At 70.1% G+C, this 114311-nt stretch carries 110 protein-coding genes (2 of these 110 only partly in view); 80 read left to right on the top strand and 30 right to left on the bottom strand.

From position 1 onward, the window contains the following. Nucleotides 1–193 carry the 3' end of a cell division protein ZapE gene (zapE, locus tag NQK81_RS08790; protein WP_126731625.1) on the top strand. Its footprint begins 842 nt before the window's first position, so the window shows 193 of its 1035 coding nt (coding positions 843–1035); its start codon lies beyond the left edge, outside the window; it ends in the stop codon at nucleotides 191–193. On the opposite strand, the gene NQK81_RS08785 is transcribed toward zapE, so the two are convergent. Then, on the bottom strand, nucleotides 147–755 hold the full coding sequence (locus NQK81_RS08785) for a phosphatase PAP2 family protein (protein WP_257487800.1): 609 nt from the start codon (nucleotides 753–755) through the stop codon (nucleotides 147–149). The two genes, zapE and NQK81_RS08785, sit on opposite strands and share 47 nt — an antisense overlap. A gap of 70 nt (nucleotides 756–825) precedes the next feature. Between NQK81_RS08785 and NQK81_RS08780 the strand changes: the two genes are divergently transcribed. Next, nucleotides 826–1701: an FAD-dependent oxidoreductase gene (locus NQK81_RS08780; RefSeq protein ID WP_257487799.1), complete on the top strand. Its 876-nt coding sequence runs from the start codon at nucleotides 826–828 to the stop codon at nucleotides 1699–1701. Nucleotides 1702–1855: 154 nt separating this feature from the next. Here NQK81_RS08780 and NQK81_RS08775 read toward each other — a convergent pair whose 3' ends face one another. Continuing rightward, complete coding sequence (locus tag NQK81_RS08775) at nucleotides 1856–3217, bottom strand: DUF2252 domain-containing protein (RefSeq protein WP_257487798.1); 1362 nt, start codon at nucleotides 3215–3217, stop codon at nucleotides 1856–1858. 31 nt (nucleotides 3218–3248) lie between these two features. Continuing rightward, a complete protein-coding gene (rocD, locus tag NQK81_RS08770; protein WP_257487797.1) occupies nucleotides 3249–4451 on the bottom strand; it encodes an ornithine--oxo-acid transaminase in 1203 nt (400 codons plus the stop codon). 156 nt (nucleotides 4452–4607) lie between these two features. On the opposite strand from rocD, the gene NQK81_RS08765 reads away from it, so the two are divergent. The 3 genes from NQK81_RS08765 to NQK81_RS08755 are packed head-to-tail and all read left to right on the top strand — an operon-like array spanning nucleotide 4608 to nucleotide 8544. Then, nucleotides 4608–5462 (top strand): PPK2 family polyphosphate kinase, encoded by an 855-nt coding sequence (locus tag NQK81_RS08765; RefSeq protein WP_257487796.1) that lies wholly within the window; start codon nucleotides 4608–4610, stop codon nucleotides 5460–5462. A 20-nt stretch (nucleotides 5463–5482) separates the two neighbouring features. After that, a complete protein-coding gene (locus NQK81_RS08760; RefSeq protein WP_257487795.1) occupies nucleotides 5483–7597 on the top strand; it encodes a S9 family peptidase in 2115 nt (704 codons plus the stop codon). After that, entirely contained in the window at nucleotides 7594–8544 is a 951-nt protein-coding gene (locus NQK81_RS08755) for an LLM class F420-dependent oxidoreductase (protein WP_257487794.1), read from the top strand. The genes NQK81_RS08760 and NQK81_RS08755 overlap by 4 nt, the downstream gene beginning before the upstream one ends. Nucleotides 8545–8595: 51 nt before the next feature. Here the strand turns inward: NQK81_RS08755 and NQK81_RS08750 are convergent, their stop codons facing one another. Further along, nucleotides 8596–9672 (bottom strand): NAD(P)/FAD-dependent oxidoreductase, encoded by a 1077-nt coding sequence (locus tag NQK81_RS08750; RefSeq protein WP_257487793.1) that lies wholly within the window; start codon nucleotides 9670–9672, stop codon nucleotides 8596–8598. Between the two features lie 86 nt (nucleotides 9673–9758). Between NQK81_RS08750 and NQK81_RS08745 the strand changes: the two genes are divergently transcribed. Beyond that, a complete protein-coding gene (locus NQK81_RS08745; RefSeq protein ID WP_257487792.1) occupies nucleotides 9759–10184 on the top strand; it encodes a MarR family winged helix-turn-helix transcriptional regulator in 426 nt (141 codons plus the stop codon). A gap of 1 nt (nucleotide 10185) precedes the next feature. Here NQK81_RS08745 and crcB (NQK81_RS08740) read toward each other — a convergent pair whose 3' ends face one another. After that, nucleotides 10186–10560: a fluoride efflux transporter CrcB gene (gene crcB / locus NQK81_RS08740; RefSeq protein ID WP_257487791.1), complete on the bottom strand. Its 375-nt coding sequence runs from the start codon at nucleotides 10558–10560 to the stop codon at nucleotides 10186–10188. Next, nucleotides 10557–10967 carry a fluoride efflux transporter CrcB gene (crcB, locus tag NQK81_RS08735; RefSeq protein ID WP_257487790.1) on the bottom strand — a complete coding sequence of 137 codons (411 nt, stop codon included), beginning with the start codon at nucleotides 10965–10967 and terminating at the stop codon, nucleotides 10557–10559. The genes crcB (NQK81_RS08740) and crcB (NQK81_RS08735) overlap by 4 nt, the downstream gene beginning before the upstream one ends. 172 nt (nucleotides 10968–11139) lie before the next feature. Here crcB (NQK81_RS08735) and NQK81_RS08730 point away from each other — a divergent pair, with 172 nt between their 5' ends. The 10 genes from NQK81_RS08730 (at nucleotide 11140) to NQK81_RS08685 (ending at nucleotide 22972) form a co-directional block, all read left to right on the top strand. Continuing rightward, the gene (locus tag NQK81_RS08730) at nucleotides 11140–11271 is read left to right on the top strand and encodes a hypothetical protein (protein WP_255431246.1); all 132 of its coding nucleotides are present in this window, start codon (nucleotides 11140–11142) and stop codon (nucleotides 11269–11271) included. Continuing rightward, complete coding sequence (locus tag NQK81_RS08725; protein WP_257487789.1) at nucleotides 11272–12453, top strand: cupin domain-containing protein; 1182 nt, start codon at nucleotides 11272–11274, stop codon at nucleotides 12451–12453. Between the two features lie 85 nt (nucleotides 12454–12538). Continuing rightward, nucleotides 12539–13486: a ferredoxin family protein gene (locus NQK81_RS08720; protein WP_257487788.1), complete on the top strand. Its 948-nt coding sequence runs from the start codon at nucleotides 12539–12541 to the stop codon at nucleotides 13484–13486. 89 nt (nucleotides 13487–13575) lie between these two features. Beyond that, a complete protein-coding gene (locus NQK81_RS08715; protein WP_257487787.1) occupies nucleotides 13576–15483 on the top strand; it encodes an intein-containing Rv2578c family radical SAM protein in 1908 nt (635 codons plus the stop codon). A 330-nt stretch (nucleotides 15484–15813) separates the two neighbouring features. Further along, nucleotides 15814–16389, top strand: a complete 576-nt coding sequence (merB, locus tag NQK81_RS08710) for an organomercurial lyase (protein ID WP_257487786.1) — start codon at nucleotides 15814–15816, stop codon at nucleotides 16387–16389. 267 nt (nucleotides 16390–16656) lie between these two features. Next, nucleotides 16657–18429: an aspartate--tRNA ligase gene (gene aspS / locus NQK81_RS08705; protein ID WP_257487785.1), complete on the top strand. Its 1773-nt coding sequence runs from the start codon at nucleotides 16657–16659 to the stop codon at nucleotides 18427–18429. Next, entirely contained in the window at nucleotides 18429–19370 is a 942-nt protein-coding gene (locus tag NQK81_RS08700) for a DUF389 domain-containing protein (protein ID WP_257487784.1), read from the top strand. The genes aspS and NQK81_RS08700 overlap by 1 nt, the downstream gene beginning before the upstream one ends. 79 nt (nucleotides 19371–19449) lie before the next feature. Further along, nucleotides 19450–20637 (top strand): phosphotransferase, encoded by a 1188-nt coding sequence (locus NQK81_RS08695; protein ID WP_192745310.1) that lies wholly within the window; start codon nucleotides 19450–19452, stop codon nucleotides 20635–20637. A 75-nt stretch (nucleotides 20638–20712) separates the two neighbouring features. After that, complete coding sequence (locus tag NQK81_RS08690) at nucleotides 20713–21561, top strand: SGNH/GDSL hydrolase family protein (protein WP_257487783.1); 849 nt, start codon at nucleotides 20713–20715, stop codon at nucleotides 21559–21561. A gap of 43 nt (nucleotides 21562–21604) precedes the next feature. Then, on the top strand, nucleotides 21605–22972 hold the full coding sequence (locus tag NQK81_RS08685; RefSeq protein ID WP_257487782.1) for a replication-associated recombination protein A: 1368 nt from the start codon (nucleotides 21605–21607) through the stop codon (nucleotides 22970–22972). A 487-nt stretch (nucleotides 22973–23459) separates the two neighbouring features. Here NQK81_RS08685 and NQK81_RS08680 read toward each other — a convergent pair whose 3' ends face one another. Further along, nucleotides 23460–24713, bottom strand: a complete 1254-nt coding sequence (locus NQK81_RS08680; RefSeq protein WP_257487781.1) for an HNH endonuclease signature motif containing protein — start codon at nucleotides 24711–24713, stop codon at nucleotides 23460–23462. Nucleotides 24714–25081: 368 nt separating this feature from the next. Here NQK81_RS08680 and NQK81_RS08675 point away from each other — a divergent pair, with 368 nt between their 5' ends. From NQK81_RS08675 to NQK81_RS08625, 11 genes are all read left to right on the top strand, one after another. After that, nucleotides 25082–26653: a purple acid phosphatase family protein gene (locus NQK81_RS08675; RefSeq protein WP_257487780.1), complete on the top strand. Its 1572-nt coding sequence runs from the start codon at nucleotides 25082–25084 to the stop codon at nucleotides 26651–26653. A gap of 68 nt (nucleotides 26654–26721) precedes the next feature. Continuing rightward, entirely contained in the window at nucleotides 26722–27759 is a 1038-nt protein-coding gene (locus NQK81_RS08670; protein WP_257487779.1) for a BMP family ABC transporter substrate-binding protein, read from the top strand. Continuing rightward, on the top strand, nucleotides 27740–29257 hold the full coding sequence (locus NQK81_RS08665; protein ID WP_257487778.1) for an ABC transporter ATP-binding protein: 1518 nt from the start codon (nucleotides 27740–27742) through the stop codon (nucleotides 29255–29257). Before NQK81_RS08670 ends, NQK81_RS08665 begins: the two co-directional genes overlap by 20 nt. Continuing rightward, the gene (locus tag NQK81_RS08660; protein ID WP_257487777.1) at nucleotides 29254–30258 is read left to right on the top strand and encodes an ABC transporter permease; all 1005 of its coding nucleotides are present in this window, start codon (nucleotides 29254–29256) and stop codon (nucleotides 30256–30258) included. The genes NQK81_RS08665 and NQK81_RS08660 overlap by 4 nt, the downstream gene beginning before the upstream one ends. Further along, nucleotides 30255–31112: an ABC transporter permease gene (locus NQK81_RS08655; RefSeq protein WP_257487776.1), complete on the top strand. Its 858-nt coding sequence runs from the start codon at nucleotides 30255–30257 to the stop codon at nucleotides 31110–31112. The genes NQK81_RS08660 and NQK81_RS08655 overlap by 4 nt, the downstream gene beginning before the upstream one ends. Then, on the top strand, nucleotides 31109–31837 hold the full coding sequence (locus tag NQK81_RS08650) for a nucleoside phosphorylase (protein ID WP_257487775.1): 729 nt from the start codon (nucleotides 31109–31111) through the stop codon (nucleotides 31835–31837). The genes NQK81_RS08655 and NQK81_RS08650 overlap by 4 nt, the downstream gene beginning before the upstream one ends. After that, nucleotides 31834–32964: an acyl-CoA dehydrogenase family protein gene (locus tag NQK81_RS08645; RefSeq protein WP_257487774.1), complete on the top strand. Its 1131-nt coding sequence runs from the start codon at nucleotides 31834–31836 to the stop codon at nucleotides 32962–32964. Before NQK81_RS08650 ends, NQK81_RS08645 begins: the two co-directional genes overlap by 4 nt. After that, nucleotides 32964–33974: a s-methyl-5-thioribose-1-phosphate isomerase gene (locus NQK81_RS08640; RefSeq protein WP_257489723.1), complete on the top strand. Its 1011-nt coding sequence runs from the start codon at nucleotides 32964–32966 to the stop codon at nucleotides 33972–33974. Before NQK81_RS08645 ends, NQK81_RS08640 begins: the two co-directional genes overlap by 1 nt. Then, a complete protein-coding gene (gene mtnC, locus NQK81_RS08635; protein ID WP_257487773.1) occupies nucleotides 33971–34687 on the top strand; it encodes an acireductone synthase in 717 nt (238 codons plus the stop codon). Before NQK81_RS08640 ends, mtnC begins: the two co-directional genes overlap by 4 nt. Continuing rightward, nucleotides 34684–35316 carry a methylthioribulose 1-phosphate dehydratase gene (mtnB, locus tag NQK81_RS08630; protein ID WP_126731667.1) on the top strand — a complete coding sequence of 211 codons (633 nt, stop codon included), beginning with the start codon at nucleotides 34684–34686 and terminating at the stop codon, nucleotides 35314–35316. The genes mtnC and mtnB overlap by 4 nt, the downstream gene beginning before the upstream one ends. Continuing rightward, nucleotides 35313–35891 (top strand): 1,2-dihydroxy-3-keto-5-methylthiopentene dioxygenase, encoded by a 579-nt coding sequence (locus NQK81_RS08625; RefSeq protein WP_257487772.1) that lies wholly within the window; start codon nucleotides 35313–35315, stop codon nucleotides 35889–35891. The genes mtnB and NQK81_RS08625 overlap by 4 nt, the downstream gene beginning before the upstream one ends. A gap of 264 nt (nucleotides 35892–36155) precedes the next feature. Here the strand turns inward: NQK81_RS08625 and NQK81_RS08620 are convergent, their stop codons facing one another. Beyond that, nucleotides 36156–38519, bottom strand: coding sequence for a chitinase C-terminal domain-containing protein (locus tag NQK81_RS08620; protein WP_257487771.1), 2364 nt, complete (start codon nucleotides 38517–38519; stop codon nucleotides 36156–36158). Nucleotides 38520–38868: 349 nt separating this feature from the next. Further along, nucleotides 38869–39531 carry a VOC family protein gene (locus tag NQK81_RS08615; RefSeq protein WP_257487770.1) on the bottom strand — a complete coding sequence of 221 codons (663 nt, stop codon included), beginning with the start codon at nucleotides 39529–39531 and terminating at the stop codon, nucleotides 38869–38871. A gap of 154 nt (nucleotides 39532–39685) precedes the next feature. Here NQK81_RS08615 and NQK81_RS08610 point away from each other — a divergent pair, with 154 nt between their 5' ends. Then, complete coding sequence (locus NQK81_RS08610; protein ID WP_257487769.1) at nucleotides 39686–40276, top strand: hypothetical protein; 591 nt, start codon at nucleotides 39686–39688, stop codon at nucleotides 40274–40276. Nucleotides 40277–40334: 58 nt separating this feature from the next. Here the strand turns inward: NQK81_RS08610 and NQK81_RS08605 are convergent, their stop codons facing one another. Beyond that, nucleotides 40335–42413, bottom strand: a complete 2079-nt coding sequence (locus NQK81_RS08605; protein ID WP_257487768.1) for a phosphocholine-specific phospholipase C — start codon at nucleotides 42411–42413, stop codon at nucleotides 40335–40337. 118 nt (nucleotides 42414–42531) lie between these two features. Between NQK81_RS08605 and NQK81_RS08600 the strand changes: the two genes are divergently transcribed. The 8 genes from NQK81_RS08600 to NQK81_RS08565 all read left to right on the top strand — a co-directional run bounded on the left by NQK81_RS08600 (nucleotide 42532) and on the right by NQK81_RS08565 (nucleotide 51239). Continuing rightward, the gene (locus NQK81_RS08600) at nucleotides 42532–43041 is read left to right on the top strand and encodes a hypothetical protein (RefSeq protein ID WP_257487767.1); all 510 of its coding nucleotides are present in this window, start codon (nucleotides 42532–42534) and stop codon (nucleotides 43039–43041) included. Between the two features lie 130 nt (nucleotides 43042–43171). Further along, nucleotides 43172–43570, top strand: a complete 399-nt coding sequence (locus NQK81_RS08595) for a DUF948 domain-containing protein (protein ID WP_007031187.1) — start codon at nucleotides 43172–43174, stop codon at nucleotides 43568–43570. Next, a complete protein-coding gene (locus NQK81_RS08590) occupies nucleotides 43567–43875 on the top strand; it encodes a hypothetical protein (protein ID WP_016333063.1) in 309 nt (102 codons plus the stop codon). Before NQK81_RS08595 ends, NQK81_RS08590 begins: the two co-directional genes overlap by 4 nt. A gap of 91 nt (nucleotides 43876–43966) precedes the next feature. Continuing rightward, nucleotides 43967–46630, top strand: a complete 2664-nt coding sequence (gene alaS, locus NQK81_RS08585; RefSeq protein WP_257487766.1) for an alanine--tRNA ligase — start codon at nucleotides 43967–43969, stop codon at nucleotides 46628–46630. Beyond that, complete coding sequence (gene ruvX / locus NQK81_RS08580; protein WP_034318271.1) at nucleotides 46623–47126, top strand: Holliday junction resolvase RuvX; 504 nt, start codon at nucleotides 46623–46625, stop codon at nucleotides 47124–47126. The genes alaS and ruvX overlap by 8 nt, the downstream gene beginning before the upstream one ends. A 344-nt stretch (nucleotides 47127–47470) precedes the next feature. Continuing rightward, nucleotides 47471–48916, top strand: a complete 1446-nt coding sequence (mltG, locus tag NQK81_RS08575) for an endolytic transglycosylase MltG (protein WP_257487765.1) — start codon at nucleotides 47471–47473, stop codon at nucleotides 48914–48916. Further along, a complete protein-coding gene (locus tag NQK81_RS08570) occupies nucleotides 48903–49760 on the top strand; it encodes a shikimate dehydrogenase (RefSeq protein ID WP_257487764.1) in 858 nt (285 codons plus the stop codon). Before mltG ends, NQK81_RS08570 begins: the two co-directional genes overlap by 14 nt. A 219-nt stretch (nucleotides 49761–49979) precedes the next feature. Then, a complete protein-coding gene (locus NQK81_RS08565) occupies nucleotides 49980–51239 on the top strand; it encodes a GrpB family protein (protein ID WP_257487763.1) in 1260 nt (419 codons plus the stop codon). Nucleotides 51240–51339: 100 nt separating this feature from the next. Here NQK81_RS08565 and NQK81_RS08560 read toward each other — a convergent pair whose 3' ends face one another. Both NQK81_RS08560 and NQK81_RS08555 read right to left on the bottom strand, forming a co-directional pair. Continuing rightward, nucleotides 51340–52005, bottom strand: a complete 666-nt coding sequence (locus NQK81_RS08560; protein ID WP_126731684.1) for a TetR/AcrR family transcriptional regulator — start codon at nucleotides 52003–52005, stop codon at nucleotides 51340–51342. A 17-nt stretch (nucleotides 52006–52022) separates the two neighbouring features. Next, nucleotides 52023–52445 carry a hypothetical protein gene (locus NQK81_RS08555; protein ID WP_126731685.1) on the bottom strand — a complete coding sequence of 141 codons (423 nt, stop codon included), beginning with the start codon at nucleotides 52443–52445 and terminating at the stop codon, nucleotides 52023–52025. 139 nt (nucleotides 52446–52584) lie between these two features. Here NQK81_RS08555 and NQK81_RS08550 point away from each other — a divergent pair, with 139 nt between their 5' ends. Further along, nucleotides 52585–53784, top strand: coding sequence for an endonuclease/exonuclease/phosphatase family protein (locus NQK81_RS08550; protein ID WP_257487762.1), 1200 nt, complete (start codon nucleotides 52585–52587; stop codon nucleotides 53782–53784). A gap of 3 nt (nucleotides 53785–53787) precedes the next feature. Here NQK81_RS08550 and NQK81_RS08545 read toward each other — a convergent pair whose 3' ends face one another. Next, a complete protein-coding gene (locus tag NQK81_RS08545; RefSeq protein WP_257487761.1) occupies nucleotides 53788–54417 on the bottom strand; it encodes a maleylpyruvate isomerase family mycothiol-dependent enzyme in 630 nt (209 codons plus the stop codon). A gap of 178 nt (nucleotides 54418–54595) precedes the next feature. Here NQK81_RS08545 and NQK81_RS08540 point away from each other — a divergent pair, with 178 nt between their 5' ends. Beyond that, nucleotides 54596–55537: a D-2-hydroxyacid dehydrogenase family protein gene (locus NQK81_RS08540; protein ID WP_257487760.1), complete on the top strand. Its 942-nt coding sequence runs from the start codon at nucleotides 54596–54598 to the stop codon at nucleotides 55535–55537. A 115-nt stretch (nucleotides 55538–55652) separates the two neighbouring features. Here NQK81_RS08540 and NQK81_RS08535 read toward each other — a convergent pair whose 3' ends face one another. From NQK81_RS08535 to NQK81_RS08520, 4 genes are all read right to left on the bottom strand, one after another. Continuing rightward, a complete protein-coding gene (locus NQK81_RS08535; protein WP_257487759.1) occupies nucleotides 55653–56468 on the bottom strand; it encodes a serine hydrolase domain-containing protein in 816 nt (271 codons plus the stop codon). 235 nt (nucleotides 56469–56703) lie between these two features. Beyond that, nucleotides 56704–56970, bottom strand: a complete 267-nt coding sequence (locus NQK81_RS08530) for an HPr family phosphocarrier protein (protein WP_034318300.1) — start codon at nucleotides 56968–56970, stop codon at nucleotides 56704–56706. A gap of 41 nt (nucleotides 56971–57011) precedes the next feature. Continuing rightward, a complete protein-coding gene (locus NQK81_RS08525) occupies nucleotides 57012–58268 on the bottom strand; it encodes a PTS transporter subunit EIIC (RefSeq protein WP_257487758.1) in 1257 nt (418 codons plus the stop codon). Continuing rightward, entirely contained in the window at nucleotides 58265–59053 is a 789-nt protein-coding gene (locus NQK81_RS08520; RefSeq protein ID WP_034318372.1) for a GntR family transcriptional regulator, read from the bottom strand. The genes NQK81_RS08525 and NQK81_RS08520 overlap by 4 nt, the downstream gene beginning before the upstream one ends. Nucleotides 59054–59286: 233 nt before the next feature. Between NQK81_RS08520 and NQK81_RS08515 the strand changes: the two genes are divergently transcribed. Both NQK81_RS08515 and NQK81_RS08510 read left to right on the top strand, forming a co-directional pair. Then, nucleotides 59287–59523 carry a PTS sugar transporter subunit IIB gene (locus NQK81_RS08515; protein ID WP_038515619.1) on the top strand — a complete coding sequence of 79 codons (237 nt, stop codon included), beginning with the start codon at nucleotides 59287–59289 and terminating at the stop codon, nucleotides 59521–59523. Beyond that, entirely contained in the window at nucleotides 59520–59975 is a 456-nt protein-coding gene (locus NQK81_RS08510; RefSeq protein ID WP_126731696.1) for a PTS sugar transporter subunit IIA, read from the top strand. The genes NQK81_RS08515 and NQK81_RS08510 overlap by 4 nt, the downstream gene beginning before the upstream one ends. Nucleotides 59976–60041: 66 nt before the next feature. Here NQK81_RS08510 and NQK81_RS08505 read toward each other — a convergent pair whose 3' ends face one another. Beyond that, the gene (locus tag NQK81_RS08505) at nucleotides 60042–60485 is read right to left on the bottom strand and encodes a QcrA and Rieske domain-containing protein (RefSeq protein ID WP_126731698.1); all 444 of its coding nucleotides are present in this window, start codon (nucleotides 60483–60485) and stop codon (nucleotides 60042–60044) included. 131 nt (nucleotides 60486–60616) lie between these two features. Here NQK81_RS08505 and NQK81_RS08500 point away from each other — a divergent pair, with 131 nt between their 5' ends. From NQK81_RS08500 to NQK81_RS08450, 11 genes are all read left to right on the top strand, one after another. After that, complete coding sequence (locus NQK81_RS08500; protein ID WP_192745280.1) at nucleotides 60617–60985, top strand: hypothetical protein; 369 nt, start codon at nucleotides 60617–60619, stop codon at nucleotides 60983–60985. Next, nucleotides 60982–61494 (top strand): sigma-70 family RNA polymerase sigma factor, encoded by a 513-nt coding sequence (locus NQK81_RS08495; RefSeq protein ID WP_125675061.1) that lies wholly within the window; start codon nucleotides 60982–60984, stop codon nucleotides 61492–61494. The genes NQK81_RS08500 and NQK81_RS08495 overlap by 4 nt, the downstream gene beginning before the upstream one ends. Then, nucleotides 61491–62111, top strand: a complete 621-nt coding sequence (locus tag NQK81_RS08490) for an anti-sigma factor family protein (protein ID WP_257487757.1) — start codon at nucleotides 61491–61493, stop codon at nucleotides 62109–62111. Before NQK81_RS08495 ends, NQK81_RS08490 begins: the two co-directional genes overlap by 4 nt. A gap of 605 nt (nucleotides 62112–62716) precedes the next feature. After that, entirely contained in the window at nucleotides 62717–63328 is a 612-nt protein-coding gene (locus NQK81_RS08485) for a prepilin peptidase (protein ID WP_257487756.1), read from the top strand. A 47-nt stretch (nucleotides 63329–63375) separates the two neighbouring features. Continuing rightward, on the top strand, nucleotides 63376–64563 hold the full coding sequence (gene aroC, locus NQK81_RS08480) for a chorismate synthase (protein WP_125675055.1): 1188 nt from the start codon (nucleotides 63376–63378) through the stop codon (nucleotides 64561–64563). Next, a complete protein-coding gene (locus NQK81_RS08475; RefSeq protein WP_257487755.1) occupies nucleotides 64560–65084 on the top strand; it encodes a shikimate kinase in 525 nt (174 codons plus the stop codon). Before aroC ends, NQK81_RS08475 begins: the two co-directional genes overlap by 4 nt. Further along, nucleotides 65081–65503 carry a hypothetical protein gene (locus tag NQK81_RS08470; protein ID WP_257487754.1) on the top strand — a complete coding sequence of 141 codons (423 nt, stop codon included), beginning with the start codon at nucleotides 65081–65083 and terminating at the stop codon, nucleotides 65501–65503. Before NQK81_RS08475 ends, NQK81_RS08470 begins: the two co-directional genes overlap by 4 nt. 8 nt (nucleotides 65504–65511) lie before the next feature. Beyond that, the gene (gene aroB, locus NQK81_RS08465; RefSeq protein ID WP_034311646.1) at nucleotides 65512–66621 is read left to right on the top strand and encodes a 3-dehydroquinate synthase; all 1110 of its coding nucleotides are present in this window, start codon (nucleotides 65512–65514) and stop codon (nucleotides 66619–66621) included. Continuing rightward, nucleotides 66618–67049, top strand: a complete 432-nt coding sequence (gene aroQ / locus NQK81_RS08460; protein ID WP_257487753.1) for a type II 3-dehydroquinate dehydratase — start codon at nucleotides 66618–66620, stop codon at nucleotides 67047–67049. The genes aroB and aroQ overlap by 4 nt, the downstream gene beginning before the upstream one ends. Then, nucleotides 67046–67972: a GNAT family N-acetyltransferase gene (locus NQK81_RS08455; RefSeq protein ID WP_257487752.1), complete on the top strand. Its 927-nt coding sequence runs from the start codon at nucleotides 67046–67048 to the stop codon at nucleotides 67970–67972. The genes aroQ and NQK81_RS08455 overlap by 4 nt, the downstream gene beginning before the upstream one ends. A 21-nt stretch (nucleotides 67973–67993) precedes the next feature. After that, nucleotides 67994–69517 carry a glycoside hydrolase family protein gene (locus NQK81_RS08450; protein WP_257487751.1) on the top strand — a complete coding sequence of 508 codons (1524 nt, stop codon included), beginning with the start codon at nucleotides 67994–67996 and terminating at the stop codon, nucleotides 69515–69517. On the opposite strand, the gene NQK81_RS08445 is transcribed toward NQK81_RS08450, so the two are convergent. Next, on the bottom strand, nucleotides 69472–69909 hold the full coding sequence (locus NQK81_RS08445; RefSeq protein ID WP_257487750.1) for a B-4DMT family transporter: 438 nt from the start codon (nucleotides 69907–69909) through the stop codon (nucleotides 69472–69474). The two genes, NQK81_RS08450 and NQK81_RS08445, sit on opposite strands and share 46 nt — an antisense overlap. A gap of 292 nt (nucleotides 69910–70201) precedes the next feature. On the opposite strand from NQK81_RS08445, the gene NQK81_RS08440 reads away from it, so the two are divergent. From NQK81_RS08440 to nusB, 3 genes are read left to right on the top strand one after another with little or no spacing between them, the layout of a single operon-like run. Continuing rightward, nucleotides 70202–71293: a M24 family metallopeptidase gene (locus tag NQK81_RS08440; RefSeq protein ID WP_126731716.1), complete on the top strand. Its 1092-nt coding sequence runs from the start codon at nucleotides 70202–70204 to the stop codon at nucleotides 71291–71293. A gap of 38 nt (nucleotides 71294–71331) precedes the next feature. Next, nucleotides 71332–71895 (top strand): elongation factor P, encoded by a 564-nt coding sequence (gene efp, locus NQK81_RS08435; protein WP_007029629.1) that lies wholly within the window; start codon nucleotides 71332–71334, stop codon nucleotides 71893–71895. Beyond that, nucleotides 71895–72359: a transcription antitermination factor NusB gene (nusB, locus tag NQK81_RS08430; protein ID WP_005152382.1), complete on the top strand. Its 465-nt coding sequence runs from the start codon at nucleotides 71895–71897 to the stop codon at nucleotides 72357–72359. Before efp ends, nusB begins: the two co-directional genes overlap by 1 nt. Nucleotides 72360–72469: 110 nt before the next feature. Here the strand turns inward: nusB and bldD are convergent, their stop codons facing one another. Next, on the bottom strand, nucleotides 72470–72958 hold the full coding sequence (bldD, locus tag NQK81_RS08425) for a transcriptional regulator BldD (protein ID WP_003096372.1): 489 nt from the start codon (nucleotides 72956–72958) through the stop codon (nucleotides 72470–72472). A 260-nt stretch (nucleotides 72959–73218) separates the two neighbouring features. Here bldD and pyrR point away from each other — a divergent pair, with 260 nt between their 5' ends. From pyrR to NQK81_RS08360, 13 genes are all read left to right on the top strand, one after another. Then, entirely contained in the window at nucleotides 73219–73812 is a 594-nt protein-coding gene (pyrR, locus tag NQK81_RS08420) for a bifunctional pyr operon transcriptional regulator/uracil phosphoribosyltransferase PyrR (RefSeq protein WP_126731718.1), read from the top strand. Next, a complete protein-coding gene (locus NQK81_RS08415) occupies nucleotides 73812–74744 on the top strand; it encodes an aspartate carbamoyltransferase catalytic subunit (protein ID WP_034311667.1) in 933 nt (310 codons plus the stop codon). The genes pyrR and NQK81_RS08415 overlap by 1 nt, the downstream gene beginning before the upstream one ends. Beyond that, nucleotides 74741–76033 (top strand): dihydroorotase, encoded by a 1293-nt coding sequence (locus NQK81_RS08410; protein WP_257487749.1) that lies wholly within the window; start codon nucleotides 74741–74743, stop codon nucleotides 76031–76033. The genes NQK81_RS08415 and NQK81_RS08410 overlap by 4 nt, the downstream gene beginning before the upstream one ends. After that, nucleotides 76030–76539 carry a PH-like domain-containing protein gene (locus tag NQK81_RS08405; protein WP_126731721.1) on the top strand — a complete coding sequence of 170 codons (510 nt, stop codon included), beginning with the start codon at nucleotides 76030–76032 and terminating at the stop codon, nucleotides 76537–76539. Before NQK81_RS08410 ends, NQK81_RS08405 begins: the two co-directional genes overlap by 4 nt. Beyond that, nucleotides 76539–77687: a glutamine-hydrolyzing carbamoyl-phosphate synthase small subunit gene (carA, locus tag NQK81_RS08400; protein WP_257487748.1), complete on the top strand. Its 1149-nt coding sequence runs from the start codon at nucleotides 76539–76541 to the stop codon at nucleotides 77685–77687. The genes NQK81_RS08405 and carA overlap by 1 nt, the downstream gene beginning before the upstream one ends. A 156-nt stretch (nucleotides 77688–77843) precedes the next feature. After that, a complete protein-coding gene (gene carB / locus NQK81_RS08395) occupies nucleotides 77844–81158 on the top strand; it encodes a carbamoyl-phosphate synthase large subunit (RefSeq protein WP_126731724.1) in 3315 nt (1104 codons plus the stop codon). After that, nucleotides 81155–81994, top strand: a complete 840-nt coding sequence (gene pyrF, locus NQK81_RS08390) for an orotidine-5'-phosphate decarboxylase (protein ID WP_257487747.1) — start codon at nucleotides 81155–81157, stop codon at nucleotides 81992–81994. Before carB ends, pyrF begins: the two co-directional genes overlap by 4 nt. A 107-nt stretch (nucleotides 81995–82101) precedes the next feature. Continuing rightward, a complete protein-coding gene (gene mihF / locus NQK81_RS08385; protein ID WP_003096398.1) occupies nucleotides 82102–82419 on the top strand; it encodes an integration host factor, actinobacterial type in 318 nt (105 codons plus the stop codon). Then, a complete protein-coding gene (gene gmk, locus NQK81_RS08380; protein WP_126731728.1) occupies nucleotides 82416–83045 on the top strand; it encodes a guanylate kinase in 630 nt (209 codons plus the stop codon). The genes mihF and gmk overlap by 4 nt, the downstream gene beginning before the upstream one ends. Before the next feature lie 23 nt (nucleotides 83046–83068). Further along, nucleotides 83069–83338 carry a DNA-directed RNA polymerase subunit omega gene (gene rpoZ / locus NQK81_RS08375; RefSeq protein WP_005152353.1) on the top strand — a complete coding sequence of 90 codons (270 nt, stop codon included), beginning with the start codon at nucleotides 83069–83071 and terminating at the stop codon, nucleotides 83336–83338. 163 nt (nucleotides 83339–83501) lie between these two features. Next, nucleotides 83502–84722: a bifunctional phosphopantothenoylcysteine decarboxylase/phosphopantothenate--cysteine ligase CoaBC gene (gene coaBC, locus NQK81_RS08370; protein ID WP_257487746.1), complete on the top strand. Its 1221-nt coding sequence runs from the start codon at nucleotides 83502–83504 to the stop codon at nucleotides 84720–84722. A gap of 96 nt (nucleotides 84723–84818) precedes the next feature. Next, on the top strand, nucleotides 84819–86021 hold the full coding sequence (gene metK / locus NQK81_RS08365) for a methionine adenosyltransferase (RefSeq protein WP_185927028.1): 1203 nt from the start codon (nucleotides 84819–84821) through the stop codon (nucleotides 86019–86021). Between the two features lie 428 nt (nucleotides 86022–86449). Then, nucleotides 86450–88540, top strand: coding sequence for a primosomal protein N' (locus tag NQK81_RS08360; RefSeq protein WP_257487745.1), 2091 nt, complete (start codon nucleotides 86450–86452; stop codon nucleotides 88538–88540). Nucleotides 88541–88614: 74 nt separating this feature from the next. Here the strand turns inward: NQK81_RS08360 and NQK81_RS08355 are convergent, their stop codons facing one another. Continuing rightward, entirely contained in the window at nucleotides 88615–89994 is a 1380-nt protein-coding gene (locus NQK81_RS08355) for a pyroglutamyl-peptidase I (RefSeq protein ID WP_257487744.1), read from the bottom strand. A gap of 97 nt (nucleotides 89995–90091) precedes the next feature. Between NQK81_RS08355 and ggt the strand changes: the two genes are divergently transcribed. From ggt to NQK81_RS08335, 4 genes are all read left to right on the top strand, one after another. After that, nucleotides 90092–91903, top strand: a complete 1812-nt coding sequence (ggt, locus tag NQK81_RS08350; protein WP_257487743.1) for a gamma-glutamyltransferase — start codon at nucleotides 90092–90094, stop codon at nucleotides 91901–91903. Nucleotides 91904–92078: 175 nt separating this feature from the next. After that, complete coding sequence (gene fmt / locus NQK81_RS08345) at nucleotides 92079–93005, top strand: methionyl-tRNA formyltransferase (protein WP_257487742.1); 927 nt, start codon at nucleotides 92079–92081, stop codon at nucleotides 93003–93005. After that, on the top strand, nucleotides 93002–94444 hold the full coding sequence (locus NQK81_RS08340) for an RsmB/NOP family class I SAM-dependent RNA methyltransferase (protein WP_126731735.1): 1443 nt from the start codon (nucleotides 93002–93004) through the stop codon (nucleotides 94442–94444). The genes fmt and NQK81_RS08340 overlap by 4 nt, the downstream gene beginning before the upstream one ends. Next, nucleotides 94441–94947, top strand: coding sequence for a flavoprotein (locus tag NQK81_RS08335; protein WP_257487741.1), 507 nt, complete (start codon nucleotides 94441–94443; stop codon nucleotides 94945–94947). The genes NQK81_RS08340 and NQK81_RS08335 overlap by 4 nt, the downstream gene beginning before the upstream one ends. On the opposite strand, the gene NQK81_RS08330 is transcribed toward NQK81_RS08335, so the two are convergent. From NQK81_RS08330 to NQK81_RS08320, 3 genes are all read right to left on the bottom strand, one after another. Beyond that, a complete protein-coding gene (locus tag NQK81_RS08330; RefSeq protein WP_257487740.1) occupies nucleotides 94944–96071 on the bottom strand; it encodes a serine hydrolase domain-containing protein in 1128 nt (375 codons plus the stop codon). The genes NQK81_RS08335 and NQK81_RS08330 overlap by 4 nt on opposite strands. A gap of 196 nt (nucleotides 96072–96267) precedes the next feature. Further along, a complete protein-coding gene (locus NQK81_RS08325; RefSeq protein WP_126731738.1) occupies nucleotides 96268–96927 on the bottom strand; it encodes a response regulator transcription factor in 660 nt (219 codons plus the stop codon). Beyond that, entirely contained in the window at nucleotides 96924–98159 is a 1236-nt protein-coding gene (locus NQK81_RS08320; protein ID WP_257487739.1) for a sensor histidine kinase, read from the bottom strand. The genes NQK81_RS08325 and NQK81_RS08320 overlap by 4 nt, the downstream gene beginning before the upstream one ends. A 145-nt stretch (nucleotides 98160–98304) precedes the next feature. Between NQK81_RS08320 and rpe the strand changes: the two genes are divergently transcribed. The 5 genes from rpe (at nucleotide 98305) to NQK81_RS08295 (ending at nucleotide 102001) form a co-directional block, all read left to right on the top strand. Then, nucleotides 98305–98973: a ribulose-phosphate 3-epimerase gene (gene rpe / locus NQK81_RS08315; protein ID WP_126731931.1), complete on the top strand. Its 669-nt coding sequence runs from the start codon at nucleotides 98305–98307 to the stop codon at nucleotides 98971–98973. A gap of 112 nt (nucleotides 98974–99085) precedes the next feature. After that, nucleotides 99086–99709: a riboflavin synthase gene (locus NQK81_RS08310; RefSeq protein WP_126731741.1), complete on the top strand. Its 624-nt coding sequence runs from the start codon at nucleotides 99086–99088 to the stop codon at nucleotides 99707–99709. 53 nt (nucleotides 99710–99762) lie between these two features. After that, complete coding sequence (locus NQK81_RS08305) at nucleotides 99763–101037, top strand: bifunctional 3,4-dihydroxy-2-butanone-4-phosphate synthase/GTP cyclohydrolase II (RefSeq protein WP_185927029.1); 1275 nt, start codon at nucleotides 99763–99765, stop codon at nucleotides 101035–101037. Then, on the top strand, nucleotides 101034–101540 hold the full coding sequence (ribH, locus tag NQK81_RS08300) for a 6,7-dimethyl-8-ribityllumazine synthase (protein ID WP_034311710.1): 507 nt from the start codon (nucleotides 101034–101036) through the stop codon (nucleotides 101538–101540). Before NQK81_RS08305 ends, ribH begins: the two co-directional genes overlap by 4 nt. 17 nt (nucleotides 101541–101557) lie before the next feature. Then, on the top strand, nucleotides 101558–102001 hold the full coding sequence (locus tag NQK81_RS08295) for a PH domain-containing protein (protein ID WP_126731744.1): 444 nt from the start codon (nucleotides 101558–101560) through the stop codon (nucleotides 101999–102001). A 190-nt stretch (nucleotides 102002–102191) separates the two neighbouring features. On the opposite strand, the gene NQK81_RS08290 is transcribed toward NQK81_RS08295, so the two are convergent. Then, the gene (locus NQK81_RS08290; protein WP_257487738.1) at nucleotides 102192–102971 is read right to left on the bottom strand and encodes an exodeoxyribonuclease III; all 780 of its coding nucleotides are present in this window, start codon (nucleotides 102969–102971) and stop codon (nucleotides 102192–102194) included. A 94-nt stretch (nucleotides 102972–103065) separates the two neighbouring features. Beyond that, the gene (locus NQK81_RS08285; RefSeq protein ID WP_257487737.1) at nucleotides 103066–103803 is read right to left on the bottom strand and encodes a S1 family peptidase; all 738 of its coding nucleotides are present in this window, start codon (nucleotides 103801–103803) and stop codon (nucleotides 103066–103068) included. Nucleotides 103804–104041: 238 nt separating this feature from the next. On the opposite strand from NQK81_RS08285, the gene uvrC reads away from it, so the two are divergent. Genes uvrC through whiA form a run of 4 tightly spaced genes read left to right on the top strand, consistent with a single transcriptional unit; the run spans nucleotide 104042 to nucleotide 108877 of the window. Then, nucleotides 104042–106000: an excinuclease ABC subunit UvrC gene (gene uvrC / locus NQK81_RS08280; protein ID WP_126731749.1), complete on the top strand. Its 1959-nt coding sequence runs from the start codon at nucleotides 104042–104044 to the stop codon at nucleotides 105998–106000. A 50-nt stretch (nucleotides 106001–106050) separates the two neighbouring features. Next, a complete protein-coding gene (rapZ, locus tag NQK81_RS08275) occupies nucleotides 106051–106908 on the top strand; it encodes an RNase adapter RapZ (RefSeq protein WP_126731933.1) in 858 nt (285 codons plus the stop codon). Beyond that, nucleotides 106895–107869, top strand: coding sequence for a gluconeogenesis factor YvcK family protein (locus NQK81_RS08270; protein ID WP_126731751.1), 975 nt, complete (start codon nucleotides 106895–106897; stop codon nucleotides 107867–107869). Before rapZ ends, NQK81_RS08270 begins: the two co-directional genes overlap by 14 nt. Before the next feature lie 18 nt (nucleotides 107870–107887). Continuing rightward, complete coding sequence (gene whiA, locus NQK81_RS08265) at nucleotides 107888–108877, top strand: DNA-binding protein WhiA (RefSeq protein ID WP_072027837.1); 990 nt, start codon at nucleotides 107888–107890, stop codon at nucleotides 108875–108877. Between the two features lie 61 nt (nucleotides 108878–108938). Here the strand turns inward: whiA and NQK81_RS08260 are convergent, their stop codons facing one another. The 4 genes from NQK81_RS08260 to NQK81_RS08245 all read right to left on the bottom strand — a co-directional run. Then, nucleotides 108939–109892, bottom strand: coding sequence for a prenyltransferase/squalene oxidase repeat-containing protein (locus NQK81_RS08260; protein ID WP_257487736.1), 954 nt, complete (start codon nucleotides 109890–109892; stop codon nucleotides 108939–108941). Beyond that, complete coding sequence (locus tag NQK81_RS08255; protein WP_257487735.1) at nucleotides 109889–110596, bottom strand: class I SAM-dependent methyltransferase; 708 nt, start codon at nucleotides 110594–110596, stop codon at nucleotides 109889–109891. The genes NQK81_RS08260 and NQK81_RS08255 overlap by 4 nt, the downstream gene beginning before the upstream one ends. Continuing rightward, complete coding sequence (locus NQK81_RS08250) at nucleotides 110590–111804, bottom strand: glycosyltransferase family 4 protein (protein WP_257487734.1); 1215 nt, start codon at nucleotides 111802–111804, stop codon at nucleotides 110590–110592. The genes NQK81_RS08255 and NQK81_RS08250 overlap by 7 nt, the downstream gene beginning before the upstream one ends. Nucleotides 111805–111998: 194 nt before the next feature. Next, a protein-coding gene (locus NQK81_RS08245; RefSeq protein WP_257487733.1) for an FHA domain-containing protein crosses the window boundary here: on the bottom strand, nucleotides 111999–114311 show its 3' portion. The gene runs 471 nt beyond the window's last position; only the last 2313 of its 2784 coding nucleotides appear in the window; its start codon lies off the right edge, out of view — the gene reads right to left on this strand; its stop codon occupies nucleotides 111999–112001.

Here is a 114311-nt window from a genome sequence, read left to right as displayed (position 1 = left end):
CCAGAACGTCGGACTGCGGCTGGTCGCCTTCGCCGACCGGCTCTACGATCGCGCGATCCCGCTGGTGGTCTCGGGTGAGCCGGTGCCGGAGCTGTTCACCGAGGAGATGGTGAACGGCGGCTACCGCAAGAAGTACCTGCGCGCCGTCAGCCGTCTGACGGCACTGGCGCGCGACGCCGTGCAGCCCAGCTGAGCAGTACCCACGTCGCGCATACGGTAGCGACGGCGAAGAGCGCGCCGCCCACGACGTCGGTCAGGTAGTGGTAGCCGAGGCCGAGCATGCCGATCGTGACCCCGCAGAGCACCACGGCGCCCACCGTCGCGATGACCGCCGTCGCGACGCCGGGGCGGGCGAGCAGGACGAGCACCGTCAGCACCGCGACCAGCGCGACGGTGTGCCCGCTCGGGTAGGCGAGATAGGTGTACTTCCAGCGGTCGAAGAGCGGTTTGAGCACCCAGGTGTTCGCGAGGATCGCGATGAGCGGACCGGCGATCGTCAGCACCGCTTCGAGCCTGCGCCCCCCGATCAGGCAGAGGACGGCGGCGAGGACCGCGACCGGGATCAGGACGTAGGCCTCGGTCGGCAGCACCAGGAGCCGCAGGAGGGCGGTGTCGGGGCCGAACGACCGCTCCACCCACCTGACGGCGAGCTCGTCGGGGACGGACGGGCCTTCGCCGGAGACCAGCAAGCCGAGAACCACCATGATCACGGCGCAGGTCACCGCGACCGCCCCGTACGGCCCTCTTCCGCTCATCCGGCGAGATTACGTGACAGGTGATCAGTCACCATGCAGGGACGGCTCGCGAGGACGAAGGGGGCTTTCGATGCGGATCAGTGTGGTCGGCGGCGGCGTGATCGGGCTCAGCTGCGCGCACCGGCTGGCCGTGGCCGGGCACGACGTCACGGTGGTCACCGGCGCCCGGCCGGGGGAGACGACGTCGGCGGTCGCCGGTGGCGTGCTCTTCCCGCCGCTGGCGGCGAACTCCGACCGGGTCGACCGCTGGACCGCGACGAGCGTCGAGGAGTACCGCGCCCTGGGCGCGCCGGGGGTCCGCATGGTCCGGGGGACGTACCTCGTCCCGCGCGAGGCGCCGCTGCCTTCGTGGGCGTTGTCGATGCCGGACCTCGACCACGAACCGGGACGGCTCACCTTCACGACCGCACTGGTCGACACCCCGGTGTACCTCGCCTGGCTCGCCGGACAGGTCGCCGCACTGGGCGTGCGCACCGAGTACCGCACCGTCTCGCGGCTGGACGACCTCGACGCGGACCTCGTCGTGAACGCCGCCGGGCTCGGTGGCGGGCGGCTCGCGGGGGACGGCACCGTGGTGCCCGTCGGCGGCCAGGTCGTCCATCTCGCCGACCCGGGGCTGACCGAATGGATCGTCGACGGGGCCACGCCGGTGCTGCGGCACGTGATCCCGCACGGTCGGCACGTCGTCTGCGGCGGCACGCAGGAGCCGGGGCGCGACTCCGTCGAACCGGATCCCGGGGTGACCGCCGACATCGTGCGGCGGTGCCGGGAACTCGTGCCCGCGCTGGCCGACGCGCCCGTGCTGGGCGCGAAGGTGGGGCTGCGGCCGTTCCGGCCCGAGGTGCGGCTGGACCGGGAGGGCCGGGTCGTGCACTGCTACGGGCACGGGGGCGCGGGGATCACGGTGGCGTGGGGCTGCGCGGACGACGTCCTGGCCCTGGTCTAGCCCGCAGTCATCCAAATGCGGCCGATCGGTCCAGGTGGTCGTGAGTGGCGATTCGGGTTAGAACCCGAATCGCCACTCACGACCCCAGTGAGGAGCCGCGCGAAGGTGCCGGATCGGTTTGTTCCCCGGCCCCCACCCCTCCGCATTCAGAGGACTAAATGCGGCCGAAGGTCTCGAAGTCCGCTTCGGTCTGATCCGCGTATCGCACCGCGTAGGCCCCGATGGCCTCGTCGAGGTCTTCGTCGTCCTCGAAGTAGCCGGCCAGCAGCCGCGGATGCAGTGACCGCGCGTGCGCCCGCGCGAGCAACGCGCCGGCGAGCCGGCCGTAGTCGTCGAGGTGGTCCTTCTTCAGCTCCGCCGGGTCGATGTCGCCCTTGAGGTTCCGGAACTGCCGCACGATGTACGGCAGGCCGTCGATGGTCGTCCAGCCGAGCAGGATGTCCGTCTCGGCCTGCACGAGCCGCGCGCCTTCGACGATCCGCCGTCCCTCGTGCTCCGGCGCGGGCAGGCCGAGGAACGGCGCGAGCGCCGACGGGACGGCCTGTTTTACTTGCAGGACAAGGTCTTCGCCGGAGTTCCCGTGCAACAGCGCCACGTAGCTGCGCAGCCCGACACTGCCGGTGCCGACCACCCGGAAGGCCACATCGGACACCCGGTACCGCGAGACGAGCGTCCGCCGCGACTCGCGCAGCGTGTCCACATAGGACACCAGTCCGCTCACGATGGCTTCGGCGGTCGCGTCGTCGACGTGCGTGAGCACCGGCGGGTCTTCGACGAAGCGGTGCCGTTCGAGGCCGGTCTCGTGGTCGTCGATCCGCCGGGTCCATTTCGCGGTGACCTTGGCGCTGGTGTTCTTCCGCGCCTTCTCGGCCGCTTCCTCGAAGTCGTCGACCAGGTCGTGCGCCTTGACCTTGCTCAGCACCGACGCGTCCGGCAGCGCGTTCCACGACCGCAGGAACGGCAGCTCCGCCAGCCCGCGGATGGTGCGCCGGTACGACTTCACCGCGTCTTCGGCGGCTTCACGGCAGCCCGACTCGCCGATGCCGCCTTCACGTCCGGCGAGCACGAGACTCGCGGCGAGCCGTTTGAGGTCCCATTCCCACGGGCCCGGCACGGATTCGTCGAAGTCGTTGATGTCCATGACGATCTGGCCTTCGGGCGTGCCGTACAGCCCGAAGTTCGCGGCGTGCGCGTCCCCGCACAGCTGCGCCGTCAGCCCGGACGACGGCGACCCCGCCAGGTCGGCGGCCATCAGCCCGGCGGCCCCGCGGTAGAAGGTGAACGGCGACGCGAGCATGCGCTCGCGCCGCAGTTCCACCAGTTCCGGCAGGCGGCCTTCGTTGGTGCGCGCGAAGAACTCCGCCACGCTGGGCCGCTTCTCACCCGCCGCCGCGTGGTCGTGCGCGGAGGAGGGCGCCTCGTCCCGCAGTGCCTTACCCCTCGCGAACCAGTCCTCCGGCGACACCGACTCGGTGCCGACCAGCGGCCGCTCCACCCACTCCCGCTCGTCTCCCATGGACAGGCAACGTACAGCCCGCCCGAAAGGTTCACCGGGTCTTGACGACCTCCGTGATCGCGTCGATACCGCGGTCGAGTTCTTCGCGGCCGATCACCAGCGGCGGCGCGATCCGCAGCGTGTGGTCGTGCGTCTCCTTGCACAGGACGCCGCGCTCGGCCAGCGCGGTGGACGCCTCGCGGCCGGTCGGCCCGCCGGGCGCGATGTCGATCCCCGCCCAGAGCCCGCGCCCGCGGACCTCGGCCAGTCCGTTGCCGACCAGTTCGCCGAGCCGCGAGTGCAGGTGGGCGCCCAGCTCCCGCGAACGCTCCTGGAACTCGCCGGTCTTCAGCAGCCCGACCACGGCCCGCCCGATCGCGCAGGCGACCGGGTTCCCGCCGAAGGTGGAACCGTGCTCACCCGGCTGAAGGACACCGAGCACGTCCTTGCCGCCGACCACGGCCGACACCGGCATGATCCCGCCGCCCAGCGCCTTGCCCAGGGTGTAGACGTCGGCGCGGACGCGTTCGTGGTCGAGCGCGAGGACGGTGCCGGTGCGGGCGAGACCGGACTGGATCTCGTCGGCGATCAGCAGGACGTTGTGCTCGTCGCACAGCCGACGGGCCTCGGCGAAGTAGCCGGCGGGCGGCACGATCACGCCCGCCTCACCCTGCACCGGCTCCAGCAGGATCGCGGCGGTGCGCTCGGTGATGGCGTCGCGCAGCGCCTCGGCGTCGCCGTACTTGACCGTGACGAACCCCGGGGTGAAGGGGCCGAAGTCGGCGCGCGCGGTCTCGTCGGTGGAGAAGGACACGATGGTCGTCGTGCGGCCGTGGAAGTTGGAGCCGGCGACGATGATCTCCGCGGTCCCGTCGGGGACGCCCTTGACCCGGTACGCCCACTTCCTGGCGATCTTCACCGCCGACTCGACGGCTTCGGCGCCGGAGTTCATCGGCAGGGTCATCTCGGTGCCGGTCAGCTCGGCGAGCTCCTTGCAGAACAGCCCGAGCTGGTCGTGGTGGAAGGCGCGCGAGGTCAGCGTCACCCGGCCGAACTGCTCGACCGCTGCGGCGATGAGCCCGGGATGGCGGTGCCCGAAGTTCAGCGCGGAGTAGCCGGAGAGGAAGTCGAGGTAGGTCTTGCCCTCGACGTCGGTGACCGAGGCTCCTTCGGCGGTGGCGATCACCACCGGGAGCGGGTGGTAGTTGTGCGTGCTCCACTGCTCGTCGAGCGCGATGAAGTCGGCGGTCGTCATGCGTTCAGGTTAGATGTCCATCCCGCTGCTTTCATCCGGGAAACGTTGCTTTGACCCGTTGTTCATTGCGTATCGACTCCTTCGGGTGGCGAAATCGTGCATCGGCGTCCTCGATCACCGGAGGCGCGGTGCGCGGAGCGCGGTTATCGTCGCCGGATGGCGAAAAAGGACACCGTCTCCGTCCGGGACACGCTGAGGATCGGCAAGAGCGGCGAGCGGCACGAGCCGGGCTCGTTCCCGGTCGGACCGCACAAGAAGCCCAAGGTGCTCAAGGACCTGGCCGACGCCGGAGGCAGGCTCGCCGAGCTGCAGGAGGCCCTGTACGCGGAGGGCGTCGGTGGTGGGAGCCGCGGTGTCCTGCTGGTCCTGCAGGGGATGGACACCTCTGGAAAGGGCGGCACCGTCGGCCATGTGCTCGGCCTGGTCAACCCGATGGGGGTGCGGTACGCCGGGTTCAAGAAGCCGACCGCGACGGAGCGGCGTCACCACTACCTCTGGCGGATCCGCAAACAGCTCCCGTCGCCGGGGCAGATCGGCGTCTTCGACCGCTCCCACTACGAGGACATCCTGGTCCCGCGCGTGCAGAAGCTGGTGCCCGCGACGGAATGGCGTAAGCGCTACGCCGAGATCAACGCGTTCGAGAAGGAGCTGACCGACGCCGGCACGACGATCGTGAAGGTCTTCCTCGACATCTCTCCGGAAGAGCAGCTGAAGCGCCTCAAGGCCAGGCTGGAGAATCCGGCCAAGTGGTGGAAGTACAACCCCGCGGATCTCGACGCGCGTGCCCAGTGGAACGACTACCAGAAGGCCTACGCCGACATCTTCGCCAAGACCTCCACGGCGGCCGCGCCCTGGTACGCCGTCCCGGCCGACCGCAAGTGGTACCGCAACTGGCTGGTCGCGCGGCTCCTGATCGAGACGATCGAGGAGATGGACCCGAAGTTCCCGCCCGCCGACTTCGATCCCGAGACGGAACTGAAGAAGCTCGAAGGCGTTGGCGTCTCCGCTTGATCGTCTGAAAGAGTGCGGAGGTGACCGACATCAGCCTCGAAGATCTCCCGTTCCTCCGCCGTCAGGCCCGCACTCAGCGCTTCACCCTCGGCGCGCCGAAAGAGTTCAAGGTCGCCCCGGACGGTTCCCGCATCCTGTTCCTGCGGTCCGAGTCCGGTACCGACCCCCGGCACAGCCTGTGGTCGTTCGACGTCGCGTCGGGCGAGGAGACGAAGCTGGTAGACGCCGCTGAGCTGCTGCCCGGTGAAGAGGACCTTCCGCCGGAAGAGCGTGCCCGCCGCGAGCGCAGCCGGGAGACCGGTGGTGGCGTGGTCGGCTACGCGGTCGACGACGCCTTCACCGTCGCCGCGTTCTCGCTCTCGGGCAAGCTCCACACCCTCGACCTGGCCACCGGCGAGGTGTCGGTGCTGGTCGACGGTTCGGTCGTCGACCCGCGGCCCAGCCCGGACGGCACGCACGTCGCCTACGTCCGGGACCGGCGCCTGCGGGTGATCGAACGGGCCACCGGTGAAGACCGGCTGCTCGTAGAGGAGGCGGGTGACGACATCGCCTGGGGGCTCGCGGAGTTCATCGCGGCCGAGGAGATGGGCCGCACCCGCGGCTACTGGTGGTCGCCGGAGGGGAAGAGCCTGCTCGTCGAGCGCTCGGATCGCACAGCCGTGCCGCGCTGGACGATCGCCGATCCCGCGAACCCGCAGTCGGCGGCGAACGTCGTCGCGTACCCGGCGGCGGGCACCACGAACGCGGACGTGACGCTGGCCTTCCTCGGCCTCGATGGCTCCCGAGTCGACGTCGAGAAGACCGATTGGGAGTACCTTGCCGCGGTGCACTGGTCCGCCGCGGGTAAGCCGCTGCTGTCCGTACAGTCGCGGGACCAGCGGAAACTCGAAATCCAGGCGGTCGATCCGGCGACCGGGGCGGTCGAGGTGCTGCACACCGAGACCGACGAGCACTGGGTCGAACTCGCCGCCGGCGTCCCGGCGTGGACGACCGACGGCCGCCTGGTCCGCGAGAGCGCCGCCGACGGTGACCACCGGCTGGTCGTCGACGGGGCCGCCGTCACCCCGCCGGGGCTGCAGGTGCGGTCGATCCTGCACGTCGGCGACGAGGTGTTGTTCAGCGCGTCGGAGGCCGACCCGACCCAGATCCACGTCTTCCGCACCGAAGGCGGCGAGCTCCGTCGTCTGTCCACTGAGGACGGTGTGCACGTCGGCTCCGGGACCGCCGCGCTGACCGTGCTGTCGTCGTGGACCCTGGAACGCAGCGGCCCGGTGGTGACCGTCGTGTCCGGCGAGAAGACCGTGGCGCGTATCGGTTCCTTCACCGTGGACCCCGACGTCGTACCGAACCTGACCTGGCTGACGCTGGGGGAGCGGGGCCTGCGCGCCGCGCTGGTGCTGCCGACCGGGTACGAGGAGAGCGAAGGCAAGCTCCCGGTGCTGCTCGACCCGTACGGCGGCCCGCACGCCCAGCGTGTCCTGCAGACCCGCAACGCCTTCCTGACCCCGCAGTGGCTGGCGGACCAGGGGTTCGCGGTGCTGGTCGCCGACGGGCGCGGGACCCCCGGCCGGGGTGCGGCCTGGGAGAAGGAGATCGCGGGCAAGCTCGCCGACGTCACCCTCGCCGACCAGGTCGACGCCCTGCACGCGGCGGCCGCGCTCCATCCGGAACTCGATCTGGAACGGGTCGCGATCCGCGGCTGGTCCTACGGCGGCTACCTGTCCGCGCTGGCCGTGCTGCGCCGCCCGGACGTCTTCCACGCCGCTGTCGCGGGCGCCCCGGTGACCGACTGGTCGCTGTACGACACGCACTACACCGAGCGTTACCTCGGGCTTCCGCAGGAGGAAACGGCTTCGTACGAGCACAACTCGCTGATCGCCGGCGCCGGTGACCTCTCGCGGGCGCTCTTGATCGTGCACGGACTGGCCGACGACAACGTTTTCGTCGCCCACTCGTTGCGCCTGTCGTCGGCCTTGCTGGCCAAGGGACGCGCGCACGTGTTCCTGCCGCTGGCCGGCGCGACGCATATGACGCCGCAAGCCGAAGAGGTCGCGGAGAACCTGATGCGCACGCAGGTGGACTGGATCGTGCGTGAGCTGTCCGGTGACGCGGTCAAGAGCGAGGAGAACGCATGAAACGGTGGGGCATCACCATTCCGCTGACCGGGGTGCCGCTCGCGGCGCACGAGGAGATGGTGCGGGAGCTGCCGGATCTCGGCTACACCGACGCGTGGTCGGCCGAGACGGCGGGCCACGACGCCTTCACGCCGCTGGTGCTGGCCTCGCAGTGGGCGCCGCAGCTACGGCTGGGCACCGCGATCGTGCCGGTGTACACGCGCGGGCCGGGACTGCTGGCGATGAGCGCGGCGACCGTCGCGGAACTGGCGCCCGGCCGGTTCGTGCTCGGCATCGGCGCGTCGTCGCCGGTGATCGTGAAGAACTGGAACGCCGCCGAGTTCGAAGCGCCGTTCGCGCGTTCGCGGGACACCCTGCGCTTCCTGCGTTCGGCGCTGGCGGGGGAGAAGGTCACCGAGGAGTACGAGTCGTTCTCCGTCAGCAAGTTCCGGCTGGAGCGGCCCGCCGACCCGCCGCCGTCGATCATGCTCGCCGCGCTGCGGCCGGGGATGCTGCGGCTGGCCGCGAAGGAGGCCGACGGCGCCATCACCAACTGGCTCGCCGCCTCCGACGTGCCGAAGGTGCGGGCGGAAGTCGGCCCGGACACCGAACTGGCCGCGCGGATCTTCGTGTGCCCCACCGAGGACAAGGCCGCCGCCCGCGGGCTCGGCCGGATGCTCATCTCGAGCTACCTCACCGTGCCGGTGTACGCGGCGTTCCACGAATGGCTCGGCCGGGGCGACGCGCTCGCGCCGATGCACGAGGCATGGGCCGCGGGCGACCGGCAGAAGGCGAACCAGGTCATCCCGGACGAGGTCGTCGACGACCTGATCGTCCATGGCAGCCTCGATTCCTGTCGCGAGCAAGTGCAGTCCTATGTGGACAACGGGCTGACGACGCCGATCATCGCGCTGCTGCCGACGGGTGAGGACCCGTTCGCCCAGGTGCGAGGTCTCGCTCCGCGTTAGGGACTCGTGAGTGGTAAGGACGGTTCTGACCGTCCTTACCACTCACGAGCGCTACGCCTGCCTGAACAGCTCGTCGTAGCGGGACACCATCATGTGCGACCCCTTGATCTCCGCGGTGGTCGCCGCGTCCAGGATCCCGACCTCCTCGGCGTAGGTCGCGCCCCCGGAAGGCCCGAGCGGCAACGAGATCATCGGCCCGCCCGGGGTGTGCGCCCGCAGTTCGCCGCCTTCGACCAGCGCCCGGATGTTGGCCACGACGACCTCCGCGTGGTCACCGGCCACCTTCGCCAGCTTCCCCTCCGGCAACGCGGTGATGTCGCCGAGCGCGAACACGCCGGGCTGCCCCGGAAGCCGCAGTTCGGGAGTCACCTCCACCTGACCGTTCGCCTGCCGCGCGGCGGCCAGTTCGCCGTCGAGGTACGCGGTGTGCGGCGCGCCGCCGAAGCACTGGAACCACAGATCGGCGGTCACCTCGCCGCCGCCGGTGAGCCCCGAGGTGAACGTCTTGGCCTGCCCCGGTTCCGAGACCGGTGGCTCGGTCAGCGAAGTGCCGAGCAGCAGTTCGACGCCCAGTCCGTCGAGCTGGCGGCGGATCTCCGCGCGGAAGTCCTCCGGGAAACCGGGCAGGATCTCCTTCGCGGGGTCGACGATCGTCACGGCCTTCTCCGGCCACACCGCCTTGATCTCGCCGGCCAGTTCGAGCCCCACCGGGCCCGCGCCGAGCAGCAGCACCTTCTCCGCGCCCGCGAGTTCCTCCCGGGTGGCACGGATCTTCGCCTTCGCCGAAGCGCTGTCCTGGAAATCGATCTTCGCCGGGAACGGGTACGCCGAACCGGTCGCCAGCACGACGTAGTCCGGCGTGAGCCGCTCGCCCGACGCCAGCGTGACGCCGTCCTGGTCCACGCTCACCGCTCGGTCGCGGAGCACCCGTCCCCGTTCGAGGAGCCGGGCGTACGGGTAGAAGAGCCGATCCGTCCACTCGGGATCGACGAGTCCCCGCAAGGCTGCGACGTGGTGCACGAAGTCCTCGCGCGGCTCGACGAGCACGACGTCGGTGAACGAGTCCAGCTCCTTGGCGACGGTCGTGCCGCCGTATCCCCCGCCGATGACGGCCACGGTCGTGGTCATGAGATCCCCTAGTTCGTAATACGGAATGTTGGTACTGCGAACTACAGTAGTTCGTACTCCGAACGATCGTCAAGTAGACTTCGCTCATGACCACGGCCGAAGACCTCGGATTCGCGACGGCGCTGGTGCGGCTCTCGCATCTGGTGCAACGGGCTTTCATCGACGTCGGCCGGTCCCACGACCTCACGCCGCAGCAGGCTCAGCTGCTCTGCGTGCTGGCACAGGGGGAGACGGGCGTCGGGATGACCGACCTCGGCAAGATGCTGAACCTGGAGAAGTCCAGCGTCACCGGCCTGGTGGACCGCGTGCAGCGGCGCGCGCTCGTCGAGCGGGTCGCGGATTCCGACGATCGCCGCGCGCTGAAGATCACGCTGACGGAAGAGGGGCTCCGGCTCGCGAACGCCGCGCACGAAGGCGTCGTCGAAAAGCTGGAGGAGATGGCGGCGGACCTCCCGGCCGAACAGCGCGAGGCGGTCGCGGCCGCGGCGTGGCGGATGGCGCCCGAAGCCTGAGTCAGTGCCAGATGGCGGCGGCGAGCAGCAATCCGGCCGCCGCGGCGCCGATTCCGGCGGCCATCGTGACGACGGCGTTCACCACGGCGCGCGCCCGCGTCTTCTCGGTGAACAGGCGCAGGGTTTCGTACCCGAACGTCGAAAACGTGGTGAGGCCGCCGCAAAATCCGACGGCCAGCAGCGAGCGGACTCCGCCGGGCTGGCCGCCGTGCAGTGCCCAGCCGGTCAGGACACCGAGGATCAACGAGCCCGCGATGTTGACCACCAGTGTGCCCCACGGGAAGGCGGTACCCCGCCACGCGCGCATCCGGAGATCGGTCAGGAAACGGACGATCGCCCCGAAACCACCGCCGAGCGCGACGAAGACGAGCGTCATTTCTTCACCGCGCGGGTGATCTCGTGCCCGGCGTAGACCGCTACCAACGCCGCGGCCACCGTTCCGAACGCGTACGCCAACCCGGTGAACGGGCGCCCGGCCGTCACAAGATCGAGTGTGTCCGTCGCGTAGGTCGAAAACGTCGTGTAACCGCCCAGGATCCCGACCCCGAGGAAGGGACGCAGTAACCGGTGCGGATCTTCCGACGCGGTCAGCGACGCCATCAGGATCCCGATCAGCAGACAGCCGGAAACGTTGGTGGCAAAGGTGGAAAACGCGAACTGGCCCTGGGGATGGGGGATCGCGACCGACAGTCCGTAGCGGGCGAGGCTGCCCAGCGCGCCGCCGGCGCCGACGGCCGCGAGCACGTCCCACCGCGGACGGGGGACGGATGCCGGATCAGCCATGAATGGCAGCTTAGAACCGCTGTCCGGGTGAACCGGCGCCGCGGTGTCGAAGATCGCTCACAAGGCCGTTTTTGCCTGCTGGACAGTGAATTTTCTCGAAACGTGTCGTAGGCTGGGCGGCGCTCCAGACCGATTTTCGGTCCGTCCGCTCGTCTGAGAAAAAGGTGGCAGGATGGCACAGGAACAGTCAGGTACGCAGGCTCCCGACAGCGGTTTGCTGCTGGAGGTCGAAATGATCCCGACCGCGGTCGACCGCGGGAAGGCCAACGGCGCGGCCGCCGACAACGACGGCAACGACGGCTGAGTGCCCGAAACGCCGACACTGGCTGACCTCGTGGCTCCGCTCGGGGTCAGCCAGTTCTTCCAAGACGTCCAGGGCGAGACCTACCGCCGATTCGAAGGCCGCGCGGGCCGGTTCGCCGACCTGCTGCCGTGGCCCGCGCTGAACGCGATCCTCCGGCAGCATCGCCTGGAGTTCCCGCGCCTGCGCCTCGCGCTCGATGGCACCCCGGTGCCCATGGAGAGCTACACCGATCTCGTCCCCACCCGCCGCAGTGGCACCGTCCCCCGCCTGCAGGCCGCTCCGTTCACCGAGCATCTCCGCGGCGGCGCGACGATGGTGCTCGACGCCATCCAGGAACTCAGCGACCCGATCGGCGATCTCGCCCGAAGCCTCGAACACGACCTCCGCGAGAGCGTCCAGGTCAACCTGTACGCCGGCTGGGGCGTGACGCACGGCTTCGACGTGCACTGGGACGACCACGACGCGTTCATCATCCAGGTCGCCGGCCGCAAGCGCTGGCGGATGCACGGCCCGACCAGGCCCGCTCCGCTGCATCGCGACGTCGAGCAGCCCGAGCGGCCCGGCGAGCCGATCGACGACTTCATCCTCGAAGACGGCGACGTCCTCTACGTCCCGCGCGGGCACTGGCACGATGTCACCGCGGTGGGGGAGATGTCGCTGCACCTCACGCTCGGGTTCAGCCCGGCCACCGGGATCGACCTGGTGTCCTGGCTCGCCGACAAGCTCCGGGCGAGCACCGTGTTCCGTCAGGACCTCCCGAGGTTCGGGACGGACGAGGAGCGGGTGGCCCGTGCCGCCGCGCTGCGGGCCGAGCTGGAAGCCGCGCTGACCGGCGACGTCGTCGGCAGGTTCCTCGCCGAACGCGATTCGGCGGCCCCCGCGCATCCGCGGGTCGGGCTGCCCTGGGCGGCGACCCCCGGCCTGCTGCCGGACGGCGACGAGACCGAGGTCCGGTTCCTCGTCCCGAGGGCGGTGCTCGAAGAAGGTGACGGCCGGGTGACCCTGCTCGCGGACGGTAAACGGTTCGTCTTCGCGGGCGCCGCGGCCCCGCTGCTGAAGGCGCTGCTCGACGGGACGCCGCAGGCGGTCAAACGACTCGCCGAGCTGTCCGAACTCGATCGGGGGACGGTCCGGGCGTTCCTCGGCGAGCTCACCACACAGGGTCTGCTCTCGATCGGCTGAAAGTCACAGGGGACGAGAAGTGTGAAGGAGGGCCTGCCGGGGTAAGCTAAGGCATGCCTAAGGTGAAGTCCGGAGTGGTCGGCCGATGACCGCTCAGCTCTCGGACACCACAGCGCCGCCCGCCGCGTTGCCGGGCTGCGCCACCGTCGCGCGCATGCTGGGCGCGAGCCCCGCCGGCACGGCGGCGGACATGCGCTGCTGGCTGCTCATCGAGCAGCCGGGCCCCTGGCCCGCGGACGCGCTGGAAAACGTCCTCGACGAGGCCTTCCCCGCCGAGCGCCGCGAGCTGCTCGAGCACTTGAGACGTTCCCACGGGCTGCGTCCGCTGCTGATCCGTCGGCCGGGCAAACATCAGCGAGACCCGGACCGTCCCCGGTCCGTCTACGTCGGCGGTGGCGAACCGGGCAACCGCTGGCTGGAGCGCCTGGAGATCCGCGACCTGAGCGAACTGGCCGAGCTGGACCTCGAAGCGGTCGCGGAAGGCACGGGCGGGCTCGGCACGCGAGTGGACGGGCCGCTGTTCCTGGTCTGCACGCACGGCACGAAGGACATGTGCTGCGCGGTGCTCGGCCGTCCGCTGGCTTCGACGCTCAACACCAATCACCCCGGCCGGGCCTGGGAGGTCAGCCACGTCGGCGGAGACCGCTGGGCGGGCAATCTCCTGGTGGTCCCCGACGGTTTCCTGCACGGCCAGCTCAACCCGGCCGAAGCGGCGCTGGTCGCCAAGTCCGCCCTACGCGGCCAGGTCGAGCCGGAGCAGCTTCGCGGCCGGACGTCCGCCCGGACGGCGTGGGCGCAGTTTGCGGAGATCGCCCTCCGGCGGCGGCTGGACCTGTCCGGTTTGGACGACGTGCTCGCCGTCCAGGAGGAGCCGTTGCTCGAATCCGACGCCCGGGTCGTCACCGTGCGCGGTGGCGAGGACTTCTACGCGGTGACGGTGCGCCGCCGGTCGGCGACGCCGCGCGGGGAGAGCCGGTGCGCGGGGCTGATCCAGCCCGCCGGGTATGTGGCGGAAGAGATCACGAAGCTCTAGCCCGCACCCAGAGGGCTAAATGCCGCGAAGATCACCCGCGTTCGAACATACGTTTGACACCTGTCTAGAACATGTGTTCGACTGGCCTGGTGCGATGGGATCGACAGCGGGCGGACGGCGGCGAGCCGGTCCTGCCCGGATTGGACGGGTTGCTGCGTTCGGTGCGCACGCCCGAATTCGACGGCGTCACCTTTCACGAGGTGCACGCCAAATCCGTGCTGAACAAGGTGCCCGACGGGTCGGGTGTCCCGTTCGGATGGACGGTGAATCCGTACCGCGGTTGTTCTCACGCGTGCACGTACTGCCTGGAAGGCGCGACGCCGGTCCTGATGGCCGATGGCCGGACGAAGGCGCTGGCGGAGCTCGCGCCCGGTGACGCGATCTACGGGACGCGCGGGCGTGGCGCGGGCCGCCGCCTGGTGCCGACGAAGGTGCTCGCGCACTGGTCGACGCTGAAGCCGGCGTTCCGCCTGACTCTCGACGACGGAACGTCCATCGTGGCCAGTGGCGATCACCGGTTCCTGACCGGACGCGGGTGGAAACACGTCACCGGTACCCGGTTCGGCGCCGCGCAACGGCCGCATCTGGTCGGCGGCACCGAACTCGTCGGCGTCGGGAAACTCGCCCGCACCCCGGACGACACCCTCGGCTATCGCGCCGGATACCTGTGCGGGATGCTGCGCTCCGGCGGATTCTCGACCGAGAAGGACGCCGCGGATCGCGCGCTCCGGTACCTGCCCGATTTCGGCGCGTCGGTCGGTTTCGTGCAGGTGCCGCCCTCGCCGGATTCCCATTGGCAGCGTGGATTCCTCGCCGGCTTGTTCGATCTCGCAGGCAGCTACCGGCACGGTGCGCTGCGCGTCACGCACGACGAGCAGGACATCGTCTCGACCTTCTGTTCCGCGCTGGACAACTTCGGTTTCCGTTACGTGAGAACCGAAAACGTCAAGTTCCGTCCGCTGTGGACGGTGCAGCTCCTCGGCGGGCCGTCGGAGGAGGTGCGGTTCTTCCATCTCGCCGATCCCGCCGTCGGCTGGAAACGGTCGCTCGACGGCCTCGCGATCGGCCGGACCAGGCGGAAGGTCACGTCCATCGAGCCGCTGGGCATCGAGCTGCCGTTGTTCGACATCACCACCGGCACCGGCGACTTCATCGCCGACGGCATGGTCACGCACAACTGCTTCGCCCGGAACACCCACACGTATCTGGACTTCGACGCCGGTCGGGACTTCGACACGCAGGTGATCGTGAAGGTCAACGCGCCCGAAGTGCTGGCCGCGCAACTGCGGCGGCCGAGCTGGGCCCGCGAGCACGTCGCGATGGGCACGAACACCGATCCCTACCAGCGTGCCGAGGGCCGGTACAAGCTGATGCCGCGCATCATCACCGCACTGGCGGATTCGGGCACGCCGTTGTCGATCCTCACCAAGGGGACCGTGCTGGCCAGGGATCTGCCGCTGCTGGAGTCGGTGTCGAAGGACGTGCCGGCCGGGCTGGCGATCTCGCTCGCGCTGCTCGACGAAGACCTGCAGCGCCGCCTCGAGCCGGGGACGCCGAGCCCGCGGGCGAGGCTCGACCTGATCCGCAAGGCGCGGGACGCCGGGCTGCCGTGTTCGGTGCTGGTCGCGCCGGTGCTCCCGTACCTGACCGACTCGGTGGCCGCGCTCGACGCCTTGTTCTCGCGGCTGGCCGAGGCAGGCGCCACGCGGGTCACCGTCCTCCCGCTGCATCTGCGGCCGGGCGCGCGGGAATGGTTCGCCCGCTGGCTCGGCCGGGAGCATCCGGAGCTCGTGCCGAAATACCGCGAGCTGTACTCGCGCGGCGCCTATCTGCCGAAGGCGTACCGGGAGCGGCTGGGTGCCCGCGTCGGCCCGTTGCTACGCCGTCACGGCTTCGATGCCCGTGCGGACGACGGGGAACGAATGCAGGTGACGATGCCCGTGCAGCGTTCGGAGGAGGTGGTGATCCCGGCGGCGGAACAACTGAAACTGCTGTGAAGCGCCTGCGCCTCTCACGTCCGCTAGGTGGCCCTCACCTGCGCTGATGGCACGTTGCGAAAGCCACTTTCGCAACCTTCAACGTTGCGAAAGTGGCTTTCGCAACCTCGTCGGAAGGCCCTAGGCCGGCCTGCGGCGACAGGGGCGACTTTCGGCTCGTATGGCCAAAAGTGTGTCCCGCCCCGCGCAATCGGTGGGAACGCCTTCCCGGTACTCGATACGTCGGGTGAATTTTCTTACCCCACAACGCATTCGGCCGTTCGGCGCAGTGACTTGGCGGAAAACCTTTTCGTGCTTAATCTCAACGGGACGAAGGCGAGGAGGTGCCTGTTGACCACCCGTACGGATCGCACCGCCGCTGTCCGCATCGCCTGGGCCGCGACCAAGCTGACCAGAGCGGGCAGACACCCCATCGCCATCGGAAGACTCGCCGCCACCGTCGGCATGGACCCCGCCGAAGCCCACCGGCTGATGGACCTGATGGGTTTCGCCATCCGCGACGGGCTGGTCGTGATGGACCGCGGGGCCCGCCCGGCCGACCGGGCGAGCGCCGACGGGTACCGCGTCGACCTGTTCCTCCTGGCCGTCGCCACCGGCGAACCCGTGCACGCGGACGCGGTCTGCCCGGCGACCGGGGCCCACGTCCGGGTCCATTTCACCCGGGAACGGGTCTTGAGCGTCGACCCGCCACAGGCCGTGGTCGCCGCGTCGCGGTTGTCCGGGATCGACCTCGCCCTCGGCCAGGACTACGTCGAGGCGCTCGTCTGCACGCAGTTCTTCGCGTCGCCGGAGGCGGCCTCGGGCTGGCTGCTGGAGAACATCGACGGCCGGGTCCTGTCCGTGCCGGATTACCTGGCGCACACCCGGCGGATGGTCGCGGCGCTGGAGGCCTGGCCGACGATCTGAGTGTCCTGGGTGAACCCGCGGCCGCGATCGACGTCGGCAGGGCGCGGTTTGGTCTTTCGTGGTCGCGAAGGCGCCCTGCCACCGCGATAGCGGGGCCTTCGGCCGGGAGGGTTCACGCCTACGGCCACGTCTCGGACAAGACCCCGGCTCCGCCGACAGGCTCTGAGAACACCTGGTCGCGAGGCATCCGGGGCGATTCGTTAGCCTTTGACGTCGGCGAAAAACCGTCGAATCGCAGAATCGTGATGCCGAAGGAGAGCACCCGCAGTGCTTCGCACCCACAAAGCCGGCACCTTGCGTGCCGAGCACGCCGGTCAGACGGTCACCCTCACCGGATGGGTGGCCCGGCGGCGCGATCACGGCGGCGTCATCTTCATCGATCTACGTGACGCCAGCGGCGTGAGCCAGGTCGTCTTCCGTGAGGGCGAGATGGCCGAGCGCGCCCACCAGCTGCGCTCCGAATACTGCGTCCGCATCGTCGGCGAGGTCTCGACGCGGCCGGAAGGCAACGCCAACACCGAGATCCCCACCGGCGAGATCGAGGTGCTGGCCACCGAGCTCGAGGTGCTGTCCGAGGCCGCCGTGCTGCCGTTCCCGATCGACGACCGGGTCGACGTCGGCGAGGAAGTGCGGCTCAAGCACCGCTACCTCGACCTGCGCCGCAGCGGCCCCGCGGCCGCGATGCGCCTGCGCAGCGAGGTGAACCGCGCGGCCCGCGAGGTACTGCACGCGCAGGAGTTCGTCGAGGTCGAGACCCCGACCATGACCCGCTCCACCCCCGAGGGTGCCCGCGACTTCGTGGTCCCCGCCCGGCTCAAGCCCGGCTCCTGGTACGCGCTCCCGCAGTCGCCGCAGCTGTTCAAGCAGCTGCTCATGGTCGGCGGCCTGGAGCGGTACTACCAGATCGCGCGCTGCTACCGGGACGAGGACTTCCGCGCCGACCGGCAGCCGGAGTTCACCCAGCTCGACATCGAGATGAGCTTCGTCGAGCAGGACGACGTCATCGCGCTCGGCGAGGACATCGTGACGGCGCTGTGGAAGCTGATCGGCGCCGAGATCCCCCGGCCGTTCCGCCGCATCACCTACGCCGAGGCGATGGAGAAGTACGGTTCGGACAAGCCGGACCTGCGCTTCGACCTCGAACTCACCGACATGACGGCGTTCTTCGCCGACACCCCGTTCCGCGTGTTCCAGGCGCCGTACGTCGGCGCCGTCGTGATGGCGGGCGGGGCCGACCAGCCGCGCCGCACCCTCGACGCCTGGCAGGACTTCGCCAAGCAGCGTGGCCACCGCGGCCTCGCGTACATCCTCGTCAACGAGGACGGCACGCTCGGCGGGCCGGTCGCGAAGAACCTGTCGGAGAAGGAGCGCGAGACGGTCGCCGAAGCCGCCGGCGCCAAGCCCGGCGACTGCATCTTCTTCGCCGCGGGCAAGCCGGCCGACGCGCGTGCGCTCCTGGGCGCCACCCGGCTGGAGATCGGCAGCCGGCTCGGCCTGATCGACGAGAACGCCTGGTCGTTCGTCTGGGTCGTCGACTTCCCGATGTTCATCTCGGCCGAGGAGTCCGACGACGTCGCGGTCGGCGGCGGCAAGTGGAAGGCCCTGCACCACGCCTTCACCTCGCCGACCCCGGAGTGGATCGGCAAACTCGCCGACGACCCCGGCAACGCGCTGGCCTACGCCTACGACATCGTCTGCAACGGCAACGAGATCGGCGGCGGCTCGATCCGTATCCACCAGCAGGAGCTGCAGAAGCAGGTCTTCGAGCTGATGGGCCTGTCCGAGGAGGAGGCGCAGGAGAAGTTCGGCTTCCTGCTCGACGCCTTCGCCTTCGGCCCGCCGCCGCACGGCGGGATCGCGTTCGGCTGGGACCGGATCGTCATGCTGCTGGCCAAGGCCGAGTCGCTGCGTGACGTCATCGCGTTCCCGAAGACCGGTGGCGGGTTCGACCCGCTGACCGCGGCTCCCGCGCCGATCACCGCGGAGCAGCGCAAGGAGGCGGGCATCGACGCCAAGCCCGCCCCGCCCGTCCAGAACTGATGCTCCATCTCAGGGCCGTGTGCCCGCCGGACCGGACCGAAGAAGCGATCCGGATCCTGCGGGCACACGCCGGGACGGCGCACCTCGTGGTGCACCGGGGGGTGGCGGTCGCGCCCGAAGGCGACCTGATCGAGGCGGACATCGCGCGCGAGGCGACCGACGACATCGTCGAGTCGCTGTGCGGTCTCGACCTCGACCACACCGGCGGGATCACGCTGGAAGCGCTGGACACCGCGGTGTCCGATGCCGCCGACAAGGCGGAGGAGGCCGCGCCGGGTGAGGCCGCGGACGCGGTGGTGTGGCAGGAACTCGTTGGCCGCACCGGCGAGGAGTCGCGCCTCACCTGGACATTTCAGGCGTTCCTGACCATCGCGTGCCTGCTGGCGGCGGTCGGCGTCATCACGAACTCGGCGGTCACCATCGTCGGCGCGATGGTCGTGGGGCCGGAATTCGGCCCGCTGGCGGCCATCGCGGTCGGTCTGGTGCTGCGCCGGCGAGATCTTGTGAAGCAGGGCGCCGTCGCACTGCTCGGCGGCTTCCCGATCGCGATGGTGATCACGCTCGGTGTGGTCCTGGTGGGTAACGCCACCGGCGTGCTGGAGGTCAGCAAGCTCGCCGACAACCACGAGGTCGATTTCGTTTACCAGGTGGGAATCGCGTCGCTGATCGTCGCGCTGCTCGCCGGGGCGGCCGGGATGCTTTCCATGACTTCGGCCAAATCCGCCGCGCTCGTCGGCGTGTTCATCTCGGTGACGACGGTTCCCGCGGCGGGTTACGCGGTGGTCGCGGCGGTTGCCGGTCAGTGGGAACGGTGCCTTTATTCGGCCGGTCAGCTGCTGGTCAATCTCATCGGAATCGTTGCAGCTGCGGCCATTGTGCTGACATTGCGCCGTCGTGGGCAACGATCGAGGGTGACGGAACGTCCGCTTTCACGCGGATGAGTCCCAGATCGCGCCAGTGCGCGCGATTGCCCGGATCTCAGTGGTCATGGTTGCTCAGTCACGAGTAGGGTCGGTGGCAATGACAGTCGATACCTCCTCTGCCGACGATTCGACCGTCGGAGCTGGAGCCGAAACCCTCGCCATCGCGGCCGCGGTCGCCGCCGGCGAGTCGGTCCTCTCGCGCCGATTCGGCAGCGCGATCACCCTCGTCGCCCCCGAAGACCTCGCCGGCAGTGGCCCGGCGACGGTCGTGCGGGCGCGGGTGGCGTCGTCGCCGTTCGCGCTGCCGCGCACCCTGGTCATCAAGCACTACCCCGATCCGCCCGAACCGGGACGGCCCGACCCGTTCGCGCAGGAGGCGGTCAGTTACCAGCTGTTCACCGCGCTCGCGCCGGAAGACCGCATGTGCCCGGAGCTGCTGGCCCACGACGGCCGGGACCGTGTCCTGGTGATCGAGGACCTCGGCGGCGTCCCGACGCTGCACGACAAGCTCCACGCGCGGGACGCACGCGGAGCCGAACGCGCGCTGCTGTCCTGGGCCCGCTCGCTGGGCAGGCTGCACGCGAGCACGGCGAGCCGCGAGCCCGATTTCAACGCGCTGCTGCGCCGTCTCGGCGGCCCGGTCAAGAACGAGGACGCGCCGCTGCCCGCGGTCTGTGCCCAGTTGCCGGGACTGCTGGAGGAACTGCTCGACGTCGAGACGCCGGAGCCGGTGCAGCGGCGGGTCATGGAGGTCGCCGAGCGGGCGGGTTCGCCGTCGTACCGCGCGTTCAGCCCCGTGGATCTCAGCCCGGACAACAACCTCGTGACCAGCGGGGGAGTGCGGTTCCTCGACTTCGAACGCGGCCGGGTGCGCAGCACGCTGATGGACGCTGCGTATCTGCGGCTCCCGTTCGCGTCGAGCGAGGACGCGCTGGCGCTGCCGCCGGGGATGAGCGAGGCGATGATCGCGGCCTGGCGGGCCGAGGTCGTCTCGGTCTGGCCCGGGCTCGCGGACGAGGACGCGCTGGCCGAGCACCTGATGGACGGTCAGTTGCTCCTGCTGTGGGTCATCACCTGGGAGATTCTCCCGGAGCTGGACCTGGACCGGCACGCCACGCCGATCAGCCGGGAGGCCGCGCTGGTGACCTGGTGGCGGGAGCTGGCCAAACATTCGCTGCGCGCCCGCCTGACCCACATCTCCGAGCACGCCACCAGGGTCGCCGCCGCACTCGGCGCGAGGCTGGGGCCGCACGCGGATCTCGCCTTCTATCCGGCGTTCCGGTAACCGCCGCACGGACTTTTCGCTCGACCGTCCTCACCGCGTTACCCAGGCATCACCACGGGTGAGTCTGCGTGGCCGATGGTGGCTACCGTGACCGTGATCAGTGTCGAAGTCACTCCGAGTCCCGAACCTCTCCTTCCTCCCGCGCCCGCCGTACCGCGGTCGGCGCGCAGACTGGTCGTGCTCGGCGATTCCACGGCCGTGGGCCTTGGCGACCCGCTGCCGGACCGAGGCGGCTGGCGCGGGGTCGGCCCGCTCGTCGCCGAGGCGCTGGGTGTCGAGCCGGACGGCTACCTGAACCCGTCGTTCACCGGCGCGCGTATGGGCTGTGTACTGACGAAGCAGCTCCCCGCGGCCGTCGCGCACCGGCCGGACGTCGCGCTGGTGGTGGCGGGCATGAACGACACGCTGCGCCCCGATTTCAGCGCCGAGAAGATCGCCGCGGACCTCACCGAGGTGATCCACGCCCTGGCCGCCGTCGGCACCACCGTGGTCCCGGTGCGGTACCACGACCACGGCAAGGTGTTCCGCCTTCCGCAGTCGCTGCGGCGGGCGTTGAGCCAGCGGGTGGCCGAACTGAACGCCGCCATCGACGAGGTCGTCCAACGCGAAGGCGTGCCGTGTCTCGACCTCGAACTGCTGCCCGGCGCCTACGACCTCACCGCGTGGAGCGTCGACCGGCTGCACCCGTCGGAACTCGGTCACCGGATGCTGGCGACCGGATTCACCGAACGGCTGGCCGAGGCCGGGTTCGCGGTGCCGCGGCCGGTCAGCCTGACCTGCTCGGGAGGCGTGGAGCCGAGTACCGCCGGGCACGTCGGCTGGCTGGTGCTCAAGGGCATCCCGTGGGTGTGGCGGCGCGGCCGCGAGTTCGTGCCGTACGCGGCCGTGATCATGTGGCACGCGTTCCGGGAGCGGCTGCGCTGACCTGTGGCCGGAACCGTCGGTGGGTGCGGCTACCGTCGACACCGTGGCACAGGACGAACTCTTCACCGTGAACCCCGACCTCGGGCCGCCGCCGGAGCCGGCCGAGCCGAGGGACGTCGCCGTCCCGGCGGGCTCGCCGCTGGCGGTGCGGATGAGGCCGCGGTCGCTCGACGAGGTCGTCGGGCAGCAGCACCTGCTGCGTGAGGGCGCGCCGCTGCGCCGGCTCGTCGAAGGCGCGGCTCCGGCTTCCGTGCTGCTCTACGGCCCGCCGGGCACGGGCAAGACCACGCTGGCGAACCTCGTCTCGGCCGCGACCGGCCGCCGCTTCGTGGCGATGTCCGCGCTGTCGGCCGGGGTGAAAGAGGTGCGCGGGGTCATCGAGGAGGCCCGCCGCCGCCGGAACTACAACGCCGAGAACACGGTGCTGTTCATCGACGAGGTCCACCGGTTCTCCAAGACCCAGCAGGACGCCCTGCTCGGCGCCGTCGAGGACCGGACGGTGCTGCTGGTGGCGGCCACCACGGAGAACCCGTCGTTCTCCGTCGTCTCGCCGCTGCTGTCGCGGTCGCTGGTGCTGCAGCTGCGGCCGCTGACCGACGCCGACATCGTCGCGCTGATCGAGCGCGCGATGGCCGACGAACGGGGTCTCGGCGGCGAACTCACGCTGACCGAAGACGCGCGGGAACATCTGGTGCGGCTGGCCTCCGGTGACGCGCGGCGCGCGCTCACCGCGCTGGAAGCGGCCGCGGACGCGGCGAGCGCGACCGAGGCCAAGACGATCGACCTCGCCATCGTCGAGTCCACAGTGGACAAGGCGGCGGTGCGCTACGACCGCGACGGCGATCAGCACTACGACGTCATCAGCGCGTTCATCAAATCCATCCGAGGGTCCGATGTGGACGCCGCGCTGCACTACCTGGCGCGGATGATCGAGGCGGGGGAGGATCCGCGGTTCCTGGCCCGGCGTCTGGTCGTGCACGCGAGCGAGGACATCGGCATGGCCGATCCGACGGCGTTGCAGTCGGCCATCGCGGCGGCGCACGCGGTGCAGTTCATCGGCATGCCGGAAGGCCGTCTCGCGCTGGCGCAGGCGACCGTGCACCTGGCGACGGCGCCGAAGTCGAACGCCATCATCACCGGTATCGACGCCGCGCTCAGCGACGTCCGGTCCGGGCGGATCGGGACGGTGCCGCCGCATCTGCGGGACGGGCATTACGCGGGGGCCGAGAAACTCGGCAACGCGAAGGGCTACCGGCATCCGCAAAAGGTGCCGGAAGGTGTTCTGGCGCAGCAGTATCCGCCGGACGAGCTGGTGGGACGGGACTACTACGAGCCGACACAGCGTGGGGCGGAGCGGACGTTGTACGAGCGGGTGCCGAAGCTGCGGCGGACGGTCCGAGGTGAGCGTTAGTTCCGCGTTCGGGTGAGGCGCCTCTCTGGTGTGCGAGATCTGGAGCAGGCTGCCGCCCGGTGACTTGCAGGGTGACCTTCCGAGAAGTGGCGGATCTTCCTGAAACGGAGATCCTCGTCTTCGAGGCGGATTTGGGTGTTGGATGGCGCGGAATCCACACGGTTGTGCGTGATCGGTCCGGGTCGACTGTTGGTCTTGATCAAGGGACGTTGAGCGTCCGCTCTTTCGGTCGTGACTGGTCCATTGGCGATAGGACTGTGTGGGTTTCGGGACATCTGATGTCCCGAAACCCACACAGTCTTGCGTGATCGGTCCGGTCACGAGGTTTTCGGTGATGGGTGCTCGGGTTCCGCATCCACGATGCCTGCCTCGGTCGTTGATGAAGGATTTGGGACGTTGAGTGTCCCGAATCCTTCGTCAACGACGGTGGCGTCCTGCGGGCATGCCGAGGGGCCCGTCGCCGGTGTGGCTGGCGGGCTCCTCGGGTTCAGCGGTGGTGCAGGGTGTTGCGGCGGGGTTGTCGGAGCGGATCTCGGTATTGGGGTGGGATGAATTCCGGTAATCCGTCGGCGGCTATGCGGACTTCCCAGTCACCGTGGTGGATCAGCCGGTGGTGGAATCCGCACAGCAGCACGAGATTTCGGAGATCTGTCGGTCCGCCGTCCACCCAGTGCTCAATATGATGAGCGTGGCAATTCTTGGGTTTCCGATGGCATCCGGGGAAGGCGCAGCCGCCGTCGCGGATGTTGAGTGCCCGTCTCTGGCCTGGGGTGACGAAGCGTCGTAGCCGACCCACGTCGAGGGGTTCTCCGGCGGCGCTCATCACGACCGGCAACATCAGGCAGTCGCAGGCGGCGAGTCGGGCTTCGCGGGCGGTCATCGTTCCGACGAAGTCGAGGCAGGCGGTGCCGAGGCCGGATTTGAGTTCGTCGAGTCCGATGGTGACGTTCACGAGGGTGCGGTAGCCGCTGGTTCCGGGTTGGTCGGGGCACGCGATGGCTAGGTCGAGGAGTTCGGCCCAGGCGTCGCCCAGGCGTTCGCATTTCATCCGAAGATCGGCCTGGCCGAACTCGTCCACCGGCCGTGGTTGGGCGTAGGCCTCCAGGGCGGCGGCGGTGCGGGCGCCGGTCTCGTCATCGAGGAGGCCGGTGAGTTTCCAGAAGCCGTCCCGGCGGCGTTCCAGGGTGATTTCGCGGCGTGGTTGTTTGGGTTCGGGGTCTTGGGGTTCGTTGCCGTCGGGGTCCAGCCAGCCCAGGAGGTTCGCCTCGGCCTTGGCGAGCTGCTGCGGACTAGCGGTCGGGGCCAACTCGGCGAGGATCTTCTCCGCGACCGCCTTATCTTCGGCGGAGGTGTCGGCGGGGAGTCTCTTCAAGATCTCCAGGATCTGGTCGATCCGCTCATCCCCGACCAGGCCCTCGGCAGCGACCGCGGCGGTCTCGGGTGCCACGGCCGGGGCTTCGGTGCCATCCAGGTTCCGCGTTGGATTCAAAGCGACCGCCCGCTTCACCACCGCACCCGCCTCGGCCCGCGACAACCCCGCCATCTCCGCGAACCAACTCGCCGTAGTCCCGTGCCCGAACAAGTCTTTCGCGCCCCGGGACTCGACCTCCGCCAGAAACCGCCCCAAACCCGCGGTGGCCATCCGAATCACCTGCAACGACTGCTGCACACCGTGGGCAAGCTCCAGCTTGCCGGCACGCCACAACTCCTGCGGCAACTCGGGGAGGAAGGTCTCGGACACGCCTCCATAATACCGAAATTCATCGAACAGGTGTTCGTAATTTTAAGCGACAAGCGAAACGTGCGAACAACACTGAAGGGTGATGCCGCCGTGTCGGGAGATCACGCAAAGAAGATGGACTGTATTTGGTCGATTAAGCGCGCGGCTGCTGGCGGGGCCGCAACGCTCGTGGCATCGGCACTCGTGAAGGCCGCGCAAGGAACGCATTTATTCGACTAAATGCGCAAGCAATTAGTCGGCTAAATGCGGCGGGAGGCGGGAAGGTAAAGGGCGCTTGGGGAAGCCTTGAGTCCATGATGGACAGTTCGACCACTCCCGTTCGTCTCGTCGTCGTGAGCCGAACACATCCGTCGGCGACCATCCCGCGTATGGAAATCCCCAGGGTCGGTGTTCCCGACGCGCTGGCCTCGCACCTCACGATGGCCGAGCAACACGAGTACCTGAGCCGCCGCACGATCCTCAAGGGCGCCGTCCTCGCCGCCGGACCGCTTCTCTTGCAGGGCACCGCGTACGCCGACGGCGACAAGGTCGTCCCGGCGGGGCGGCATCTCGCGTTCGGCCGGAATCCGCGGACGTCGATGCGGGTCGCGTGGCAGGTGCCGGCGCCGGTGCGGAAGCCGTTCCTGCGCATCGCCGACAGCCACGGCGGCTGGAGTCACCGCATCCCGGCCGAGGTCCGCGCGCTGCATTCCGAGGTCGCCGGGGTCATCGCGCCGTACGACCAGTACTACCTGCACGCCGAGGCCGATCACCTGTGGCCCGGTCACACCTACCGGTACGCCGTCGGTCACGAGGGTTTCGACCCGGCGTCGGGCGACGGCGGGCCCGCCGCGATCTCGACGTTCACCACCGCGCCCGCCCGGGGGGTTCCGGCGGGCAAGTTCACCTTCACCGCGTTCGGTGACCAGGGCGTTTCGACGACGGCGCTCGCGCAGGACGGTGCGGTCGCACGGCAGAACCCGCGTTTCCATCTGCTGGCGGGCGACATCGCGTACGCCGACCCGAGCGGAGCGGGCAAACCGCCCGGTAACAAGCCCGACGCTGACCACGACCTCTTCGACCCCAAGGTCTGGGACGCCTACTACCGGCAGATCGAGGGTGTCGCCGCGTCCGTGCCGTGGATGGTCACCACCGGCAATCACGACATGGAGGCCCTCTACTCGCCCGACGGCTACGGCGGCCAGGTCAAACGCTGGGACTTCCCCGGCAGCGGTCCGCACGACTGCCCGAGCGTGTACTCGTTCATCTACGGCAACGTCGGGGTGATCTCGCTCGACGCCAACGACGTCTCCTACGAGATCCCCGCCAATCTCGGCTATTCGCACGGCTCCCAGACGGCGTGGCTCAAGCGCCGCCTGCGGTATCTGCGGTCGCAGCCGGACGTCGACTTCGTCGTGGTGTTCTTCCATCACTGTGCCTACTCGACGACCAATCAGCACGCCTCCGAGGGCGGCGTCCGCGAGCAGTGGGTCCCGTTGTTCGACGAGTACCGCGTCGACCTCGTGATCAACGGCCACAACCACATCTACGAGCGCACCGACGCCCTGCGCGGCGGCAAGGTGACCCGCGAGGTGAAGATCGGCGACACGGTCGAGCCGGACCGCGACGGCACCGTGTACGCGACTTGTGGTGGCGGCGGAAAGAGTCTCTACAGCTTCCCGGTGCCCGACACGTTCGCGGGGGAGTTCCAGTCCTACCACTGGGTCGAGGGCGGTGAGAAGGTGACCGAGACTGTGTCCTGGTCGCGGGTGCGCTACACCGGCTACTCGTTCCTCGCGATCGACGTCGAGCCCGCCTGGCCCGGCCGCCGGACGACGCTGACCGTGCGGACACTGCGCAACGACGGCGCCGAGATCGACCGGTTCACCCTGCGCCGCACCGCCGGTCTTCATCGGCCGAGACATGCGTCGGTCCTCGGCGCCGACCCTGGAGATGTATAACGACCTACACGGTCCCGCATGGTGGGACTCGGTGTCATATCGTGGACCGGAGACATAAAGTCCGGGACATGTCGCCGAGAACCCTCCTGCGGGCCGTCATGGCCGTTTCCGCCGTCACGCTCCTCGCCGCGTGCAACGCCTCGGCCAAGGACCCGGCCGCCCAGAACGCCGCCGGTCCCGCGCTGGTCCTGATCACGCCGAGCCCGGTCGGCGTCAACGACTTCCTCAAGCTCGCCGTCCAGGGCATCGAGGACTCGGCCAAGAAGCACAACGGGACGCAGAAGGTGTACCAGAGCACCGATCCGGCGTCGATCCAGCAGAACCTCGCGGCCGCGGTGCGCGAGAAGCCCGCCGTGATCGTCGCCGTCGGTTTCAACTTCGCCGACGCGATCGCGGCCGAGGCCGAACGCAACCCCGAGCAGAAGTTCCTCTTCGTGGACTCCTGCACGACGAAGCCGTTCCCGAACGTCACCTGCGCGGTGTTCCGCGAGCACGAGGGCAGCTACCTCGCCGGGGCCGAGGCCGGGCTGCTGAGCAAGAGCGGCAAGGTCGGCGCGGTCGTCGTACTCGACGCGCCCCAGTTCCGCCGGTACTCGATCCCCTTCGGGCAGGGCGCCGAGAAGGCCAAACCCGGCACCACGCTGGCCCCGCTGTTCATCGGCGGCGCGAACCCGTTCAACGACCCGGCCCGCGCGAAGGCGCTGGCCGGCACGCTCGCCGGCCAGGGCGTCGACCACGTCATGGGCGCGGCCTCCGCGGCGGGCAACCTCGGCGTGTTCGAGGCGGCCAAACAGGGCGGGTTCTTCGCGTTCGGCGTCGACGCCAACCAGTGCCCGGCCAGTCCTGGACAGGTCGTGGACAACGTCATCAAGCGCACCAACGTCGTCGTCGGCGACGGGGTCGACGCGATCCTCGGCGGCAAGACCGGCGAGACGAAGTCCTACGGCCTCAAGGAGAAGGGCATCTCCCTGACCGGGCTGGAGCCCGACGCCGCGACGTCGCAATGTGTCGTCGCGAGCCACCCCGACGTGCTGGCCAAGGTCGGCGAACTGCGGGACCAGATCATCTCGGGCGCGATCGTCGTCGATGACCCCGCCAAATCCTGACGCCGTCTCACTCCGGGGGATCGTCAAGCGGTTCCCCGGAGTGCTCGCGAACGACCACGTGGACCTCGACGTCGGCAGGGGCGAGATCCACGCCCTGATGGGCGAGAACGGCGCGGGCAAATCGACGCTCATGTCCGTGCTCTACGGTCTGCACCGGCCCGACGAGGGCACGATCCGTCTGCACGGCGAGGAAGTCTCCTTCGGCTCGCCCGCACAGGCCATCGACGCCGGTGTCGGCATGGTGCAGCAGGGTTTCGCGTTGTTCGGCGAACTCACCGTCACCGAGAACGTCGTGTTCGGCAGCGAACCGACCCGCCGCGGCCTGCTGGACCGCAAGGCGGCGACGGCCCGCGTCACCGAACTGATCGAACGGCACGAACTGCGGCTGCGACCGGGTGACCGGGTCCGCGACCTGCCGGTCGGACTTCGCCAGCGCGTCGAGATCCTCAAACTGCTGTACCGCGAGGCCGGCGTCCTGATCCTCGACGAACCCACCGCGGTGCTGACCCCGCCCGAGACCGAGCGGCTGTTCGGCGTGCTGCGTGCCCTCGCCGCCGAAGGCCGCACCATCCTGCTGGTGTCGCACAAACTCCAGGAGGTCCTCGCCGTCAGCGACCACGTCACGGTGCTGCGGGACGGCCGCGTCAGCGCGCGCGGGCGCACCGCCGACCAGACGGCCGCCGGGCTCGCCGCGGCGATGACCGGACGCGAGGTCGACCTCGACCGCGTCCACCCGGCAGGCACACCCGGCGACATCGTCCTCGAAGCCCGTTCCCTGACAGTTCCCGGTACGGAAGGAAAACCGTTGCTGGACAACGTGTCCCTGACCGTGCGCGCCGGGGAGATCGTCGGTGTCGCCGGGGTCGCGGGTAACGGGCAGGCCGAGCTCTCCGGCGCCATCACCGGTCTCCTGAAGACCGGCGGCACCATTGTCCTCAAAGGACAAAAGCTGGACGGCCTGCCGGTCCGCGCACGAAGGGACGCCGGGCTCGCCCACGTCCCGGAAGATCGCGCCGAGGTCGGCTCCGCGCCCACTGCGGGCCTCCGGGAGAACCTGGCTGTCGGCTTCCACCGCAAGCGACCGTTGGCGCGCAAGGGATTCCTGCGTCGCAAGGAGATCGACGCGCACGCGTCGGCGATCATCGAGGACTACGACGTCCGCGCTTCCGGCCCTGCCGCCGCGATGGGCACGCTGTCCGGCGGCAACCAGCAGAAGGCGATCTTCGGCCGTGAACTCACCCACGACGCACCGTTCCTGCTGGTAGAGCAGCCCACGCGCGGGGTCGACGTCGGCGCGATCGAGAACATCCACGCCCGGCTCGTCGCCCATCGCGACGCCGGGCACGGCGTCCTGCTGATCTCCGCCGAGCTCAGCGAGATCCTCGCGTTGTCGGATCGGGTGCTGGTGCTGTTCGAAGGCCGGATCGTCGCCGAGTTCACCAAGGACGAGGCCGATCAGCACACGATCGGCCTCGCGATGGCCGGAGGTGCCGGATGACCCGCGTCCGCCTCGTCGCCGTCCCGGTCGCCGCCGCGCTCGGGCTCGGCGCGATCCTGTTGCTCGCCACCGGAACCGACCCGCTGGCCGCGTACGGCGCGATCGTCTCCGGCGCGTTCGGACCCGACGGTATCGGCGACACCCTCGCCTACGCCGTCCCCGTCGCGGGGATGGCGACCGCGCTGGCGATCCCGCTGCGCGCGGGCATGGTGAACCTCGGCGGTGAGGGACAGCTCGTGCTCGGCGCGGTCAGCGCGCTCGCCGTCGGCCTGTACGTCCCCGGCCCCGGGCCGGTCAAGGTGATCCTCGCGCTGCTCGCGGGCGTCCTCGCCGGAGCCGCGTACGCCGCGCTGGCCGCGGTCTGCGAGAACCGGCTCGGCGTCCCGTTGCTGATCAGCACGCTGTTGCTGAGCTATCCGGCGATGTCGCTCGCCGGGTATCTGGTGCGCTTCCCGATGAAGGACGCCGGATCCAGCCTGCCGCAGAGCCCGCAGCTGACCGAAGGCGCGCGGCTGCCCGAGATCGACGGCGTGACGACCGGGATCTTCCTGGTGGTGGCGGTCATCGCGGTCTACACGGTGATCGACGCCCGCACACCCGCCGGTTTCGAGACGAAGGTGACCGGCTGGGCGCCGCGGTTCGCCGCCTATGCCGGGATCGGCCGGCCGAAACTCACCCTGCGGCTGCTGGCCACCTCGGGCGGGACGGCCGGGCTGGTCGGCGCGATCGCCGTCCTCGGTTTCCCGTACCGGTTCATCGACGGCGCGCTGATCACGCCGCAGTACACCTGGATCGGCCTGCTCGCGGCGCTGCTCGCCGGGGCCAGCCCGCTCGGGACGCTGCTCGCGGCGGTCTTCTTCGCGGCGCTGACCAGCGGCGGGTTCGCGATGGAACGCGCCACCCAGGTCCCGCGCGAACTGACCGCGGTCCTGCAGGCGGTGCTGATCATCTTCCTGGCGGCGACTTCGGGCGTCTTCAAGCGGAAGGCGAGGCGGGCATGATCGACGCGAGCCTGTTCTCCTCGGCGCTCACCGCGTTGACGCCGATCCTGTTCGCCGCGCTCGCGGGGGCGCTGTGCCAGCGTGCCGGGGTCTTCAACATCTCGCTCGAAGGATCGCTGCTGGTCGGCTGCTTCGGCGCCGTCGCCGGGAGCTGGTACACCGGGAGCGCGTGGACCGGCGTCGTCGTGGCGGTGATCGCGGCGACGGCGTACTCGCTGATCCTCGCGATCGGTTCGATCACCTTCGACGGTGATCCGATCGTCCTGGGCGTCGCGAGCAACCTGCTCGCGGTCGGCCTGACGAGCTTCCTGATCCGCACCGTCTTCGGCACCGAAGGCTCGTTCAGCGATCCGTCGTTGCGAGGGCTGGGCCAGTTCGGGCCGATCCCCGGGCAATCGTTGCTGGTCTACCTGTCCTGGCTGGCCGTACCCGCGCTCGCGGTGCTGCTGTACCGGCATCCGTGGGGGCTGCGGCTGCGCGGTGTCGGGGAGCGCCCGGAGGCCGCGTCCAGTCTCGGCGTCAACGTGACCAAGTACCGCTACGGGGTGATCCTCGCCGGGGGAGCGCTGTGTGGTCTCGGCGGCGCGCAGCTGGCACTGGGCTCGGTGACGCTCTTCGCCGAGAACATGACCGCGGGCCGCGGCTGGATCGCCGTCGTCGCGGTCATGCTGGGCCGCGCGCATCCGCTCGGCGTGCTGCTCGCGGCACTCCTGTTCGGCCTCGCCGAGGCGTTCGGGTTCCGGCTCCAGGGAATCGGGTTGCCGCAGCAGGCCACCGACGCCGCTCCCTATGTCGTCACGCTCGTGGCGCTGTTCCTGTCCAACCTGAAACGCAAGAAGGGACAGCCCGCGTGAGCGACGTCCTGCCCATCACCAAGATCCCCCGGCACGGACTGCCGCCGCGTGCGCTCGTCGTGGGTGACCCGGACCGCGCGACCGCGGTGGCCGGATCGCTGGAGAACGCCGTCCTGGTCGGCCAGAACCGCGAATATCGCAGCTACACCGGCACGTGGAAGGGCGTCCCGGTCGTCGTGTCGTCGCACGGTGTCGGCGGCCCTGGCGCGTTGTGCCAGTTCGGTGAGCTGGCCGAGGCGGGCGTCCGCACCTTCCTGCGGCTCGGCACCGCCGGTTCGCTGGCCGAGGGGATCGTCGACGGTGATCTCGTCATCGCCGAGGCCGCCGTCCGCGACGACGGCGTCACCCAGCAGCTGATCCACCCGGAGTACCCGGCGTTCGCCACCCCGGAGATCGTCGTGGCGCTGAGCCGCGCGGCACCGGAGGCGCACCGCGGTGTGGTGTGGACGCGGGCCGCGTTCAGCCCGCTGGTGCTCACCCTCCCGATGACCGAGTACCTGGCCGCACGGGTGATCGCCATTGAGATGGAACTCTCCACGTTGCTGGTGTTCGCGGCATTGCGCGGCCTGCGGGCCGGTGGTGTGCTCGTGATCGACGGTGACGCGCGGCCCGAGCACCCCGACCCGTCGGCCTACGACCCGCATCGCGACGTCGTGGCCGAGGGGGTGGCGAGGGCGACTCGTGTCGCCCTCGACGCTCTCATCGACGTGGAAGGGGCGGAATGACCGAAGTGTGGCGTAAGGCGGCCCACGAGCTGGCGAGCACCCTGGCGGCGGACGCGGCCGAGCGGGATCTCGCCGGAAACCTCCCGGTGCACGAAGTCGGCCTGCTGCGAGAGTCCGGGCTCCTGCCCCTGCTCGACACCGCCGGCTGGGCGGCCGCGAACGAGGCCACCCGGATCGTCTCCGCCGCGGACGCGTCGGTCGGCCATCTGCTCGGCTACCACTACCTGCAGCTGTGGCGCACCGGCCTGTTCGGGCCGCGCGCGGCGAGCGAACCGGGGTGGTTCTGGGCGGGCGTGAGCAATCCGCTCGACGCCGCCCTGCTCCTGACCCCGGTCGACGGCGGGTTCACCGTCGAGGGCACCAAGACCTTCGCCACCGGCGCGGCCGTCGCGGATCGCCTGGTGGTCAGCGCGACCAGGACCGACAACGGCGAGAAGCTGACCTTCGTCGTCGACGCGCGGGCCGACGGGATCACCTTCCCCGGTGAGTGGGACAACATCGGCCAGCGGCTCACCGCGAGCGGCGCGGTGCGGTTCGAGGCCGTCCGCGTCGACGAGGACGACGTGCTCGGTGCCCAGCCGGAGGACCAGTCGGATCCGAAGGTGCCCCGCATCTCCTTGGCCGCGATCGGTTTCCAGCTCATGCTCGCGCAGGTGTACGTCGGCCTCGCGTTCGGCGCGCTCGACGCGGCGGCCGTCTACACGCGGGAGTCCGCGCGGCCCTGGACACTGTCCGATGTGGACAAAGCGGCGCAGGATCCGTACACGCTGGCCGGATACGGCGAGCTGGTCGCGACGGCGAGGGCGGCCGGATTCGCCGTCGACGCCGCGGTTTCCGCCCTCGGCGAGGCCGACGAGCGCGGGTTCGAGCTGACCCCGGCCGAGCGCGCCGAAGCGGCCATCGCGATCTCGTCGGCGAAGATCGTCGCGAGCCGGGTCGCGGTCGAAACCACGAGCAAGGTCTTCGAGTTCACCGGCGCGCGGGCGACGGCGACCAAGTACGGCTTCGACCGCTTCTGGCGCAACGCCCGCACGCTGACCCTGCACGACCCCGTGACGTACAAGGCGCGCGAGGTCGGCGACCACTTCCTCAACGGGATCCCGCCGTGCCTTTCGGGGTACAGCTGATGACGCTGCCGATCCTCGCCGAAAGCGTCCGCATCGACGACGAAGGCGTGCACATCCTCGACCGCCGGGTGTTCCCGTTCGAACGGGAATGGGTGCTCTGCCGGACTTCGGAAGAGGTCGCGGTGGCCATCGAAGAGATGGTCACGCAGTCTTCCGGGCCGTACTTCGCCGCGTTGGGCGCGATGGTGCTCGCCGCCCGCGAGGCGTCCGGTCTCGCCGACGCCCGTGCGTACCTGGAGCGGGCAGGGGAGCGGATCGTCGCGACCCGCAAGACCAACAACCATCTGCGCAAGGCCGTGGCCGCCGTACTGTCCGAAGTGGACAAATCGGCGGGCGACCTCGTCGAAGCCGCGACGGCCGGGGCACGGGCGGGTGACGAGCTGTATCGGTCGCGCAGCCGGGCGCTCGGTGAGCACGCGGCCACGCTGGTGCCGGCCGGGGCGACCGTGCTGACGCATTGCTGGGCGGACCTGTACCTGGTCGAATTCGTGCTCGCCGCGCGGCGGCAGGGCAAGGAGTTCTCCTTCCTGTGCACGGAAACCCGGCCGTACCTGCAGGGCGCGCGGCTGACCGCCGAGACGCTCGCCGAGATGGGCGCCGAGACCCGGCTGATCACCGACGGGATGGGCGCCGCGGTGCTGTCCTCCGGCGAGGTCGGCGCGCTGGTGACCGCGGCCGACCGGGTCACCATGGACGGCCACGTCGTCAACAAGATCGGCACCCTGGGGCTCGCGGTGGCGGCGGAGGCGTTCGGCGTGCCGTTCTACGCGATGGTCCAAGCACCCGACCAGGCGGCACCGACCGGCGCCGACGTGCCGATCGAATACCGCGACGGCGACGAGGTGCTGAGCGCGCTCGGCCACCGCGTCGCCAGCGAACGCGTCCGTGGGCACTATCCGGCCTTCGACGTGACACCACCGCGGTTCGTGACCGCGGTGGTGACCGACCGCGGGGCCTTCGAGCCCGGACGGCTCCGCGAGTACTACGCAGAAGGGGAAGCGAACCAGTGACCGCAACGCTGACCGCCCGATGGGTGGTCCTCGACATCGAGGGCACGCTGACCGCCACCAGCTACGTGCACGTGACCCTCTACGACTACGCGCGCCCGCGGCTGGGCCCGTGGATCGACGACCACCCGGACGACCCCGAAGTCGCCCGCGCTGTCGCCGAGATCAAGGAACTCGGCGGGCTCCCGGCGGACGCGTCCACAGTGGACGTCGTGCGGGTGCTGCACGGCTGGATGGACGCGGATCGGAAGATCGCGCCGCTGAAGACGTTGCAGGGGCTCATCTGGCAGCGCGGGTACGCCGAGGGCGACCTGACGACCGAGTTCTTCGGCGACGTCGCCCCGGCGCTGCGGTCGTGGCACGAGTCCGGGCTGCGGCTCGCGGTGTTCTCCTCCGGTTCGGTCGCCGGGCAGATCGCGTCGTTCTCGCGGACCACCGACGGCGACGTCACCGGCCTGTTCGAGAAGCATTTCGACACCGTCAACGCCGGGCCGAAGCGCGAGGCGCCGTCGTACCGCGCGATCGCCTCCGCCCTGGACGCCGAGCCGGGTGACATCGTGTTCTTCTCCGACGTCCCCGCCGAACTCGACGGGGCCGCCGCCGACGGCTGGCAGACCGTCGGCCTCGCCCGCGAGGGTGAACCGTTCGGCGACGCCGATTTCGGGACGCACCGGACGATCCGGACGTTCGACGAGGTGAAGGTCGTCCCTCGATGAGTCTTCTGGAGCTCGCCGGACGTGCGCTGGCCGAGGAGTCCGCCCGGTTCGCCGGGCTGGGCTGGATGCGGGGGACGTCCGGCAACCTCTCGGTGGTGCTCGGGCGCGATCCGCTACGGGTCGCCGTCACCGTCAGCGGCCGGGACAAAGGCGAGCTGACCAGCGACGACGTCGTGGTGGTCGGCGAGGACGGGCTGGCCGTCGCCGACCAGCCGCATCCGGAGAAGGTGCCGTCGGCCGAGGCCGGGCTGCACGCCCGGATCGCGGCGGTGTCGGGTGCGGGAGCGGTGATCCACGTGCACGCCCTCGCGCCGGTGGTGGCCGCCGAGCATTGGCCGGACGGCGTCGAACTGCGGGACCTGGAGATGCTCAAGGGTTTCGGCCGCGCCGCGCACGACGACCTGGTGACCATCCCGGTGATCGCCAACGGCCAGGACATGCGTGTCCTCGGTGACGCGTTCGAGGCGGGGTTCCGGGCCGACACGCCGGCGGTGATCGTCGCGCGGCACGGGATCTACGTCTGGGGCGATGACCTGCGCCACGCGCGCCATCGCCTGGAATGTTTGGAGTGGTTGCTCCGGTTCCGGGTAGAGACAAGACTTGTCGGTGGAGAAAGGGGAGTGCGATGACCCTGCTGACCGTGTGGCCGGACGACCGGCCCGGCGAGATCGCGCTCAGGACCGAGGATCCGGCCGTGATCACCGGGGAACTGGGGCGGCTCGGCGTCCGCTTCGAACGGTGGGACCTCGTCCCGGATCTGCCGCGCGAAGTGACGCCCGAGCAGGTGCTGGCGGCCTACGAGGAGCCGATCGCCAAGGTCTCGGCGGCCGAGGGCTACACGTTCGTGGACGCCGTGCGCATGACCCCGTCGGACGAGCCCGGCTGGTCGGCCGAGGCCGCCGAAGCCCGGCAGAAGTTCCTCGCCGAGCACACCCACGACGACGACGAAGACCGCTTCTTCGCGCGGGGAGCCGGTGTGTTCTACCTGCACGTCGGAGGCAAGGTGTACGCGGTGCTGTGCGAGGCGGGGGACCTGCTGAGCGTGCCGGCGAACACCACGCACTGGTTCGACATGGGGACACGGCCCGACTACGTGTCCATCCGGTTCTTCCACGACGACGGCGGGTGGGTCGGGAACTTCACGGGTGCGACGCTGGCGGAGGACTTCCCGGGGTACGACGAGTTGACGGCCGGGCGTTACTGACCGCTTCGGGCTCGTGGGTGGCATGTCGCGAAAGCCACTTTCGGGACATCTGACGTCCCGAAAGTGGCTTTCGCGACGTGCTCGGGCCTTCGTTGGCGGCGGGCGGCGCTCAGCGGTACACGCGTGGTTGCGAAAGTGGCTTTCGCGACGCCGAGCGCCACTGAGTCCGCCTGACCCGTTGATGACACTCCGGACGCTAGGAACGGTCCTTTCCTTGCAAAATTCGCAAGGAAAGGACCGTTCCTAGCGCGCTGCCGGGGTCGGTCAGGCCGGTGCCCAGAGTGCGGGCACGTTCGGCGGCTCCCAGCCGGGCAGGGACCGGTGGCCCTGACGGCACACGTAGGCCGCGCCGTTGTGGGTCACGCGAGCACCGGTGGCGTAGTCGGTGTTCGGCTTCCAGGCATCGGACGGCACCGACGTGGTCGTCGTCGGGCTGGTGGTGGTCGTCCGGGTCGTGGTGGTCGTACCCGTCGTCGTTCCTGTGGTCGTGGTGGTCGTCGGCGGGGCACCACCGCCACGCGGGTGGTCCGACGCGATCGCGTACGTCGTCCCGCCGAAGGTGAACGTGAAGTTCGACGGCGAGGCGATCGGCATGTAGTAGTTCAGCCGGATCTCGACGGTGGCGCCCGGCGCGATGTTCTGCCAGGTCGGCACGGTCACCGCGACATGCTGGAAGTCTCCCTTCATCCCGCCTACGTTGGGCCCGCTGTGGCCCTTGCTCGTGACCGTCAGGCCGAAGCCGGACTGGTCGGACATACTGCCGGGCGCGCTGGTGCCGTAGTCGAACTCGATCTTCGTCCCGCCGGGGATGGTCGTGGTCGAATTGTTGGTGATGCGCATCCGCGGGGTGATCGGGTAGTTCGCGTCGCCCAGCGCGAAGCCGGTCAGGTTGACGTTCGCGTTCAGCACCGACGACGGCGCGGGACGCGGCGACTTGGCGTTGCCGTACGGTGCGGCGCCGCGCAGGCCGTCGTTGATCTTCGTGATCAGCGTGTCGCCCATGAAGTACTGGCCCTTGGCCTGGTCGAAGGCGTAGTCGCCCGCCAGCTCCCAGATCATGATGCCGCCGATACCCTTGTCGGCCACGTACTTGGCCTTCGTGGCGAGCGAGGCTTCGTCCTCAGTGGACAGGAACACCTTCTTGTCGTTGTTCCACAGCCACGGTGTCACCATCGTGTTGTCGTAATACCGGTTGTAGGAGCCGGAGATCCGGTCCGCCGGGTCGGTCTTCGGTGTCAGCCCGTACGCCTCCAGGTAGTCCGGGGTGATCTCGTTTTCGAGGTTCTTCGCGTGCCACATCGGGTTCGCGCCCGCGGGGACCTCGCCGCCCGCCAGGCCGAGGTCGTGCCAGAGGTTGTCGATGCCGATCGCGCCGTTGCCGCACGGCACCGTCGAACCGACGTGTGACCCGGTGCCCGGTGGGCACTGTTTCTGGTCCGGCAGCGGAGCCTTGCCCCACAACCCGTTCGTCCCGCCGGACACGCCTTGCCAGCCGCGGGTGTAGAACCCGACGCCGATGTTGATCCGGCCTGCCTGCATCGCACCGCGGAAGTAGTGATAGGCCCAGTCGGTGTTGAGATAGCCCTGCCCGTCGTACTGCGGTGTCGTGTACACCTGCCAGTGCGCGAGTTCCGCGTCGTTGCCGGAGTCGTAGAGCGCGGCGTTCGGCCCGACGAACTGGTTCCACGCGCCGTGCAGGTCGTAGCTCATCATGTTGGCGTAGTCGAGATAGCGCGTGACGCCGTAGACCTCCTGGCCGCGCAGCAGCCAGCCGGACGCGGGCACGGCGGCGGTCAGCAGGTAGTGCTTGCCGTCGGCGGCGCCCGCCCGGTCGAGTTTCTCGCGCAGCGTGCGCATCAGGTTCTCGTAGCCCGCCCAGAGGGTGCCCCGGTTGGCCTGCGCGATCCAGTAGTCGTCCGGGTTGCCGGCGTAGTTCGCCGACGTCGCGTACTCGTAGTCGATGTCCGCGCCGTTGAAACCGTAGGCGCGCAGGAATTCCACGACGGAATCCGCGAAGACATCGATACCCGCCTGGGTCTGCGTCATCTTGTAGAACCCGCCGGAGGCGTTGCGGGTGCCGTCGGGGTTCAGGAAGCCGCCGGTCTCGGCCCAGCCGCCGATCGAGATCAGCGACTTCACGTTCGGGTGCTGCTTCTTGTACTTGGTCAGCAGGTTGAAATGTCCCTTGTAGGGCAACGACGGATCCATCTCGGCGCCGGGCACGCCCGGCCATTCCATGCCGATGGACTCGTTGGTCGCGCTCGGCGCGCCGACCGAGACCTTGTTCTGCGCGTCCACATGCGCGAACGCGTAGTTGAGGTGGGTGACCTTCGACCACGGGATGTTGTTGACCAGATAGGCCGGTGCGCCGTTCTTCCCGGTGCGCCAGCTGGTGAAGTAGCCGATCACGCGGCGGGAATGCCCTTCTCCCAGGGATTCGCGGCCCGCGGTGTCGTAGACGGTGCAGTAGGGGGTGTCGACGCCGGGTGTCCGGTACAGCCCGTCGGGACGGCAGTCCTCATGTCCCGCCGCGCTCGACGGGGACGGGGTGACGACGACGATCATGAGTCCGGCCAGCGTGACGAGCGACGCCAGCAGGGGGAGTAGTTTCCTGGTTCTCCTTGGCACGCCGAACCTCCGACAGTGGAAGATGGCCCTCGGTCCCAGCAGCTTGGGCCGCTCACCTGCCGCGCGTCAATAGGTGTAGACCAATTTCCGTCCGGTGCCGTACGGCGGAGCGTACCTGTGGTTCGTCAGGTCCGGCTTTGTCGGCGGTGACCATACTTCCGGCCCCATCCGATCCGTGTTATGCCGCCGTTTCCCGTACCACGAAGGAAACTCGTTCCCGTGGTGACAGGGACGGGCTCGGCCGGACTGTGTGGATTTCGGGTCATCCAACGCACCAAAATCCACACGGTGAGGGACGCGGTCCGGTGAAGGGAGGCCGTCCGGCACCCCCGGCCACATCCGACACGTGTTATGCCCGTGCCACGAAGGAAAATTCGTTCCCGTCGGGATCCGCCATCTCCACCAGCCCATCCCGGTCGCCGAGCCGGGTGGCGCCGAGGTCGACCAGCCGCCCGACTTCGGAAAGTGGGCCGGACAGCACGAAACGCAGCCGGTTCGGCCCGGTCTTCGGGGTGAACGGCGGGCCGCCCCAGGTGATCTTCGGGCCGCCGTGCGGAGATCGGATCGCCGTCTCCTGGTCCTGGTCCCACACCAGCGGCCAGCCGAGCGCCTCGCTCCAGAAGTAGCCGACCTCTTGCGAACCGTCGCACGCGACGGCGCCGACGAAACCGCAGTCGGCGAGGAAGTCGTTGCCCGGCCCGATGACGCAGAACTCGTTGCCCTCGGGGTCGGCGAGCACCACGTGCCCCTCCTCGGGGCGCTGGCCGACGTCGATATGCCGTCCGCCGAGTTCGAGCGCCCTGACGACCGTCCGCTCCTGGTCTTCGAGGGACTCGCTCGTGAGGTCGAAATGCATCTGGTTCTGGCGGGTCTTCGGTTCGTCCGACGGCACGAAGCTGAGCTGGAAACCGGTCTCGTCGTCGATTTCCGGGCCGAGGAGGCCCGTCCAGAAACGGGCGAGACGACGCGGGTCGTGTGCGGCGAAACTGAGCGAGTGCAGGGTGACGGTCATGAGCGACGCTAGGAACGACGGCGACCTCCACGCAACCGAATAAGGCGCGTTCCCCCATGGAGTGGACCCGCTTCCATCCGGCGAGGGACGCAAGCGGACCAGCGCGGCTGTGATCGTGGGAACCGATCAAGCGAGCGGAACCCGAGGAGCCCGTATGACCGTCCACCAAGCCACCGCGACCGGGCGGCTGCGCGCCGCGTGGACCAGGGCGCACGCCCCGGTGCCCGGCGTCCCCCGCTGGGCCAAGGTCGCGGCCTACGCCATCCCCTTCACCGTGCTCCCGTCCGGCCTGTGGCGGATCATGACCGTCGTCTTCGACATCGGCGGCGACGGCCCGCACGGTTCGGGCCAGCTCCCGTCGTGGTTGCCGGGGCCGGTGTACGTCGTCGCGTTGTCCGTCGTCTCCGAGCTGATCGCCTTCACCGCCATCGGGCTGATCGCCGGGTGGGGAGAGGTCTTCCCGCGCTGGATTCCGCTACTCGGCGGACGCCGGGTGCCGCCACTCGCCGCCGTCGTGCCCGCGGCTCTCGGCGCCGCGGTCCTGACCGTTCTGTGGACCGCCGCCGTGGTCACCGAGATGTCCGGGATCACCCTCCAAGGCGATCCCCTTCCGGCCGACTACCCCACGAAGACACTGCACGGCTGGAAACTCGCCTTCTTCGAACTCACCTACGCCCCGCTCCTGCTCTGGGGGCCGCTGCTGGCGGCAGTCTGCTTCGCGTACTGGCGGAGGCGCCGGCCGTGAGTCCGTGAAGGCCTCCTTCCCTACCCTGAGAGTAGGGAAGGAGGCCTTCACGGAACGATCAGCAGGAGACGCCGGTCCGCCCGTTCTCCACCCGCGCGGTCAGCGTCCGCAGGAACGACGGATCGCCGTCCGCGGTGACCTTCACGTCGTACCAGCCGCCCGAAACCGGCCAGTCCACCGTGACCGAACGCCCGGCCCCGACCCGCACGACGCGCGTGAACCGTGAAGACGACAGCCGCAGCGTCAGCGCCGAAGGGCCCGAGTTGGACAGCTTGAACTCGACACCCGAGCGCCACGTGAGGAACCGCGTCCGGACGTCGACACCCGCGGCGGCCCCGCGACGGTCACCGCGGAACTCCCACCACGACCGGTTCGGCCCCTGGACGACGACGCGGTATTCGTCACCGGCCAGCCGGACGAGCTCCGGCGCCTCGCCGCGGACGTCGCGGTGCGCGGGCTCGGGGAATTCGCCCTTGTACGGGTACAGCGCGAAATGCGCCGACGACGAGCCGCTGTTGGCCAGCGAAAGCGCCAGGTTCCCCGATTTGTCCACCGCGCCGGAGACCGACACCTGGTACGGCAGCGGACGGGACGGCCGGTTCCCGGGCTCGGCCACGGGCAGGCTCTGCTCCGCCGGGGCGGACGGCCGCCAGCGGCTGATCGGCGCGGGCACCGGGCCGGGCCGGTTCACCCGCGGCTGACGTCCGGCGCGCGAGAAGTCGAAGGCGCCGGTGAGATCGCCCGCGACGGTCCGCCGCCACTCGCTGATGTTCGGCTCGGCGATCCCGGTCCAGCGTTCGAGGAACCGCAGCACCGACGTGTGGTCGTACACGGTGGAGTCGACGTTGCCGCCGATCGACCACGGCGAGACGACCGTCATCGGCACGCGCGGGCCGAAGCCGAGCGGCTGGCCGTTGAAGTGGTCGGCGTCGTTGGCCGCGTTCCCCGGCGGCATCGGCGGCGGAACGTGGTCGAAGTAGCCGTCGTTCTCGTCGAAGTTGATCAGCAGCACCGTCTTGGACCAGGTCTCGCGGTCGGACGCCAGCGCGTCGAGCACGCGGTAGATCAGGTTCGCGCTGCCGACCGGGGTGGACGCGCCGGGGTGCTCGGAGTCCTTCGCGGACGGCACCAGCCAGCTGACCGCGGGCAGGCGCCGCGCCTGGATGTCCGCCTTCAGCCGGGTCACCAGCGTCTCCGGCTCGCTGCGGTACATGGCCTTCCGGAACAGGGCCCGCTCGGCGGGCGTCAGTTTCGCGACCCCGGCGTCGAACTGCGCCAGCAGCTTGGTGCGCTCTTCGGGGGTCTTCTTGAGCAGGGTGTCGTAGAACTCTTCGGTGGTGCGGAACTTGCCCTCGACCGAGGCCAGGATCTTCGTGCCGACCTTCTTGAAGGGCACGAAGTACTCGACCGCGTTGTCGGTGAAGTTGTCCCACTCCTGGTAGATCTGCCACGACACCCCGGCGGCCTCCAGGCGCTCCGGGTACGTCGTCCAGTCGTAGCCCTTGTGGTCGTAGGAGTACGCCGCGTTCGTGACCGCGCGGTTCGTCGTGCTGCCCGGTTCGAACCCGGTGGTCCCGGTCCACAGGAAGTTCCGGTTCGGGTTGGTGGAGCCGAAGACCGAGCAGTGGTAGGCGTCGCAGATGGTGAAGGTGTCCGCGAGTTCGTACTGGAGCGCGATGTCGCGGCGCTCGTAGTAGGTCATGGTGGCCGGCGTCTTCGCCGCGATCCAGCCGTTGTTCCAGCCGCGCGCCCACGCCTTGCCACTGCCGTTCCAGCTGTGGTCGAGGTCGCCGAGGTACTGGATGTCGTCCGGTTTCCGCCCGGCGAGCTCGGCCGCCTTGCGCACCGAGAACGGCAGCACCGTGCCGCCCGCCGGATTCGGCTGCTCGAACACCGACGTCCCCGACGGCAGTTCGAGCGGACGCGTGTCGGAGAAGCCCCGGACCCCGCGCAGGCTGCCGTAGTAGTGGTCGAACGACCGGTTCTCCTGCATCAGCACGATCACGTGCTCGACGGCGTCGAGCCCGCCCCGGCGCATGGGTTCGGCCATGGCGGCGTGCACGGACGGCGGGAGGAGAGTGGTGGCGGCCGCGGCGCCGGTGGCGCCCAGCAACGTACGGCGTGACAGTTCAGGCATGCCGGAACCTTGACCCAGTAACATGAACGTCACAAGAACCGAACGGGTCCACTCGGCGTCGGTAGCCGGAGGTCCGTGGTTCCCTGGCAGCACGACGAAACGACGGCGGGGAGGCCTCGTGAGATCGATGTTCGCCGACCCCGGCGGCCGTCGCCGGATCTTCGTCCGCCGGGCCGCGATCAGTGCCGGTGCCGCCGCCGGTTACGGGGTCCTCCTCCTGGTCGCGTTCTCCGGCGTGCCGGATCTGCCGAGCGCGCTGGACCTCCGGCCGTTCCCCACGCCACAGGCGACGCTCCCGCCGCCCGTGACCGCGCCGCCCACCGTGACACCGCCCACCGCGGCACCGCCCGTCGCGCCGCCGTCCGCCACGACGCCGGACGGGCCGGCTCGGACGGCTTCGCCGCCGGTATCGCGGGGAACGCCCGAGCCGGTTCACCAAGCTCCGCCCACGAGCGCCGGGCCGCCTCCGGCCCAGGCCCAGGCCCCGGCTTCGCGCGCGACGCCCGAGACGCCGGAGACGCGGGCCCCCGCCACCTCCCCGCAGCCGGGCAACGACCGCCGCAACGGCCGCGCGCCCGAAGACCCGCACAAGCACGCGAAGACCACGCCGCCCAAGAGCGGGCGCTGAGGTCCGATTCCCGCCCGCCGGTCGTGAGGTCACTGCGCTGAGTGACCGTTCGGCGGGGTGACACCGCTGAACGGGCGCCTGCGCGGTAACCTCACGGGCACCAAAGACCGCAGACCCTTGAGGAGGGCCCGTGTCGGCAGGGCAGATCGCCGCGCTGATCGCCGCAGGAGCATTCGTCGTACTCGTCGTGCTGCTGGCGATCGTGCTGTTCAAGCTCGGCCGGACCCTGGACGAGGCCACGATCGCCATCCGCAAGGCGCACGAGAACACCGACCCGCTGCTGATCGGCGCGAACGAGACGATCACGCACGTCAACACGCAGCTGGAGCGGGTCGACGGCATCACCGCCAACGCGCAGGCCGTGTCCGGCAACGTGTCCGCGCTGTCGTCGGTGTTCACCGCGACGCTCGGCGGGCCGCTGGTGAAGACGGCCGCGCTGTCCTACGGCCTCAGCAAGGCCATCAAGGCGCGCCGGAAGAAAGCGGAAGCGAAAGCCTCTCGTCCGGCGAAGAAGCGGGGCCGCAAATGAAGCGCCTGTTCTGGCTCGGCGTCGGCGTGGTCGCCGGCGTCGCCCTGTCACGCAAAGCGACGGAAACCGCTCGCCAGGCCACTCCGGCGGGGTTAGCCTCGAACCTGGGCGACGCCGTGCGGGAACTCGCGGGCGCCGTCGGCTCGTTCGGCGCGGAGGTCCGCGCCGGGATGAGCGAACGGGAACAGGAGTTGCACGACATGGTGTCCGAACGGACCGGCTTGAGCACGGCCCCCGTGACCGAGGGCAGGCACGCGGCGTCGTCGCGGCGCCCGGTCCGGCGAGCTCGCCGGGCGGAGGGCTGATCCGGCCGCGTCCGGAAGCCCAGCCCTTCGCCGTTCCCGCCTGTCCGCATTCCCAGCGCCTTCGCGCGAGCCCGTATACAAGGACGATCCCGTGGAAACACACGAAATCACCCAGCGTTTTCTGAGCCATTTCGAGAACAAGGGACACACGCGCGTCCCCAGCGCGCCGCTGATCCTCGACGACCCGAACCTGCTGTTCGTCAACGCCGGCATGGTCCAGTTCAAGCCGTACTTCCTCGGCGAGGCCCCGCCGCCGTACCCGCGCGCGACCAGCGTCCAGAAATGCGTCCGCACGCCGGACATCGACGAGGTCGGCAAGACCACCCGGCACAACACGTTCTTCCAGATGGCCGGGAACTTCTCCTTCGGCGACTACTTCAAGGAAGGCGCCATCGAGGCGGCCTGGGAGCTGATCACCAAGCCCCAGAGCGACGGCGGCTACGGCCTCGACCCGAACCGCATCTGGGCGACCGTCTACGAGGACGACTCCGAGGCCGCGGGCCTGTGGAAGAAGCTCACCGGCCTGCCCGGCGAGCGCATCCAGTCCCGGGACGGCAAGGACAACTACTGGGACATGGGCGTGCCCGGACCCGGCGGCCCGTGCTCGGAGATCTACTACGACCGCGGCCCGGACTACGGCCGCGAGGGCGGCCCGGTCGCCGACGAGGACCGCTACATCGAGATCTGGAACCTCGTCTTCATGCAGGACGTGCGGGGCGACAAGAGCCCGAAACACGGCCACAAGCCGATCGGTGAGCTGCCGAAGAAGAACATCGACACCGGCATGGGTGTCGAGCGGGTCGCGACGATCCTGCAGGGCGTCGAGAACGTCTACGAGACCGACCTCGTCCGCCCGGTGATCGGCCGCGCCGAGGAGTTCTCCGGCCGCCGCTACGGCTCCGACCACACCGACGACGTCCGCTTCCGCGTCATCGCCGACCACGCCCGCACCGGCGTCCTGCTCATCGGCGACGGCGTCACCCCGGGCAACGACGGCCGCGGCTACGTGCTGCGCCGCCTGCTGCGCCGCATCATCCGCTCCGCGCGCCTGCTCGGCGTGCACGAGCCGGTGCTGCCCGCCTTCGCCGCGGTCGTCCGCGACACCATGGGCCCGACATACCCCGAGCTCGTCTCCGGTTTCGACCGCATCGAGGACGTCGTGCGCGTCGAGGAGGAGGCCTTCCTCTCCACACTCACCAGCGGCTCGCGCATCTTCGACCTCGCGGCCGAGGAGACCAAGCGCGCCGGCGGCTCGCTGCTGGCCGGGGACAAGGCGTTCCAGCTGCACGACACCTACGGCTTCCCGATCGACCTGACCCTGGAGATGGCGTCCGAGCAGGGCCTGACCGTCGACGAAGAGGGCTTCCGCACGCTCATGAACGAGCAGCGGCAGCGCGCGAAGGCCGACGCGGCGTCGCGCAAGACCGGCCACGGCGACCTGTCCGAGTACCGCAAGGTGCTGGAGCAGAACGGCGAGACCGAGTTCCTCGGCTACACCGACCTGCAGGCCGAGGCGAAGGTCGTCGCGCTGCTGGAAGACGGCGTCCCGGTACGCAGTGTCGGCGCGGGCAAGAAGGCGGAGCTGGTCCTGGACCGCACGCCGTTCTACGCCGAGAGCGGTGGCCAGGTCGCCGACACCGGCGTGCTGCTCGGCGACGGCGTCGAGCTCAAGGTCCACGACGTGCAGAAGATCGTGCCGGGCCTGTTCGTGCACCGCGTCGAGGTGACCGAGGGCGAGGTCGGCATCGGCAGCACGCTGACCGGTTCGGTCGACCAGCACCGCCGCCTGTCGATCGAGCGGTCGCACTCCGCGACGCACCTGGTGCACGCCGCCGTGCGCGGCGCGTACGGCAAGCGCGCGGCGCAGGCCGGTTCGCTGAACTCGCCGGGCCGGATGCGTTTCGACTTCACCACCTCCGGCGGCGTGTCGGCCGACGTGCTGACCGAGGTCGAGGAGGAGGTCAACGACTACCTCCAGACCAACGTCGAGGTGAACACCTTCGTCACCACGAAGGACAAGGCCCTCGAACTGGGCGCGGTCGCGCTGTTCGGCGAGAAGTACGGCAACGACGTCCGCGTCGTCGACATGGGCGAGTACTCCCGCGAACTCTGCGGTGGCACCCACGTCGACCGCATCGGCCAGCTCGGCCTGGTGAAGCTGGTGGGCGACTCGTCCATCGGATCCGGCGTGCACCGCGTCGAGGCGCTGGTCGGCACGGACGCGCTCAAGTACGTCCGCAAGGAGCAGCTGCTCGTCTCGCAGCTCGCGAACACCTTCAAGGTGCCGTCGGAGCAGCTGCCGTCGCGGATCGACGACGTGCTCACCCGGCTCAAGAACGCCGAGAAGGAGATCGAGCAGCTGCGCACCCAGCAGGTGCTCGGTTCGGCGGGCTCGCTCGCGGACAAGGCCGAGGACATCGGCGGCGTCGCGGTCGTCGCGGAGAAGCTCGGCGAGGGCGTCGACTCGAACGGCCTGCGCGCGCTGGCTTCGGACATCCGCGGCAGGCTCGGCAACCGTCCCGGCATCGTCGCGCTGTTCGCCCCGCAGGGCGAGAAGGTCGCCTTCGTCGTCGCCACCACGAAGGCGGCGCAGGAGAAGGGCATCGCGGCTGGCAAGCTCGTCCCGTCGTTCGCCGAGGCGATCGGCGGCCGTGGCGGCGGCAAGCCGGACATGGCGCAGGGCGGGGGCACCAACCCGGCCGGGGCCGAGCAGGCCATCGCCTCCCTGCGCGCGGCGGTCGCCCAAGTTGGCTGACGACGCCCCCCAGCGGCGCCCGGATCGGCCAGGGGAGTCCGATCCGGGGCGTGGCAGGCGGCTTGGCGTGGATGTCGGATCCGTCCGGGTCGGGGTCGCGTTGAGCGATCCCGACCCCATCCTCGCGAGCCCTCTCGTTACCCTCACTCGCGACGCGGCGGGCGACAAGGACGTCGACCTGCTCGTCGGACTCGTCACGGAACACGACGTGGTCGAGGTCGTCGTCGGCTTGCCGAGGACGCTCAAGGACCGTCATGGCCCGGCGGCCGAAGCGGCGCTGGACTATGCCGAAAAGGTCGCCGCCAGGATCGCTCCGGTGCCGGTGCGACTGGCCGACGAGCGGTTGACCACGGTGACGGCATCCAGGATGCTGTCGCAGCGTGGGGTGAAGGGACGTAAGCAACGTGCCGTCGTCGATCAGGCGGCCGCGGTCGAGATCCTGCAGGCGTGGATCGACGCGGTAGCGGCACATCGCGCACGGAAGGGCGATACATGACCGAGCCCCACGGCCGGCCCGAGCGCCGTCAGGGCGGTAGACGACGGTTGCGGGAGCCTGAGGAGGCCAGCCCGCCCCCGGCCCCGCCGCGCCGGCGGCCCGAACCTCAGCCGACGGGACGACGGCACGTCCGGCAGGAACCGCCTGAGCCACCCGTACGGCGTCCGGCGGGGGAACCGCCGCGTGCCCGCCGGTCGCCGGAGGAGCCGCCGCCACGTGCCCGGCGCGCCGCCGAAGAGCCGCCGCGTCCGGCTCCGCCGAGGCGGGCCCCGGAACCCGCGGTCCCGCCACCGCCCCCCGCGCCGCAGCGGCGGTCCGCCCAGCCGGGTGACCGGGGTCTCGGCATGCCCGCCTACGCCCAGGACGAGGCGCCCCGCCCCGGCCGCCGCAGGCGCCTCGAGGACGACGGCCCGCTCCCGGACGAGCGGCCGACCGACATCCTCCCCGCGATCCAGGAGGCGCCGATCGCCCGGCGTCCCGGCGCGAAACCCGGTTCGCCGCCCGAGGGCAGCGAAGAGGAATACAACGAGATCTTCGGCGACGACCCGTACGACGACTATGACGAGTACGACGACTACGAGGATTACGACGACTACGAGGACGAAGACCGGGCCGAGCCCGAACGCATCGAGGACGAGCGCCCGGAACGTCAAGGGCCGCCGCCCAAGAAGCGCAAGAAGAAGCGCGCGCTGGGCTGGATCGCCGCGCTGACCGTGCTCGTCCTGCTCGCCGGTGGCGCCTACTACGGCTTCACCGAGATCTTCGGGTACGACGACTACGAAGGCGCCGGGGAGAGCGACGTCCTCGTCCAGGTGGAGAAGGGCGACTCGACGTCGGCGATCGGCAACCGGCTCCAAGCGGCCGGAGTGGTCGCCAGCGGCAAGGCGTTCGTGAAGGCGGGCGAGGACAACACCGCCGTCTCGAAGCTCCAGCAGGGCTACTACGTCATGAAGACGAAGATGTCCGGTGCCAGCGCGGTCGAGAAGATGCTCGCTCCCTCGACGAAGGTCGGCCAGGTCGAGATCCGGCCGTACACCCAGTTCCACGACATCACCCAGCCCGACGGCAAGGTGACCCCGGGTGTGTATTCGTTGCTGTCCAAGGCTTCCTGCGCCGATCTGAACGGCAAGAGCACCTGTATCCCGGTCGAGGAGCTCCGCAAGACGATCGAGAACGCGGATCTGGCGAAGCTGGGCGTCCCGTCGTGGGCCGTCGAGGCCGCCACGAACGCCGAGCACAAGGACCGGCGGCTCGAAGGGCTGATCGCCCCGGGCATCTACAACATCAAGCCCGGCTGGAGTGCCGAAGAGCTGCTGACGTTCGTCGTCAAGACCTCGGCGGAGCGCATCCTGAACGCCGGGCTGAGCGATCAGTCGAAGGGGGAGGGCAAGACCCCCTACGAGACGCTCGTCATCGCGTCGATCATCGAACGCGAGGCGGTGAAGGCCGACTTCGGGAAGATCTCGCGGGTCATCTACAACCGGATCGACAAGAAGATGCGGCTCGAGATGGACTCGACGGTCAACTACGTCCTCGACCGGCCGACCCTGCTCACCAAACCCGAAGAACGGGAAAAAGCGGGCGCCTACAACACCTACAAGTCGGTCGGCCTGACTCCGACACCGATCGCGGTCGTGAGCGCGGAGGCGATCCAGGCCGCGCTGAAGCCGGCGGCCGGGGAGTGGCTGTTCTTCGTCAAGTGCGAGAAGAACGGGCTTTCCTGCTTCGCGGTGAACTTCGACGACCACCGGAAGAACCGAGACGACGCGGTGAGGCGTGGTGTCATCTAGCCGGAAGGCCGCGGTACTCGGGAAACCGGTCGAACACTCGCTCTCGCCCGTGCTGCACGGCGCCGCCTTCCGCGCGCTGGGGCTGGACGGCTGGACCTACGAGCGGGTCGAGATGGACGGTCCCGGGCTGCCCGCGTTCGTCGACGGGCTCGGTCCGGAGTGGACGGGCCTTTCGGTGACCATGCCCGGGAAACGGGCCGCGCTGGAGTACGCCGACGAGGTAACGCCGCGCGCGGCGGCCGTCGGCGCGGCGAACACGTTGGTACGCCGGGAAACCGGTTGGCTCGCCGACTGCACCGACGTCGACGGGGTCACCGAGGCGCTGCGGATCGCGGGGGAGTACACGCCCGGCACCGACGACGCCGCCGTCGTTCTAGGTGCGGGCGGGACCGCCGCCGCGGCCGTCGTCGGGCTGGCGTCGCTCGGCGTGCGGACGGTGCGGCTCGTCGTGCGGGATCCCGCACGGGCGACGGAAACAGTCGAGGCGGCTCAGCGGGCCGGGCTCGACGCCGAGGTCCTCCGCTGGGCGGACGCCGACTTCGGGAAACTCGCGGCGGATTCGGCGGTACTGGTGAACACCGTGCCCCCGGACGCCGTCCGGCCGCATCTGGCGGAGCTGTCCCGGATCGGCTGTGTCCTCGACGTCATCTACCACCCTTGGCCGACCGCGCTCGCCGAAGCGGTCGCGGAGCGGGGCGGGCGGCTCGCGACCGGTCTGGACATGTTGCTGCATCAGGCCTTCGGGCAGTCCGAGTACTTCACCGGGCAGCCGGCGCCGCGGGCGGAGATGCGGGACGCGCTGCGCGAGGCGACCGGCGGCATTCTTTCTCTGCCGATCGGCTGACAAGATCGCCCGGGTTCGATAATCTGGCCGACTGCCTCGAGAGGGGCGTCGCGGCAACCAGGTGACCACCGCGCGCGCCCCTGGCCGAACGGCCCCGCGATCTCGGCGGCAGGGCGCTCTTGACGGGGGACGAGACGTCTGATTCCTGCTTGCGCCCTGGCGACGCGGTCGCGGTCGCGCGCAGACCGCGAGGAGTGCCGAGGAAGGAACAAGGGGTCGATGCCCAAACCCGATCGAGACGACTACACCGAAGAAGACATCAACGACTCGTGGGTCGACGAGCCGCCGGTACTGAATTCCACCGTCACCCTGGCCGAATACGACCCGGAGTGGCCCGCGCTGTTCGACCGGGAAGCGAAACGCATCAGGGGGATCCTGGGGGAGCGCGCGCTGGTCCTGGAACACGTCGGCTCCACGTCGGTGCCGGGGCTCTGCGCGAAACCGATCATCGACATCATGCTGATCGTCGCCGATTCGGACGACGAAGACGCCTACGTGCCGCAGCTGGAGGCCGAGGGTTACAAACTCGTCATCCGCGAGCCGGAGTGGGAGAAGCACCGCTGCTTCAAAGGCCCGGACACCAACATCAACCTGCACGTCTACTCGCCGGACAACGGCCAGACCGAGCGCTACCGGCTCTTCCGTGACCGCCTGATCGCGCACGAGGACGAGCGGAAGCTCTACGAGGACAGGAAACGCGAACTGGCGTCGCGCACCTGGAAGTACATCCAGCAGTACGCCGACGCCAAATCCGAGGTGGTCGACGCGATCATCGAACGGGCGCGCGCCGCCCAGTACGACGGTTTCGCGCGGCTCTACGCGGCGCACGCCGAAACCAGCAGCACCAACGCCCACTACGACCGGCCCGCCATCGTGGAACTGGCCGGAGACGTGGCGGGCAAACGGGTGCTGGACGTCGGCAGCGCGGCCGGCCACCTCAGCGCCCTGCTCGCCGCGAAGGGCGCGGACGTCCTCGGCGTCGACGCCAGCGAGGGCATGGTCGCGATCGCCAGGGAGAAGTTCGGGGGCGTCGCTCGTTTCGAGACGGCGGACGTCTCGCGGCCGATGCCGTTCCTCGAGGACGGCTCGATCGACGTCGTCACGGCGTCGTTGGTGCTGCACTACCTGAAGGACTGGGCGCCGGCGCTGGCGGAGTTCCGGCGGGTGCTCAAACCGGGCGGGCTCCTGGTGTTCTCGGTGCACCATCCCGGTGAGGACTGGCGCTGGTTCGAGAAGCGGAACTACTTCCAGCTCGAACTGCTGGAGGACGAGTTCCCGGCGGGCCAGAAGGTCCGGTTCTACCGGCGGCCGCTGAGCTGGACGTTCGACGCGGTGCGGGACGCCGGTTTCGCGGTCGACCGGCTGGTCGAACCGATGCCGGTCGAGGCGATCGCCGAATCGGACCCGAAGTGGCACGCGAAACTGCGGACCGAGCCGCGGTTCCTGTACTTCCGGACCGTCCGGGACTCCCGCGTTTAGTCCTCTGAATGCGGCTCGCCCGGGAAGCCGGAGGCGTCGCGAAAGCCACTTTCGGGACATCGGACGTCGCGAAAGTGGCTTTCGCGACATGGTCTGCCGCTCAGTCGTCGTCCCGCTTCGAGAGGTCCCGGATCAGCGAGACGATCTCCCGGCTCACCGGCCGCAGCACCCGCAGCCGCGAAAGCCCCACCAGCCGCGCGATCAGCGGGACGGTCCGTTCCACCAGGATCCGGCTGCGTTTCTGCCCGGCGGACCGGTCGTGGACCCAGAACAGCACGACCCCCATCTGGTACAGCCACAGCAGATCGGGCAGGTCGTCCCGCAGGTCCGGGTCGAGTTTGACGTCGGAGTCGGCGATGACGTCACGCATCAAGCCGACGGAGGCGTCCCGGGCGGGCGAGGACTCCTCGCTGAACGGGCTCAGGGGGGAGTCCGGGTCGGCGGCGTTGACGAAGAGCTGGGTGCCGAAGCGGTGGTACGGCTCGGCGACGTCGAGCCAGGTGAGCAGGACGGTCCTGAGCCGGGCGCTGAAGTCCCGCTCACCTGCGATCGTCTCGCGCACAGTGGTCAGGTGCGCGTTGGCGATCTCGTCGTAGAAACCTTGGATCAGCTGGTCTTTGGAGGCGAAGTAGTAGTAGGCGTTCCCGACCGACACGCCCGCTTCGGCGGCGATGGCCCGCATGGTCGTGCGGTCGTAGCCGTTCTCGGCGAACAACCGCAACGCGGTCGCCACGATCAGTGACTTGGTTTCCTCACTCTTCGCCACCACTGCACGGTATCCGGTCAGGGCGCGGGGTGTGGAGCGGGCGCCGGGTAGCCGGGGTAGGGCGGCGGCACCGGCGCGGGCCGCGCGGCGGCGTGGTTGAGGTGCTTGCGCCGGATCCCGTTGAACACCAGCACGTTTCCGACGTGCATCACGCCGAGCACGAGCGCCACGGTGCCGACCTTGACCGACAGCATCTCGAAGACGTCGCGCGCGTCGAGGACGGTGTCGTCGCTGGTCAGGAACAGGGTCACGAAACCAAGGCTGACCAGGTAGAAGCCGACGACGAGCAGTTGGTTGACCGAATGCGCCAGCGCTTGTTTGTCCTGGAAGACGTCTTCCAGGAACGTCTTGCCGTGCCTGCTCAGCGTGCGGGCGACCAGCACGGTCAGTGGAACGGCGATGGCCAGGTAGAGCGCGTAGGCCACGACTACGGGTTGCATGGGGACCTCCTTTTGAACGTGTTCAAGAAGAATCGTAGCCCAGATTTTGAACGCGTTCAAGAGACGCTGTTCACCTGGAGCTCACCCGTACGGCCGCGCGGAGTGCGTAAGGTCGCACCGGACTCTGGGAGGTAAGACCGTGAAACGCATCGCCGCCGTGCTCACATCGGGCGCCATGCTGGCCGGGACGCTGCTGGCCGCCACACCGGCGGAAGCCACCGTCGGGCAGAACATCCGCTTCGCGACGTACAACGCTTCGCTCAACCGCGGAGCCGCCGGCCAGCTGGTGACCGATCTGTCGCAGCCGGGCAACGCGCAGGCGAACGAGGTCGCCGAGGTGATCCAGCGCAACCGGCCCGACGTGCTGCTGATCAACGAGTTCGACTACGTGCCCGGCAACCGCGCCGCGGACCTGTTCCGCGAGAACTACCTGAAGCGCGGCCAGAACGGCGCGGCGCCGATCGACTATCCGTACGCCTTCACCGCGCCGTCGAACACCGGTGTCGCGACCGGTTTCGACCTCGACCGCAACGGCCAGGTCGGCGGCGGCAACGACGCGCACGGTTTCGGCCTCTTCGAGGGCCAGTACGGCATGCTCGTGCTGTCGAAGTACCCGATCGACGCCAAGAACGCGCGGACCTTCCAGAAGTTCCTCTGGAAGGACATGCCGGGCGCGCTGCTCCCGGACGACCCGGCCACCGCGGCGCCGAACGACTGGTACTCGCCGCAGGTGCTCGACGTGCTGCGCCTGTCGTCGAAGTCCCATTGGGACGTTCCGATCCGCGTCGGCCGCTCGACCGTGCACTTCCTGGCCTCGCATCCGACGCCGCCCACCTTCGACGGCCCCGAGGACCGCAACGGCACCCGCAACCACGACGAGATCCGCTTCTGGGCGGACTACGTGACCCCGGGCAAGGGGCGCTACATCCGCGACGACAGCGGCCGCCGCGGCGGGCTGGGCGCGCACGAGAAGTTCGTCATCGCAGGCGACCAGAACTCCGACCCGCTCGACGGCGACAGCGTTCCCGGCGCCATCTCGCGCCTGCTGAACGCCCCGCGCGTCATCGAAACGCGGCCGGGCAGCGAAGGAGGCGTGCGGGCCGCGCAGGACCAGGCCGGCGCCAACATCGGCCAGAAGGGCGACCCGTACTTCGACACCGGTGACTTCAACGACAACGCGCCCGGGAACCTGCGGATCGACTACGTCCTTCCGTCGAAGGGCCTGTTCCCCTGGCGCGCCGAGGTCTTCTGGCCGCTGCCCGATTCACCGCTGGCCCGGCTCAACGACGCTTCGGACCACCACCTGGTGCGCGTCGACGTGTTCGTCCCGCGCTGGTAGCCCTCAGCGGGCGCCGAGCAGCGCGGCGCCCGGGCCGGTGAGCGTGGCCAGCCCGGCGCCGCGCCCGCTCACCGCCAGGAGCAGGTCGGCGAGCGGGCCCCGGACCTCTGCGGTGCCCGCTCCGCCGGACCATTCGGCGTCGGTGGCGATCAGCTTGAGGTCCTTGCAGCGCTTCTTGGCGCCCCAGAACGGGCTGACCAGCAGGTGCTCCAGAGCCGCGATCGCCGGCTTCTCCGGCATCGGACGGTCGATGCCGAGCGGGCGGGCGACGTCCTGGCCGTGGATGAGGATGTCGGCGAGCTCGTCGACGGGTTTGGCGCCGGGCGGGCGGCGCGCCGATCCGGCGTCCTCGCGGATCTGGGCGACGAGTTCGGCCGGGGAGTACCGCGCGGCGTAGGCGATGGCCTGATCGGTGTTCATCCGGTCCCAGTTACCTCTGGCCTTCACGATGCCGACGAGGGTGTCCTTGAGCCGGTTCCTGGTGGTCTGCGCGAGGTGGCCCGCCATCGCGTGGACCGTCCACTCCGTACACAGGGTCTTCGCCGACCAGTCCCGCTCGGCGAGACCCTCCAGCAGATCCGCGAAGCTCAGCCGTTCGGTCTCGGTCCAGGCCAGGATCTCGCCGTCGTGCATCCCCGCTCCTCGTTCCCGGTCGTGTGGTGGCGCGTTCCCGCCGTTCGTGTTCTTCGAGAGAGCCGAACGCGCGGATCAGGTACGCCTGAGTCGACAACCCGCGGCGGTAGGTGCGGAACTCCAGGGTCACGCCGGCCTCCCCAGGCATGGCTTCGGCGCCGACTCTAGCCTGGGGAGCATGAAGATCGCGATTCTCGACGACTACCAGGAAGTGGCGCTCGGTTTCGGGGACTGGGGTTCTCTCGGCGCCGACATCGAGGTGTTCACGAAGCCGTTCGCGGATCCCGCCGACGTGGTGGGCCGCCTCCGGGATTTCGACGTCGTGGTCGCGATGCGCGAGCGCACCCGCTTCCCCGCCGAGGTCCTCGACCGGCTGCCCGCGCTCAAGCTGCTGGTGAGCACCGGCCACCGCAACGCCGCGATCGACGTGGCCGCCGCCCGGCGCAACGGGGTGGTCGTCTGTTCCACCGGGTACATCGCGGCCCCGGCGGCCGAGCACACCTGGGCGCTGATCCTCGCCGCCGCGCGGAACGTGCCGGTGGAGTCACGGAACATGCGCGAGGGTGGCTGGCAGACCACCGTCGGCACGATCCTGTCCGGCAAGACCCTCGGGCTGCTCGGGCTCGGCAGGCTCGGCGCCGGCGCGGCCAAGATCGGCCAGGCGTTCGGTATGGAGACCATCGCCTGGAGCCAGAACCTGACCCAGGAGAAGGCCGATCCCCACGGGGTGACGGCGGTGTCGAAGGACGAACTGTTCACCCGCGCGGACGTGCTGTCGATCCACCTGGTGCTCAGCCGCCGCAGCCGAGGGCTGGTCGGCGTGCCCGAACTCACCGCGATGAAACCGACGGCGATGCTGGTCAACACCTCGCGCGGACCGATCGTGGACGAGGCCGCACTGGTGGACGCCTTGCGCCGCAAGGAGATCGCGGTCGCCGCGCTGGACGTGTACGACGTCGAGCCGCTGCCCGCGGAGCATCCGCTGCGGACGCTGGACAACGTCGTGCTCACCCCGCACATCGGCTACGTCACCCGGGAGGCCTACGAGATCTTCTACCGCGACGCGGTCGAGGACATCGCGGCCTTCCAGGCGGGTTCGCCCATCCGCGTCATGGAGTGAGATCGCGCGTGGCGGGGTGTCGCGAAAGCCACTTTCGGGACATCAGGCGTCGCGAAAGTGGCTTTCGCGACATGGGCGGCGGGGCGGGCGAATTCGCGGTAAGCCGAATCGCCGCTCACGACCCCAGCTCGGCCAGCACGGCGTCGGTGTAGGGCGGCCACACCTCGGCCGCCCACGGGCCGAAGGCGCGGTCGGTGAGCGCGACGCAGGCGGCGCCGGCGTCGGGATCGACCCAGAGGAACGTGCCGGACTGCCCGAAGTGGCCGAAGGTCCGCGGCGAGCTCGACGAACCGGTCCAATGTGGACTCTTCTCGCCGCGGATCTCGAAGCCGAGGCCCCAGTCGTTCGGCTTCTGGTGGCCGAAGCCGGGCAGGACACCGGAGAGGCCGGGGAAGGCCACGGAGGTCGCCTCGCGCACCGTCTCGGCGGCGATGAGCTTCGGTGCCTGCAGTTCGGCGGCGAACGCGACCAGGTCGTCCACAGTGGACTCCGCACCCGAAGCGGGGGAGCCGGTCAGCTTGGTCGCCTTCATGCCCAGCGGCTGGAAAAGCGCTTCGGCCTGGTAGTCGGCGAAGGGGATGCCGGAGTGCTCGGTGAGCGCGTCGGCGAGCTGCTCGAAGCCGGCGTTGGAGTACAGGCGCCGGTTGCCCGGCGCGGCCATCGGCTTGTGCTCGTTGAAGGCGAGGCCCGAGGTGTGCGCGAGCAGATGCCGGATCGTGGAGCCCTCCGGCCCGGCGGGGGTGTCGAGTTCGACGACACCCTCTTCGATGGCGATCAACGCGGCGTAGGCGGTGAGCGGCTTGGTCACCGACGCGAGCCGGTACACCTTCGTCGTGTCGCCGTGCGTGCCCAGCACGTCACCGGCGGCGGTCACCACGGCCGTGGCGGCGTTGTCCACCGGCCACTGTTCGATCCTGCGCACGCTTTCCATGCCCCACACCCTACGAAGCCCGGGCCGGTCGGGGCGGCCCGGGCTTCGCAGAGGTCGGGATCAGGAGCTGGAGATCCACCACTCAGGCGACCGTACGCGTGGACCCGCCCCGGCCGAAGGCCCCGCTGTCGCGGTGGCAGGGCGCCTCGTCCACATCCGTGACGTGGATGATCAGGTGGCGCCCTGCCGACGTCGATCGCGGTCGCGGGTTCACCACGGACGGCGGAGGTCGGGATCAGGCGTCGAGGTCGGTCGCCACCAGCTCGGCGATGGCGTCGACGGCCGCCTCGGCCCCCTCGCCCTCGGCACTGATGATGACCTCGTCGCCGAAACCGGCGGCGAGCGTCATCAGGTTCAGCACGCTGCCGGCCGCGACCGGGTCACCGCCCGCCTTGGCGATGTGCACCGCGACGGGCTGCGCCGCGGCCGCCTTGGCGACCGTCGCCGCGGGCCTGGCGTGCAGGCCCACCTTGCTGGCCACGGTGACGCGTTTCTCCGGCATGTTCTTTTCCCTTTCGTGCCTTCGGTTCTGCTGAGCTGAAACTACTTGACGGGCTTCGCCGCGGTGGCTTCGAGATCGGCCTCGATCGCGTCGTCCTCGCGACCCGGGGTCCGCAGGTTCCACTTCTTGATCACGAAACGGAAGATCACGTAGTAGATGACCGCGTAGGCGAGACCGATCGGGATGAGCAGCCAGACGTTGCCGCTCGCCGCCGGGAGACCGCTGTTGAGCGCGAAGTCGATCGCACCGGCGGAGAAGCCGAACCCGAGGTGGATGTCGAGCGCGTTCACCAGTGCCATCGACGTACCGGTCAGTACCGCGTGGATCAGGTACAGCGGCCACGCGACGAACATGAACGAGAACTCGATGGGCTCGGTGATACCGGTCAGGAACGAGGTCAGCGCGCCGGCGATCATCACGCCGCCAACGATCTTCTTCTGGCTGGGCTTCGCGCTCTGCCAGATCGCCAGCGCCGCGGCGGGGATGGCGAACATGAAGATCGGGAAGAACCCGGTCATGAAGGCGCCGCGGGTGGGGTCGCCGTTGAAGAACTCGGTCAGGTCGCCGCCGTCGAAGATGAACCACACCGGCACGTTCAGCAGCTGGTGCAGACCGACCGGGATCAGCAGGCGGTTCAGCACACCGTAGATACCGCCACCGACGACCGGGGCGCCGGTGACCGCCTCGCCCGCGGCCTGGATGCCTTCGTTGACCCAGTGGAAGACCAGGCCGAAGGGCACCGCGAGGAGCATCAGCGTCACGGCGGTGATGATCGGCACGAACCGGCGGCCACCGAAGAAGGCCAGGTACGGCGGCAGCTTGATGCGGTAGAACTTCTGCCACAGCAAGGCGGTGACGAGGCCGACGATCACACCGGCCAGCACACTGTAGGACCACTTCATCGGGTTGAGCATCAGGCCGGCGGGCTTCTCGGGGTTCCAGCCCGGCAGCTCGGAGAACGGCGTGAACACCTGGAGGACGCTGGTGAACACGAAGAAGCCGACCACGGCGGCCAGCGCGGTCGCGCCGTCGCTCTTGCGGGCGAAGCCGACGGCGATACCCACCGCGAACAGGAGCGGCAGCCAGTTGAACAGCGAGTTGCCTGCCGCGCCGAGGACTTCGGCGACCTTGTCCCAGCCGAGGCCGTCCTTGCCGAGCAGGTCGGGCTGACCGAACCTGTTCAGGAGCGCGGCGGCGGGCAGGGCGGCGATGGGGAGCATGAGGCTGCGGCCGAAGCGCTGAAGCCCGGCCAGTCCCTTGCCCTTGCCCTTCGCCCCCTCCGCGGTGGTGGAGCTCATCGGGTACCTCCGTAGTGAGGATGATGACCGGAATCCGGGGTGTTCCGGTCCAGCTGCATGGTGACCTGGTAGTGATCGCCCCGGTACCAGGAAGTCATGTCTTCGATCGGTTCCCCGTTGACGCTGGAGACCCGGCGGAAGACAAGGAGCGGACTGCCGGCGCGCATGCCGAGCAGGCGTGCCGTTTCGCGGTCCGCGGATTCGGCCCAGACCGTCTGCCACGCGTGGTCCGGGCGCAGGTCGTACGACTGGGCGAGTTGGACGTACAACGATCGGGTGAGATCGAGGTCGAGCAGACCGGGCATCCGGCCCGCGTGATACCAGCCGCGTTCGACCGCAAGCGGCACCCCGTCGGCCCGGCGAAGCCGGACGATGCGGTGCGCCGGGGTCCCCGCGGCCAGGCCGAGCGCATGCGCCGAGGGAGCGGGAGGGACCTCGGTGGAGGTCTTGACGACCTCCGTGGTCGGGGTCATCCCGCGACGGCGCATGTCCTCGGTGAAGGACATCAGGTAGAGCTGCAGTTCCATCCGCCTCGCGGCGGTGAACGTCCCCTTGCCGCGCACGCGTGACAAGAGCCCTTCTTCGACCAGCTTGCCGATCGCCGAGCGGACCGTGAGCCTCGACACCTGGTAGGTCTCGGCGAGGTCACGTTCCGAGGGGATCGGCGAGCCGGGGGGTAGCTCACGCTCCACCGTGCGGCGCAGAATCTCCCGCAGCTGGGCGTGCTTGGGCGTCGGTCCGTTGATCACACGGTCGGACGGCGGCAGCTGCGCCGAAGCGCTCATGACGGTCACCGTCCTTTCGGGCCGGTCGGTTGGGGAACCCGTACTCGCATCTGGTCCGGAAGATTGGTACGTTCCGGTCTAGACCAATGATCCGATGGGGCAGGATGCTCCGTCGCACGAGCGGGTGTCAACCACCGTTACGCGTTCGTGGCCAGGGATCACGTGCGAGTCGGCGAACGGCGTAGTACAGCTGGTTCGCATGTGGGAAACCGACAGGGAACAGGGAGACCGCGATGGCGGATGACAGGGCGGAAAAGATCCTCGCGGGGCTCGGCGGTGCCGAGAACGTCATCGAGGTCGAGGGGTGCATCACCCGGCTCCGCTGTGAGCTCGAAGACATGAGCCTGCTCGACGAGGCGGCGCTGAAGGCCGCCGGCGCGATGGGCGTCGTGCGCATGGGGGCCGGTGTCCAGGTCATCGTGGGCCCCGAGGCCGACAACATCGCCAGTGAGATCGAGGATCTGCTGTGAGTCTCGAAATCCTCAGCCCGGTGAGCGGTAAGACGACCGCCATGACCGAAGTGCCCGACCCGGTCTTCGCGCAGGCGATGGTCGGCCCCGGCATCGCGGTCCTGCCCTCGGGCGGACGCCAGGACGCGGTCGCCCCGGTGGACGGGACGGTCGTGACCCTGCACCCGCACGCGTTCGTGGTGGCCACCGAGGACGGTCGCGGTGTGCTGGTCCACCTGGGGATCGACACGGTGAAGCAGAAGGGCGAGGGGTTCACCCTCCACGTCGTCAAGGGCGAGGCCGTCCGTGCCGGGCAGCCGGTGGTCGGCTGGGACCCCGACGCGGTCAAGGCCGCGGGCTACTCGCCGATCGTGCCCGTGGTGGCGCTCGACGCGAAGGCGGAAGTCCTTTCCGGACTGCTCAGCGGCGGAGACGTCGAGGCGGGCGACCCGATTTTCACCTGGGACAGCTGAAAGCTTTGCCGAAAGGGTCCCTTCAGGACAGTAATTACTGTCCTGAAGGGACCCTTTCCGCGTTTCTCAGGCCGTGACGACCTGTCCGTTCGTGACCTTGACCGCGATCGAGGGCAGCGGCTGGTCCGCCGGTCCCTTTTTGACCGCGCCGGTCGCGGCGTCGAAGATCGAGTTGTGGCAGGGACATTTCAGCTCCGCGCCCTCGGGCACGACCGCGCACCCCTGGTGCGTGCAGATCGCGCTGAACGCGGCCGCCGTGCCTTCGGCGGTCCTGGTGACGATGACGTCCTTGCCGTCGGCGGTCTTGGCGGCCTTCGACTTCCCGACCTCGATGTCGGAGAGCGCGGTCAGGGTCTCGCCCGGCGCGGCGGCGGGCGGAGCGGCGGTCGAGCCGGGGGGAGTGTTGCTGTCGCTTCCGCAGGCCGTGAGGGCCACGGCCCCGACGGCCGCGCCGGCGACGGCGGCCCCGGTGGTCAGGACTGTGCGGCGGGAGTGGAGTTCGGCAGTCATGCCCATACACACGGTCCAGGCGGCCATCCGGTTCAATTTCGGCGCCCATCGGGTGCCGGATTGAACCGAGAGGCCGCTTTTTCCGTGTTCAAGGGCATAGGGGAACCGAACACGCGGAAAGAGATACGGACATGATCCGGTGGTTGTTGCGGGCGGTGGTGGCGGCGGGCCTGCTCGGCTCGGCATGGGTGCATTACGTCGTATGGCAGGACTGGGCGTCGGAAACGGACGTGGTCGGCCCGCTCTTCCTGGTGAACGTGGTGGCGGGCGTGGTCATCGCGGTCGCCGTCCTGGTCTGGCACCACTGGCTGCCCGCGCTCGCGGCGATCGGCTTCGGCTTGGCGACGCTGGGCGCGTACGTGCTCTCGCTGACCACAGGGTTCTTCGGCGTCACGGAGCGCTTCACGACCCAGGCCGAGCTGTGGGGCCTGATCACCGAAGTGGCTTGCGTGGTGTTCGCGCTCCCGCTGCTCCTGAACCGGGAAAGCACGGATCGGTGAAGGAATTCGCGGAGGACCGGCTGATGCGGGCTTTGCACGACGAGCACGCGGCGGCACTCTGGTCCTACGCGCTGCACCTCACCAGCGGCGACCGGGTCCGCGCGGAGGACGTCGTCCAGGAGACGCTGCTGCGTGCCTGGCGCAACGCCAAGGTGCTGGACCAGTCCGAAGGGTCGGCGCGGGGCTGGCTGTTCACCGTGGCGAGACGGATCGCCATCGACGACTGGCGCGCCTCCGAGGCCCACCCCGAGGTGGTGACCGGCCAGCCGCCCGAAACGGCGGTCACCGACGGCACCGAACGGGCCGTCCAGGGCTGGCTGGTCGCCGAAGCCCTCGGCGAGCTGTCGCCGAGACATCGGGACGTCCTCGTCCTGTGCTATTTCCAGGGTTACTCCGTCGCCGACGCCGCGAAACGGCTGGGTGTGGCCGAAGGGACGATCAAGTCGCGGACGCACTACGCGTTGCGGGCGCTGCGACTGATATTGGAGGAAAGAGGGGTGACTCAATGACCGACCCCTTCGCCACCTACGACGCGGCCTACGTGCTCGGGGCGTTGTCCCCGGAAGACCGGTCCGCCTACGAGAAGCACTTGCGCGTCTGTGATCGGTGCGCGGAATCCGTGCGTGACCTGGCCGGGATCCCCGGACTGCTCGCCCAGGCCGGTGCCCCGGCGCTGCAGGAGGAGCCCTCGCCGGAACTGTTGCCGACCGTGCTCAAACGGGTCCGCCGGGGAAGGCGGATCCAGCGGGCGATCACCACCACCACGGCCGGGGCGGCCGTCGCCGCCTGCGTGGCGCTCGCGGTCGTCCTGACCGGGCCGGTCGCTGCGGCGGGCGACCCGATGACCCCGCTCGGCGACTACCCGGTGACCGCCGAAGTCGCCATGTCGGCCACGGAGACCGGCACGAAGGTCGACATGACCTGCAGTTACGGCGGCAACCGTGCCGGGGACTACATCCTGGTCGCCGTCGGCGCCGACGGCGGCACCAGCGAGCTGGCGTCCTGGCGCGCGATGCCGAAGGACACCGCGCACATCGTGGTCGGTACCGCGATGCGCACCGGGGACATCAAGGCGCTGGAGATCCGCACGCCCTCGGGTCTCCCGCTGCTGCGGATGAACCCCTGATCCCGGTGTCATGACAGGTCTTCGGTGCCGGACGCGGTGCGGATTGGGGTGAGTTTCGGGCGCGATGTCTGGTGTCGCGAAAGCCACTTTCGGGACGTCAGACGTCCCGAAAGTGGCTTTCGCGACGTGCCTGGGCGCTTGGGACTCACCGAAGCCATATCGGTGGCGTAGCGAAGGCCTCCTTCGCGACCTTCCCGCCTGCGTGGACGTTGCGAAAGCCACTTTCGCAACCTTCAACGTTGCGAAAGTGGCTTTCGCAACGTGCCATCTTTGCCTTACCCCTCAAGGGAAGCCTTGATCCTTAAGGCGCAGCCTCCCGCGGGGGTTGAAGGGCCTTTCCCCGCATCTCATGCGACGAAAGCTCCCTTCGCCGCGTGAGACGCGCGGTGAAAGCTCCCTTCGCTGGATGAGACGCGGTGAAAAGGCGCCTTCAGCCCGCCGCCGTGCACCCGGCTCCCGTCGGCTCCCCACCGCTGCCCGCCCGTGCGTGAACGGTCCATTCACGACTTCCGCACCCCCGCCCGACCTGCCGAAAACCCATGAAAGTCCCTGTCACGAAAAGAAATCCTTGCCGCACCGAGCGCCACCGGCGCACTCTTGATCTTGTGTTCACGCCGATCGCCTTCGCGGTGGCGGGCGCCGGATCGGCGCTCGCCGCGCGCTCCTGCCTGCGCCGGGCGGGAGCGCCGGTCACGGCGTGGGCGGCGGCCATCACAGCGGCGGCGCTCGTCGCGGTCTGGCTCAGGCACCAGTCCGGAGCCTGGCCGTCGTGGTGGCTCGCGGTCCCGGCCGTGCTGACCGTCTTCGCCGTCCCGCTGGCGCTCGCCGACCTGAAGTATCGCCGCCTGCCCGACATCTTGACCTTGCCCGCGTACCCGGCACTCGCCGCGGCCCTCGCGATCGCCGCGCACGGGGGAGGAGCGGCCATCGCGTGGCGGGCCGTGCTCGGTGCGCTGGTCTTCGGCGGGGCGCACGCACTCGTCCACGCGTTGTCGCCGCGTTCGCTCGGCGCCGGGGACGTGAAGCTGGCGGGCAGCCTGGGAGCGGTCCTCGCCGCGACGGGCTGGCCGTCGGTCGTGCTCGGCGCCGTCGCCGCGGCGCTACTGAGCGTGGCGCTCGCGGTGGGCGGGCCCCGGCATCCGACGGTGCCGCACGGGCCAGGGCTCCTGGTCGCGGCGTGGGCGCTCGCCGTCTTCGCCGGACCCGGTCCGGGATAGCCCGGCCTGTACCCGGAGAGAGAGGAGGTTGTGACAGGATCTATCAGGTGTTGCGCTGGATAACCGCAGGGGAATCGCACGGACCCGCCCTCGCCGCCATCCTGGAAGGGATGCCCGCCGGGGTCGAGGTCACCACCGCCGAAGTGGGCGAGCAGCTCGCGCGCCGGCGGCTCGGCTTCGGCCGCAGCCCCCGGATGGGCTTCGAGACCGACCACATCGAGTTCACCGGCGGCGTCCGGCACGGGCTCACCCAGGGTGGCCCCGTCGCGGTCCAGATCGAGAACGCCGAGTGGCCCAAGTGGGAGAAGGTCATGTCGGCCGATCCCGTGCCCGCCGAGGAGCTGGAAGGCCTCGCGCGCAACGAGCCGCTGACGCGTCCCCGGCCCGGCCACGCGGATCTGCCCGGGATGCAGAAGTACGGCTTCCCGGAGGCCCGTCCGGTGCTGGAGCGCGCGAGCGCCCGCGAGACGGCGTCCCGCACGGCGCTCGGCACGGTGGCCCGCGCGTACCTCAAGCAGCTGCTCGGGGTCGAGATCCTCAGCCACGTCGTCTCCATCGGCGGCGCGTCGGCGCCCGAGGGCCCGTTGCCGGTGCCCTCGGACCTGCCCGCCATCGACGAGAGCCCGGTCCGCGCCTTCGGCCAGGAGGGGACCGACGCGATGGTCGCCGAGGTCGACGCCGTGCGGAAGGCGGGTGACACCGTCGGCGGCGTGATCGAGGTGATCGCCTACGGCCTGCCGCCGGGCCTCGGCTCGCACGTCCACTGGGACCGCAGGCTCGACGCCCGTCTCGCCGGCGCGCTCATGGGCGTCCAGGCGATGAAGGGTGTGGAGGTCGGCGACGGCTTCACCACGGCCAAGCGCTGGGGCAGCCAGGCCCACGACGAGATCGACCGCGGCACCGGTCCGGTCGGGGTGACCCGCCGGTCCAACCGCGCGGGCGGCCTCGAAGGCGGCATCACCAACGGCGAGCCGCTGCGCGTGCGCGTCGCCATGAAGCCGATCTCGACCGTTCCCAAGGCACTGTCCACTGTGGATGTCACCACCGGCGAACCCGCGGTCGCCATCCACCAGCGTTCCGACGTCTGCGCGGTGCCCCGGGCCGGGGTCGTGCTGGAGTCGGTGGTCGCGCTGGTGCTCGCGGACGCCGCGCTGGAGAAGTTCGGCGGCGACTCGCTGGCCGAGGGCAAGCGCAACGCCGAGGCCTACCTGAAGGCGCTCGAGGAGCGCTGGTGACTCCTCGCGCGGTGATCATCGGGCCGCCGGGCTCGGGCAAGAGCACGGTCGGCCCGGCGCTCGCCGCCCGGCTCGGTCTCGCGTTCCGCGACAGCGACGACGACATCGTCGCGAGCGCGGGCAAGCCCATCACCGACATCTTCGCCGAGGAGGGCGAGCCCGCCTTCCGCGCGCTGGAGGAGGAGATGGTCGCGAAGGCCCTGGCCGAGCACGAAGGCGTCCTCTCGCTGGGCGGGGGAGCGCCGATCACGCCGAGCACCCGGGAACGGCTGGCCGGGCACACCGTGATCTTCCTGAACGTCGGGATGGCCGCGGGCGTCCAGCGCGCCGGGCTCTCGACCGCGCGCCCGCTGCTGGCCGGGGTGAACCCCCGTGCCACGTACAAGGCGCTCCTCGACGCGCGTCTGCCGGTGTACCGCGAGGTGGCCACGTTCGAGATCGAGACCGACCGCCTGACCGCCGACGAGGTCGTCGAGGCCGCCGTCATCGGACTGACCGAGATCAGCAAGGACCGAGCATGAAGCGCACCATCGCCGGCGTACTGCTCGCCGTCGTGGCCCTGACCTTGACCGCGTGCGGCGAGGAGAAGCAGCCAGCGGGAGCCGACGTCGTCCAGACCGGAGCGGCCACCACCGGCGCGCCCGCGTCGGCCGCTCCGGAAGCGGATGTGGCGGCCGACGTCAAGGTCACCAAATGCGACAGCAACAGCTACACCCCGAAGATCACCATCGAGGTCACCAACAGCACCGCGGAAGACGCGCGGTACGCCGTCACCATCGCGATCAAGGACGCCGACGGCAAGGCCTCCGGTGAGGCGCTGTTCGCGAAGAATCGGATGACGCCCGGCCAGACGGTGACCGAAGAGATCCCGGGGGACACCCCGGTCAAGGGCAAGATCACCTGCGAGGTCGCGAGGGCCAAGCGGCTTCCGCCGAAGTGAGGGGAACGATGACCGAGCCGGTCCGCATCACCGTCAACACCGCCAAGCCCTACGACGTCGTCATCGGCCGCGGCCTGCTGGGCGAGCTCACCGAGCAGCTCGCCGACGCCTCCAAGGTCGCGCTGATCCACCCGCCGACGCTGACGACCACCGCCGAGGCCATCCGCGACGAACTGGCCGAGGCCGGGATCGACGCGCACCGCGTCGAGATCCCCGACGCCGAGGACGGCAAGGCGCTCACCGTCGCCAGCTTCTGCTGGGAGGTCCTCGGCCGCATCGGTCTCGACCGCCAGGGCGTGGTCGTCGGGCTCGGCGGCGGCGCCGTGACCGACCTCGCCGGGTTCGTCGCCGCCACCTGGATGCGCGGCGTCCGCCTGGTCAACGTGCCCACCACGCTGCTGGGCATGGTCGACGCCTCCCTCGGCGGCAAGACCGGCATCAACACCGAGGCCGGCAAGAACCTGGTCGGCGTCTTCCACGAGCCGAGCGCGGTCCTCGTCGACCTCGCGACGCTGGAAACGTTGCCCCCCAATGAACTCGTCGCCGGAATGGCCGAGGTGGTCAAGGCCGGTTTCATCGCCGACCCCCGCATCGTCGAGCTCGTCGAGCAGGACCCCGCGGCGGCGCTGGACACCACCGGCGAGGTCCTCGGCGAACTGGTCCGCCGCTCGATCCAGGTCAAGGCCGACGTCGTCGCCGCGGATCTGCGCGAGTCTGATCTGCGCGAGATCCTCAACTACGGCCACACACTCGCCCACGCCATCGAGCGCCGCGAGCGGTACCGGTGGCGCCACGGCGCGGCGGTCAGCGTCGGCCTGGTGTTCGCCGCCGAACTCGCGCGCCTGGCCGGCCGTCTCGACGACGCCACCGCCGAGCGGCACTCGAAGGTGCTCAAGCTGCTGGGCCTGCCGACCACTTACGACCCTGACGCGCTCCCGCAATTGCTGGAGACGATGAAGGGCGACAAGAAGACCCGGTCGGGCGTGCTGCGCTTCGTCGTCCTCGACGGACTGGCGAAACCCGGCAGGCTGGAGGGCCCGGACCCGTCGCTGCTCGCCGCCGCGTACTCGGTGGTGGCCGGTGAAGCCCCCAAGCCCGGTGGGAGCGTGCTGCTGTGAAGGTGCTCGTCCTCAACGGCCCCAACCTCGGCAGGCTCGGCCTGCGTGAGCCCGGGATCTACGGTTCGGCCACGCACGCGGATCTGGTGTCCACCTGCGTCGAAACCGGCAAGGAGCTGGGGATCGACGTCGAGGTCCGGCAGACCGACCACGAGGGCGAGATGGTCGGCTGGCTGCACGAGGCCGCCGACGCGGGGTGGCCGGTGGTGCTCAACGCCGCCGCCTGGACGCACTACTCGATCGCGGTCCGCGACGCCGCCGCCCAGCTCAAGGCGCCGCTGATCGAGCTGCACATCTCCAACGTGCACAAACGTGAGCAGTTCCGGCAGCACAGCGTGCTGTCGGATGTCGCCACCGCCGTGATCGCCGGGCTCGGGGTCGACGGGTACCCGCTGGCCCTGCGCTGGATGGCCGCGAACGCGGCATGAACAACCCTCCCACGCTCGAGACCGCGAGGCTGCGGTTACGCGCGCTGACGGAGGCGGACACCGACGCGATCGTCAAGCTCTTCGCCGATCCGGCGATGAGCGCGCATTTCGCGGTACCGCTCACCGAGCCGGACCGGGTCCGCGAGATGGTCGGCCGCAGGTTGTCCTACGACGGCCCGGCGGGCATGGGGCACTGGGCGATCGAACGCGACGGCGAGGTGATCGGCCTCGCGCATCTGCGGCCCTCGCAGGAGCTGCCCGGCGACGTGCCGGAGATCGGCTATTACCTTTCGCGCGCGCACGGCGGGCAGGGCCTGGCGACCGAGGCCGCGAAGGCCCTGCTGGAGCACGGGCTTGTCGGTCTCGGCCTGTCGTCGGTGTGGGCGCTGGTCGGCGAGTCCAATGTGTCCAGTCAGAACCTGGTGCGGCGCTTGGGTTTTCTCGACGTCGGTGGTGGTGACCACTACGGCAGCGGGCCGCATCGGGTCTTCGTCGCGCTGCCTTCGGACCACGGCCGCGCGCACCACATCGAGCTGTGGGTGCCCGATCTCGGGCGCGCGGAGGAGAGCTGGGGCTGGCTGCTCGGCGAGCTCGGCTGGCGGGAGTTCCAGCGCTGGCCCGCCGGGGTCAGCTGGAAACACGGCGCGACGTATCTGGTCGTCGAGCGTTCTCCCGCGCTCAGCGGGGAGAAGCACGAGCGCACCGCCCCGGGCCTGAACCATCTCGCCTTGCACGTCGAGTCACGCGATCGGGTGGACGAACTGGCCGCGAAGGCGCTCGAACACGGCTGGTCGCCGATGTTCGCGGACAAATATCCGTATGCGGGCGGTGACCATCACTACGCCGCCTACCTCGAAAACGCCGACGGCTTCGAAGTGGAACTGGTCGCTCTCCCGGGTACTGAGGTCACTCGACCGGATTAAGCCTCGCTACACTCGGCCATCATGCGCCTTTTTCGAGGGGGTCGGCGACCCGCCCGTGCCGTCGTGGCCCTTCTCGCGGCCGGCGCGGTCCTCGCGGCGTGCAGCGACGGCACGGTGCAGTCCCAGGCCGACGGCAAGGGCGGCGGGATCGGCGGGGCCCAGCAGGCGCCCAAGGAAAAGCCGCGCCCGATGGACGTCGAGCTCGTGACGAGCGATCCCCGCGCCAGCGGCGGCGTGGTGGCCGCGGGCGATCAGGACGCGGTCTACAACTACAGCCCGACCGTGATGCGGGACGGCGGCAAACTCAAGATGTGGTGGTGCAGCCAGTACGGCAGCGCCCAGCCGCCCGGTGACGACGTCCTCTACGCGCAGTCGCCCTCGCTCGACGGTCCGTTCACCGGCCCGTCCGGTGGTGGCCCGGCGGCGGTGTTCTCGGGCGCGCCCGGCGGTTTCGACGGTATGCACACCTGCGATCCGTCGGTGATCAAGGTCGGCTCGACCTACTACATGTACTACACCGGCGCGGCGGGCGACCACGCGCTCGGCAACTCGATCGGCCTCGCGACCAGCTCCGACGGCCTCACCTGGACGCGGGCGGCCGGCGGGAAGCCGATCATCGGGCCGTCGCACGACGTGCACCGCGACAACGTCTACGGCGCGGGCCAGCCCTCGGCGGTGTACCTCGACGGCTGGTTCTACGTGCTGTTCACCGACACCACGGCGAAGGGCGCCGGATGGAACGGCGCCGGGCAGTTCCTGCTCCGTGCCAGGGACGCGGCGTTCACCCGGAACGTGGAAACGCTGGGGGAGCAGGGCTTCGTCGCCAAACCCGGCACGACCTCGCCGCGCCCCCGTTCGCTGGTCGACGCGTTCAGCACCGACCTGATGTGGGTCGGTTCGCTCGACGCCTTCGTGATCGCGCACGAGACCGAAAAGGGCACCACGCTCACGTTCTGGAACAGGGACTTCACTGCGCAGCCGTACCGGCCAGCGCTCATCCCCGGCGCGTGGAAGGAAGGCCCGGGCCTGGTCCGGCGGCCCGACGGGCACGCGCCGCTCTCCTCGGGCGACGTCTGCGACCGGGTCCCGTTCGACGTCGTCCGCGCCACGGTCATCGGCGGGGCGGCGGCGCCCACCGACCTCAAGCACTTCGGCCTCGACGTCCGCGGTTCGGGGGCGTGCGAGAACGACGCCCGGATCCGGACCGCGTTCGAAGGCGTCGCGATGCCGTCGCCGCAGCGGACCATCGACCTGGTGGCCGGCGGCACCCTGGTGCGGGTCGACCGGCGCTCGGTGGCGGCGGCGCTCGCGGGCGAGGTGCTGAACCAGCGGCTCACGGCCGTCGACAACCTCCCGCGGACGGCGCGGTTGAGCGCCGGGGCGAGGATGGTGCACGCACCGGGCCGAGGGTTCGGCGTGGTGCTCGACGGCAAGCTCTTCGCGCTGCCGGACGGCAGGACGGCGGTGCTGAACGACTCGGCCGTCGAGACGATCGCCGATCAGGCCTGGGACGGTTTCCCGGCAGGTTTCTCGCTCGCGGGCTGATCGGCCTTGGTGATGCGGCCGCCGACGAACAGGCCGAGCCCGGCCGGGATGAGCACCAGCAGGGCAGAGAAGGCGGCGCCGCCGGTGAGCGCGCCGCCGAGTTCCGAGACGCCGGTCTGATCGACGAACACCGCGCGGCCGATCACGTACAGCACGCCCGACACCGGGCCGGCGATCAGCGCCGCGATGAACCAGTTCTTGCCGCGTTCGGGTTTGCCCTGCCAGGCGTCCACGGCACCCCAGCCCGCGGCCGCGCCGACCAGGACGGCGAGGGTGAGGGCGGTGACGAGGGTCTTGTCGGTGGGGTTGAAGACCTCGTACTTGGCCAGCACGGTGACGGCCGCGCCGTGCAGCAGCGCCATCACGAGTCCACGAGTCAGCCACGGTGCCATTGGGTGAGTTTAACTCGCCAGTAGCGACCAGTGGGCTCACCACCGGTGGTGGGCGGCCATCCCTCCGTGAAGGCCTCCTTGCCTACCCTGAAGTAGTGAAGGAGGCCTTCACGGAATCGGGGACCGCCACATTCGCCCCAGGTACACCAGTAGCCACGATGGATGCGCGTGAAGGACCCCTTCCCTCGGCTCAGCCGCGTGAAGGGGGCCTTCACGCGACCGCACGCCACAGTGAACGCAGGCAGCAGGCGAAACGCGTACTGGGAGCGGTCCACCCCCTAAACTCCATCACGTGCGTGAATACTTCTCTCGCCGCCGCGCGGCGCTGCGTTCCCTGCTGGCCGACTCCGGGGTGGACGCGCTGCTGGTCACGGACCTGCTCAACATCAGGTACCTGACCGGCTTCACCGGGTCCAACGCCGCTCTCCTCGTCCACGGGAGCGGCGACGACAAGACGATCTTCTGCACCGACGGGCGCTACACGGTCCAGTCGGCGACGGAGGTGCCCGACCTCGAACGAGTGCTGGATCGCGCGAGCGCGGCGAAGCTCGCCGACCTGGCGGCCGAGAAGAAGTTCGGCAAGACCGGGTTCGAGAGCCAGCACGTCAGCGTCGAGCAGCACGAAGACCTCAAGGTCCGCTTCGACCGCGTCGAGCTGGTCCGGACGCCCGGGCTCGTCGAGCAGCTGCGGCTGGTCAAGGACGAGCAGGAGATCGAGGCGCTGCGCCAGGCGTGCGCGGCGGCCGACCGGGCGCTGGAGGACCTGGTGTCCGCCGGCGGGCTCCGGCCGGGCCGCACCGAGCTGGACGTCGCCCGCGATCTCGAGAACCGCATGCTCGGCCACGGCTCGACCGGCCCTTCGTTCGACACGATCGTCGCGGCGGGCGCCAACTCCGCGATCCCGCACCACCGGCCCACCCCGGCCGTGCTCGCGACCGGCGATTTCGTCAAGATCGACTTCGGTGCCACGGTCGACGGCTACCACTCCGACATGACCCGCACGTTCGTCCTCGGCAAGCCGGCGGCCTGGCAGGAGGAGATCTACGAGCTGGTCCAGCGCGCGCAGGCGGCGGGCTGTGACGCCGTCCTCCCCGGCGCCGAAGTGTCCGAAGTGGACAAGGCGGCCCGCGGCGTGATCGTCGGCGCGGGGCGCGGCGAGGAGTTCGGCCACGGTCTCGGCCACGGCGTCGGGCTGCAGGTGCACGAGGCGCCCAGCCTGGCCGCGACCGGCGTCGGTACACTGTCCGCCGGTATGGCCGTCACCGTCGAACCTGGTGTGTATCTGCCCGGACGCGGAGGCGTGCGCATCGAGGACACGCTGGTCGTGCGGGAAGGTACGCCCGAACTCCTCACGCTGAGCACCAAGGAACTCGTGGTCGTCTGACGGCGGCCCGGAAGATCGACACAGGAGACTGCACACTCGTGGCCACCACCAACGACCTGAAGAACGGGCTCGTCCTCAACCTCGACGGCCAGCTCTGGACCGTCACCGCGTTCCAGCACGTCAAGCCGGGCAAGGGCGGCGCGTTCGTCCGCACGACGCTCAAGCACGTGCTGACCGGCAAGGTCGTCGACAAGACCTTCAACGCGGGCACGAAGGTCGATACGGCCACCGTCGACCGCCGCAACATGACCTACCTGTACAAGGAGGGTCAGGACTTCGTGTTCATGGACGCGGAGACCTACGACCAGATCACCGTGCTGGCCGAGACCGTCGGCGACAACGCGAACTACCTCCTCGAGAACACCGAGGTCCAGGTCGCGGTGCACGAGGGTGTCCCGCTGTACATCGAGCTGCCCACCTCGGTCGAGCTCGTCGTCCAGCACACCGATCCCGGCCTGCAGGGCGACCGCTCCACCGGTGGCACCAAGCCCGCCACCCTGGAGACCGGCGCCGAGATCCAGGTGCCGCTGTTCCTCACCACGGGCGAGAAGATCAAGGTCGACACCCGTGACGGCCGCTACCTGGGCCGCGTCTCCAGCTGATGGCCGGTTCAGACAAGTCCGGCAAGTCCCCGAACCGCGGCGGGCCGATCAGCCGTCGTCAGGCCCGCAAGCGCGCGGTCGAGATGATGTACGAAGCCGCCCAGCGCGGTGCCGACGCGGTGACGCTGCTGGCGGACCGGGTCGGTTCGGTCGAGGTCGACCCGATCGCGGACTACACGATCTCGCTGGTCGAGGGCGTCACCGGCCGCAAGACCCAGATCGACGAGCTGCTCTCCGAGCACGCTCAGGGCTGGACGCTGGACCGGATGCCGCCGGTGGACCTGGCGGTGCTCCGCGTCGGCGTCTACGAGCTGCTGTGGGCCGAAGACGTGCCGGACCCGGTCGCCATCGACGAGGCCGTCGGGCTGGCGAAGGAGCTGTCGACCGACGACTCGCCGCGCTTCGTGAACGGCGTGCTCGGCCGGATCGGCACGATCGCCGACAGGCTCCGCGCGGTCCTGTAGGAAGACGTACTACAACGGGCCGTGTCCTCTGCCGAGGGCACGGCCCGTTCTCGTGCTCGGTGGTGCCGGTTGGCGTTTCCGGTCCCCCCGGACCGAAAACGACGCCATCTCTAGTCCTCTTTGGACGGTCGAGCCTCGGGCGGCAGCACACCCCAGTCGATCAGCTGCTCGGTGAGCTCCCCGGGGGTCATGTCGTAGATGATCGCCAGCGAACGGAGGTCCTCGGTGCGGATCGAGAGCACCTTGCCGTTGTAGTCGCCGCGCTGGCTCTGGATGGTGGCCGCGTAGCGGGCGAGCGGCCCGACCTTCTCCGCCGGGAGCTGCTGCAGACGCTCCAGGTTGATGACGATCTTCGTGGCGGGCTCGGCACCCGACGGCACCCGGCCCTCCGGCAGCAGCTCGACCACCGGCACGCCGTAGAAGTCGGCGAGCTCGGCGAGCTTCTGCACGGTGACGGCGCGGTCCCCGCGCTCGTACGAACCGACGACGACGGCCTTCCAGCGGCCTCCGGACTTCTGCTCGACCCCGTGCAGGGACAGGCCCTGCTGCTGGCGGATCCCGCGGAGCTTGGCCCCGAGCGCCTTGGCGTAATCGCCCATCTGGTGGTTCTCCGTTTCCTCACCCCCAACCGGTCGAGGTGACCGATCCAGGGGACTCCTAGAGTCGAATACTCAGAGTAATGGTTACGCATAGTTGTCACCAGGTCAAGCGGGTGCTTTCGAGAGGCCTTCGTCACCTGGGGCGCGCCACTCGTAAGAATGAGCGTCCGCTCCTGCTAGTGTCGGTTCGATTTCCTCGCCAAGCAGGAAGTCGACGTCCTTTAAGGACCCGTCCAGAGAGGCGGGGAAGGAGGTCCGCCTTGTCGTCACGCCCGCGTGGCGCGGCGGAACCGGCGGGAGAGCGCGAGCTGCTCTCGTCCGGCGATGTCGCGCGCACGATCGCCCGAATGGCCCACCAGGTCATCGAGAAGACCGCTCTCGGTGCCGGTGGCTCGACTCCGCCCGTGTTGCTGGGCATCCCCACCCGGGGGACCCCGCTCGCCCTGCGGCTCGCGGACAAGATCGCCGAGTTCTCCGGCATCCGTCCGCCCACCGGCGCGCTGGACATCACGCTCTACCGTGATGATCTCCGCCGCCGCCCGCCCCGCGCGCTCGAACATTCGCAGCTGCCGCCGACCGGTATCGACGACGCGGTGGTGATCCTGGTCGACGACGTGCTGTTCTCCGGCCGCACCATCCGCGCCGCCCTCGACGCCCTGCGCGACCACGGCCGCCCGCGCGCGGTCCAGCTGGCCGTGCTGGTCGACCGCGGCCACCGCGAACTGCCGATCCGCGCCGACTACGTGGGCAAGAACGTGCCCACCTCGCGCGCCGAAGGGATCGAGGTCCTGCTGTCCGAAGTGGACGGACGGGACTCGGTTCTGCTTCGCGCGCAACCAGAAGGAGATCGATAGTGAAGCACCTGCTCGCCACCGACGGGCTCGACCCGGCGCTCGCGACAGCCGTGCTGGACACCGCGGAAGAGCTCAAGCACACCTTGCTGGGCCGCGAGGTCCGCAAACTGCCGACGTTGCGCGGCCGCACCGTCATCACGCTGTTCTACGAGAACTCGACCCGCACCCGTGTCTCGTTCGAGATCGCGGGGAAGTGGATGAGCGCCGACGTGATCAACGTCTCCGCGTCCAGTTCCTCGGTCAACAAGGGCGAATCGCTGCGGGACACCGCGCTGACGCTGGCCGCGGCCGGTGCCGACTGCGTGATCATCCGGCACCCCGCCTCCGGTGCGGCGCAGCGGCTTTCGGGCTGGCTCGCCGAAGCGGGGACGGCGGTCGTCAACGCCGGGGACGGCACCCACGAGCATCCGACGCAGGCGCTTCTCGACGCGGCCACGCTGCGGGAGCGCCTCGGTTCCTTCGAGGGCCGCCGCATCGGGATCGTCGGCGACGTCCTGCACAGCCGGGTCGCGCGGTCGAACATCCACCTGCTCTCCTCGCTGGGCGCGGAGGTGGTGCTCGTCGCGCCGCCGACGCTGCTGCCGGCGGGAGTGGAGAGCCTGCCGGTCACCGTGTCGCACGAACTCGACGCCGAACTGCCCGCGCTCGACGCGGTCATGATGCTGCGGGTCCAGGCCGAACGCATGCACGGGGGCTTTTTCCCGAGCGCGCGCGAGTACTCGATCGCCTACGGCCTCAACGAACGGCGGATGAAGCTGCTGCCCGAGCACGCCGTCGTCCTGCACCCCGGCCCGATGCTGCGCGGGATGGAGATCGCCTCGGCGGTCGCCGACTCCCCGGCCTCGGCCATCACCGAACAGGTCCGCAACGGCGTCCACGTGCGCATGGCGGTCCTTTACCACTTGCTCGCCAGTGAAGGAGCCGCTGCATGACCACCGTCCTGATCAAGGGCGCCCGACCCTACGGCGAGGGCGATCCGGTCGACGTGCTCGTCGAGGACGGGGTCATCACCGACATCGGTTCGCTCGACGCGCCAGAAGAAGCCGAAGTGATCGACGCGGGCGGCCAGGTGCTGCTCCCCGGTCTCGTCGACCTGCACACCCACCTGCGCGAACCGGGGCGCGAGGACACCGAGACCATCGCCACCGGTTCGGCCGCGGCCGCGCTCGGCGGCTACACCGCGGTGTTCGCCATGGCCAACACCGACCCGGTGGCCGACAACGCGGTGATCGTCGACCACGTGTGGCGGCGCGGCCAGGAGGCCGGGCTGGTCGACGTGCACCCGGTCGGCGCGGTCACCGTGGGGCTCAAGGGCGAGAAGCTCGCCGAACTGGGCACCATGGCGAAATCCGAAGCCCGGGTGAAGGTGTTCTCCGACGACGGCCTCTGCGTCGCGGACCCGCTGCTCATGCGCCGCGCGCTGGAGTACTCGACGGCGCTCGGCGTGGTCATCGCCCAGCACGCCGAGGAACCGCGGCTGACAGTCGGCGCTCAGGCGCACGAGGGCGAGCAGGCCGCGCGCCTGGGTTACACCGGGTGGCCCGCCTCGGCGGAGGAGTCGATCGTCGCCCGTGACTGCCTGCTCGCCGAGCACGCGAACGCGCGGCTGCACGTCTGCCATGTTTCGACCTCGGGTACCGCGGACATCCTCAAGTGGGCCAAGGACCGCGGCACCAAGGTCTCGGCCGAGGTCACCCCGCACCACCTGCTGCTGACCGACGAGCGGCTCGCGACCTACGACCCGGTCAACAAGGTCAACCCGCCGCTGCGCACGGAGTCCGACGCCGAAAAGCTGCGCGCCGCGCTCGCCGAAGGCGTCATCGACTGCGTCGCCACGGACCACGCCCCGCACGCGGTCCAGGACAAGGACTGCGAGTGGAGCTCGGCCCGGCCGGGCATGCTCGGCCTGCAGACCGCGCTGTCGATCGTGGTCGAGACCATGGTCCGCACCGGCCTGCTGGACTGGCGGGGCGTCGCGCGCGTGATGAGCGAACGGCCCGCCGAGATCGGCAACCTGACCGACCACGGCCGTCCGATCGAGGTCGGCGAGCCCGCCAACCTGACGCTGGTGGACCCGGACACCGAATGGACCGTGCGGGGCGCCGAGTTCGCGAGTATCGCGGCGAACACCCCGTACGAAGGAATGCGGCTCCCCGGCGTGGTGACGGCGACGTTGCTGCGCGGGCGGATCACCGCACGGGAAGGGAAGATCGCATCATGAGTGACCGGCTTCTGCTGACCCTGGCGGTCTTCGCCTTCTTCCTGTTCTGCGTCTTCCTGATGTGGCGCGGCTGGCGGCGCAAGTCCCGGGCGCAGAGCGTCCAGGTGCCGCCGTTCCCGGAGATCCCCGCGGAGCCCGGTGAGGCCTTGCTCGAATCGACCGGCCTCTACGTCAGCACGACGACCGCCGGGCACTGGCAGGACCGCGTCGTCACCCGCGGCGCCGGCCTGCGCACCGGCGCGGTGTGGCGCCTGCACGAAGACGGCATCGCCATCGAACGCGGCGGCGCCCCGGACTTCTGGATCCCGCGCGCGTCCGTCACCGGCGTCCGCAAGGACAAGGGGATGGCCGGGAAGGTGATGGGCATCGACGCGCTGCTCGTCGTCACCTGGCTGGCCGGCGACGTCGAGCTGGACACCGGATTCCGCGGCGACGACGTCGACGACTATCCACAGTGGATCGAAGCTTTGCAAGACACCCGTAACGACATCAAGGGAGGTGCCTGATGAGCACCGCGAATGGTTCCAGGACCCCCGCAGCGCTGGTCCTGGAGGACGGCAGGGTCTTCCGCGGCTCCGCGTACGGCGCCCGTGGCCGCAGCCTGGGTGAGGCGGTGTTCTGCACCGGGATGACCGGCTACCAGGAGACGCTGACCGACCCCTCCTACCACCGGCAGATCGTGGTCCAGACCGCGCCGCAGATCGGCAACACCGGCTGGAACGACGAGGACGACGAGTCCTCGCGCATCTGGGTCTCGGGCTACGTCGTCCGCGATCCCGCGCGCACCCCGTCCAACTGGCGCTCCAAGCGCACGCTGGACGAGGAACTGGAGCGTCAGGGCGTCGTCGGGATCTCCGAAGTGGACACCCGCACGCTGACCCGGCACCTGCGCGAGCAGGGCGCCATGCGGTCGGGTGTCTTCTCGGGCGACGCGCTGGGCACCGACGAGGAGATGCTCGCGCAGGTGCGGGCGAGCCCGCAGATGAAGGGCGCCGACCTCGCCGGTGAAGTCACCACGAAGCAGGCGTACGTCGTCGAGGCGCGGGGCGAGCGGAAGTTCCGCGTGGCCGCGCTGGATCTGGGCATCAAGTCCAACACCCCGCGCATGATGGCCGCTCGCGGTATCGAGGTGCACGTGCTGCCGTCGTCGTCCACTGTGGACGAACTGCTCGCCGTCGAGGCGGACGGGGTGTTCCTGTCCAACGGCCCCGGCGACCCGGCGACCACCGCGCACGCCACGGAGCTGACGAAAGCGGTGCTGCAGCGGGAGATCCCGCTGTTCGGCATCTGCTTCGGCAACCAGATCCTCGGCCGCGCGCTGGGACTGGGCACCTACAAGATGCGCTACGGCCACCGCGGCATCAACATCCCGGTGATCGACGTGGCCACCAAACGTGTCGCGATCACCGCGCAGAACCACGGTTTCGCCCTCGAAGGCGAGCCCGGTCAGCGGTTCGAGACGCCGTTCGGCGCCGCGCAGATCTCGCACTACTGCCCGAACGACGACACCGTCGAAGGTGTCCGCGCGTTCGACGTCCCCGCGTTCTCGGTGCAGTACCACCCCGAGGCCGCCGCCGGCCCGCACGACGCGGCCCCCTTGTTCGATGAGTTCGTCGGCTTGATGGAGAAGAGCGCGGGGCGGGGAAATGGCTGACCAGGTGAGCGGCCACGACGGCGCGCACTGGCCGAAGGCCTCGCGAACGTGGAGGCGGTCCGCCTTCGGCGCGGACCGCAACGGAATTCAAGAACTCACGGCCCGGCTACGCGTTCGTCGACCGCGCGCCATGATCAACACGGAGAAGGCCAAGTAATGCCGAAGAGGACAGACATCCAGCACGTGCTGGTGATCGGCTCCGGGCCGATCGTGATCGGCCAGGCGGCGGAGTTCGACTACTCCGGCACCCAGGCCTGCCGCGTACTCCGCGAAGAGGGACTGCGCGTCTCGCTGGTGAACTCGAACCCGGCGACCATCATGACCGACCCCGAGTTCGCCGACGCCACCTACATCGAGCCGGTCACCCCGGAATTCGTCGAGAAGGTCATCGCCGAGGAGCGTCCCGACGCGATCCTCGCGACCCTCGGCGGGCAGACGGCGCTGAACTGCGCGGTCGCCCTGCACGAGCGCGGTGTGCTCGAGAAGTACGGCGTCGAGCTGATCGGCGCCGACGTCGAGGCCATCCAGCGCGGTGAGGACCGGCAGAAGTTCAAGGACATCGTCCGCACGATCGGCGGCGAGGTGCCGCGGTCGCGGGTCTGCCACGACATGGACGAGGTCCGCGCGACCGTCGCCGAGGTCGGCCTCCCGGTGGTCATCCGGCCGTCGTTCACCATGGGCGGGCTCGGCTCGGGGATGGCGCACACCGACGAGGAGCTGGAGCGGCTCGCCTCCACCGGGCTCACCGAGTCGCCGGTCACCGAGGTGCTCATCGAGGAGAGCGTCCTCGGCTGGAAGGAGTTCGAACTCGAGCTCATGCGCGACCGGCACGACAACGTGGTGGTCGTCTGCTCGATCGAGAACATCGACGCGATGGGCGTGCACACCGGCGACTCGGTCACCGTCGCGCCCGCGATGACCCTGACCGACCGCGAGTACCAGCACATGCGCGACGTCGGCATCGCCGTGCTGCGCGAGGTCGGTGTCGACACCGGCGGCTGCAACATCCAGTTCGCGATCAACCCCGAGGACGGCCGCATGGTCGTCATCGAGATGAACCCGCGCGTGTCCCGTTCCAGCGCGCTGGCGTCGAAGGCGACCGGGTTCCCGATCGCCAAGATCGCCGCGAAGCTCGCCATCGGCTACACCCTCGACGAGATCCGCAACGACATCACCGGCGAGACCCCGGCGGCCTTCGAGCCGACGCTGGACTACGTCGTGGTGAAGGTGCCGCGGTTCGCCTTCGAGAAGTTCCCCGGCGCGGACCCGACGCTCACCACGACGATGAAGAGCGTCGGCGAGGCGATGTCGTTCGGCCGCAGTTTCCCCGAGGCGCTCGGCAAGGCGCTGCGGTCCATCGACACCAAGGCCACCGGCTTCTGGACCCGGCCCGATCCCGAAGGCGCGACGCTGGAGTCCGTGCTGGAGGCCCTGCGTACGCCGCACGACGGACGCCTCTACGAGGTCGAGCGGGCGCTGCGGTTCGGCGCCACCGTCCAGCAGGTGCACGAGGCGTCGGGGATCGACCCCTGGTTCATCGACCAGATCGCCCTCATCGGCGAGGTCGGCGCCGAGGTCCGTGACGCCCAGGTCCTCGACGAGCCGCTGCTGCGGCGCGCCAAGCGGATCGGCCTCTCCGACCGCCAGATCGCCTCGCTGCGGCCGGAACTGGCCGGGGAGGACGGCGTCCGCGCGCTGCGCCGCCGTCTCGGCGTGCGGCCGGTCTACAAGACCGTCGACACCTGCGCGGCCGAGTTCGCGGCCAAGACGCCGTACCACTACTCGGCCTACGAGACCGACCCCGCGGCGCAGTCGGAGATCACCGCGCAGACCGACAAGCCGAAGGTGCTGATCCTCGGCTCCGGGCCGAACCGCATCGGGCAGGGCATCGAGTTCGACTACTCGTGCGTGCACGCCGCGATCGCCCTGCGCGAGGCCGGTTTCGAGGCCGTCATGGTCAACTGCAACCCCGAGACCGTCTCCACCGACTACGACACCTCGGACCGGCTCTACTTCGAGCCGCTGTCGTTCGAGGACGTCCTTGAAGTGGTCAACGCCGAGCAGGAGTCGGGCACCGTCGCCGGGGTCATCGTTCAGCTGGGCGGCCAGACCCCGCTCTCGCTCGCGAAGCGCCTCGCCGACGCCGGTGTCCCCGTGATCGGCACCTCCCCGGACGCGATCCACCTCGCCGAGGACCGCGGCGCGTTCGGCGAGGTCCTCACCGACGCCGGGCTGCCCGCGCCGAAGTACGGCACGGCGACCTCGTTCGAGGGCGCGAAGCGGATCGCCGACCAGATCGGTTACCCGGTCCTCGTGCGGCCGTCCTACGTGCTCGGCGGACGCGGCATGGAGATCGTCTACGACGAGGAATCCCTCGCCGGTTACATCCACCGCGCCACCGAGGTCACCCCCGAGCACCCGGTGCTCGTGGACCGGTTCCTCGACGACGCCATCGAGATCGACGTCGACGCGCTGTTCGACGGCGACGAGCTCTTCCTCGGCGGCGTCATGGAGCACATCGAGGAGGCCGGGATCCACTCCGGCGACTCCTCGTGCGCGCTGCCGCCGATCACGCTGGGCCGGACCGACATCGAGACGGTGCGCCGCTCGACCGAGGCCATCGCGCGCGGCGTCGGCGTCCGCGGGCTCCTGAACGTGCAGTACGCGCTCAAGGACGACGTCCTCTACGTCCTGGAGGCCAACCCGCGCGCGTCGCGGACGGTGCCGTTCGTGTCGAAGGCGACCGCGGTGCCGCTGGCCAAGGCCGCCGCGCTGATCATGACCGGCTCGTCGATCAAGGATCTGCGCGAATCCGGCGTCCTGCCCGCCGAGGGTGACGGCGGCCACATGCCCGCCGATTCGCCGGTCGCGGTCAAGGAGGCGGTCCTGCCGTTCCACCGCTTCCGTACCCCCGAGGGCCACGGCGTCGACTCGCTGCTCGGCCCGGAGATGAAGTCCACCGGCGAGGTCATGGGCGTGGACGTCTCCTTCGGCAAGGCGTTCGCCAAGTCGCAGGCCGGCGCCTACGGTTCGCTGCCGACGTCGGGCAAGGTGTTCGTCTCCGTCGCCAACCGCGACAAGCGTTCGCTGGTGTTCCCGGTGAAGCGGCTGGCGGACCTCGGATTCGAGATCCTCGCCACGTCCGGCACCGCGGAAGTGTTGCGGCGCAACGGGATCGCCTGCACCGTCGTGCGCAAGCACTACGAGGGTTCCGCTGAAGGCGAACAGAACGTCGTGGACGTCATCCTCAGCGGTGAGGTCCAGATGGTGATCAACACCCCGTACGGCAACAGCGGTCCGCGGATCGACGGCTACGAGATCCGCACCGCCGCGGTGTCGCGCGACATCCCCTGCATCACCACGGTGCAGGGCGCGGCGGCGGCCGTGCACGGGATAGAGGCCGTCATCAAGGGCGACATCGGCGTGCGGTCGCTGCAGAGCCTGCAGGCGGCGCTGAAGGCCAAGGCATGAGCGAGCGGTTCGGGGCGAGGCTGGCGCGGGCGGTCGCGGAGAAGGGACCGCTCTGCGCCGGTATCGACCCTCATCCCGGGCTGCTCCAGGCGTGGGGTCTCCCGGCGGACGCGGGCGGTTTGGAGAAGTTCGCCCTCACGGCCGCTGAGACGCTGGCGCCCGAGGTCGCGGTGATCAAGCCCCAGTCGGCCTTTTTCGAGGCCTACGGGCCTCCTGGGGTCGCCGTTCTGGCCAAGACGATGAAGGTGTGCCGGGAGGCGGGCGCGCTCGTCCTGCTGGACGTCAAACGCGGCGACATCGGTTCGACCATGGCGGCGTACACGGCGGCGTTCCTGCCCGCCGGCGCGGAACTCGAGGCGGACGCCATCACGGTGTCGCCGTACCTCGGCTTCGGTTCGCTGGCCCCCGCGATCGACGTCGCGCAGGCGCAGGGCAAGGGCCTGATCGTCCTGGCGCGCACTTCGAACCCGGAGGCGCAGGGATTGCAGAACGCCTTGCTGCCCAACGGAAAAACCGTCGCGCAGGACATCGTCGACACGGCGGCCGCGTACAACGCGGGCGTCGGGCCGCTGGGTGACATCGGTGTCGTCGTCGGCGCCACCATCGCGCCGGGGGAGCTCGATCTGAGCAAGCTGAACGGTCCGATCCTGGCGCCCGGTTTCGGAGCCCAGGGAGCCACCGTGGCCGATCTCCGGGGCCTTTTCGGCCCAGGACTCCCGGGTGTGCTCCCGGCGTCCTCCCGTGACGTGCTCAAGCACGGACCGGACCCCGAAGCGTTGCGTGCGGCCGTTCGGCGGACCCGGGATTCCCTCGGTCCCCTGGAAAAAGGCCAATAGCAGGCCCGGGAATCCGTCATGACCAGCCACCCCCGCATTGTGGGCCGAGGTAACGGGTGGGTACCGTCGCCACACCCACCCAGATTTGAGAACTACCGGAGGAAAACGTGGCACTTCCCCAGCTGACAGAGGAACAGCGCGCTGCGGCGCTGGAGAAGGCCGCCGCCGCCCGCCGCATCCGTGCTGAGCTGAAGGAGCGGCTGAAGCGGGGCGGTACCACTCTGGTCGACGTGTTGAAGCAGGCCGAGGAGAACGAAGTCCTCGGCAAGATGAAGGTCTCGGCTCTGCTCGAGGCTCTTCCGGGCGTCGGCAAGGTCCGTGCCCAGCAGACCATGGAACGACTGGAGATCGCACCCAGCCGTCGTCTTCGCGGCCTCGGCGACCGGCAGCGCAAGGCGCTGCTGGCCGAATTCAGCGGCGAGTGAGCGGCATCGGTCAGGACCACCCGGTGAACCCGGGCGCTGACCGCGGCGGTGAGCCGGTGGCGGGAGTCGAATCCCGGCACCGGCTCACGGTCGTCTCAGGGCCTTCGGGGGTCGGGAAGTCGAGCGTGGCCAAGGAGCTGCGCAAGCTGGATCCGGAGATCTATTTCAGCGTCTCGGTGACCACCAGGAAGCCGAGGCCGGGTGAGGTGGACGGCGAGCACTACCACTTCATCGACCGGGCCGAGTTCGACCGTATGGTCGCCGGCGGCGAACTGCTCGAACACGCCGAGTTCGCGGGCAACTGCTACGGCACCCCGCGCGGGCCCGTCGAGCGGGTGCTCGCCGAAGGCCGCAACGCGATACTGGAGATCGAACTCCAGGGCGCGCGGCAGGTCCGCAGGGCGATGCCGGAGGCCCGGCTGGTGATGCTGATGCCGCCGTCGTGGGAGGAACTGGTCGGCAGGCTGACCGGCCGCGGTACCGAGAACGAAGCCGCGGTGAAGGCCAGGCTGGCCGAGGCCGAACGCGAACTCGCCGCCGCCGGGGAGTTCGACGAGCGCGTCGTCAACGCCGACGTGCGAGAGGCCGCTGAGCAGTTGCTAAACTTGATAACCGGCGACAAGTAACCCGAAGATTCGGAGCACCACGAGTGACGACTCAGGCCACGCTGCACGAAGAGCTCGAAGGCATCACCAACCCGCCCATCGACGACCTCCTCGAGAAGGTCAGCTCGAAGTACGCGCTGGTGATCTACTCGGCCAAGCGCGCTCGTCAGATCAACGACTACTACGCCCAGCTGGGCGAGGGCCTGCTGGAGTACGTCGGCCCGCTGGTCGAGCCGGGCCCGCGTGAGAAGCCGCTGTCCATCGCCCTGCGCGAGATCCACGGCGGCCTGCTCGAGCACACCGAGGGTGAGTAAGACCTCGATGGCCGCGGCGGCTGTCAAGGCGACAGTAGGGCGCGGGCCTGCCGAAGGCCCCGCTATCGGGATGGCAGGGCGTTGATCAGCGTGAGCGAGGTCGTCGAAGTGACATGCCCTGGCAGCCCGATCGCGGTGCCGCGCGGAATCGCCGAGTACACCGTTGAGTAAACCCAAGATCGTCCTGGGCGTGGGCGGCGGGATCGCCGCCTACAAGGCCTGTGAGGTCCTCCGCGGACTGACCGAAACCGGTCACGACGTCCGCGTGGTCCCCACCGAAGCCGCGCTGAACTTCGTCGGCGCGGCCACCTTCGAGGCACTGTCCGGGAACCCGGTGCACACCGGCGTGTTCACCGAGGTGCCCGAGGTCCAGCACGTCCGCGTCGGCAAGGAAGCCGACCTGGTGATCGTCGTGCCCGCCACGGCGAACCTGCTCGCCAAGGCCGCGCACGGCATCGCGGACGACCTGCTGACCAACACCCTGCTCACCGCCCGGTGCCCGGTCGCCTTCTTCCCGGCGATGCACACCGAGATGTGGGAGCACCCGGCCACCCGCGACAACGTGGCGCTGCTGCGTTCGCGCGGCCTGGTCGTCGCCGAACCCGCCGCCGGCAGGCTGACCGGCAAGGACACCGGCAAGGGACGGCTCGCCGACCCCGCCGAGATCGTCGACCTCGCCCGGCTCCTGCTCGCCGTGCCGAAGGCCCTCCCGCGCGACCTCGAAGGCGTGCGCGTGGCCATCTCGGCGGGCGGCACCCGTGAACCACTGGACCCGGTCCGGTATCTGGGCAACCGTTCGTCGGGCAAACAGGGCTACGCGCTGGCCCGCGTCGCCGCCCAGCGCGGCGCCGAAGTCACGCTGGTCGCCGCGCACACCATCGCGCTGCCGGAGCCCGCGGGCGCGAAGGTCGTCCACGTGTCGACCGCCGAGGAACTGCGCCAGGCGATGCACGCCGAGGCCGCCACCGCCGACGTCGTGGTGATGGCCGCCGCCGTCGCCGATTTCCGGCCGTCCAACCGGGCGGACCACAAGATCAAGAAGTCCGATGACGCGCCGGACCCCGTGGTCGAGCTCGCGCGCAACGCGGACATCCTGGCCGAACTGGTGCGAAACCGGGCGAACGGCCAGGTGGTCGTCGGTTTCGCCGCCGAAACCGGGGACGACAAGGGCGGCGTACTGGATCACGCCAGGGTCAAACTGAAGCGCAAGGGCGCGGACCTGCTGGTGGTGAACGCCGTCGGCGAGGGGAAGGCCTTCGGGACCGAGGACAACTCGGGCTGGCTGCTCGGGGCCGACGGCACCGAGATCCCGATTCCCCTCGGCGCCAAGGCTGAACTGGCGTCCACATTGTGGGATGCTGTTGTGACCTTGATGAAGCGTTGAGAGCCCGCCCAGCGATAGTCAGTAGGCTTGATTGCAAGCTGAGGGGTGCCTAACTTACTGGGCATCAGACGTCTAGGTGAGGGAGTGACGGCCACCGTGAGCGCGTCCACGAGCAGACTGTTCACGTCGGAATCGGTGACCGAAGGTCATCCCGACAAAATTTGCGATGCCATCAGCGACTCGATCCTGGACGGTCTGCTGGCTAAAGACCCGCGCAGCCGGGTCGCGGTCGAAACCCTCATCACCACCGGGCAGGTGCACGTCGCCGGAGAGGTGACCACCGAGGCCTACGCGGACATCCCGACCATCGTCCGCGACGTGATCCTGAAGATCGGCTACGACTCTTCGGCCAAGGGCTTCGACGGCAACTCCTGCGGCGTCAACGTCGCGATCGGCTCCCAGTCGCCGGACATCGCACAGGGTGTCGACACGGCGTACGAGTCCCGCGTCGAGTCCGACGAGGACGAGATCAACCGCCAGGGCGCGGGCGACCAGGGCCTGATGTTCGGCTACGCCTGCTCGGACACCCCCGAGCTGATGCCGCTGCCGATCGCGCTGGCGCACCGGCTCTCGCAGCGGCTGACCAGGGTCCGCAAGGACGGCGTGCTGCCGTACCTGCGCCCGGACGGCAAGACCCAGGTCACCATCGAGTACGCCGGCGACCAGCCGGTGCGGCTCGACACGGTGGTCGTGTCCACCCAGCACGCCGACGGCATCGACCTCGAGCAGATGCTCGGCGTCGACGTCCGCGAGCACGTGGTCGCCCCGGAGATCGCCGACCTCGGCCTCGACACCTCCAACGTGCGGCTGCTGGTCAACCCGACCGGCCGCTTCGTCATCGGCGGCCCGATGGGCGACGCCGGCCTGACCGGCCGCAAGATCATCGTCGACACCTACGGCGGCATGGCCCGTCACGGTGGCGGCGCGTTCTCCGGCAAGGACCCGTCCAAGGTGGACCGCTCGGCCGCGTACGCGATGCGCTGGGTGGCGAAGAACGTCATCGCCGCCGGGCTCGCCTCGCGCGCCGAGGTCCAGGTCGCGTACGCGATCGGCAAGGCGGCCCCGGTGGGCCTCTTCGTCGAGACCTTCGGCACCGAGACGGTCGACCCGTCGAAGATCCAGGCCGCCATCCAGGAGGTCTTCGACCTGCGTCCGGCCGCGATCATCCGCGACCTCGACCTGCTTCGCCCGATCTACGCGCCGACGGCCGCGTACGGCCACTTCGGCCGTCCCGAGCTGGAGCTCCCGTGGGAGAGCACGGCGCGGGCCGCGGACCTGAAGTCGGCCGCGGGCGCCTGATCCGTCGTTCCGTCCGTGAAGGCCTCCTTGCCTACCTTGAGGGTAGGGAAGGAGGCCTTCACTACGTCTGCCTGCTGGAAGTGGCGACATGCTCGTCAGGGCGGTGGCGGGCCCGGCCGCAGCCGACGTTGCGAAAGCCACTTTCGCAACGTTGAAGGTTGCGAAAGTGGCTTTCGCAACCCCCGGTCGAGCCCAGCACCCAACAGAACCCCGGCGTTACAAGACGACACGCGAAGACGCCACCCGTGCACCCGCAGTAGGTACACAAAGACACCCTTGGTCCTAACCCGAATCGCCACTCGCGACCACCTTGACCTGCGCGGTACGCGTGCGATGAACGGTCCGTTCCTGGCAAATTTCGCAAGCAGCGGACCGTTCATCGCACGCGGTGACCGGCACTGGCGCCCGAGTCTGGTAGAGATCACCGGGTGAGCAGCAGTCCCGAACCGACCCCGCTGTGGGACCTTCCGGAGCCGAAAGCCGAGCCGGCGCGGAAGGCCAAGCCGGCGCGCGCGAAAACGGCCAGCCGCCGCGGCGCGCAGAACCCCGCGCCCGAGAACCCGGTCGCCCGGATCGTCGTGGACATCCCGCTCACGCACCTCGACCGCACCTTCGACTACCGGATCCCCGAGAAGCTGCACGAAGCCGCCGTACCCGGCTGCCGGGTCCGCGTCCGGTTCGCGGGTCAGCTCGTCGACGGGTACCTCGTCGAACGCGCCGACACCACCGAGTTCACCGGGAAGCTCGCGTACATCGACCGGGTGACCTCCAGCGAGCCGGTGCTGCCTCCGGCGCTGCACACGCTCTGCAGGTCCGTCGCGGACCGGTACGGTGGCACGCTCAGCGACGTCCTGCGGCTCGCGATCCCGTCCCGGCACGCGAAGGTCGAGGCCGAACCGCCCGCCGAACCCGCGCCGTCACCGGAGCCGCCCGAAACCACCGCCTGGGAGAAGTACCAGAGCGGTCCGGCGTTCCTGGAGGCCGTCGCGGAACGGCGTCCCGCCAACGCCGTCTGGCAGGCGCTTCCGGGCGAGGACTGGCCTCGCCGCCTCGCCGAAGCCGCCGCCGTCGCGGCCGCCGCTGGCCGGGGTGTCGTCATGGTGGTTCCCGACCATCGCGACCTGACACGGCTCCACGACGCGTGTGTTTCCTTGCTGGGCGCCGATTCCGTGGTCGCGCTGATCGCCGGGCTGGGGCCCGCCGAGCGCTATCGCCGGTGGCTCGCGGTGCTGCGCGGCGCGGTGCGCGTCGTCGTCGGCACACGCGCGGCGATGTTCGCGCCGGTCGCCGATCCCGGCCTGTTCGTGGTGTGGGACGACGGCGACGACGTCCACCTCGACCAGCACGCGCCGTACCCGCACGTTCGCGACGTGCTGATGGATCGCGCGCACGCCGCGAAGGGCTCCATGCTCGTCGCCGGGTTCGCGCGGACCGCCGAAGCGCAATTCCTGGTGGAATCGGGCTGGGCGCAGCCGCTCGTGGCGGCCCGCCCCGAACTGCGGGCGGCCGCGCCGCGGGTCACGCCGGTCGGTGAGGACTTCGACGTCGCCCGGGACGAAGCGGCGAAGGCCGCGCGGCTCCCATCGGTCGCCTTCGAGGCGGCGCGGCAGTCGCTGGCGGGTGGATTCCCTGTGCTGGTCCAGGTTCCGCGTCGCGGTTACGTCCCGGGGCTCGCTTGTGGCAACTGCCGGACGTCGGCGCATTGCCGTCGTTGCGCCGGCCCGTTGTCCTTGCCCGGCGGGCTGATCGACGGCTCGCCGAGGCCGCCCGCGTGCCGGTGGTGCGGTGTCCCCGAGACGAACTTCCATTGCGCCGCTTGCGGTTCCGTCCGGCTGCGGGCGGTCGTCGTCGGCTCCAAGCGGACCGCGGAGGAACTGGGCCGGGCGTTCTCCGGCTTCCCCGTGCGGACCTCGGGCGCGACGGAGGTTTTGGCGTCGGTGCCCGGAAAACCGGCGCTGGTGGTGTGCACGCCCGGAGCCGAGCCGGTCGCGGAGGGCGGCTACGGCGCGGCACTGCTGCTCGACGGCTGGGCGCTGCTCGGACGGCAGGACCTGCGCGCGGGGGAGGAGACCCTGCGCCGCTGGATGGCGGCCGCGGCCCTGGTGCGGCCGGGGACCGACGGCGGTCGCGTGTTCGTCGGCGCGGAAGCGGGCTTGTCGGTCGTCCAGGCTCTGGTGCGCTGGGACCCGGGCTGGCACGCGAGCCTGGAACTGGCCGAGCGGCGCGAACTCGGGTTCCCGCCCGCGATGCGGATGGCGAGTATCGAGGGCACGCCGGACGCGGTCGCCGGACTGCTCGACGACCTCGCCCTCCCGGAGACCGGTGAGGTGCTGGGCCCGGTGCCGCTCGGCGAGGTCGACGAGGACGGCAACGCCGAACGCGAGCGGGCCCTGGTGCGCGTCGCGCGCCCGGACGGGAAGGCGCTCGCCGCCGCCGTCCATGCCGCGGCCGCGCGCCGGGACGCGCGCAAGGCCCCGGAACCCATCCGGATCCAGCTGGACCCCCTGGAGCTCATCTGACCCCCTGCATTTCGTCCTCTGGATGCGGTAGTTGCGCGTGCAAGGAGCGCACTCAGAGGACGAAATGCCTGGCGTCAGAGGGTCGTGCCGGGGGCGGCGAGGACGTCGGCGCGGGCCGAAGCGCCCGGAGCGGGCGAAGCGGGCTTCGCGGCGGAGTCACCCAAGGCGGCGGTGAGCAGGGTGACGATCTGCGATGAGATCGCCGCCCGCCGCGCCTCGAAATCGGCGTCGGTCAGCGCCGAAGGATCGGCTGGTGTGCCGAGGACGGGTGTGTGCAGATGCCCGCCCGCGATCCCGTCCAGGCCGAGGCCGGTCCGCAGCCGGTTGCTGCGGTACATGGACTCGTTCGACAGATAGTTGCCGCCGCCGCCCGAAGCGGCGATCTCGCCGGGCTTCGGCGCGTCCGTCCGGCACACCGCGGTTCCTGTGCCCGGCTTCGTGCTGTCGGGCCAGACGCAGAACGCCTGGTTGTACAGCACCTGGTACGCCCCGGCGGGCGCGGCGAGCATCTTTTCGTACGGCAGCGTGGTTTCGATGAACTGGACGTCCGGCTGCGGCCAGCCGTCGGCGGGCGGGACCGGGCCGCGGACGGGCTCGTCGAGGTTGTCCGGCGAACCACCGCGCCAGGCACCGGCCCAGCGTTCGATGTCGAACCGGCCGGGACGGCCCTGGCTGATCGTCATGATCAGCTCCGGACGGCGGAAGCGGTCCTGGAACGCCCGGCCATAGGCCGCCTCGACGATGCCCGCGTCGAAGTAACTCCACACCACCGGGAACGAGACGGCCTGCACCCGCGCCGGCCCGGTCGGGGTGTCGATCACCTTGCCGTCCAGATGCAGCGCGGCCGCGCCCGACGGGTTCGCGATGCGGACGCCCGCGCCGTTGAGGGTGAACGGGTCGAAGCCGCTCACCAGTACGCGTCGCAGCTTCTGGCCGGACGGGAAACGGGCGTCGTCGAGTCCACGGGCGCCGAAGTCGAACGTCTTCAGCAGCTCCGCGCGGGCGGGCGCGGACAGCGGGAAACGCGGCGTCCACTGCCGCAGCGCCTTGCTCATCTGCAGACGCGCCCAGTACAGCGGCCGGTCGTCGGCCTTGTCGATGCTGCCGAGATCGGGACGGCGGCCCTGCGCGCGGTCGACGGCGGTCCGCCAGAGCCCGTCACCGGCGGTCTCGGCGAGCTTCCCGGCGCGCAAAGCGGTCTTCATCGCGCACAGGCGGGCCGTGAAATCGGAGACGAGCTTGTCGAATCCGGCGAGCCGGACGAGCTCCGGACCGACCGCCGGCCCACCCGAAGGCAGGGTCGCGGTGAGCCGCTTCTCCTCCACGGTGATCGCGGCGGAGGCGTCGAAGCAGGCACGCGCGTCTTCCGCTTGGGCGACGCCGGGGACAGCGAGGACGGGGAGTGCGATGAGCAGCGGGAGGAGCGCGCTCCACCGCCTGCCGGGTGTCTTCATGGGCCGCATTCTTCTCACCGAGGCCCGCCGGCACTACCGACGTTCGCAGGTCCGGCCGGGTCTTGTCCGAGGTGGACAGGCGGGGCAGACTCGCGCCATGGCCGCGCACAGAAGCACTCTGGGACGCATCACCGCAGTCACCGCGATCGCCGCACTGGTCGGCACCGCCGCGCCGGGTACCGCGGCCGCGGCACCACCGACACCCAAGTCGCCGACCGCCGTCGGCTACCTGGGCGCGGTGTCGAGTATCGACGCGGACGCGACCGCGATCGGCACGAAGATCCTGCGTGAGGGCGGCAACGCCGTCGACGCCGCCGTCGCGACGGCCGCCGCGCTCGGCGTCACCGACCCGTTCTCCGCCGGGTTCGGCGGTGGCGGATTCTTCGTCTACTACGACGCGCGCACCGGCAAGGTGCACACCCTCGACGGCCGCGAGACCGCGCCGTCGACGGCGAACGAGAACCTCTTCGTCGAGAACGGCAAGGCGATCCCGTTCCCCGAAGCGGTGACCAGCGGGTTGGGCGTCGGCGTGCCCGGCACACCCGCCACCTGGGACGAAGCCCTCCGCAAATGGGGGACCAGGTCGCTGGCGAAGGCGGTGAAGCCCGCCGAAGAGCTCGCCCGCAAGGGCTTCACCGTCGACCAGACCTTCAACACCCAGATCGCGAACAACGCCGCCCGCTTCTCCGCGTTCCCCTCGACCAGGTCGCTGTATCTGCCCGGCGGCGCGCCGCCCGCGGTCGGCTCGACGTTCAAGAACCCGGACCTCGCGGGCACGTATGCGCAGCTCGCGGCGAAGGGCACCGACGTGCTCTACCGCGGCCCGATCGGCGCGGACGTCGTCGACACCGTCCGGAAGCCGCCGGTGGACCCCGCCTCGACGCTTAAGGTGCGCCCCGGCGACATGACGGCGGCCGACCTCGCGAAGTACCGCGTCGTCGAGCGGAAGCCGACCAAGACGAAGTACCGCGGCCTCGACGTCTACGGCATGCCCGCGCCGTCGTCCGGTGGGCTGACCGTCGGCGAAGCGCTGAACATCCTCGAGAACACGAAGCTCTCCAAGCTGGAGAAGGCCGACTACCTGCACTACTTCCTGGAGTCGACGAGGTACGCCTTCGCCGACCGCAACCGGTGGATCGGTGACCCGGCCTTCGTCGACGTCCCGGCGAAGGAACTGATCAGCCAGAAGTTCGCCGACAGCCGCGCGTGCCTGATCGACCCCGCGAAGGCCGGGACGAGCCCGGTCGCGCCCGCCGACCCGCGCAAGCCCACGCCGTGCGTGGCGGGGACGAACCCCGCGCCGACGCCGTACGAGGGCGAGAACACCACGCACCTCACGGTCGCCGACCGGTGGGGCAACGTCGTCGCGTACACGTTGACCATCGAGCAGGAGGGCGGCAGCGGCATCGTCGTGCCGGGCCGCGGATTCCTGCTCAACAACGAACTGACCGACTTCTCCTTCACCCCGGTGACGCCGGGTGTGCCCGACCCGAACCTGCCGGGCCCGGCCAAGCGGCCGCGTTCGTCCATGGCGCCGACCATCGTGCTCGACCACGGCAAGCCGTTCCTCGCCGTCGGCTCGCCCGGTGGCGCGTCGATCATCACCACGGTGCTGCAGATCCTCACCGGCCGAATCGACCGGGGCCTGAAGCTCGTCGACGCGATCGCCGAACCGCGCGCCTCACAGCGGAACTCGGCGGCCGCGCAGGTCGAGCAGGCGTTCCTGGACCAGACCGAGGTGCTCAAGGTGCTGAAGGCCAAGGGGCAGGGCTTCTCGACGACGCCCGCGGAGATCGGGGCGGCGACCGGTGTCGAGCGGCTGCGTGACGGCCGGTGGCTCGCCGCCGCCGAACCGACCCGCCGGGGTGGCGGCTCGGCGGCCGTCGTGCTGCCCTGGCCGCCCAGGTAGCCCGGACCGCGCGTGAAGGCCCCCTTCCCTCGGCTCAGCCGAGGGAAGGGGGCCTTCACGCGCTTCAGCGGAGTGCCAGGGGAGAGCGAGCGCGCCGGGGTGGTGAGCTCCTTCTAGACTGAGCGGCGATGTTCGCCCAGTCAGAGGTACCCGTCCCCCCGGCGGAGGTGCGTTGATGCGCCTCGTCTTCGCCGGCACCCCCGAACCCGCCGTCCCGTCGCTGCGCGCGCTCCTGGCGTCCGAGCGGCACGAGGTCGTCGCCGTCGTGACCCGCCCGGACGCCCAGGCAGGCCGCGGCCGCCGGGTGGTCCGATCGCCGATCGGCGCGCTGGCCGACGAGCACGGGATCGAGGTGCTGACCCCGCCGAAGGCGAGCGACCCCGCGTTCCTCGCCCGGCTCGCGGAGATCGCGCCCGACGCGTGCCCGGTGGTCGCGTACGGGGCGTTGCTGCCCCAAGCCGCGCTGGACATCCCGGCGCACGGCTGGGTCAACCTGCACTTCTCGCTGCTGCCCGCGTGGCGTGGCGCCGCGCCGGTCCAGGCCGCGATCCGCGCCGGGGACGAGATCACCGGCGCCTCGACCTTCCGCATCGTCAAGGAACTCGACGCGGGACCGGTCTTCGGCGTGGTCACCGAGCAGATCACCGCCACCGACACCGCCGGGGAACTGCTCGGCAGGCTGGCGGAGTCCGGGGCGAAGCTGCTCGTGTCCACGATGGACGGCATCGCCGACGGAACGCTGCGCGCGGTCGAGCAGACCGGCGACGGGATGACCTACGCGCCCAAGGTGACCGTCGAGGACGCCCGGGTCTCGTTCGCCGACCCGGCCGCCGCCGTCGACCGGCAGATCCGCGCGGTCACGCCGGAACCGGGCGCGTGGGCCGAGTTCCGGGGCGAGCGGCTGAAGCTCGGCCCGGTGACGGTCGTCGACGAGCCGGGGCCCCCGCCCGGCGAACTGGTCGTGGAGCGCAAGCGGGTCCTGGTCGGCACGGCGTCGAAGCCGGTGCGGCTGGGCGAGGTGCAGGCGCAGGGGAAGAAGCGGATGGCGGCCACCGACTGGGCGCGCGGTACGAGGATCGAACAAGGAGAGCGCCTGCAGTGAACGAGCGTAGGGAACGCCGGCCGTCGAGGCCGGATCGCGGCCGTCCCGGCCAGCGTAAAGAGGGGCCGAGCCGCCCGCCGCAGATCGACCCGGCTCGTCAGGTCGCCTTCGACGTCCTGCGCGCGGTCCGGGAAGACGACGCGTACGCGAACCTGGTGCTGCCGCAGCTGCTGCGCACCCGCCGGATCTCCGGCCGCGACGCGGCGCTGGCCACCGAGCTGACCTACGGCACCTGTCGCGCGGTCGGCATGCTGGACGCCGTCATCGAGGCCTGCCTCGACCGGCCGCTGGCCAAGGTGGACGCCATCGTGCTGGACGGGCTACGGCTCGGCGCCTACCAGCTCCTGCGCACCCGCATTCCCCAGCACGCCGCTGTCGGGTCCACTGTGGACCTCGTCCGCGCCGAAGTCGGTTCATGGATCGCGGGTTTCGTGAACGCCGTACTGCGCTCGGTGTCCGAAAAGGACGAAGAGACCTGGCTGAATGAGCTGGCCCCCGACGAGGCCGTCGACCCGATCGGGGCCTACGCCCTGCGGACGGCGCATCCGCGCTGGGTCGCCCGGTCGTTCGCGGAAGCCTTGGGGGACAAGGGAGCGGAGCTGAAGGCCGCCCTGGAGGCCGACGACGACCGCCCCGACGTGCACCTGGTCGCCCGGCCCGGCGAGATCAGCGCGGAGGAGCTGGCCGCCATCACCGGTGGCGACGTCGCGCCGTACTCGCCCTACGGTGTCCGGATGCCCGCGGGCTCCGGCGACCCCGGCGACATCGAGCCGATCAAGGAGAAGCTGGCCGCGGTGCAGGACGAGGGCAGCCAGCTGTGCGCCGTCGCCGTCACCAGGGTGCCGCTCTCCGGCTCCGGCCCCGACGTGCGGTGGCTGGACCTGTGCGCCGGCCCGGGTGGCAAGGCGGCGCTGCTCGGCGCGCTGGCGGTGGCCGCCGGCGCGACCGTCGACGCCGTCGAGAAGGCGCCGCACCGGGCGAAGCTGATCGAGAATGCCGTCCAGGACCTGCCGGTGACCGTGCACGTCGCCGACGGCCGCGAGACCGGCCTCGAACCGGGTTACGACCGCGTCCTCGTCGACGCGCCGTGCAGCGGTCTCGGCTCGCTCCGCCGCCGCCCCGAGGCGCGCTGGCGCCGTCAGCCCAGCGACATCTCGGATCTGACGAAACTGCAGGGCCAGCTGATCACCGCGGCGCTGGACCTGGTCCGGCCCGGCGGCATCGTCACCTACGTCGTCTGCTCGCCGCATCTGGCCGAGACCGAAGGCGTCGTGGGGGAGACCGCGCGCCGCGCCGGTGCCCAGATCGTCGACGCGCGGGAGTTCTTCCCGGGGGTCCCGCAGCTCGGCGACGGCCCGTACGTCCAGTTGTGGCCGCACCGCCACGGCACGGACGCGATGTTCTGCGCCATCCTGCGGAAGCCGGACACCGCCGGGTGAGCAGGGTCCTCGGCCTGGTCGCGAGCTCGTGCGGCGGACTGGACACCCGGTTCGCCGCACAGCTCGCGAAACCCGCCGCGGACCGTGGCTGGGAGCTCGCGATCACGCTGACCCCCACCGCCGCCCGCTGGCTCCAGGAGACCGGCGGGCTCGCCGACCTGGAGAAATGCACCCGGCTGCCGGTCCGCGATACCTCCCGGCTGCCGGGTGAGCCACGCCCGCATCCGGACCCCGAGGTGTTCCTGTTCGCGCCCGCGTCCGCCAACTCCGTGGCGAAGCTGGCGCTGGGTATCGCCGACAACCAGGCGCTGACCGTGCTCGGCGACGTCCTCGGCACGCCGGGCATCACGATCGTGCTGGGCTACCAGATCCAGGACACGCGGATACACCATCCGGCGTGGCAGCGCCATCTCGACACGCTCGCCTCCGCCGGGGTCACCACCGCGCGGCTCAGCCCGGAGGCCTCGTGGACCTCCGTGCTGGACCTGCTGCCGCCGGTCTAGCGGGCGCAGAAACCGGTGTCGAGCGCCTTGGTGAGGTCTTTCGACGCCTTGTCCGGCAACGGGTTCTGGTTCACCACGACGTTCACCCGCCTGCCGTGCGGGACGGCGCCCGACAGGTTCGCGTAGCCGACGATGTTCCCTCCGTGCCCCCAGAACCGGCCACCGCACGAGAGTGGGACGGAGGCGATGCCGAGGCCGTACTCCGAGCCGGGAACACCGCCGGGTCGAGGAACGGTCCGCTGCATCTCCGCCAGCTGTGCGCGCGGCAGGAGCCTGCCGTCGACGAGCGCGCCGTAGAAACGGGTCAGGTCTTCACCGGTCGAAACGAGCCCGCCGGAGGCGCCGGCGGCAGACGGATCGAATTCGGTGTAATCGGTGAGGCCGCCGGGCCCGGGCGCGTAACCCCTGGCGTGCGGGCGCGGCAGCTCTTCGTTCCCGCGCTGCGGCAGGGAGGTTCCGCGCAGACCCAGCGGCTCGCTGATCCTGCTCCGGATCTCGTCGGCGACGGAGCGGCCGGTGAGTTTCTCGATGAGCATCCCGGCGATGATGTAGTTCGTGTTGGAGTACGCCCAGCTCGTCCCGGGGGCGAACGCCGGCGGATGTGCCAGGCCGATCGCCACCAGTTCTCCGGGTTCCGCGCCGCGATGGCGCCACTCTTCGAGGTCGAGGTCACGGACGTAGTCGTAGAGCCCGCTGGTGTGCTGGAGCAGCTGGCGCACGGTGATCTTCGTGCCGTCGTTGCCGTTCCCGCCGACGAGCCCCGGCAGGTACCGCTCGATCGGCGTGTCCAGCCGCACCTTCCCCTCGGCGACCAGCTGCAGGATCACGACGGCGACGAAGGTCTTGGTGACGCTGGCCGCCCGGAACTTCGAACCGTGCGGGAACGGTGTCCCGGTCTCGACGTCGCCGACGCCTTCGCGCTCCGACCACGTCCGCCCGGACGGGTTCGTCACCGTCGCCTGCGCGCCGGGTACTCCGTCCTGCACCAGTGTTTTCAGCGCTTCGTCGACGTCGTGACGGGCTCCGCCGCCCGCGGCGAGCGCCGGGGCGGCCGTCGTCGTGGCGAGCAGCGCGACCAGGGAACAGGTGGCGATGATCTTCTTGCCTGGCAAGGATTTTCGCATGGGTTCCAAGCTAGGGAGGCTCGGGCGCGGTAGCCATGGGGTAAACCCCCGCGTCGTACTGGGGTTTGCCCCAGCTGGCCCCATCGGACCGCCCACCGTCGGTCGGCGCGGGTCGCGAAAGCCACTTTCGGGACATCTGACGTCGCGAAAGTGGCTTTCGCGACATGGCCGGGCGTGGGGCCGCGCACCGAGAGGTTCAGCGCAGGCTGTGCCCGGGTGCGACCACCCCGGTCTCGTAGGCGAACACCACCGCCTGGCTGCGGTTGGCCGCCCCCAGCTTCCCGAAGATGTTGCCCACATGGGTCTTGACGGTTTCCAGGCTGATCACCAGCTCGGCCGCTATGTCCACATTGGACATCCCGGTGGCGATGAGCCGCAGTACCTCGGTCTCCCGTTTCGTCAGCGAGGAAGGCCGCGGAGCGAGGCCGGACGGCGCCGGGCGCGCGGTGACCATCCGCCGGATGGCGTCGGGGAACAGCAGGGTCTCCCCGGCGGCGATGGTCCGGATGGCGTGCGCGAACTCCTCCTTGCGCGCCCGCTTCAGCAGGAATCCGCTCGCCCCGGCCAGCAGCGCGTCGTAGACGTAGTCGTCGTTGTCGAACGTCGTGATCACGAGGACCTTCGGCGGTTCGGGGATTCCGGCCAGTACCCGCCGGGTCGCCTCGATCCCGTCCACCCCGGGCATGCGCACGTCCATCAGGACCACGTCGGGACGCGTCCGCCGCACCAGATCGACCACTTCGCCGCCGTCACCGGCCTCCCCGACCACGGTCAGATCGGGCTGGTTGTCCAGCAGTGAACGCAATCCCGCCCGAAGCAAGGGTTCGTCGTCGACGATCAGGACACGCAGGGTCATGAGCGCGACCGTAGCGGGATCGTGGTCACCAGCCGCCACAGCGGTTCCCCGTCGACGGCGGGACCCGCGACGAGCTCGCCGCGCAGCGCTTCGACGCGTTCGGTGAGCCCCGGCAGCCCGTTGCCGCCGCGGCCCGAAGCGGTCGCGTGCGCCACGAGCGGGTTCACGATCTCGATCCGCAACGCGTCGGCGAGCACCGCGACCCGCACGGTCACCGGGCCGGGATGGGCGTGCCGCAACGCGTTCGTCAGTCCTTCTTGGACGATCCGGTACGCCTCCCTGGACAGGGTCGCGGGAAGTTCCGCCGCGGGCCCGGTCAGCTCGTAGTCGATCACCGCGCCGCCCGCGCGGGCCCGTTCGGCCAGCGTGCCCGCCTCGATCAGCCTTCGTTCGGGTTCCCGGGACGACCGGTCTTCCCGCAGCAGGCCGAGGACGTGGTCGAGGTCTTCGAGCGCCGCCCTCGACGACTCCTCGATGGTGCCCAGCGCCCGGCGCACCAGTTGCGGTTCGGAATCGACCAGTTCGGCGGCCGCGGCGGCCTGGATGGTCGACGTCGTCAAGGTGTGGCCGATGGAGTCGTGCAGTTCGCGGGCCAACCGGTTGCGCTGCTCGAAGTGGTTCGCCCGCACCTCGGCCGCCGCGAGGCGTTCGGTGGCCGACGGTCCCAGCAGGGCGACGGCGCAGTACTGGAACAACCTGGTGAACCCGGCGAGGACGTAGGCGATGACGACCAAGGTGAGCAGCGCGATCGGCAGCGTCCACAGCCCGCCGGTGCCCGGTTCGATCGTCACCCGTTCCCCGAAGACCTCGATGGGGCTGCCGCCGCCTCCCGCCCACACCACGGCGAACACGAAGCCGAGCATCAGGAAACAGCCGAGTCCGAACAGGATCCAGCCGAGCGTGGTGTGCACGAGCAGCCACGCCGCCGAGCGCCAGCGCTCCGCCCAGGCGATCTTCGTGTTCGGCAGGGGCTGCGCGATGCGGGTGCCCAGCATCTGGTCGGAGAACCAGATGCCGGCCCGCCGCATGGGTCCCGGCAGTCCGGCCAGCATGACCAGCACGCCCATCGCGAGCATCCCGTAGACGAGTTTCAGCCGCACGTCGCCGGGGATCAGCACGGCGGGGATGAGCGCGATCGGGAACGGGACGGCCGTCATCACCATGCCGAGGAGCCCGAACGGGACGCTGCGGTAGCTGCCGATCCGCACGAGGGGCTTGAAGGGGTTGACCATGCGGGGAACGCTATTCGGCGACGCGTGCGCGCACCTCCCACTGCGGTGCCATTTCGCGTCATACTCCAGACCGGGTCGCCGGTCACAGCCGGTTAGCGGGCGTTAGCGGCGCCCTCCTACACTCGGGCGCGTGGCTCACCGACCTTTGATCGCACCCAGCATCCTCTCCGCGGACTTCGCCCGGCTCGGCGACGAGATCCGCGCCGTCGCGGGCGAGGGGGACACTCGCGCGGACTGGGTCCACGTCGACGTCATGGACGCGCATTTCGTGCCGAACCTGACCCTCGGGCTCCCCGTGGTGAAGTCGCTGCTCAAGGCCACCGACGTGCCGATCGACTGCCACCTGATGATCGAGAACCCCGACAAGTGGGCCATCGGGTACGCCGAGGCGGGCGCCTACAACGTCACCGTGCACGTCGAGGCCGCGCACGACCCGATCGCGCTGGCGAAGAACCTGCGCGCCGCCGGGGCGAAGGCCGGCCTGTCGATCAAGCCGAACACGCCGATCGAGGACCACCTCGAGACCCTCAAGCACTACGACACGCTGCTGGTGATGTCGGTCGAGCCCGGTTTCGGCGGGCAGTCGTTCATCGAGGGCGTCCTCGACAAGGTCCGCACCGCACGGCGCCTGGTCGACACCGGCCACCTCAAGCTCGTCGTGGAGATCGACGGCGGGATCAACGCCGACACCATCGAGCAGGCCGCCGAGGCCGGCGTGGACTGCTTCGTCGCCGGTTCCGCCGTCTACGGCGCCGAAGACCCTGGTAAGGCCGTCGCGGCCCTGCGCGAGCAGGCGGCCCGCGTCCGCGGCTGATCCCGCCTCGTGATCCGCCGTCGGGTCAGGAGAAGGAATCGGTCCCGGTGGGTGTTGGATGAGGGAAGCACCGTTTCCAGCGACGGTGCGACCCAGGAGGAGGGCAGCAGGAGTGTTCACCGGCATTGTCGAGGAACTCGGCGAGGTCACCGCGGTCGAGCAGATCCCGAACGCCGCGAGACTGACCGTGCGGGGGCCGCTGGTGACCAGCGACGCCGGGCACGGCGACTCCATCGCGGTGAGTGGCGTGTGCCTCACCGTGGTCGCGGTGGCGGGCGGTGAGTTTACCGTCGATGTCGTGCACGAGACCCTGCAGCGCTCCAGCCTCGCGAAGGTGCACGTCGGCGACGTCGTGAACCTCGAACGCGCGACGCCGGCGGGCGGCAGGCTCGGCGGGCACATCATGCAGGGCCATGTCGACGGCACCGGCGTCTTCCTCAAACGCGACGAGGTGGGACTCACCACGTTCGCGCTGCCGAAGAAGCTGTCCCGGTACGTCGTCGAGAAGGGGTCGATCGCGGTCGACGGCGTCTCCCTCACGGTCGCTTCGGTGACCGACGAGGAGTTCTCCGTGGCCCTGATCCCGACCACCCTCGAACTGACCACCCTCGGCCGGAACACCCCGGGTGACCTGGTGAACCTCGAGGTCGACGTGGTCGCCAAATACGTCGAGAAGCTGGCCATGCCGCACCTGCGCGCGCAGGGGGACAATGGCGGTACGGAGGAGCGGGCGTGAGCGAGACGAGTGCGATTCCGGGGTCGGCCGGGCTGACCCCCTGTGGAGGCGGGGTGGCCGTGAACGCCGATGCCATCGAGGCGGCCATCGCCGACATCAAGGCGGGCCGTCCGGTCGTCGTGGTGGACGACGAGGACCGCGAGAACGAGGGCGACCTGATCTTCGCGGCGGAGAAGGCCACGCCGGAGCTGATGGCCTTCATGGTGCGCTACACCTCGGGGTACGTCTGCGTGGCGCTGACCGAGCCCGAGGCGGACCGGCTCGATCTGCCGCCGATGTACCACACGAACCAGGACCAGCGCGGCACCGCGTACAGCGTCACGGTCGACGCCGCCGAGGGCATCACCACCGGTATCTCCGCGGCCGACCGGTCGCACACCGTCCGGCTGCTCGCCGACCCGGCGTCGAAGGCGTCGGACTTCCGGCGGCCCGGCCACGTGGTCCCGCTGCGTGCCAAGCAGGGCGGCGTCCTGCGGCGCCCGGGGCACACCGAGGCCGCCGTCGACCTGGCCCGGCTCGCCGGGCTCTCGCCGTCCGGCGTGCTCTGCGAGATCGTTTCGCAGAAGGACGAGGGCGACATGGCCCGCCGCGACGAACTCGAGGTCTTCGCCGCGGACCACGACCTCAAGATGATCACCATCGCCGACCTGATCGCGTACCGGCGGCGCACCGAGAAGCAGGTCGAGCGGGTCGCCGAGGCGCGTATCCCGCTGGCCGCGGGCACCTTCCGGGCGGTCGGCTACGACAGCCTGCTCGACGGGATCGAGCACATCGCGTTCGTCTACGGCGAGATCGGCGACGGCGAGGACATCCTGGTCCGCGTGCACTCCGAGTGCCTGACCGGCGACGTCTTCGGCTCGCTGCGCTGCGACTGCGGCCCGCAGCTGGAGGCCGCGCTGGAAGCGGTCGCCAAGGAAGGGCGCGGCATCGTGCTCTACATCCGCGGCCACGAGGGCCGCGGCATCGGGCTGCTGCACAAACTGCAGGCCTACCAGCTGCAGGACGCGGGCGCGGACACCGTCGACGCGAACCTGCAGCTCGGCGTCCCCGCCGACGCGCGGGACTACGGCACCGGCGCGCAGATCCTGTGCGACCTCGGCGTCCGCTCGATGCGGCTGCTGACGAACAACCCGGCCAAGCGCGTCGGGCTGGAGGGCTACGGCCTGCGGGTGAGCGGGCGGGTGTCGCTGCCGATCTCGCCGAACCCGGAGAACCTGCGCTACCTCAAGACCAAACGGGACCGGATGGGGCACGACCTGTCCCAGCTGGAGCATTTCGACCAGGTCGGCGCCGAGGTCGACCAGGGCAACGGAGGTGGCACGCGGTGAGCGGCGAGGGCCGTCCGGACGTCGAACTCGACCTGTCCGACTGTAAGAACATCCGGCTCGGGATCGTGGCCACGCGCTGGCACACGAAGATCACGAGCGCGCTGCTGGAACGCGCCCTCGAGGCGGCCAAGGCGGCCGACCTGGAGGAGGAGCCGACGGTCGTGCGCGTCGCGGGCGCCGTCGAACTGCCCGTCGCCGCGCAGGCGCTGGCCCGCACGCACGACGCGGTCGTCGCGCTGGGCGTGGTCATCCGGGGCGGGACGCCGCATTTCGAGTACGTCTGCGACGCGGTCACCGCGGGGCTGACCAGGGTCGCGCTCGACGAGAGCACCCCGGTCGGCAACGGCGTGCTCACCTGCGACACCGAGCAGCAGGCCCTCGACCGGTCGGGGCTGCCCGGCTCCGTCGAGGACAAGGGCTACGAAGCGACGGTCGCCGCGCTGGACGCCGCGCACGCGCTGCGGAACCTGCGCCAGCCATGGACCGAGCGGGGTTTCGTGTGAGCGTCGAGGCGGATGTGATGACGGAGTCCGAGGTCGTGGTGGTGCGGCCCCGCCGTGCCCTGGTGATGTGCTCGGTGCTGGCGGTGATCATGCTGGCGACGTTCGTGGTCGTCGCGGTTCTGCTGCGCGGCTCGGACACCGGCGTGATCTTCCAGCCGTCCGACCAGGCGGCGATGATCGGCATCGGGGTCCTGCTCGCCGCGGGCACGATGCTGTTCGCGACCGCGCGCGTGAAGGCCGACGCCGACGGCATCGAGGTCCGGAACGTGCTGATGACCAAGAAGTTCGCGTGGAGCGAGGTGCTCTCGGTGAGCTTCCCGGACGGGGCCTCGTGGGCGCGGCTCGAGCTGCCGGACGACGAGTACTACTCGGTCATGGCCGTGCAGGCGGTGGACCGGGAACGCGCGGTGGCCGCGGTTCGGGCGCTGCGGAAGTTGCACAAAGCGGCCTGGGAAGGCTGACGCGGCTCTCTCCCTGGCGTGCGATGAAGGGGCCTTTCATCGCGTTCGGGGCCCTCACATACCGCGGGCGGCCAGGGACGCCGGAACGTGGTGGGTCGGGGTGGTCGTGAGTGGCGATTCGGGTTAGAACCCGAATCGCCACTCACGACCACCCCGACCCAGGACCAGCCGGCACGCCCCCGCCGGCCGCTCACAGCGAAAGATCCACCACGATCGGCGCGTGGTCCGACGGTCCCTTGCCCTTCCGCGCCTCACGGTCCACATAGGAATCCGTCACCGCGCCGGCCACCGTCGCGTCGGCGTACACGAGGTCGATCCGCATTCCCTTGTTGTTCGGGAAGTTCCCCGCCCGGTAGTCCCAGTACGTGAACGGGTGGTCGTACTTCAGCGGCCGCGGGAACACGTCCGACAGCCCGAGATCGCGCAGCGCGGCGAGCGCCTTCCGCTCCGGCTCCGTCACGTGCGTCGATTCGGCGAACACGCCGATGTCCCATACGTCCGCGTCGGTCGGCGCGATGTTGAAGTCGCCCAGCACCGCGAACGGCAGCCCGCGCGCCTGCTCCTCCCGCACGGTCGCCTCCAGCGCCGAAAGCCAGGCGAGTTTGTAGGCGTAGTGCGGGTTCTCCAGGTCGCGCCCGTTCGGCACGTACACCGACCACAGCCGCAGCCCGCCGCAGGTGGCGCCGATGGCCCGCGCGTCGGCCTTGTCCTCGAAGGTGGGCTCGCCGGTCAGCCCGCGTGTCACGTCTTCCAGCCCGACGCGGGACAAGATCGCGACGCCGTTCCAGCGCCCGATGCCGTACGCGGCCGTCTCGTAGCCGAGTTCCTTCACCGCGTCGAAGGGGAAGGCGTCGGTGCCGCTCTTGAGTTCCTGCAGGCACAGCACGTCCGGCTGCACCGAGCCGAGCCACTCCAGCACCCTCGGCAGCCGGGGCCCGATCGAGTTCACGTTCCAGGTCGCGATCCGCATGCCCGCGAGCGTCCCACACCCCACCGACACCCGGACGCGAAAGGGCCCTCCGGGACGGGTCGCGTCCCGGAGGGCCCTTTCACCGGGGTGGAGGTCAGACCCCGGTGGTCGAGCGGATCCAGGAGCGGGCCGAAGCGACGCTGCCGTAGTTGTTGGTGCCGCGGATGTTCGAGCCGCTCTGGTTCTGCACGGTCGAAGCGACACCGACCTGGACGCCGTTGTAGACCTGGGGGCCGCCCGAGTCGCCCTTCCACGCCGAGCCGTTGATGCCGACGCTCTGGATGGCCGGGCCGCCGTAGGCGTCGCGCGAGCTGCCGGTGACGCGGACGTCGGCCACCTTCAGCGCCGAGGCGGGCGGGCCGGTCGGGGTCTCGCGGCCCCAGCCGTAGAGCTGGTTGGTGCTGCCGACCGGCGGGTTCGAGCCGGCCAGGCTGATCGGCGTGACACCGGCGTCGGAGGCCAGGTGCAGCAGGGAGATGTCGGCACCGTTCGGCGAGGACACCTTGCGGTCGACGGCGATCTCACGCCCGCCCTGGAGCTGGTTGCTGCCGACGCGGACCCGCATGCCGCTGCCGTCGGAGTCGAGGCAGTGCTTGGCGGTCAGGACCCAGCGCTGGGCGATGACGCTGCCGGAGCAGTTGAACCCGTCCCACTGACGGCCCGGGGTGTTGACGTAGACCTGGGCGCCCCAGCTCACGGTGGGGGCGGTGCCGCCGCCCACGATGTTGGGCTGGACACCGGTGGGGGTGCCCGCGGAGGCGGTCGCGCCGGCGGTCATGGTGAGGGCTGCGGCGGCGAGGGTGGCGGCGCCCAGCGTACGAAGACGGCTCACGGTGCAGGAGTCCTTTCGAGCGTCATCTGACGAAGAACCGAGTGAAGTGGAACTGGGACGGAAAGTAATCACCCGGTTCACCCGCTAGGAACCAACGAACGTCGGATCCGGCCGAAGACCCGACTTAGGTCGGTATACGTAATGAAATACGGACCGCATCGTGGTAGGCGCCACTCGAATGAGGGCTAGAGCATGGGGGCTCGCAAGACTGTCGGTGGTGCCCCATAGGCTTGGCGGCGTGGCTGACCCGACCACCTACCGTCCCTCGCCGGGGAGCATCCCGGACGCCCCTGGCGTGTACAAATTCCGTGACGCCACGAAGAGGGTCATCTACGTCGGCAAGGCGAAAAGCCTCCGAAGCAGGCTGAACTCCTACTTCGCGGACCTCACCGGCTTGCACCCGCGCACGCGCCAGATGGTGACGACGGCGGCGAGCGTCGAGTGGACCGTGGTGAGCACCGAGGTCGAGGCGCTCCAGCTGGAGTACAACTGGATCAAGGAGTTCGACCCGCGGTTCAACGTCCGGTACCGCGACGACAAGAGCTATCCGGTCCTCGCGGTCACGATGAACGAGGAGTTCCCGCGCCTGCACGTCTATCGCGGCGCGCGCAAGAAGGGCGTGCGGTACTTCGGTCCGTACGCGCACGCCTGGGCCATCCGCGAAACGCTCGACCTGCTGCTCCGCGTCTTCCCGGCGCGCACCTGCTCGGCGGGCGTCTTCAAACGGCACGGCCAGATCGGCAGGCCCTGCCTGCTCGGTTACATCGGCAAGTGCTCCGCTCCGTGCGTCGGCAAGGTTTCGGCCGACGAACACCGCGCCATCGTCGAGGACTTCTGTGACTTCCTCGCCGGCCGCACCGACGCGCTGATCCGCCGCCTGGAACAGGAAATGGCGGCCGCGTCCGAAGAGCTGGAGTTCGAGCGCGCGGCCCGGCTGCGCGACGACCTCGGCGCGTTGCGGCGCGCGATGGAGAAGCAGGCGGTCGTGCTCGGTGACGGCACCGACGCGGACGTCGTCGCCTTCGCCCACGACGAACTCGAAGCCGCCGTCCAGGTCTTCCACGTGCGCGGCGGCCGGGTCCGGGGCCAGCGCGGCTGGGTGATCGACAAGGCAGAGGAGATGGACGTCAAGGATCTCGTCGACCATTTCCTCACGCAGTTCTACGGTGAGGAGGCCGAACGCGCGGACGACCCCGACCTCGGGTCGCCGGTCCCGCGCGAGGTCCTCGTCCCCGAGCTGCCCGCCGACGCCGAGGCGCTCGGTGAATGGCTTTCCGGGCTGCGTGGGTCGAGGGTGAGCCTGCGGGTGCCGCAGCGCGGGGACAAGCGCGCGCTGGCGGAGACGGTGACGCGCAACGCCGGCGAGGCGTTCACCCAGCACAAGCTGCGCCGCGCCGGCGATCTCACGGCGCGTTCGGCCGCGCTGGCGGAACTGCAGGATTACCTGGCGCTGGAAACCGCGCCGCTGCGCATCGAATGCGTCGACATCAGCCATATCCAGGGCAGTGACGTGGTGGCCTCGCTCGTGGTGTTCGAGGACGGGATCCCGCGCAAGTCCGAGTACCGGCGTTTCGCCTTGCGCGAGGCCGCGGAAGAGGGCGACGTCGCTTCGATCGCCGAGGTCGTCCGGCGCCGTTTTTACCGCTATCTCAAAGAGAACGCCGAAGGTGCCGAGGTCGATCCGGAGCGCCCGGGCATCGACCCGGAGACCGGCAAACCGCGCAAGTTCGCGTACGCGCCGAACCTGCTCGTCGTCGACGGCGCGGGCCCGCAGGCCACGGCCGCGGCGGACGTCCTTTCCGAGTTGGGCGTCACCGACGTCGCCGTGGTCGGCCTGGCGAAGCGGCTGGAGGAGGTGTGGCTGCCGGGCGATCCCGATCCGGTGATCCTGCCGCGCACCTCCGACGCGCTGTATCTGCTGCAGCGGCTGCGCGACGAGGCGCACCGCTTCGCCATCCGGTACCACCGGGAGAAGCGGTCCAAGCGGATGCAGGTGTCCGCATTGGACGGTGTGCCCGGACTGGGGCAGGCTCGCCGTACCGCGCTGATCAAGCATTTCGGCTCGGTGAAGAAACTCCGCGAAGCGCGGATAGAGGAGATCGAGGCGGTGCCCGGCTTCGGCAGGCGCACCGCCGAAGCGGTCGTCGCGGCACTCGCAGGGGAGACAGCCGCGGCGGCGGGGGAGTCCAGTACGTGACCGGTGAAGGGACCATCGTGAGTGCGCAAGAAGAAGGCCGCGGTTCGGGGATGGAGGTCGCGGTCGTTTCCGGTCTGTCCGGCGCCGGCCGCAGCACCGCCGCGAAATGCCTGGAGGATCTGGGCTGGTTCGTGGTGGACAACCTGCCCCCCGAGCTGATCGCCACCATGGTCGAGCTCGGCGCGCAGGCGCGGGGCGCGATCACGAAGGTCGCCGTGGTGATGGACGTGCGCTCGCGCGCGTTCACCGACGACCTGGCTTCGGTCATCAAGGACCTCGACGCCCGCGGGTACAAGCCGCGTGTCCTGTTCCTGGAGGCCACGGACGCGGTGCTGGTGCGCCGGTTCGAGGCCGTCCGCCGCGGGCACCCGATGCAGGGCGACGGCAGGCTCGCCGACGGCATCACCGCCGAGCGCACGCTCCTGGAGCCGCTGCGGGAAGAGGCCGACCTCGTGCTCGACACGTCGTCGCTTTCGGTGCACGACCTGCGCGCCAAGATCGAGGACGCCTTCGGTTCCGAGTCGAGCACGCAGACCCGCGTCACCGTGCTCTCGTTCGGCTACAAGTACGGCCTCCCGATGGACGCCGACCTGGTGATGGACGTCCGTTTCCTGCCGAACCCGTTCTGGATCCCGGAGCTGCGCGACCACACCGGTCTCGAAGGCGAGGTCCGCAACTACGTGCTCAGCCAGGAAGGCGCGGACGAGTTCCTCGACCGCTACCACCAGCTGCTGCGCCTGATCGGCGCGGGCTACAAGCGCGAGGGCAAGCGGTACCTGACGCTGGCCGTCGGCTGCACGGGCGGGAAGCACCGCAGTGTCGCCATTTCCGAGGAGCTCGCCCAGCGTCTGTCCAATGAGGACGGTATGGCCGTGAAGGTGGTGCACCGCGACCTTGGCCGCGAGTGAACCGCGCGCGGTCGCACTGGGGGGCGGGCACGGCCTGCACGCCACCCTCACCGCGTTGCGCCGGGTGACCTCGCAGGTCACCGCCGTGGTCACCGTCGCGGACGACGGGGGCTCGTCCGGCAGGCTGCGCCGGGAACTCGGGCTGCTGCCGCCGGGCGACCTGCGGCAGGCCTTCGCCGCGTTCGCCGCCGAAGACGGCGGGACCTTGTGGGCGGAGGTGTTCCAGCACCGCTTCGGCGGTGACGGCGCGCTCGCCGGGCACGCGGTCGGGAACCTGTTGCTGGCCGGGTTGTTCGAGGTGCTCGGGGATCCGGTCGCCGCGCTCGACGAGGCGAGCAGGCTCATGGGTATCTCCGGCCGCGTCCTGCCGATGTCACCCGAACCGCTGGAGATCCAGGGCGAGGTTTCGGGGCTGGACGCCGAGAATCCCGGGGCGCTCCGGCGGATCCGCGGTCAGGTGGCGGTGGCGACGACGCCGGGGCAGGTGCACCGGATCAGCCTCCACCCGGCGGGCCAGGCCGATCGGCCGCCACGCGGCTGCGCCGAGGCGATCGAGGCGGTGCTCGGCGCGGACGTGGTGTTCCTCGGCCCGGGGTCGTGGTTCACCAGTGTGCTGCCCCATCTGCTGGTGCCGGATCTGCACGACGCGTTGCTCCGAACGGACGCCACGAAGGTCGTGATCCTCAACCTGATCCCCCAACCGGGGGAGACCGCGGGGTTCTCGCCGGAGAAGCATTTGGACGTACTCTTCGAACACGCCCCGGAATTGCGGGTGGACGCGGTCATCGCGGACCGGGACTCGGTGCCCTCACCAGCCCGGTTGCGGGACGCGGCCGGGAGACTGGGCGCGCGGGCGTTGCTGGGGGCGGTGGCTGACCCGGTCGTGACGGGGCGGCATGATCCTGATGCGCTCGCGGGCTGTATGCGAGACGCTCTGGAGTCTCACCGGGGGAGGAGCTGAAGGTATGGAGGGGCAGCGATGGCGATGACCGCCGCCGTGAAGGACGAGCTGAGCCGGCTGGAGATCACCAAGATCGGCCCACGCCGCGCGGAGGTCGCGTCGATGCTGCGATTCGCGGGCGGGCTGCACATCGTGGCCGGCCGCGTCGTGGTGGAGGCCGAACTCGACACCGGTTCGGTGGCGAGGCGGCTGCGCAAGGAGATCCACGAACTGTACGGGCACCAGTCCGACGTCCACGTCATCTCCTCCAGCGGATTGCGCAAAGGCACGAGGTACGTCGTCCGGGTGGTCAAGGACGGCGAGGGGCTCGCCCGGCAGACCGGCCTGATCGACCAGCGCGGCCGTCCGGTGCGCGGGCTGCCCGCCGCCGTCGTGTCCGGCGGGGTCGCCGACGCGGAAGCCGCCTGGCGCGGCGCGTTCCTGGCGCACGGTTCGCTCACCGAACCCGGGCGCTCGTCGTCGCTCGAAGTCACCTGCCCCGGCCCCGAGGCCGCGCTGGCGCTCGTCGGCGCCGCCCGGCGGATGGGCATCCAGGCCAAGTCACGCGAGGTCCGCGGCGCGGACCGGGTCGTCGTGCGTGACGGCGACGCCATCGGCGCGCTGCTCACCCGGCTCGGCGCGCACACGAGCGTGCTCGCCTGGGAAGAGCGGCGCATGCGTCGCGAGGTGCGCGCCACCGCGAACCGGCTCGCGAACTTCGACGACGCGAACCTGCGGCGTTCGGCCCGCGCGGCCGTCGCGGCGGCGGCGCGGGTGGAGCGCGCGCTGGACATCCTCGGCGACTCCGCGCCGGAGCACCTGCTCGCCGCGGGCAAACTGCGCCTGTCGAACCGGCAGGCCTCGCTCGAAGAGCTGGGCCAGCTGTCCGATCCGCAGATGACGAAGGACGCCGTCGCCGGCCGGATCCGCCGCCTGCTGGCGATGGCCGACAAGAAGGCGAAGGAACAAGGCATTCCGGACACCGAATCCGCGGTCACCCCGGACATGCTGGAGGAAGACGAGGCCTGAGTAGCACGCATTCAGTCCTCTGGATGCGGTACTTGCACAAGCAAGGATCGCATCCAGAGGACTAAATGCGGTGTTCGCCGAAGACTTCGCAGGTGGCCGGGTCGCCATCGAGGGCGGCGGTCGCCAGGAGGACGGCGCCCGAGGTCCACGTGGTGCGCTCGTCCGGCCAGAATTCCTCGTCCGCGTACTGATAGCCGGTCCAGTACGAGCCGTCGTCGAGCCGGAGCCGGGTGAGGCACGCGAGGAGTTCGGCCGCGCGGGCCCGGTCGCCGCGGGCGGCGAGGGTCAGCGCCAGTTCGGCGGTCTCCCCGCCGGTGACCCATGGCTCGTGGTGCACGCAGCGCACCCCAAGGCCGGGTACGACGAACCGGTCCCAGTCCGCCGCCAGTCGCGCCGAGGCGTCGGCACCGGTCACCACGGAGCCCAGAACCGGGTAGTACCAGTCCATCGCGTGCGGTTTCGGCGCGAACAGCCGCGGCTCGCCGATCAGGGCCGCCCGCAGCCGGTGCGCCGCGTCCCGCCATTGTGGACGGTCCAGCCCCAGCGTGGACGCGAGCGCCAGCGCCTGCGTCAGCGCGTGGTGGATGCTGCTGCATCCCGTGACCAACCGGATTTCGGGGTCGTCGCGCCAGGAGATGGCACCCGACGGCTGCTGCCGCCGAAGGACGGCGTCGATGGCCCTGTCCACGACGGGCCACATTCGCTCCAGCCGGACGCGGTCTCCGGTCAACAGGTAATGGTGCCGTGTCCCGACCGCGACGTAGGCGGTGAAGTTCGTGTCCATAGTGGACAAGTCGATTCCGCCGCCGCGGTACCGGGCAGCCCAGGATCCGTCGGGACGCTGGTTCCGGACGAGCCAGTCGTACGCCGCTTCGGCCTCGGCGCTGAACCCGGCGACGTCCAGTCCCATGGCGGCTTCGAGATGGTTCCACGGATCGAGGTGCCCGCCGGTCTCCCAAGGGATCCCGCCGTCGGGCCGCTGCACGTCCGCGATACCGGCGGCGGTGGCCTTCACGGTTTGCGCGCGTAGACGACGAGGCTCTTGCCGAGCACGGGATTCAGCGCCCACTCGGCGAACCGCACCGGCCGGGGGCTCCGCATGATGTCCCAGACCAGGAACCGGTGGTACAGCGCGCAGAGCCGGTGCTCTTCGTCGGGACCGACCGCGCATTTGAGCCACCAATACGGCGAGTGCAGGGCGTGCGCGTGATGGCCACCGGTCGTCGACAGCCCCGCTTCCCTGAGCTTGCCGAGCAGTTCGCGGCGGCGGTAGATCCGGATGTGCCCGCCTTCGACCTCGTGATACGCGTCCGAGAGCAGCCAGCAGATCCGCTCCGGCCACCAGCGCGGCACGGTCGCCACGAGCCTGCCGCCGGGCGCCAGGACACGGCTCGCCTCCGCGAGCACCCTCCGGTCGGCGTGGATGTGCTCCAGCGTCTCGGCCACGATCACCCGGGTGAACGAACCGCTGGGGAACGGAAGCTTGAGGGCGTCCGCGCGGACGGCCAGCGCCGAAGCGGTGGCGGGAGCCTCGCCCGCCTCCGCCAGGTTGGCGAACATGTCCCGCACGTGTTTGAGCGCGGTGTCGTCGAGGTCGGCGGCGACCACGTCCGCGCCGCGTTTGTACGCCTCGTAGGCGTGGCGGCCGTCCCCGCAGCCGAGATCGAGCACGCGGTCGCCGGGGCCGACGGGGAACCGGTCGAAGTCGACGGTCAGCATCCGGCACGCTCCCGGCCGAGGACGCGCCGGTAGTACGCCGCGGTCTCCTCGGCGGTGCGCCGCCAGCTCAATGTCCCGGCCGCCTCCAGGCCGCGGGCCGCGAGGTCGGCGCGCAGGTGTTCGTCGCCGAGGACCTTGGTGAGCGCTTCCGCGAGCGCCGGGACATCGCCCGGCGGCACCAGGATCCCCGCGTCGCCGACGACCTCGGGAAGCGCCCCGCCCGTCGTCGCGACGACCGGTGTCCCGCAGGCCATCGCCTCGGCGGCCGGAAGCGAGAACCCCTCGAACAGCGAAGGGATACAAGCGATTTCGGCGGAGCAGAGCAACCGCGCGAGTTCGTCGTCGGTCAGCCCGCTGACGAAGCGGACGCCGGCGCCGGGACCGAGCCGGGCGAGTGCCCGCGCCGCCGGGCCGTCGGGTTTCGGTTTGCCGACGATCACCAGTTCGCCCTCGATCCGTTCCCACGCCGACAGGAGATGTTCGAGCCCCTTCAACGGCTCGTCGGCGCTGGCGGTGGCCACGACGCGCCCCGGGACCCGCGAAATCTCCGGGCGCGGCCGGAAGACCCTGCTGTCGGCGGCGAGCGGGACGACGTGGATCCGGTCCTCCGGCACACCCATTTCTCGGCCGATGGCCGCGCGGGATGCCTGGGACACCGTCAGCGTCGGCAGCCGCCGCGCGACACGGTGCTGCATTTCCACGAACCCGTACCACCGCGCGACCCGTGCCGCCTCGCGTCCGGTGACGGTGGCGAGCTTCAACGCCCGGTCCACGGCGATCGGGTGGTGGACGGTGGCGACCGTCGGCAGTCCACAGTGGAGCATGCCGTAGCCGAGCCCCTGGTTGTCGTGGACGAGGTCGAATTCGCCCCGGCGCTTCGCGAGATGGCGCGCGGCACGCAGGGAGAACGCGAGGGGTTCGGGGAAGCCGCCGCGCCGCATGCCGAGGAATTCCACCCAGGACGGCAGATCACGCAGTTCCTTCGGCCGCGGTGTCCGGAAGGGATTCGGCTCCGCGAACAGGTCGAGCCCGGGGATCTTCGTCAACCGCACGCCGTCATCGACCTCCGGGTACGGAGGCCCGGACAGCACCTCGACGTGATGCCCCAGCGCGGCGAGTTCGCGGCTCAGATGCCGGACGTACACGCCCTGACCGCCGCTGCGCGGGTTCCCGCGGTAGGTCAGGAGCGCGATCCGCAGTGCGCTCACCGCTCACTCCCGCGTACCCCAGTACTCGAGCTGCTCGCGGATCTTCCGGGTTTCGTCGTGCCGTTCGCCGCGGACCTCGACGGAATCGCCGAGCAGCAGGGTCCAGGTCGAGAGCGCCTCGGTGACCTGGCCCGCCTTGGCGAGGGCGAGCGCGAGGCCGAACCGGAGGTCGAGGACGTCGGGATGGCGTTCATTCAGCCGTCCCGTCGCTTCGGTGAGGAGCCGTCGATACTCCGAAACGACGGGGGGGGGTGCTCGATTTCGGCGCTCCAGAACGCGATGTTGTGCCGGACGTGGCCGACGATCTCGTCGTCGCCCAGCGCCTGTTTCGCCCGCGGCAGCAGCTCCCGGGAGAGGCGGAGGGACTCCGCCCCGTTCCCGGTCTTGCCCGTCGCCACCGCGAGTAGGTGCCGGGCGTGCAGCGTCTCGCGATGATCGGCTCCGAGAGCGTGGGTGGCGTCCCGGACAAGGGCTTCGAACGCCGCTCGGGACTCGTCGAAGCGGCCGAGTTCCATGAGGAGGTAGCCGATGTTGTGGCGAATGCTCAAGACCTCTTCGTCGCCACTCGACAGGGTGGCCGTGGCGATCGGCAACAGCTCTTGGAACCGGGCGAGTGCCGCGGCCGCGTCGCCCGCCTTGCCGGTCCACGTCGCGTGCCGGGCCTTGCAGCGCAACGTGATCCGGTCGGTCCCGCCGAGTTCCCGTTCCGCGCGTCGCGCCCAGGCCGCCCAGCGTTCCCGGTTCTCGACGGGAATGTGCGACGCCCGGCGCTCCAACGCGGCGAGAGCGTCTTCGTGGAGTCCGGCGAGCCAGAACAGTTCGGCTTCGTTGGCGATCGCGTAGGCCTGCTCTTGCGTCGGTTCGTCGTTTCCGACCACGGGGGCCACCCTCGCTGTTGCGTCGGCCAGGTGTGCATGCAGGCGCGCCATGGTGCCCGCAGAGACCGTGACGCGACCGACGGTCCACAGCACGGTTTCGCTTGGTAGCCCTGGCTGGGTCCGGGTCACCTCGGTTCCGAGACCCGCGAGCAGATCACGGATGTGGACGGTCTTCGACGGGCCGCCGCTTGTCCTGCTCGCCGCGGTGAGGATCGAGATCGGGATGGGCCCGCGGGTCGAGGCCAGCCCCAGCAGCTCCAGCAGAACGGCGTGCCCCGGCCGCGGCGAGGCCACCGCACCGGTGCCCTGCTCGACGTCGGCTTCTTCGTCGTCCGCCTGGGCGACGCTGATGAAGGTGACCGTCGAATCGCCGAGCCGGAGCACGTCACCATGTGCCAGCGTGGCTGCCGGCATCCGCTGTCCGTTGACGAAGGTGCCGTTGGCGGAATCCAGGTCGGTCAGCCACGCGTTCGTGCCGTCCCAGCGGATCTTGCAGTGCAGCCGGGACACCCGCGAGTCCCCGAGCCGGATCGCGGCGTTCCTGCTGCGGCCGAGTGTCGTGAGCCCGAAGGACAGGTCGTGGTGCGCGGGCGGCTGACCGGGGACGTCGATGATCAGCGTGGCCGGGGTGATCCTCGGTGAAGTGGGCGAGCCGGTGTCGTAGCCGCCCCAACCGCCGGTGCCCGTCTGCTGCCGCGCCGCCGGAGCGGGATCGGCGCTCGGCTCCCACCGCCCGTCCGGCGTCAACGGTTCGAACGGGACGGCCCGTACCAGCGGAACCTCCGTCGCGGGCGGAAGGCGCGCCGGCTCCCGGGTCGCCACGACCGTCGTCACCGGTTCCAAACCCGCTTCCGTCGACAGGCTCCGGACCAGCCCGCACAGCCGTTCCCGGACGTCGGGGTCGAGGTCGTCGAGACCGTCGATCGCGATCCGCACCGGCGCTCCGGTCCACTGTGGAGCGAGCGTCCGAAGCGGACCGAGCAGCGCCAGGTCGAAGGCGCTCGCGCCGCTGCGGGCGGCGTCGTCGAGCCCGGCGTGGTGCGCCTGCTCGGCTTCGGCGAAACCGGGCACGGTGCGCCGCAGCTGGCGGGCCAGTTCCCGCGCGAGCCGCTCGGCCGTGTCACCGCGGCCCGCGAACAGTACGGCGTGCAGGAAGTCGGGCGGCACATAGGATCCCGCCACCGACGGCCGGGCGAGCGCGGCCAGCATGGTCGACTTCCCCGCGCCGGCTTCACCGGTGATCGCGACCAGCCGGGCGCCGGTGAGCAGGCGCCCGACGGTCTCGCCGAGTTTCGGATCCGGCTGATAGTTCGCGGTCAGCCGTTCGATCGTGGGCGCGGCGGGGTTACCCGCCAGCGGCGAACGCCGCCAAGCGGGGGAGGAGTTCAGCGCGAGCCACAGCCCTTGATCGGCCTCGGCCACCTCACGGGTGCCGTCGAAACCGAGGTGGATGGCGGTCTGCATCGGGCACAGGCCGGTGATCACCCGTTTGAGATCCGCGCACCGGACGCGTTCGCCGAACTCCGTGTGCCCCGACCGCAGTACCGAGACCAGCGACCGGCTGAAGCACCCGTTGGCCGCGACGCGGTCGTCCGAGGCGGTGAGCAGGTCGAAGCGCTTACCCGCTTC

This window comes from Amycolatopsis roodepoortensis, assembly GCF_024628825.1.
GTDB lineage: Bacteria > Actinomycetota > Actinomycetes > Mycobacteriales > Pseudonocardiaceae > Amycolatopsis > Amycolatopsis roodepoortensis.
The sequence above is the reverse complement of the archived record's forward strand: the minus strand, read 5'-3'. Positions and strand labels throughout refer to the sequence as shown.

Bases quoted from the DNA above. Each gene is read 5' to 3' on its own strand.
- NQK81_RS08785 (WP_257487800.1), bottom strand. From the start codon at position 755: ATGAGCGGAAGAGGGCCGTACGGGGCGGTCGCGGTGACCTGCGCCGTG.
- NQK81_RS08780 (WP_257487799.1), top strand. From the start codon at position 826: ATGCGGATCAGTGTGGTCGGCGGCGGCGTGATCGGGCTCAGCTGCGCG.
- NQK81_RS08775 (WP_257487798.1), bottom strand. From the start codon at position 3,217: ATGGGAGACGAGCGGGAGTGGGTGGAGCGGCCGCTGGTCGGCACCGAG.
- rocD (WP_257487797.1), bottom strand. From the start codon at position 4,451: ATGACGACCGCCGACTTCATCGCGCTCGACGAGCAGTGGAGCACGCAC.
- NQK81_RS08765 (WP_257487796.1), top strand. From the start codon at position 4,608: ATGGCGAAAAAGGACACCGTCTCCGTCCGGGACACGCTGAGGATCGGC.
- NQK81_RS08755 (WP_257487794.1), top strand. From the start codon at position 7,594: ATGAAACGGTGGGGCATCACCATTCCGCTGACCGGGGTGCCGCTCGCG.
- NQK81_RS08750 (WP_257487793.1), bottom strand. From the start codon at position 9,672: ATGACCACGACCGTGGCCGTCATCGGCGGGGGATACGGCGGCACGACC.
- NQK81_RS08745 (WP_257487792.1), top strand. From the start codon at position 9,759: ATGACCACGGCCGAAGACCTCGGATTCGCGACGGCGCTGGTGCGGCTC.
- crcB (WP_257487791.1), bottom strand. From the start codon at position 10,560: ATGACGCTCGTCTTCGTCGCGCTCGGCGGTGGTTTCGGGGCGATCGTC.
- crcB (WP_257487790.1), bottom strand. From the start codon at position 10,967: ATGGCTGATCCGGCATCCGTCCCCCGTCCGCGGTGGGACGTGCTCGCG.
- NQK81_RS08730 (WP_255431246.1), top strand. From the start codon at position 11,140: ATGGCACAGGAACAGTCAGGTACGCAGGCTCCCGACAGCGGTTTGCTG.
- NQK81_RS08720 (WP_257487788.1), top strand. From the start codon at position 12,539: ATGACCGCTCAGCTCTCGGACACCACAGCGCCGCCCGCCGCGTTGCCG.
- NQK81_RS08700 (WP_257487784.1), top strand. From the start codon at position 18,429: ATGCTCCATCTCAGGGCCGTGTGCCCGCCGGACCGGACCGAAGAAGCG.
- NQK81_RS08695 (WP_192745310.1), top strand. From the start codon at position 19,450: ATGACAGTCGATACCTCCTCTGCCGACGATTCGACCGTCGGAGCTGGA.
- NQK81_RS08690 (WP_257487783.1), top strand. From the start codon at position 20,713: ATGGTGGCTACCGTGACCGTGATCAGTGTCGAAGTCACTCCGAGTCCC.
- NQK81_RS08675 (WP_257487780.1), top strand. From the start codon at position 25,082: ATGGAAATCCCCAGGGTCGGTGTTCCCGACGCGCTGGCCTCGCACCTC.
- NQK81_RS08670 (WP_257487779.1), top strand. From the start codon at position 26,722: ATGTCGCCGAGAACCCTCCTGCGGGCCGTCATGGCCGTTTCCGCCGTC.
- NQK81_RS08665 (WP_257487778.1), top strand. From the start codon at position 27,740: ATGACCCCGCCAAATCCTGACGCCGTCTCACTCCGGGGGATCGTCAAG.
- NQK81_RS08660 (WP_257487777.1), top strand. From the start codon at position 29,254: ATGACCCGCGTCCGCCTCGTCGCCGTCCCGGTCGCCGCCGCGCTCGGG.
- NQK81_RS08655 (WP_257487776.1), top strand. From the start codon at position 30,255: ATGATCGACGCGAGCCTGTTCTCCTCGGCGCTCACCGCGTTGACGCCG.
- NQK81_RS08645 (WP_257487774.1), top strand. From the start codon at position 31,834: ATGACCGAAGTGTGGCGTAAGGCGGCCCACGAGCTGGCGAGCACCCTG.
- NQK81_RS08640 (WP_257489723.1), top strand. From the start codon at position 32,964: ATGACGCTGCCGATCCTCGCCGAAAGCGTCCGCATCGACGACGAAGGC.
- mtnB (WP_126731667.1), top strand. From the start codon at position 34,684: ATGAGTCTTCTGGAGCTCGCCGGACGTGCGCTGGCCGAGGAGTCCGCC.
- NQK81_RS08625 (WP_257487772.1), top strand. From the start codon at position 35,313: ATGACCCTGCTGACCGTGTGGCCGGACGACCGGCCCGGCGAGATCGCG.
- NQK81_RS08615 (WP_257487770.1), bottom strand. From the start codon at position 39,531: ATGACCGTCACCCTGCACTCGCTCAGTTTCGCCGCACACGACCCGCGT.
- NQK81_RS08610 (WP_257487769.1), top strand. From the start codon at position 39,686: ATGACCGTCCACCAAGCCACCGCGACCGGGCGGCTGCGCGCCGCGTGG.
- NQK81_RS08605 (WP_257487768.1), bottom strand. From the start codon at position 42,413: ATGCCTGAACTGTCACGCCGTACGTTGCTGGGCGCCACCGGCGCCGCG.
- NQK81_RS08590 (WP_016333063.1), top strand. From the start codon at position 43,567: ATGAAGCGCCTGTTCTGGCTCGGCGTCGGCGTGGTCGCCGGCGTCGCC.
- mltG (WP_257487765.1), top strand. From the start codon at position 47,471: ATGCCCGCCTACGCCCAGGACGAGGCGCCCCGCCCCGGCCGCCGCAGG.
- NQK81_RS08565 (WP_257487763.1), top strand. From the start codon at position 49,980: ATGCCCAAACCCGATCGAGACGACTACACCGAAGAAGACATCAACGAC.
- NQK81_RS08555 (WP_126731685.1), bottom strand. From the start codon at position 52,445: ATGCAACCCGTAGTCGTGGCCTACGCGCTCTACCTGGCCATCGCCGTT.
- NQK81_RS08545 (WP_257487761.1), bottom strand. From the start codon at position 54,417: ATGCACGACGGCGAGATCCTGGCCTGGACCGAGACCGAACGGCTGAGC.
- NQK81_RS08540 (WP_257487760.1), top strand. From the start codon at position 54,596: ATGAAGATCGCGATTCTCGACGACTACCAGGAAGTGGCGCTCGGTTTC.
- NQK81_RS08535 (WP_257487759.1), bottom strand. From the start codon at position 56,468: ATGGAAAGCGTGCGCAGGATCGAACAGTGGCCGGTGGACAACGCCGCC.
- NQK81_RS08530 (WP_034318300.1), bottom strand. From the start codon at position 56,970: ATGCCGGAGAAACGCGTCACCGTGGCCAGCAAGGTGGGCCTGCACGCC.
- NQK81_RS08525 (WP_257487758.1), bottom strand. From the start codon at position 58,268: ATGAGCTCCACCACCGCGGAGGGGGCGAAGGGCAAGGGCAAGGGACTG.
- NQK81_RS08520 (WP_034318372.1), bottom strand. From the start codon at position 59,053: ATGAGCGCTTCGGCGCAGCTGCCGCCGTCCGACCGTGTGATCAACGGA.
- NQK81_RS08515 (WP_038515619.1), top strand. From the start codon at position 59,287: ATGGCGGATGACAGGGCGGAAAAGATCCTCGCGGGGCTCGGCGGTGCC.
- NQK81_RS08505 (WP_126731698.1), bottom strand. From the start codon at position 60,485: ATGACTGCCGAACTCCACTCCCGCCGCACAGTCCTGACCACCGGGGCC.
- NQK81_RS08500 (WP_192745280.1), top strand. From the start codon at position 60,617: ATGATCCGGTGGTTGTTGCGGGCGGTGGTGGCGGCGGGCCTGCTCGGC.
- NQK81_RS08490 (WP_257487757.1), top strand. From the start codon at position 61,491: ATGACCGACCCCTTCGCCACCTACGACGCGGCCTACGTGCTCGGGGCG.
- NQK81_RS08470 (WP_257487754.1), top strand. From the start codon at position 65,081: ATGAAGCGCACCATCGCCGGCGTACTGCTCGCCGTCGTGGCCCTGACC.
- aroB (WP_034311646.1), top strand. From the start codon at position 65,512: ATGACCGAGCCGGTCCGCATCACCGTCAACACCGCCAAGCCCTACGAC.
- NQK81_RS08455 (WP_257487752.1), top strand. From the start codon at position 67,046: ATGAACAACCCTCCCACGCTCGAGACCGCGAGGCTGCGGTTACGCGCG.
- NQK81_RS08450 (WP_257487751.1), top strand. From the start codon at position 67,994: ATGCGCCTTTTTCGAGGGGGTCGGCGACCCGCCCGTGCCGTCGTGGCC.
- NQK81_RS08445 (WP_257487750.1), bottom strand. From the start codon at position 69,909: ATGGCACCGTGGCTGACTCGTGGACTCGTGATGGCGCTGCTGCACGGC.
- nusB (WP_005152382.1), top strand. From the start codon at position 71,895: ATGGCCGGTTCAGACAAGTCCGGCAAGTCCCCGAACCGCGGCGGGCCG.
- bldD (WP_003096372.1), bottom strand. From the start codon at position 72,958: ATGGGCGATTACGCCAAGGCGCTCGGGGCCAAGCTCCGCGGGATCCGC.
- NQK81_RS08410 (WP_257487749.1), top strand. From the start codon at position 74,741: ATGACCACCGTCCTGATCAAGGGCGCCCGACCCTACGGCGAGGGCGAT.
- NQK81_RS08405 (WP_126731721.1), top strand. From the start codon at position 76,030: ATGAGTGACCGGCTTCTGCTGACCCTGGCGGTCTTCGCCTTCTTCCTG.
- carA (WP_257487748.1), top strand. From the start codon at position 76,539: ATGAGCACCGCGAATGGTTCCAGGACCCCCGCAGCGCTGGTCCTGGAG.
- carB (WP_126731724.1), top strand. From the start codon at position 77,844: ATGCCGAAGAGGACAGACATCCAGCACGTGCTGGTGATCGGCTCCGGG.
- pyrF (WP_257487747.1), top strand. From the start codon at position 81,155: ATGAGCGAGCGGTTCGGGGCGAGGCTGGCGCGGGCGGTCGCGGAGAAG.
- NQK81_RS08355 (WP_257487744.1), bottom strand. From the start codon at position 89,994: ATGAAGACACCCGGCAGGCGGTGGAGCGCGCTCCTCCCGCTGCTCATC.
- ggt (WP_257487743.1), top strand. From the start codon at position 90,092: ATGGCCGCGCACAGAAGCACTCTGGGACGCATCACCGCAGTCACCGCG.
- fmt (WP_257487742.1), top strand. From the start codon at position 92,079: ATGCGCCTCGTCTTCGCCGGCACCCCCGAACCCGCCGTCCCGTCGCTG.
- NQK81_RS08330 (WP_257487740.1), bottom strand. From the start codon at position 96,071: ATGCGAAAATCCTTGCCAGGCAAGAAGATCATCGCCACCTGTTCCCTG.
- NQK81_RS08325 (WP_126731738.1), bottom strand. From the start codon at position 96,927: ATGACCCTGCGTGTCCTGATCGTCGACGACGAACCCTTGCTTCGGGCG.
- NQK81_RS08320 (WP_257487739.1), bottom strand. From the start codon at position 98,159: ATGGTCAACCCCTTCAAGCCCCTCGTGCGGATCGGCAGCTACCGCAGC.
- NQK81_RS08295 (WP_126731744.1), top strand. From the start codon at position 101,558: ATGACGGAGTCCGAGGTCGTGGTGGTGCGGCCCCGCCGTGCCCTGGTG.
- NQK81_RS08290 (WP_257487738.1), bottom strand. From the start codon at position 102,971: ATGCGGATCGCGACCTGGAACGTGAACTCGATCGGGCCCCGGCTGCCG.
- rapZ (WP_126731933.1), top strand. From the start codon at position 106,051: ATGGAGGTCGCGGTCGTTTCCGGTCTGTCCGGCGCCGGCCGCAGCACC.
- whiA (WP_072027837.1), top strand. From the start codon at position 107,888: ATGGCGATGACCGCCGCCGTGAAGGACGAGCTGAGCCGGCTGGAGATC.
- NQK81_RS08255 (WP_257487735.1), bottom strand. From the start codon at position 110,596: ATGCTGACCGTCGACTTCGACCGGTTCCCCGTCGGCCCCGGCGACCGC.